The following is a 110446-nucleotide window of genomic DNA, read 5'->3' on the forward strand; positions in this document are numbered from 1 at the left end:
TGTCGTCACGCATGGCGGCTATCACCGCGGCGAGATCGGGCGGATCCTGATGCAGATCGGCATTGCGCCGCCGTGGGATACGTTTGCCGTCCACCTCCACCACGCCGAGCCTTCGCGCCGGCTGCAGGTGCGCGAGCGGTTGGCGCTTAGGGGCCTGCACCCCGTGGCGTCCAAGGGATCGCGGCTTCCCGGGAGGAGGATTCCCCGATCTTCGTTTCCCATTTCCGTTAGGCATCTCTTGCGCCGAAGCTGGCGATCTCCCTTCTCGTCTGGGAAACTCCGACACAACAGGCTGTCCCTTCAAGTGCTGTCTTTCCTGGCTTCCATCCAACCACTTTCGATATACGAGTAAAAAGCTCGCGTCTAGTTTAGTGCTGTTCCTGCAACCGTTGGGATGAAGCAAGATCAGCCTCTGCTGTGCGATGATTGTTGCCATCCGATAGGCCGCCGATGACCGCGTGAGATCGACGGCGTTGCAAGAGAATGTGAGCTTGACGAGAAGATCGTGTGAGTCGCGATATCAGAGATTTCTCTCGCAATAGTTCGCTGCGAAGCGGGAAGATTCTTTGCCGATTTCTGTGCCGATCATTGCGATCATGCTCTCAGCGTAACCGAAACTTAATCTGCAAAATTCTATGTAATGCTTCGCTGGCTAGATACGCACGAGTCAGATATGCATTAGCTCGCCGGGTCACTCACGGCCATCGGCACAAACGCAAGGGGCATCGCATGGCAAAGACCACGACGAAGGCGCCGGCGGCGAAAGCGCCGGCAAAGAAAGCGGCACCGAAAGCTGCCGCGAAACCTGCAGCAGTAAAGAAGGCAGCACCGAAGGCAGCGGCAAAGCCGGCCGCCAAGGCAGCGGCAAAGCCGGCAGCTAAGGCAGTTGCAAAACCCGCCGCCAAGGCAGCAGCGAAACCCGCCGCCAAGAAGCCGGCCGCCAAGGCTGTGGCGAAGCCTGCTGCGAAGGCAGCAGCCAAGCCCGCCGCCAAGAAGCCGGCAGCCAAGACAGCGGCAAAACCCGCCGCCAAGGCTCCGATGAAGGCCGCCGCCGCCAAGTCGACGGCAGCTGTGAAGAAGGCTGCACCGGCCAAAAAGCCAGCCGCCAAGAAGAAGTAACAGCGGACCATCTCAAAGCTCCCGGGAACTTTGCCGACTGGCAGATTCCCGGGAGCTTTTTTGTTGTGATTTAGGTCTTGTTTTGATGCATGTCGTTCTCTCGAAATTGACGCCACTTCTGTGAGACATGCATTGGCGATTTCATTGTCGGCGGATTGGCCGCCTGGTTTTGCCCTTCTGGCAGTTGCTCCCTCAGGGAAGATCGGCCAACACTAAGGCGGTCGCATCCGATGGGGTTCAGGCGACGCGCTCTAGACCTTTGTTTTACGCGCGTCGTTCTCAAGACCGGAGCCGCATTGTTGAGCGACATGCACTGGCCGTCCGAAAACAGGGAACCGATCATGCCGAAGCTGCTCTACGCGTCCTCATCCCCCTACAGTTCCAAGGTGCGCATGGCAGCACTCCATGCCGGCATTGCCGTCGAGCTGGTGCCGGTCAAGACCGAGGACAAGCCTGCTGAACTGATGTCAGCCAATCCTCTCGGCAAGATTCCGGTGCTGGTGCTCGACGACGGCCGCTCGATCCACGACAGCCGCGCCATCACCCAGCATCTCAACCGCGCTTCCAAGAGCCTGTTGTTGCCGCGCAATGCCGACAAGCGCCTCGAGGCCGAAGTGCTGGAGGCGCTGGCCGACGGCATATGCGACTGCGCGCTGTCGATGGTCTATGAGCGGCGCACGCGTCCGGAGGAGATGGTCTATCAACCCTGGCTCGATCGCCAGTGGACCAAGATCACCGCCGCACTCGATTTCCTCAACGCCAATCCGCCGAAGCTGCCGAAGAAGATCACGCTTGGCCAGCTGGCGTTGCGTGCCTGCCTCGGCTACCTCTCTCTGCGCTTCGCCGGCAAATGGGAAAAGGGCCGCGGCCGCCTGACCCGCTGGGCAGCGCGTTTCGATGAGAAGTTTCCGGGGCTGAAGGTGGCTGTGCCGGCCTGACGGGCGAAACAAAAAAAGCCGGGCGCGAGGCCCGGCTTTCTTGTGTCGTGGCTTGAACGACAGTTAGAACTTCATACCGACGCCGAAGGTGACGCGGTTGTCGCTCTCTTTGACCTTGGTGCCGACACTGTCGAAGCTCTTGGAACCGAAGTCGGTGTAGCGGTACTCGACACGGCCGAACACATTGTCGGTGATCTTGATGTCGGTGCCGACGCCGGCCGTCCAGCCGAGCATGGTGTTGCTGTCGCTGTCGCCGGGGACCGAGACCTTCTGGTTCTTCAGGGCGCCGCCGCCGGTGCCGTAGAGCAGGATTTCCGGGGTCACGGCGTAACCCAGACGGGCGCGCAGAGAGCCTTCGAAGCCGCCCTTGGAATTGACGCCGCCGCTGTCACCCTTGACGCCATTGTAGCCGAGATCGGCTTCAGCACCGTACACGAAGTTTTCCTGCTGCCACTGGTAGCCGCCGAAAACGCCGCCGACAAAGCCCTTGGTCTTGATGTCGGGGCCGCCGTCCTGGACTTTGGCATGACCGCTGAAGCCGTAGCCGGCGCTGAGACCGGCATACGGGCCGGCCCAGGAAGCGACGGGGAGCTCGGCGATCGGGGCCGGCGCCGGGGGCTCTTCCGAGACGACATCGGCAGCAAAAGCGGTACCGCTGAGGGCGAAGAGCCCGAGCGCAACCGCGAGCGGCGCGAATTTGAGATTGGTTTGCATTGTTGTTTACTCCTTAAGCCACAAGACACGTAGGCTTGTTTGTCCTGAGCGCCATCAACCCGTCCGGGGGGTGAAACGGATCTGGCACTCAACGGTTCCGAATGTCGTGTCAAAATGCGGCGGCAGCGAACCTGAAAATGGGTCATTCCCCGGCACGAATGAGGCCGAAGCTTGACGTTGCATCTTCGCAACAGCGAAATGTCAGTACGCAGGCGATGCTGCACTGCACTCGGCTTGGTGCAACGGGTTCAGCGTCCTATATTGCGGTCCTGCCGACCCGAATCCGGGGCGGTGCCGGCGGCGAAAAAGCCGTTTCGCCACATTCCTGCCCCAGGTGGAAACGGCATTTAACCCCTGGACGCGTCACAATGTGCCGCCAGCCGAATTGAGGCGCAGATTGAGGATTGACAGATGATCGAAGCCGCCGGAACGGCGCTGGTGACGGGCGGGGGGAAGCGGATCGGCAAGGCGATCGTCGAGGATCTGGCCGCGCACGGTTTTGCCGTCGCCATCCACGCCAACCGCTCGACCGCCGAGGCCGACGCGCTGGCTGCGAACATCAGGGACGGAGGCGGCCGCGCCGGCGCGGTAGCCGCCGATCTGACCGACATGGATGCGGTTGGCGATCTCGTCGGCCGCGCCGCGGCAGCGCTCGGCCCGGTCACGCTTCTTGTCAACAATGCGTCGCTGTTCGTCGACGATAGCGTCGAGGACTTCGACTGGGCGGCATGGGACCTTCACTTCGCCATCCATGTGAAGACGCCGGCGCTGTTGGCGCAAAACTTCGCCCGCGCCTTGCCGCAAGGGCAGGAGGGGCTGATCGTCAACATCATCGACCAGCGCGTCTGGCGGCCGACGCCGCGCTATTTCTCCTATGCGCTGTCGAAGTCGGCCCTGTGGACGCAGACCGAAATGCTGGCACAGGCGCTCGGTCCGCGCATCCGCGTCAACGCCATCGGTCCCGGTCCGGCGCTGAAGAATGCGCGCCAGGACGATGATGATTTCCAAAAGCAGGTCGATGGCCTGATTCTGAAGCGCGGCCCGCAATTGGCCGAATTCGGCGCCACCATCCGCTATCTCTGGGAGGCGCGCTCGGTGACCGGCCAGATGATCGCGCTCGACGGCGGCCAGCATCTTGCATGGCAGACGCCGGATGTGACAGGCATGGTGGAATGAGTCCCGCAGACCAGAAACACAAGACGCGCGCCGGCGCCGCCGACGATATGCCGCCTGACATCGAGCTTGAGGATGAAGCGGTCGAGGAGATCGTCGAGCCCGAGGCCACCGGGCCCGATGTCGCCTTCACAGCGATAGACTGGGCGCCGCATGCCGGCGACGCCGACGGCATGGTCGGCGCCGAGGTCATCCAGACATTGGTCAAGCGGCTGCCCAATGCGCCCGGCGTCTACCGCATGATGAACGCTGCCGGCGACGTGCTTTATGTCGGCAAGGCGCGCAGCCTGAAGAAGCGGGTGACCAACTACGCGCAAGGCCGGTTCCACACCGCCCGCATCGGCCGCATGGTGCGCGAGACATCGACGATGGAGTTCGTCGTCACCCGCACCGAAATCGAAGCGCTGCTGCTCGAGGCCAATCTCATCAAGCGCTTGCGGCCGCGTTTCAATGTGCTGATGCGGGACGACAAGTCGTTCCCTTACATCCTGTTGACCGGCGATCACGTCTCGCCCGGCATCTACAAGCATCGCGGTGCGCGCTCGCGCAAGGGCGACTATTTCGGACCTTTTGCGTCGGCCGGCGCGGTCGGGCGCACCATCAATTCGCTGCAGCGCGCGTTCCTGCTCAGGAGCTGCACCAACTCCTTTTACGAAAACCGCACCCGGCCGTGCCTGCTCTACCAGATCAAGCGCTGTGCCGGTCCCTGCACCGGCGAAATCTCGCATGGCGACTATGCCGAGCTGGTCAGCGAGGCGAAGGATTTTCTGTCCGGCCGCAGCCAGAAGGTGAAGACCGAAATCTCTGCCGCCATGCAGCAGGCCTCGCAGGAGCTCGATTTCGAGCGCGCCGCCGTTTATCGCGACCGGTTGGCTGCACTGTCCCATGTGCAGAGCCATCAGGGCATCAACCCGGCCACGGTCGACGAGGCCGATGTCTTTGCCATCCATCAGGAGGGCGGCCAGGTCTGTATCCAGGTGTTTTTCTTCCGCACCGGCCAGAACTGGGGCAACCGCGCCTATTTCCCCAAGGCCGATCCGGCACTGGAGGGGGCGGAAGTGCTGGGCTCGTTCCTGGCGCAGTTCTATGACGACAAGCCGACGCCACGGAACATTCTGCTGTCGCGAGGCGTCCAGGATCAGGAACTGCTGGCCGAAGCGCTGTCCACCCGCGCCGGCCGTAAAGTGTCGATCTCGGTGCCGCAGCGCGGCGAGAAGAAGGATTTGACCGACAACGCGCTGCAGAATGCCCGCGAGGCGCTCGGCCGCCGGCTGGCCGAAACCTCCACGCAAGGCCGGCTACTCGCCGGCTTTGCCGAGACCTTCGGCCTGCCGAAGCCGCCGGTGCGCATCGAGGTCTATGACAATTCGCATATTATGGGCACCAACGCCGTTGGCGCCATGGTCGTCGCCGGGCCGGAAGGGTTTGTGAAGAACCAGTACCGCAAATTCAACATCCGCTCGACCGAGATCACGCCCGGTGACGATTTCGGCATGATGCGCGAGGTGATGGAACGGCGCTTTTCGCGGCTGCTGAAGGAACATGGCGATGTCGTTCCCGACGACGCGGCAGCCGGTGGAGCAGGCGACGACATCGAAGAAGACATCTCCGGCAGCTTCCCGGCCTGGCCCGACGTCATCCTGATCGATGGCGGCCAGGGCCAGATGAGCGCGGTGCGCAAGATCCTCGCCGACCTCGGCATCGAGGATCGCGTGGCGGCCATCGGCATCGCCAAGGGCCAGGACCGCGATGCCGGCCGCGAGCGTTTCTTCGTCAGAGGCAGGGACTCGTTTTCGCTGCCCGTCCGCGATCCCGTGCTCTATTTCGTCCAGCGGCTGCGCGACGAGGTGCATCGCTTCGCCATCGGTTCGCACCGCGCGCGGCGCAAGAAGGAATTGGTCAAGAGCCCGCTCGACGAGATCGCCGGCATCGGTCCCGGCCGCAAGCGCGCGCTGCTGCTGGCCTTCGGCACTGCGAAGGCGGTCAGCCGCGCGGCAGTCGAGGATCTGGTCAAGGTCGACGGTATTTCAGAGCAGGTCGCCAAGCTCGTCTACAATCATTTCCATGAGAGCTGAGCGCCGGTGACGCCGCTGTCCCGATCAAATGGCAGCAGCCGTTCTTTTCTCGCAGGCCACTCGAATCCCGGCAATCGCGCGCTATTTTCGTCTGGCCAATCGAATCTCGCCTGTTGACCCCCTACATCCGGTTCTGATTTGAGTACGCAGGCAGAAAGAGTCCCTGAGATATGGCCAAGCGCGCGTTCAACCTGCCTAATATGCTTACCTATGCCCGCATCGTCGCGGTGCCGCTGGTGGTGCTGTGCTTTTTTCTCGAGGGGCATCTGAAATCGAGCGACTTCGCCCGCTGGTCGGCGTTGATCATCTTCCTGCTGGCTTCGATCACCGACTATCTCGACGGCTATCTGGCGCGCGCCTGGCAGCAGACGTCCAACATCGGCAAGATGCTGGATCCGATCGCCGATAAACTGCTGGTCGCCACCTGCCTGCTGCTGCTCGCCGCCGACACCGACCGCCATGCCGGCATCGCAGGCTGGTCGTTGTGGGCGGCAATCATCATCCTGTGCCGCGAAATCCTGGTTTCGGGGCTGCGCGAATATTTGGCGGCATTGAAAGTCTCGGTGCCGGTGACGCAGCTCGCCAAATGGAAGACCGCCATCCAGATGGTCGCCATCGCCTTCCTGCTGGCTGGGCCTGCCGGCGACAAGATCTTCCCGCTGACCACGCAGACCGGACTGGTGCTGCTGTGGATCGCAGCCCTCGTCACGCTCTACACCGGCTACGACTATTTCCGCGCCGGCCTCAAGCACATCATGGACGAGTGAGATGATCACCCGGCTCATTTATTTCGCCTGGGTGCGCGAACGGATCGGCAAGCCGGAAGAGGATGTCGAACTGCCCGCCGGTATCGAGACGGTGGCCGACCTCCTGCGCTGGCTGAAATCGCGTGGCGAGGAATATGAGCACGCGCTGCAATATCCTGATGTGATCCGCGTCGCCATCAACCAGGAACATGTCGAGCATCGCGAGAAGATAGCCGGCGCGCGCGAGATCGCGCTGTTTCCGCCGATGACCGGGGGCTGACACCATGTCCGGCGCGCCGACGGTGCGCATCCAGCGCGACGATTTCGACGTTGCCGCCGAGATCGCGAAACTGACCGGGGGTCGCGCCGACATCGGCGCCGTGGTGTCCTTCTCAGGACTTTGCCGCGACGAGCAGGGCCAGCTGTCGGCGCTGGAACTCGAGCACTATCCAGGCATGGCCGAGGCCGAAATCAGCCGGATCGCCGGCGAGGCGCTTCAGCGCTGGCCGTTGCAAGGCCTGACCGTCATCCATCGCCACGGCAAGATCGCATCGGGCGAAAACATCGTGCTGGTGGTGGCGGCGTCCTCGCACCGGCAGGCGGCGTTCGAAGCGGCCAATTTCCTGATGGATTTCCTGAAATCGCGTGCACCCTTCTGGAAGAAGGAGCACCGCGTGGACGGCACCGATGGCGGCTGGGTCGAGGCCAAGGACGCCGACGACCAGGCTGCGGCGCGCTGGAAGGCGCGGCCCGAATAAATCTCGGCGCAGCCATGTATTGACCGCATTCCCTTGGCCAAATCGCATCGGCAAAAAGGGAGCAAGGGCATGCTGGACAGGATCGCCGAATTCTTCGTCTTCGGTTTTGTGCCGCTGGTTATCGGCGTTCTGGCCGTTCCCGAGCCTTCCGTCGCCGCCGAGAAAACCCTGAAGGGCGAGGTGATGTATCGCGAGCGCATCGCGCTGCCGCCCAACGCCGTGCTGTCGGTTCAACTTGCCGATGTATCGCTGGCCGATGCGCCGGCCGCCATTGTCGGCGAGCGCAAGGTAGCGCCGGCCGGCCAGGTGCCGATCAAGTTCGAGATCAGCTTCGATCCAACGGTGATCCGGCCCAACATGACCTATGCGCTGCAGGCGCGCATCACCGCCGACGACAAGCTGCTGTTCGTCACGGACTCGCGCTATCAGGTCGATCCGCTCAGCGAGGCGCCGCAGGCCATTGTGCTGAAAATGGTGGCGCCGAGCGACAAGCCGACCTCGGCCTCGCTGTTCGGCCAGAGCTGGCTAGTCGAATATATCGACGGTATCGGCGTGATTTCGGAGCCGCAGGCGACGTTCCGGGTCAGCGAAGCCGGCAAGGCGGGCGGCAGCGGCCCGTGCAACGCCTATTTCGCCACCGCCAAGGTCGATGGCGAGACCATCGTCATCAGCGACATCGGCTCGACCTACAAGGCCTGCGCGCCGGAGATCATGGCCGAGGAAAAGGCGCTGTTCGAGGCGCTCGCCAAGGCGGCGTCATACCGTGTCGATGGCGGCAAGCTGATCATCGCCGACAAGGACGGCCACGATATCTTGCGCTTCAACGCAGCGAGCTAAGAATCAAGACTGCGGCGGCGGCGGCGCCGGCGTCAGGCCGAACCGGCGCATCAGGTCCATCAGCCTGGTGCGGTCTGGCGGGCCGCCAGTGCTGAAGATGGCGAAGGCCTCGCGAAAATATTCCGGGCCGATCGCCGCCGGTGTCACCACGCACAGCACCTTGGCGGTCGCGGCAATGTCGTTGTCGAAGCGATGGACCGCGCCGCGCGGAATGCACAGCGCCTGGCCCGGCCCGATATCGTGCCGGTGTCCGTCGACGGTCAGCATCAGCACGCCTTCGATCCCGTACATCGTCTCTTCATAGTGATCGTGGCTGTGCGCCGGGGCGGGCAGGCGCTGCGAGCCGGCGACCGTCAGTTCGAAGGCGGCGATGCTGCCGTTCGACTGGTCGCCGGTAAGCAGGAAGCGCACGGCAAGGCCGCCATGGCTGATTGTCTCGTCGGCCGGATTGACGCTGATCTGGCTAGCTCTGTCTAGCATTTCATCCTCCCACGTGGTAAATTGAATTTACCGAAATGAGTAAACTCAATTTACCAGAGTGTCAATGCCATTATCCGCGGAAGCACCGCCAAAGAAGCCACCGCTGATCGGTGCACTGCTGCGCGTTCCGGCCATGGCCATTCACCGCAAGCTGATCAGGGATCTCAGGGCGTCGGGTTTCGAGGACCTCAGCCCGCCGCATATGGCGGTGATCCAATATCCCGGCCCGGATGGCCTTCGGCCGAGCGCGCTCGCCGAGCGCGCCGCGATGAGCAAGCAGGCCATGAATCAACTGCTGAAGACGCTGGAAGCGATGGGTTATATTACTCGCTCGGCGGCACCCGATGAGAGCGGCGGGACCGTCGTCCACTTCACCGACCGCGGGCGCGCCGCATACCAGAAGATGGCCGACATCCTGCTCGACGTCGAACGGGAATGGGCCGAGGAACTGGGCGAGAAGCGTTTCACGGAGCTGAAAACGCTGCTCGGCGACCTCTGGGACACGCCGCTCATCCGTTGAAAGCGGCATGAAGCCGAAGCCGGGACCTGACCAAAGAAAAAGGCCGGCGAAGTGCCGGCCTCTTGCATACATTGGTTCGCGTCGGCTCAGCCGACGATCTCGGTGTCGGAGAACCAGTACTTGATCTCCTGCGCGGCGGTTTCCGGCGCGTCGGAGCCGTGCACGGAATTCTCGCCGATCGACAGCGCGTGCACCTTGCGGATGGTGCCTTCGGCGGCGTTGGCGGGGTTGGTCGCGCCCATAACTTCGCGGTTCCTGGCAATGGCGTTTTCGCCTTCCAGAACTTGCACGATGGTCGGCGCCGACGACATGAATTCCACCAGTTCGCCGAAGAACGGACGATCCTTGTGGACGGCGTAAAAGCCTTCGGCCTCGCGGCGGCTCATCCACACGCGACGTGAGGCGACGACGCGCAGGCCGGCCTCTTCCAGCATCCTGGTGATGGCGCCGGTAAGATTGCGCCGGGTCGCGTCCGGCTTGATCATGGAAAAGGTGCGTTCGAGCGCCATGGGGTCGTCCTTGTCTTGAGATGGAAAGTCTTGAGATCGGAATGTGGAGTGGCGGGCTCTATACAAGCCGCCCGGCCCATTGCCAAGGGGACGCGCCCCGGCAGCGTTATTCGGCCGCGACCGCCAGCATGGCTGTTCGCAACGCTCTGGTCAAAGGCAAGGCTTGCGGGAAAATGGTGATTGCGCAGGCACGCACGGTTTCGAACGGAAATCAGCGGAACGGAAAGACATCGGACCATGTTTGACGGGACGCGCTGGCCCCACCTCCACCTCAGACCGGGCGACATAAAAGGGAGCCTTTGGATTATCGGCATCTTGGCTGCCGTGGGCCTTGTTCTGCTGCTCTTTTCGGGTCGCCGCACAGATACGAATTTCGGTTTCGGGCCTGGATGGCAGTGCACTCCGATGCCGAAGGGCGACCCGATCTGCGTCAAGCTCATCGCCAAGGAAGAGACGAAGTGATGGGCAGCTTTACCGCCTGATCACCACCGGCTGCCGCCGCCGCTCCCAGCCTTCGCGTTCCAGTGTCGGCAGATCATGCTCCTCGCTGGCATAGCCGAGGCAGAAATAGCCGATCAGCGTCCACTCAGGCGGGGTGTCCAGGATTGCGGCCATCTCGGCGGCGTCGAGGATCGACACCCAGCCCATGCCGATGCCTTCCGCCCGCGCCGCCAGCCACAGCGTGTGCACCGCCATGACGGCCGAATAGTCGATGGTTGCCGGCATCGTCATGCGGCCGAGCCCATGGCCCTGTTGCGTCGTGCGGTCGGCGAAAACCGCGAACTGGCAGGGCGCTTCATTGAGACCGGCGAGCTTCAGCCGGGCATAGAGAGCGGCGCGCTCGCCTGAAAAGCATTCAAGAGCTTCGGCATTGCACCGCTCGAAACAGTCTCTCACCGCGCCCCGCCGCTCGGCGCTCTCGACCACCACGAAGCGCCACGGCTGGCTGAGACCGACGGACGGCGCGATGCTGGCAAGCTCCAGCAGCCGCTCCAGCGTACCCTCGGGCAAAGCCGTCCGCTCGAAGCGCCGCACATCCCGGCGCCAGCGCAGCAACGTGACCAGCCCGGCGCGAAAATCATCGGTGAAATCGGGGGGTGGTGGCATGGCGATCAGGAGACTTGTGTGGGGAAGAGGCAGTAGGCAGTAGGCAGTAGGCAGTAGGCAGTAGGCAGTAGGCAGTAGGCAGTAGGCAGTAGGCAGTACAGCCCTCAGACCCTATTGCCTACTGCCTATTCCCTAAGCTGCGGCCGCCGCCTCCTTCCAGCAAGGCGGGCTGAACGGACGGGTCGCGTCGTGTCCGGCGAGTTCATAGAACAGAATGGTCATTGGCGGCTGCGTCCTCGCGGTCTAATTAGGCGCCTGCGGCTGAAGCGGAACTCGTCGGCGGGAAAAAGATGAAACAGCATTTCATGATGTTCGCGGCCTACAATCAATGGGCCAATGGCCGCATCTACGATGCCGTCGCCGCACTTGACGAAGAAGAGTTCAACCGCGATGTCGGCGCATTTTTCGGCTCGATGATGGGCACGCTCAACCATCTGCTGGCCACCGACCGCATCTGGATGAAACGCTTCACCGGCGAGGGCGACGCGCCGGCAAAACTCGACGCCATCCTGCACCGCGCGTTGCCTGGCTTGAAGCTGGCGCGTGAGGCCGAGGACAGGCGGATCGTCGACTGGGTCGGCGGTTTGACCGAAAAGGCTTTGTCCGGCCGCTTCTCCTACATGACCGTTTCCGACATGCGCACCGTCTCGCAGCGGCTGGCGCCGGCGCTGGGACACGTCTTCAACCACCAGACCCATCACCGCGGCCAGGCGCACGCCATCCTGACCATTCTCGGCCGGCCTTCGGTGCAGCTCGACCTAGCCTTTTTCCAACGCACCGACGAAGGCCGCGCCTACGCCTGATCTCCTGACTGCGCTTCCCGTTTAAACGCACGGGAGCGTTACCGGTACATTTGCGCCGACCATCCATCCCCGACGCCAGCTCTGAATTCCAGCCGGGTTGTGAGGACCCTCTCGGCACAACGCTGCCCGGTGACGGGGCCAGGTGGCTGGGCTGTCGGTGGCCCGCCTTTTGTGGGCCTTCGGCTCCAGGCCGCCGCAGCCACAACCCGCTCCAACTCCGGTGGAATTTCTGTTTAGAGAATTAAACAGAGTTTAAATGTTGAAGCAAAAACATATTTTTTTTTAGCAGACCAGTGCACGCCTTGAGAACTACAATCCTTATTCTTGGAAAAAATAAAGAAACTATAAGGAAGACTCGTGCGTAGCTGTGAGTGCATAAGCATATGTCTGCTTTGGTTTGCTGGCATGTTGCAATGCACAAAGCAGAACGGCAACAAGGAGAGTGTCATGGTTAATATCACTCGGAAAATCGCTAGAACACTGGCGGCGGGTGCAATTATCGTTATTTTTGCCGCTCCCGCGAATGCAGGCGGCGGAATTGGCGTCGGTGTCGGCGCATCTATCGGCGGTGCTGGCGGCATCAATGCCGGTGTTGGCGCTTCGATCGGCGGCAGCGGCGGGGTCAAGGCCGGTGCCGGCGCCTCGGTTGGCGGCAGCGGCGGTATCAAGGCGGGTGCTGGCGCAACGGTCGGCGGCAATAGCGGCGTTACTGCGGGCCTCGGCGCCTCAGTCGGCGGTAGCAGCGGCATCAAGGCCGGCGCTGGCGCGACGGTCGGCGGAGCCGGTGGCATCAAGGCCGGTGTTGGGGCCACGGTCGGCGGCAGCGGAGGTATCAATGCCGGTGTCGGCGTCAACGTCGGCAGCGGCATCAACGTCGGTGTCGGCGTCGGCATTGGCGGAACGCCGGGCACGCCCGGTACGCCCGGTACCCCCGGCACTCCAGGAACTCCTGGAACACCAGGCACCCCTGGGACACCCGGTGTCGTCGCCAGCATGTCGAACAGCCAGCTGACACGTATGAAGAAGCGCTGCGTCGATGTGCTCGCCAGCGAGGGCACCTACGACAGCGATCTGCGGCAGCTATGCCTTATGATCTCGCGTCGCTGAGACAGGTTTCGCCGGGAGTGTCGAGCCAGCCGTGAGGCTTTACGGCACTCTCCTACCGCATGGCCCAGACTTCCCGAGGGACATGCGCTGACGAGAAGCCTCCGGCCAGTCGGAAAGCCCGCCGCGCAAGTGGCGGGCTTTTTGTCGCCACTCACAAGGCAACCGATCGCGCCTTTCGATTGCCGGAGCGTTTTATCGTTTAACGGAAACGATGAAACGCGCTATCCCTTTGTCTTGGTAATTCTCAGGGAAAGCGCCCACGCGCTTCTCCCGGGAAAGCTGCTCACACTTTCCTGGAATTGTTCTGGTTAACCACATTCGAATTGCAGGTAAGATTTTAGGGTTTCATTTGTGTTCCCGCTGCAAAATGGCGAACACAGTGGGAGAAATGGCATGCGGGTCGATCTTTCGCCCACGAGCTTGGGCAGGGTCATAGCAGTCACGGTTGTCGGCACGGCGATCTGTATCGCGGCGGCCTTCCTTGTCGATTCCTACAATTTTCCGTCGCTGTCGCCCGAAGCGTTGCGCTGGGCGCAGCTCACCGACCTGTTGCTGCCGCTCGTGCTGGGTGGATCGTTCTTCTCTTTCCTGATGTACAAGATGCGCCAGCTGGCGATCGCCCAGAAGAATCTGAGCATCGTCGCGGCGACCGACAGCCTGACCGCGGTGTTCAACCGCGGCGCGTTTTCAATGCTGGTGGAGGCCTATCTCGAACAGGCGCGCAGCCAGGCCGTCGTCGATGCCGGCGCCCTGTTGATCGTCGACGCCGATCATTTCAAGACCATCAACGATCGATTGGGCCACGATTGCGGCGATCAGGCGCTCAAGCTGATCGCGCAGACGATCAAGGCCCAGCTGCGCGGCGCCGACATCGTCGGGCGCATCGGCGGCGAGGAGTTCGCCATCTTCCTGCCTGGCGCCGACCCGTCGCAGTCCTGGCTGGTTGCCGAGGGGATCCGGCGGCGCATCCGCGAGGTCGAGTTTGCCCCGGATGGACGGCCCTGTCCGCTCTCGGTGAGCATCGGTGGCGTCGCCTTCAGCGGACCCACCACCTATGCCGACATGTTCCTGACGGCCGACCGGCACCTCTACAAGGCCAAGTCCAACGGCCGCGACCAGGTCAGTTTCGAAACGACCGGGCCGCGCAGCCTGCTGGCCGGTGATCCGACGCTGCATTGAGGGTGAGCCTGCATGGCGTGCGTGGTGCTACAGGAACACCGATCTGACATAGCGTAGCGGGGCGGTTATCTTCCAGGATGTCGATTTCAGCAGGGCCTGGTTCGTTGCAATGAGACTCTGGATTTGTTGGTGTGCGGCCGCGATCTGCAAGCTTAGCTCATCCCGGCTTACGGCAACTTCGCGCAGCTCCCGCTCCGCCTCCTTGAGCAGATCGACATCGGAATCATGCAGGACAGGGGCGTTCTTCGAGAGACTGATATAAAACTCATGCAGGTGTAACTGACCCGGTTCATTCTTGTGAAACGCAAGTTCCCCCGACTTGATGTATCCGAGCGAACGAAGTTTCTTGATCAGAAATCGGAACGAGGCCGGCGTGAACTGCCACGCGTGAGCATCGTAATAGGCCGTGTCTACCTGAACGGCTTCGAACATGCTTTTTGCCTCTTCGTCGCTTTGCAGGAAGGCGACATCGTCAAAGGTCGGCTCGAGCCAGACGGTCTGTTTGGCCTTGGTGCAAACATACGAAACCTGGTCAAACAGAATTCCCGGCGTGTGGCGTTTGCGCTTTTCCGCATGGGCCTGCAGCGTCTGACCGACAGTGGACAGCGGCCGTAGCGCATCGAAGCAAAAGCGCTTGTCTGGTACCGCCAGCACAAGCCGTCCCCCGGGTTTCAGCAGTGTTTCGCAGTCTTGGAGGAAACGAACGATGTCGGTGACATGTTCGATCACATGCGAGGCAAAGATGAAATCGTATCGTTGCTCATAGCCGATGGTCTCGAGCAGAGTGCGGCCGTCCGAGACATAGTCGACCTCTTCGATCTTTGATGCATCGTCGCGATATTTCTCGCGCAGGCTGGCGGCGTCGGCATGGTCGACGATTTCGACATTGTAGCCACGGCGCTTTGGCAAAAGAGGATTGTAGCTTGGTCCGATTTCCAGGCCGAAGCCGCTCGGATCGAATAATGAAAACAGCAACTCATTCCTGTTCAGCATATCCCATTCCTGTCGTTATGGAGGTTTGGCGGGTGCCTTGCGGCCGTTTTTCGAACACGACCACGCTGTCGTAGACGGCGATACAGGCTGTCGATCGGGTGAAGGTAGAGACGGGGATCGCGCCTCTTGCGTGTGCCGCGTTTATCTCATCAAGCTTGTCCTTGACGAACTCCATGAAAGTCCCGGCTCGCTTCAGGCCGCCCTCATACTCATCCCAATACGCAGTATGAAGATCCTCGACGAGGTAAACGCCATGAGGGTCGACCTTGTCATACAGCAGCTCAAAGCTCTTCATTACGTGTCGCATGATATGACTTCCGTCATCGATGATGATGTCGAAGGCATCATATCTGTCGATGATCTGGTTGATCAGCGCCGGATCGTCTTGGCTGCCAGTGAATATCTCTATGCCGACTTCGTCATGCGCTTTGCAGATCGGATCGATATCGATGCCAATTACGCGAGCGCCGTGGCCGAAGTAAGCCTTCCACATCTGAAGGGAGCCGCCTCCGGACACGCCTATCTCGAGAATCGTTGGCGCTCTGTTTCTGAAGCGTTCGAAATGGCGCTCGTAGATATCGAAATAATGGAACCACTTATGAAGCCGCTTTCCTCCATTATTGAGAAAGTATCTGTGTAGAAATCCGTCTCCCAGCATCTGAAATCGACCCCAATACCAATATCTCGCGACAGCCGCGCTGCCATGCCCGGCGCGACAACGCAGCCAGACTGGAGACCGGGAGTGGGGAGCAATTACTTGCTGGCCGTCGCGTAGGGAATGCGCCGAAGCCAACTTGCATAGTCGGACAGGCTATTGCCAGACGCCGCTAAATTGCGAGAACCCGGCTTACAAAGCTACGTGTAAATTCCAAAGATGCCAGTTTCGCAACCAAGTGGCTGCCGAGGAAAGGCCGTATCGCCCGCATGATCAGCCATCGCCTGATCCTCATTGTCGGCGTGATCCTGTCGATAAGCGCAAGTGCCGGCATCAGCAGTTCAGCGCTTCCGCACTGGCCTGCAATCCGGTAGGTGCCAGCCGCACTGCGAAAGAAACGCGGCGTTATCAGGTCTCTGGCGTAGTAGCGTCGCAAGGGAACATCGTCAGGAAATGCCACCAGAAGTTTGTCTGCGTAGATTAGAGCCGACCTAGCCATTCTTGCGCTGTATGACGCGGAGTCACCATGAATGCGCCACGCGGACAAGGCCTCTCTCAGAAACCTGTTGGTGTAGCCTGCCCTGAACAGCCGCAGAAAAAGATCGTCGTCCTCGTAGCCGGAAAGCCGCTCGTCAAATCCACCTACCGCCTCGAACGCTTCGCGAGAGATGAGGGAGGCAGACGGGAGGACATACATGTTCTGGGACAGGCAGTTGAAGATCGTCCGTTTCGGATGTTCTGAACCAAGTCGCTTGAGCATCTGCCGAACCACTAGATTTCCATCCCGATCGTATTCGTCAAGGTCACTGTAGACCCATCCGAATGGACCTACCTGAGGCTCAGGCCCTGCCGCAGCTTCCAAAGTCTCGAGATGCTTTGGGTACCACCAGTCGTCTTGGTCAAGAAAAGCGATCAGGTCGCTTTTGGAGTTGCGGACGCCCATATTGCGGGCCGACGATTGACCGCCGTTCTCTTTCGTCAGGACACATACCCGGTTGTCGCCCCGGGCAACTTCGCGAGCGACTTCAGCACCACCGTCGGTGGAACCATCGTCGACAATGATTACCTCATCTGGCGGACGAGTTTGCTCGAGCACGCTTTTCAGCGACGCTCCAATGAAATTTCGACCATTGTAGAGCGGTATGCAGGCAACGATCGAGCGTTTCATCTAATAAAAACCTTCACGGTGGCCAAAAACCGAATAACTCAAGCATTTAGGGTTTCATATCTAGGAAGTAAGCTTGTAAGATCGATCCTAAGGTTTTCGACATCCGGAATGAGGTTTGGCGGTACTTTCACCCATAAATCATTCTCTTCGAATGCCCGAAGAACAGAGAGAGCACGACGGTTCTGGCCTGCATATTTTAACGAAAGCGCTTCGTGATACTTCGCCCGCCAGATTAAATCGGCTTCGACGCCCGCTACCGAGGAATCGATTGACAGCTTTTTCCGGCACAGCAGATGTGCCGCACAGAGATGCTCGGCCGCGTGCAGGTAGTCGCCCTTGTGGATGAGCAGCAGCATTCCGCGATAGTAGGTCGAAGCCGCTATGCAAAGCGGCCACCGGTCGGCAAACTCCGCCAACGTGTTTATGTCATCCAGTCTGGGCCGCGCATCAGCAAGAATTGAAGCGAAGCTCTTTTCCGCCAGTTCGTACTTGCCGTGATCGATGGCCCCGCGAAAAAGGCGATAGCGCAAGCCGATTGCCAACGAAGAACCAGGAGTGGCGCGCGAAACCGCATTCTCCAGATACCAAAGGATCTTACTCTGCCAACTTTCGGTGGGTTGGAATTCGATCGTTTTGCGCGATGCATAGAACAAGGTGCTGTCTGCGCTTTTGTCGACGGATACGAATGGCAATCCCGCTTCATCGAACAGCCGTGTCAGCGCTTCAGCGCTAAAGAGGATCGTGTGAGCTCCAGGTGACAGCAGAGCCAGAAGGGTGGATTGTTCAGTGGCAGGATTGATCCGCTCGGGATTGGGCGTGGTCAGGACAATCACCCCGTCCTCGGCCAAATACGATTTAAGGATTGCCAGAAAGCCGGTCACATCGTGAATGTGCTCGATTACCTCCGAGCAATGCACCACATCGTACAGATATTGTGGATTGGCGTTCAGCGGCGCAAAATCGCGGACGATATCGAGGCCGAGTTGATCCCGCCCCGCGCCACCATACTGTGAAGGCTCGAAGCCCTTGGCCTCCCAGCCGGCGATGGTGCGAACGGCATCCAGGGCAAAGCCGAAACCGCAACCGATATCGACGACTCTGCCGACTCGACCTTCTGGAACGACCCTGAGAATGTTCCGCGCGACAGTGTCGATGGAGGCGTTCATTTCAACGTAGTTGCGGATACCCAACGGGTTGGTGTGTTCCGTATAGTCGATTGATGGGAACGGGTGATAAATCAGCGACGCACATTGATCGCATCGGTAGAGCGACATCGTGCCGGCGCTCAGAACTTTTGCCTTGGCATTGGCGCCACCACACGCTGGGCAAACGAATTCCGCCGGGGCCGGTGGGCAGTCGAAGCTTATGAATCCCCTCTCTGGCATCGTTGTGATCAGTGCTTCGGATAGGCTTTGCTGTGGTCCATGGAATCGCTGCGCTGGAGCGGCCAGGAAACCGCACCATCCGGAAGATCGAAAGTCTTGCGCGCCAGGACATAGGACGCCGCCATTCCATCGTGGAGCGCAAATTCGAGCATGGGACCTTCCCGGAACGCCGGGTGCACATACATTTTGACCGGCGTCGTCATTCCGACTTCGAGGATCTCGAAGCCCATCTCGGGTGCGAACAGGACTTTCAAGCCTTCGCTCGAAATCCGCCAGAAATCGTTGGGCATTTCATGGACTGGAAAGGCTTGAGGCACCGAGTGCAGGGTCAGGCCTCCGACCTTCAGCACCCTGTTGATTTGCGCCGCCAGCAGCCACGGACAACTAAGATGCTCCATCACCGCATAAGAGAATATTCCGTCTATTGAGCCGGGCTCGAAATGCTCACCCAGGAAATGTGCGTCTGCCACAACGTCGACGCCTGGCGCTTCATGAATGTCGACACCGATGAACTTGCACTCGGGCTGGAACTGCCCTGCCTGTAGCGAAGATGACGGCCCCACGACACGCGCACCGATTTCCACGACGACACCGCCGGTCCTCTTCATCTCATCGGCAAAGCGCCGTTGCGTGAACATCGGCTCGGGAAGGACAGTATTGACAGGATGATTGGCCGAAAGTGCGGAGATTTCGAATTCCGCCGAGCCATCGACCGTCTCGATTTCCAAAACCACCGGCCGGAAGGGACTGCAGGCCAAGTAGGCCGAGAAGCCGCATTTCATTGAATGCAGTGATGGGAAGAAGGTCGCCAAGTCTGATCGGTCGTGGAAGTCCGAAACCTCTACCCGAAAATCCCCGCTCTTCAGCCGCATCGCCGTGATCGGGAGGTCCCAAGCATGGGCCCAGCCTTTTACGAACACGCCATACGTATCGCACCACAGATTGTCGATCAAATGGACAAATGTTTCGGCATGCGGTGCTTCGGCATGCGGTGGCTCCGCAGACGATTCTTCGGGAGGCGGTGCTTCGGAAGGTGGCGCTTCGGGAGGCGGTGCCGCAAAACTCAGCGAATTGGTCGTGTCGAGGTCAGGCTGTTTTCGAAAAGCAAAAAGCTGTCGAAAACCGGGTCGACCGGCTGCTGTGAACAGAGAGCCAAGATTGGCTCTATTCAAAAGGCTGCCTAGTCGGTACGTCAATATACCCTGTGTATTCTGCAACGCCCCACCCATTCCTATGCTGATATAGTTGTTGGTTTCTGCTAAATAACGTGTTCAGCGCACAGGTCGCTTGATCGTCCTCCCGGTTCACCAAGGCACGTTAGCCCTCAAAGCTTGATCGCACAATATGCTCTGAGAGTTATGTACATCAAGAATTGATCTACGTGGGGTGCGAGTTTTCGTAAAGCATTGAAAATTGCGCCCAAGTTTTGGTGCAGCGGCGGCCAACATATTTGTTTCCGTGGCGCAGGTAAAACTATCGCTTCTGAGAACGACTTCGCGATAACCACGATGTTACACGAAAGCGGTAGAGAATATCGTTATACAACCGAAATCTCGATTTTTCTGGCGATAAGCAGCCGCCAGCCGCCGTCAGCAATCCGTTCATCTCTTAGCATTAATCTCTGGCGAGCTGATCTTCGGCCCAACGAGGGCAGGGTGCCTCAAGGCGGTGCCGGTCATAGGAGATGGGATTGGCTGGCAGCGCACCGCGTCCATCCTGTCGACCAGATCCTGACCAAATCGGCGTCGTTCCTGCCGGTCTTCGCGCTCGATTTTCGACCCCCGCCATACTGATCTTCACATTGGTCTATCAGTGGCAGTCGCTGTTCATCCATTCGACACGCGTATCAGGGTCGGGCCGTTGAAATGGCTGCTGGCGTCACCGCGATTTCATCACTGGCATCATGCCAATGAGCGCGAAGCCTGGGACAAGAATTTCGCCGGGCAGCTGCCTTTGCTCGACATGCTGGGAGGCACATTGTTCATGCCCGACAGGGTGCCGCAGAATACGACACCGATGACCCGGTTCCCTCGCTCTATCATCAGCAGCTTGCCTATCCCTTTGTCGGCGATCAACTCTTTGTCGGCAACACCGAACAGACCGCCCCGCCGGCAAGGCTGGCAGAGGCCTCGCCGACGTCTGCCGGCAAGTCCGAGTGATCTTTTTTGCTGGGCAGGCCTGGTCCCGGCCGTCTCAGACGGCATAGCCGCCATAACCGTGTGCGACCGGCTTGACCGAGACGGCCGGCTGGACCGCGGGCCAGAGGATGCCTGCCGTGACTGCAAAGGTGATCAGGGCATCGCGTGCGGCCTCGGTCGAGATTTCTCCGGCGCGCGCCGCCTCGCAAGCCCTCACGGCCGCGCCATAGCTCAGGCGCCGGCGTGACGGCGGAAATTCGGTCAGGAAATCATGCATCTCGAACAGCGAGGCGAGCATGCGTTTGTGGCCGGCGCCAACGCTAACGGCAACCGGGGTGAAGAACATCGCATCGTGCATTCTGGCCTCTCTGGATGGGCGGAAAGGCGGCGGTCGCCGCTCTCCGATCGCGGGTTGGACGCCAGAAAACGCGGCTGACGGCCCGAGGTTCCCTGAGAGATGCCATGACAGGACGATTTGCTCTTGAGGTCGCTCCCTGCCGGCATTCGCGGTTGCGGCTATTTCCACATGCCGCGCATGCGGGCGCCGAGGTCGACGCGGACCTCAGGTCTGTGGCGCGGATCGTCCTTGGCGTGGACGCTCGCCCAAGAGGTCTGCTCGAAGGCGCCGAGGATCGAGGCCGGGATGAAACGGGTTCGCGAGGCATAGACGTGGCGGTCGCCGCGCGCTGCCTGGCCGTGAGTGAAGAAGCGCTGCGGCGTCACCAGATGCAGGCCGTCCTTGGCCCGCGTCATCGCGACGTAAAGCAGCCGGCGCTCCTCCTCGATGTCTTCCTTGGTGCCGACGCCGAGATCGGCCGGGATGCAGCCATCGACGGTGTTGAGCACGAAGACGTTCTTCCATTCCTGGCCCTTGGCCGAATGGATGGTCGACAGGATCAGATAGTCCTCGTCGCGGTGCGGCGGTCCGGCCTGGTCGCTGGTCGCATCCGGTGGATCCAGCGTAAGCTCGGTCAGGAAGCGCTCGCGCGAAGCATAGCCGGAACCGATCTGCTCGAGCTGCATGAGGTCGGCCCGCCGCGTCGTCGCATCATCGTGCATGCGCTCGAGATGCGGCTCGTACCACAGCCTGACCTGTTCGAGATCGGCCGGCCATTTCCCCGACCGCGCGCGCAGGCCGGAATAAAGCGCAACGAAGGCTGGCCAGTCCTCAGCCGCGCGTTGCGGCGGCCGGTAGCGGGCCAGCCCCATTTCCTCGTCGAGCGATGTCGCCATGGTCTCGACGATGGTGCTCGCCGCCGAAGGGCCGATGCCGGGCAGCAGCTGCAGCACGCGGAAGCCGGCGACGCGGTCGCGCGGGTTCTCGGCAAAACGCAGCACCGAAAGCACATCCTTTACATGGGCGGCGTCGAGGAATTTCAGCCCGCCGAACTTGACGAAGGGGATGTTGCGGCGCGTCAATTCGATCTCCAGCGGGCCGCTGTGGTGCGAGGCGCGAAACAACACCGCCTGCGATTTCAGCACCGTGCCGGCCTCGCGCTCGGCCAGGATGGCCTGGCAGACATAGTTCGCCTGCTCCGCCTCGTCGCGCACGCTGACCAGTTTCGGCCTTTGCGAGGATTTGCGCTGCGACCAGAGGTTCTTGGTGAAGCGCTCCGATGCCTCCGAGATGACCGCATTGGCTGCCGCCAAAATGGTCTCGGTCGAGCGGTAGTTGCGCTCCAGCATGATGACATCGGCGGCTCGCGCGAATTGTTGCGGGAAATCGAGGATGTTGCGCACTTCGGCGGCGCGAAACGAATAGATCGACTGCGCGTCGTCGCCCACCACTGTCAGTCCGGCGCCGTCCGGCTTCAGCGCCGAAAGGATCGAGGCCTGCAGCCGGTTGGTGTCCTGGTATTCGTCGACCAGCACATGGTCGAAGCGCGAGCCCAGATGCGCCGCGATCTCCGGCTCGGCGGCCATCTGCGCCCAGTAGAGCAGGAGGTCGTCGTAATCGAGCACGTTCTGCGCCTGCTTGGCCTCGACATATCCGGCGAACAGCTCTTTCAGCTGTTCTGCCCACCCCGAGCACCAGGGAAAGGCCGAACCCAGCACCTCGCCAAGCGGCGCCTGCGCGTTGACGGCGCGCGAATAGATCGCCAGGCAGGTGCCCTTGGTCGGAAACCGGCTTTCGGTCTTCGAGAATCCAAGCTCATGCCGGGCAAGATTCATCAGGTCGGCGGAATCCTCGCGGTCATGGATGGTAAAGGCGGGGTCGAGGCCGATCGTCAGCGCATAGTCACGCAGCAGCCTGGCGCCGATGCCGTGAAACGTGCCGGCCCAGGCCAGCGCATCGGCGATGACGGACGCGTCTCGGCCCAGCACCTCGCCGGCGATGCGTTCGACCCGCCTGGCCATTTCGGTGGCGGCGCGGCGCGAGAATGTCATAAGCAGAATGCGTCTGGGATCAGCCCCCTTGACGATCAGATGCGCAACCCGGTGGGCGAGCGTGTTGGTCTTGCCGGAGCCGGCGCCGGCGATCACCAGCAGCGGCCCGGCGATCTGGCCGTCGCCATGTTCGACGGCGAGCCGCTGCTCGGCGTTGAGCTTCGTCAGATAGGCGGGCTGCAAGGACGAATCATTGATGGCGATGGTCATCGCCTATCAAGCATCGTTTCCGCTTTGTTCGCAACGGGCGGAAGTCGCCCTTACCGCCGTGGCGCGACACCCGTTGCCGCCGACTGGCGCCGCAAGGCGGCGCGTTCGTCGCCAGGCACCGGCAACGGATCGAAATTGTCAGGCACGTCCTTGATGATCTCCTTGGCGATGCGATAGGTCGCGTAAGCGAAAAGGCCGGTAATGAGCAGACGGATCATGGCGCGATCTCCTTTGGGCAACCAACCTCAGAGCCGCCGTTTGGTTCCAGCCGACGCGGCGTCGTTTGCGAGCGTGCAACCAAAGCCGAACCACCTCGTTGCCTTACGAAGAACCACCTCGTTGCCTTACGAAGGAGAGGGCAGACCTAGGAGGTCGCCATGAAGAGGCTTCTGATTCTGTTGGCCGCCAGCTTGGCGCTCGCCGCCTGCGACGGCGACATCCAGCCAACCAAAGCCCCGGTGCTCGATCAAACCCCGCAGACGGATTCGGCGCCAAAGCCGGCGGCCAGCGGCGATCAGCCGGCGCAATGATCGTTTTAGCGGGACGACAAGGCTGAAGGTAGCCTTCGGGAGAAGAAGGCCGGCGCCGCTTGGGAGGTGAGCTGATAGCGCCGGCCAGGCGGATATCAGGTCCGCCGCAACAACCGAAGATAGCTGAGTCTCTCGCCTGCGTCATGAGGTGGCAGTTTTCGTGCCGGTTCTGCTCGTGCCGTCTGCGCAAAACCAGCTGAAACGGCCGCAAATCCCGCAAGGCCGCGGAAAGAATCCGACCTCAGGCAATGGCCTTGCGCAGCACCGGGCCGCCGGCAATCCCGGCGTCCAGCTGGCACTGCGTCAGCGCCGCCTCGGCCATGATCCACTGCTTGAACAATTCCACCTTGCGCGTGTAGGGCGCGGTGACCGGGCAGACGAAATACCAGCCGGCGGTGTTGGGGTGATGCACGGCAAACGGCGCCACCAGCCGCTCTGCGCGGATCTCGCTCGCCATATAGGCGCGGTTGGCGACTGCAAAGCCCATGCCGGCATTGGCCGCCTCATAGGACATCATGCAGGAATCGAAATAGATGCTCTTGGTCTCGCCGAGCACGGAACTCGCGCCGGCAAAACCCAGCCACGACTGCCAGTTCTGCGTGCAGGTGTCGGAATGCAGCAGCGTGAAATGCCTGAGGTCGTCGGGCGTCACCTTTGACGGCGGCCTGTCGCCGAGAACCTCGTGGAACAGCTTCCTGCTGCACACCGGCGTCAAATCCTCCTTGAACAGTAGGTCCGCCTTGAGGTCGGGAAAGCTGCCGTCGCCATAGCGGATCTCGAGGTCGAACTCGGAGGTGGCGAACTCATTGGTGGCGTAGGAGGTCGAGACCCGCATTTCGATTTCGGGATATTGCCGCTGGAACAGCGGCAGGCGGGCAAACAGCCAGCGCGCTGCGAACGTCGGCAGTACCGAAATCTTCAGCACATGCGCCTGCGACTGTCCGGTCGCCTCCATGCTGGCCGCCACGATGCGCTCCAGCGCCTCGCGAACGCGCGACACATAGGTCTCGCCTTCGGGTGTCAGCGACACCGCATTGCCGCCGCGCTGGAAGATCTTGAAGCGAAGCTGGTCCTCGAGGCTTTTGACGCGCTGGCTGACGGCGGAAGCAGTAATAAACTGCTCTTCGCCCGCGCGCGTGAAGTTACGGTGCCGGGCGGCACTTTCGACAATCTTCAGCGAATTGAGGTTGACCTGACTGAGCAGACGCACGCGTTTCGACCTTAAGCTGGGCTTACACTAGCACCAGCATTCCTAATTTTACAGGGGTGGGGAAATTAATCGACAGTTTACCAAGTGATGCCCCCATCCTGGAGAAGTAGAATGAACGCCCATACCATACCTGAACTGCGCTACGCGATGAGCCGAGAAGCCATTATCGGCCATGAGACGGCCTGGAAAGTGTCGGGTTTCGGCGTTGCGCAGTATCTGCATGGCTACGACCCGGCGCTGCTGGCGGCGATCGAAGAGGCGGCGTTGAAGCTCAAGGCCAGCCACGCCGTGCACAAGCACCTCGACCTTACCTTCATCACCGGCGCCGACCGTTTTATCCCGGAGATCAAGGAACTGCTGCATGACAAGCTGCGCCTGGAACGTCTGTCCGACATGATGGGCACCAAGCTCGAGCCCTATCCGCTGTCGATCGTCGGCTCGACCGTCACTTTCATGAATCCCAAGGACGGCGCCGTCGATTGGCATTGCGACGGTGTCCCGGTCACCGAACTCATTCCGCTGTCGATCAGCAATCCGCTGGTCGGCGGCCATCTCGAAATCTACTGCGACGATTCCGAGACCGGCCGCGCCATCCTTGAATCCGGCCGCGAGATTCCGCGCAACCAGGTCATGCGCATCGACCACAAGATGAACTACGCCACGCTCGGCCAGTTTCTCGGTGTGCTGCACCGCACCGCGCCGATACAGCTCGGCTCGCGCGTCACGCTGGTCCTCAACCAGCGCTCTGTGGCCAAGCCCTACGTCGACGACAATCGCATGTTCTATCTCGCAGCCGACAATGATCACGATCGCGAATGGGTCAACGAACTGGCCGAAGACGTCTGGACGAACCAGCTGCCGGCCTATCGCCGCTTCGAGGAAGAACGTCCGGTTGCGGCGGCGGCCGATGCGCCGGTCCCGGGCGGGTCAAGGGATTCATGGTAGCCAGAGCATAGAAGTGGACGCCGGTTTGGTCGTCGGTAACATCATGGTCGGCGATAAGGACAAGGCACCGTCGCGCCGATTCCGGGATGGATCCGGCTCGCCATCGGCCCTGGTCTTCGCCGCCGGCGCGGTCGCCCTGTGGTCGACCAACGCGCTGGTCGGCAAATCCCTGCTGGCCAGCCATCCAGTGTCGCTCGTGCAGTTGCTGCAATTTTGTGGAGCGGCTCTGGTGTTCGCCGTCATCCATCTGGCGAGCCGGAAGGGGGACACGCAAGACGCAGCCTTTTCCAAGGGTGCTGACGGCACCCTGGCGCCGGTCGCGGTCGGCTTTATTGGCCTGGTCGGCACCATGGTGCTGCAATACATCGCCTTTGCCTCCATGCCGGTGATCGAGGCCAATCTCGTCGCCTACACCTGGCCGCTGATGGTCGCGGCGGCGGTCATCGTGCTGGGCAAGCGGCAACGCCCCGTGCTGCTGGGTTTGACTGCCGTGTTCGGCTTTGTCGGCGTGGCGCTGGTGATCTCGGGTGGTCGCGGCCAGCCTTTTCTCCAGGGCAGCATCGTCGGCTATCTCGCTGCCTTCGGCTCGGCGCTGTGCATGGCCTTCTATTCGATTGCGGTCGCCCGCCTGGCCACACCGTCGGAGCGTTTGCTTTTGCCTTCGGCATTGGTCGGCGTCGGCCTGACCTTGCTATGGTGTATTCACGACGGCGCAGCCTGGCCATCCAGCGAGCACCTCCTGCTTGGCCTCTATCTCGGCGCCGGCCCGATGGGGCTGGGATATTATTTCTGGTCGCGCGCCTTGAAGCTTGAAGGCGGCGGCAAGGTTGCGGTCATCGCCTATCTGACGCCGATCGCATCGACGCTGCTGCTGACGCTGTCGGGCGAAAGGCTGACGCTGACCGCGATAGCCGGTGCGGTCCTCGTCATCGGCAGCTGTATTGCGGTGGGCATAGAACGCTCGGAGGCTGAACATGCTTGACGACGATGAACGCCTCGCCAGACAGGAAGCATTCTGGCTGCTCAAGGAGTTCGGCGCCGAGGCGCCGCTCTACGCCGCCATGAAGGCCGAAAAGGCGATAGAGCAAAAAGATTTCGGCCGGTGCGCCCGCTGGAAGCGCATTCTGGAGATACTGGCCGACTCCAAACCTGCCGGGTCCGTGCAGTTGAAATCTGCTGGCGCGAAGTCGGCCGTTTCCAAGTATTAGATTTTCTAATTTGCAACGTTGCAACCTGTTGTGGAAACATCCTCCTGTTCCGATTCTTGATCGTTTATTGAGACTTAGCGACCCGTTGGGGGGTGCAGCTAGGTCGATACATCAAGAGAAGTCTTAAAAAAAGCCGGCAACTTCATGACCGGCGGGAGAAACAGAATTGCACACCATCGACAGCAAGACCGCTATTGAACTGACTGCTGACATCGTCTCGGCCTATGTCGGCAACAATCCTCTCCCTGCGTCCGGCCTGCCGGATCTGATCGCCAGCGTCAGCGCATCGGTGCGCAAGCTGGGCAGCATTGCCGCCGTGGAAAGCCCCGCGCTGAACCCCGCTGTCAATCCGAAGCGGTCGGTGTTTCCCGACCACATCGTCTGTCTGGAAGATGGCAAGAAATTCAAGTCGCTGAAACGCCACCTGATGACCGACCATGGTCTCAGCCCGGAGGAATATCGTGGCAAATGGGGCTTGCCGTCGGACTATCCGATGGTGGCGCCGAACTACTCCGCGACCCGTTCGGCACTGGCCAAGTCCTCGGGCCTCGGCCGCAAGCCGGCCGTTCCGGCCGCCGCGGCCAAGGTGACGAAGCGCAAACCCAAAGCCTGAACCAGGCAGCCTCTGAAAAGTCAGTCTGCTGTTTGCAATGGACGGCGCGCTTAAGGCGCGCCGTCTTCATGCCTTATGCCCCCGCCAGCGCCCAGGCCCTTGCGAAGCGCCGCCCTCCCGTGCAAAAGCCCCGGCATGCTTATCATCAACGATCTTTCGCTCCGCATGGCCGGACGCTTGCTTCTCGATCATGCCTCGCTGACCTTGCCGGCCGGCACCAAGGCCGGCCTCGTCGGCCGCAACGGCACCGGCAAGACGACGCTGTTCAAGGCCATCACCGGCGACTTTCCCTCCGAGACCGGCTCGATAAGCCTGCCCAAGAACACCCGCATCGGCCAGGTGGCGCAGGAAGCGCCCGGCACCGAGGAGCCGCTGATCGAAATCGTGCTCAAGGCCGACCTCGAGCGCACCGCATTGCTCGAGGAGGAAAAGACCGCCACCGACGCGCACCGCATTGCCGACATCCATATGCGGCTGGCGGATATCGATGCGCATTCGGCGGAATCCCGCGCGGCCACCATCCTCGCCGGCCTTGGCTTCGACGACGCCGCGCAGCGCCGCCCGGCCTCGTCCTTCTCCGGCGGCTGGCGCATGCGCGTCGCGCTTGCCGCCGTGCTGTTTGCCGAGCCCGACCTTCTGCTGCTTGACGAGCCGACCAACTATCTCGATCTCGAAGGCACGCTGTGGCTGGAAAACTATGTTTCGAAATACCCGCACACGGTGCTTCTGATTTCGCACGATCGCGACCTGCTCAACCGCGCCGTCAATTCCATCGTTCATCTCGACCAGAAGAAGCTGACCTTCTGGCGCGGCGGCTACGACCAGTTCGAGCGCCAGTACACCGAGCAGAAGGAGTTGCAGGAGAAGGGCCGTGTCAAGCAGGAAGCCGCGCGCAAACACATGGAGTCCTTCGTCGAACGCTTCCGCGCCAAGGCTTCGAAGGCGAGACAGGCGCAGTCGCGCATCAAGGCGCTGGAGAAGATGAAGCCGATCGCGGCGATCGTGAACGACACGGTGAGGCCGTTCTCTTTCCCGGAGCCGGTGAAAACGGTGGCGTCGCCGATCATTGCCTTGAACAACGTCAATGTCGGCTACACCGAGGGCCAGCCGATCCTGAAGAAGATGACGCTGCGCATCGATGCCGACGACCGCATCGCGCTGCTCGGCGCCAACGGCAACGGCAAGTCGACCTTCGCCAAGCTTCTGTCGGGCCGGTTGAAGCAGGAGAGCGGCACCATGACGGTGGCGCCGGGCCTGAAAGTGGCTATCTTCGCGCAGCATCAGCTCGACGATCTCAGGCCTGATGAAAACGCCTATGAGCATGTCCGCCGGCTGATGCCGGAGGCGCCGGAATCCAAGGTACGTGGCCGCGTCGCCCAGTTCGGTCTCACCACCGAGAAGATGAACACCGCCGCCAAGGACCTGTCCGGCGGCGAGAAGGCGCGCCTGCTGATGGGCCTGTCGGCCTTCGAAGGCCCGAACCTGTTCATCCTCGACGAGCCGACCAACCATCTCGACATCGACAGTCGCGAATCGCTGATCCGTGCATTGAACGAGTTTCCCGGCGCCGTCATCCTGATCTCGCATGACCGCCATCTGCTGGAAGCGACCGCCGACCGGCTGTGGCTGGTCAAGGACGGGGCGGTCAACCCGTATGACGGCGACCTTGAGGACTACAAGACGCTGGTCACCGGCGTGTCCGGCGACCGACGCGGCAAGCGCGAGGCCGAGAAGGCATCAAAGGCCGATCGCCGCCGCGATGCAGCCGCGCGCCGCGCCGCCTTTGAGCCGCTGGCCAAGGAAATACGCGCCACCGAAGCGCTGATGGACCGCATCCGCAAGCGCATCGACCTGATCGAGGACGAACTCGCCAATCCGGCGGTGTACGAAAAGGATCCGTCGACCGCGACCCGGCTCGCCAAGGAGCGCTCGCAGCTGGCACAGCAGCTTGCCGGTCACGAGGAGAAGTGGCTAACCATGTCGGCCGAGTATGAGGAAGGCACGGTGGAGTGATTACCCTCCCCCGTTGTGGGGAGGGTCGATCCGCGAAGCGGAGCGGGGTGGGGGTCCGCGCCGCCGGGGCGCCCCCCCCCCCCGGCGCCCCCCCCCCCCCCCCCGCGGGGGGGGAGGGGTGGGGAGGACCACCCCCCCCCGCGCCGCACCCCACCCCGTCGCTGCGCGCCGACCCTCCCCATCAAGGGGAGGGTAAGATCTGGCCCTACACGCCGCCCGCGAAACCCGCTAAAAACGCCGCATGAACCAGCACGCCAAGCTCAGAATCGGCCACTCCGCCTGTCCGCATGATTGCCCTTCGACCTGCGCGCTCGAGGTCGAACTGCTCGATGGCAACCGCATCGGCCGTGTCCATGGCGCCAAGTCCAATACGTATACGGCTGGTGTGGTCTGCGCCAAGGTCGCGCGCTATGCCGATCGTGTCCATCATCCGGACCGACTGCTGAAGCCGCTGATGCGCGCCGGCGCCAAGGGCGACGGCGTCTGGAAGGAATCCAGCTGGGAAGCGGCACTCGACGTCGTCGCCGAGAACTTCATCGCGGCCGAGGAAAAATACGGCTCCGAGACCGTCTGGCCTTATTTCTATGCCGGCACGATGGGGCTGGTGCAGCGCGACGGCATCGACCGGCTGCGCCATGCGAAAAAATACTCCGGCTTCTTCGGCTCGATCTGCACCAATCTGGCCTGGACCGGCTGGATGATGGGAGCGGGCGCCTTGCGCGGTCCCGATCCGCGCGAGATGGCGAAGTCCGACTGCGTGGTGATCTGGGGCACCAATGCCGTGGTCACGCAGGTCAATGTCATGACCCACGCCATCAAGGCGCGGAAGGAGCGTGGCGCCAGGATCGTCGTCATCGATGTCTACGAGAACGCGACGATGAAGCAGGCCGATATAGGCCTTGTGCTGAAGCCCGGCACCGATGGCGCGCTGGCCTGCGCGGTCATGCATGTGCTGTTCAGGGAAGGCATGGCCGACCGCGCCTATCTCGAAAGATACACCGACGATCCGAAGGGGCTGGAAGCGCATCTGGAGACGCGCACGCCGGAATGGGCTTCCGCCATCACCGGTCTTGCCGTCACCGAGATCGAGGCTTTCGCACGCCTCGTCGGCACGACGAGGAAAACCTATTTCCGCCTCGGCTATGGCTTTGCCCGCCAGCGCAACGGCGCGGTCAACATGCACGCGGCATCCTGCATCGCCGCCGTCACGGGCGCCTGGCAATATGAGGGTGGCGGTGCCTTCCATTCCAATTCCGGCATCTTCAAGCTCAACCAGGATGTGCTGGAAGGCGCCGCGATGCGCGATCCCAATATTCGCCATCTCGACCAGTCGCGCATCGGCCCGGTGCTGACCGGTGCAGCGGACGCGCTCTATGGCGGCCCGCCGGTGACGGCGATGCTGATCCAGAACACCAACCCGGTGAATGTCGCGCCCGAGCAGCGGCTGGTGAAGCAGGGTTTCCTGCGTGACGACTTGTTCACCTGCGTGCACGAGCAGTTCATGACCGACACGGCAAAGCTCGCCGATGTCGTTTTGCCGGCAACGATGTTTCTCGAGCATGACGACGTCTACAAGGGCGGCGGCAACCAGCACATCACGCTTGGTCCCAAGCTGATCGACCCGCCGGAAGGGCCGCGCACCAACCATTTCGTCATCGAGCAATTGGCGCAGCGTCTCGGCGTCTCCGACCGGCCGGGCTTTGGCCTGACCGAGCAGCAGCATATCGACATCATCCTGGGCAAGCGCGGGCTGGGCTCCTTCGCCAGCCTCAAGGAAGACAAATGGGTCGACCTGCAGCCGGATTTCGAGGCGGCGCATTTCATCGATGGTTTCGGCCATGCCGACAAGAAATTCCATTTCCGCGCCAATTGGAGCGGGCAGGCGGCGCCCAACCGGCCGCCGAAAAGCATGGGCCTGTTCGGGCCGGTGGCGGAGCTCCCGGAATTCCCCGACCATGTCGACCTGATCGAGGTCGCGGATGCCGAGCATCCGTTCCGGCTCGCCACATCGCCGGCGCGCAATTTTCTCAATTCGACATTCGCCGAGACACCGGTGTCGAGAGCCAAGGAAGGCCGGCCGGAACTCCTGGTGCATCCGGACGACGCTGCCGCGCTTGGCTTGGGCGACGGCGACCGTATCGAGGTCGGCAACCGGCGCGGCGAGGTGGTGCTGCACGCAAAGCTGTTCGAAGGCCTCAAGCGCGGCGTGGTGATCGCCGAGGGCATCTGGCCAAACAGCGCCCATGAGCGTGGCGAAGGCATCAATGTGCTCACCGGCGCCGACGCACCAGCGCCCTATGGCGGTGCGGCCTTCCACGACAACAAGGTCTGGCTGCGGCCGGCGGGCTAAAGCAATTCCAGGAAAAGTGTGAGCGGTTTTCCGTCCGGAATTGCGTAAAAGAGACTGGCTATCCCGGCAGAGGCACCGTCAGCCCCACCTTGACACGGTCCATGGCAACGAAGGTGCGGAATTTTCGGACATTCTTGCTGTCGAAGAACAGTCTGCGCGTCAGGGCCTCATAGGCCCCCATGTCGGCCGCGGTGATGACTAGGATGAAGTCGGCCTCGCCGGTGACGTAGTAGCATTGCTGCACTTCGGGCTCTGCCGAGAATTGCCGCTTGGCCGCGTCGATCAGGTCCGAGCGTTCGCTCTCCAGTTCGACCTCGACGAAAATGGTGATGGGATGGCCGACCGCCGCCGGGTCGACCACGGCGACATTGCCCGCAATGACGCCGGACTGTTCCATGCGCTTGATGCGCCGCTGCACCGCCGGCGCCGACAGGTTGACGGCTTCGCCGATCAGCCGCTGCGGCATCGTGTTGTCCCGCTGCAGGATGGCAAGGATGGCGAGGTCGAAACTGTCGAGTGAAGGCGATCGAGGCAAAGCGCTATCCTGGCGAAACAAACTTGCATTTCGAAGCGCCAATAACAGCGCTATTTGCACCTCGGCTGCAATATGATTTCGTCACACCCAAAGGAGGCCACCCGTGTTCCTGCTCAACAGCAATGCCTTGCACCGTCGGCCGCTCGATCCGGTCGATGCCGAAACGCTGGGGAATGCCGGTGCCGATACGGTCGAGCGCTTTCTTGCCCATCGCGACAATCACCTGGCAACTCCGTTGCATGCATTGCCGACGCTGGCCGGCGAACTCGGCCTCGGCTCCGTCCACATCAAGGATGAAGGCTTTCGCCTCGGTCTCGGCAGTTTCAAGGCGCTCGGCGGCGCCTATGCCGTTTTTCGACTGGTGCTGGAGGAGGCGAGCCGATCGCTTCATCGGCCCGTTGACGTGGCCGATCTCAACCGGTTCGACGTCCGGGCGGTCGCTGCCGGCATGACGGTTGCCTGCGCCACCGACGGCAATCATGGCCGCTCGGTCGCGCAAGGTGCACAGTTGGTAGGCGCGAAAGCGGCAATCTTCGTTCACGCCGGCGTCAGCGAGGCGCGCATTGCAGCAATAGCCCGCTATGGCGCCGAGATGATCCGCGTCGACGGCAATTATGACGACTCGGTCAGGCAGGCCGCCGAGGTTTCAGCGGAGCAAGGCTGGACCGTGGTGTCCGACACCTCCTGGCCGGGCTACGAGCGCATCCCCGGTCTGGTCATGCAGGGCTATACGGCGATCGTGCGCGAAGCGTTGGGCCAGTTGCCGCAGCCGCCGACCCATGTCTTCGTGCAGGCCGGTGTCGGCGGCATTGCCGCCGCCCTGGCCGGCCATCTCGCCATCGTGCTCGGTGACGCCAGGCCGACCTTCATCGTCGTCGAGCCGGCCCGCGCCGCCTGCGTTGTCGCAGCCGCCCGGGCGGGCCACGTGGTCAAGGTCGCACACGACCAGCCGACGGTGATGGCGATGCTCGAATGCTACGAGGCCTCGCAAGTTGCCTGGCGCGTTCTGGCGCGGGTTGCCGATGCCTTCATGACGGTGGATGAGGAGGAGGCGGTCGCGGTGATGCGGCGGCTGGCACGGCCGGCTGGCAATGATCCAGTGATCGTCGCCGGCGAAAGCGGCGGCGTCGGTCTGGCCGGGCTGATCCGGGCGGTGGCCGACCACAAGGCCGCTCTCGGGTTCGACGACAAATCCCGCGTGCTTGTAATCAACACCGAAGGCGCCACAGACCCGCACCGCTATACCGAGCTGGTCGGGCAGAGCCCCGCCGATGTGCTGGCCGGCAAGCTGAAGGCCGAGGCATAGCCATGATCGGGATCGATGCACAGCGTCTGCTTGGCCGCATCCGGGAACTCGCCGCCGTTGGCCGCGACAGTGAGGATAGGCTGATCCGGCTCGCCGCCTCCGACACAGACAAACAGGGCCGTGACCTCTTTGTCGGCTGGCTCAGGCAGGCCAGGCTGGAAGTCGCCATCGACCGGGTCGGTAATATCTTCGGCATCTGGCAAAGCCCCGACAATGCCGGGCAGGCGCCGCTGCTCATCGGTTCGCATATCGACACCGTTATCGATGCCGGCATCTATGATGGCTGCTACGGCGTGCTGGCCGGGCTGGAGGTGATCGAGACGCTGCAGGCTTCGGGCTTTTCGCCGTCGCGCCCGGTCGCGGTCGCCTCTTTCACCAATGAGGAAGGTGTGCGCTACACGCCTGACATGATGGGCTCGCTATGCCATGCCGGTGGCGTCAGTGCCGAGGCCGTGCTGGCCGCCATCGGCACGGATGGCAGCGTGCTCGGCCAGGAGCTCGCCCGCATCGGCTATGCCGGCGACCGCGAACCCGGCTTCCTCAAGCCGCATGCCTATCTCGAACTTCATATCGAGCAGGGGCCGGTGCTGGAGCGTGAAGGCGTGCCGATCGGCGCGGTCGAGAATTTGCAAGGCATTTCCTGGCAGCGCATCACCATCGACGGCGCCGCCAACCATGCCGGCACCACGCCGATGTCGATGCGCAGCGACGCCGGCCACGCCGCCGCCCGCATCATCACCTTCCTGCACGATCGGGCCAGGGCTTCAAATGGGCCAACCGTGGCCACGGTCGGCACGATGCGCTTCGAACCCAACGCCATCAACGTCATTCCCGCGCGCGCCGTCTTCACCATCGACCTGCGCGATCCCGACGAACAGCGCTTGCAGGCGCATGAGGCGGCCCTTGCTGCCTATCTCGAGGAGCTTGAGGTTTTGGAGAACGTATCGATCTCGGTCGAGCGGCTCGCCCGCTTCGAACCGGTGCTATTCGACATCGGCATCGTCGAACGGATCGAGGCGGCCGCGAAGAACCGCGGTCTCGGCGTCAGGCGCATGACATCGGGCGCCGGCCATGACGCGCAGATGATGGCCCGCCTCGCGCCGGCGGCAATGATCTTCGTCCCGAGCGCCGGTGGCATCAGCCACAATCCGCGCGAACACACTGAAGATGCCGAGCTTGTCGCCGGCACCAACATCCTGCTTGATGTCGCCAGTGAGCTTGCAAGATAGGTCGGGGAGAAAATGGCTGAGCTCGATCGTGATGTGCTGAAGCAGGAAATGACCGGCTGGCGGCGCGATTTGCACGCGCACCCCGAGTTCGGCTTTGAGGAAAAGCGCACCGCTGCCTTTGTCGCCGCGAAGCTGCGCGAATTCGGGCTGGACGATGTTGCAGAGGGGGTCGGCGGCACCGGCATCGTCGGCACATTGAAGCGCGGCAGCGGCAACCGGGCGATTGCGCTCAGGGCCGACATGGATGCGCTGCGCATCACCGAGCAGTCCGCGACCGCCCATCGCTCGCAGAACCCCGGCATCATGCATGCCTGCGGCCATGACGGCCACACCACCATGCTGCTCGGCGCGGCAAAGCTGCTGGCCGCCGAGGGCGGTTTCGACGGCACCGTGCGCTTCATCTTCCAGCCCGCCGAGGAATGGGGCAGGGGCGCGCTGGCGATGCTGGACGACGGGCTGCTGCAGCGCTTTCCCTTCGACGAGATTTTTGGCCTGCACAACATGCCTGGCCTGCCCGTCGGGCATTTCGAGACCCGTGCCGGCCCGTTCATGTCGGCGGAGGACAATTTCGAGATCGTGCTCAAGGGCATCGGCGGCCATGCGGCGCGGCCACATTCCGGGAACGAGACCTTGGTCGCCGCCTGCGCGCTGGTCACCAATCTGCAGACCATCGTCTCGCGCCGGCTGAGTCCCGCCGACATTTCGGTGGTTTCGGTGACCGAGCTGATCACCGACGGCACCCGCAACGCATTGCCCGGCCTCGCCCGCATCCTCGGTGACGCCCGCAGTTTTCGTCCCGAGGTCAGCGCCGAGATCGAGCGCCAGATGCGGGTCATCGCGGCAGGCACCGCCGCTGCCTACAATGTCGCCGCCGACGTGACCTATAGCAGGGAATTCGTGCCGCTGCAGAACGATGCCGACCTGGTGGACGCGGCCTTTGTCGCCGCAAGGCGCGTGCTGGCCTATGGCGCCGCCAGCATCGCGGCGGAGCCGATGACCGCCTCGGAGGATTTCGCCCGCTTCCTCGATCACGTACCGGGCTGCTTCGTCTTTCTCGGCAATGGCGAGACCTCGCCGCCGCTGCACAATTCCAGCTACGACTTCAACGATGACGGGCTGTTGCATGGCACGGATTTCCATATCGCGATCGTCAGGCAAAGACTGGGCGGCGCGATCGGGAAATGACGCCTGATCGCCTTCGCAACTGGCCCAAGCGGCACTGCTATCGCCAGCCAGCTGCCGGGTTTAGGGAGATTGCCTGTTGCCGGAGATCGCACGCCGATGACCAGGGTTTCGCTTCTGGGAATACCGCATGACGAGAACTCGTCCTATCTCAAAGGCGCGGCCGCAGCGCCGGCCCTGATCCGGCGGGAACTCAAAAGCGACGCGCACAGCTCGTGGAGCGAAACCGGCTTCGATGTGGCGGACAGTTTCGTCGACCACGGCGACATCGACTTTTCAGGCGCCGGCGGTCCATGGGAGCGGATCGAGGCCGAGGTCGGCCGCGCGCTGGATGCCGGCCACCCGTTGATCAGCCTCGGTGGCGATCATGCCATCGCCTGGTCGGTGCTGCGTGCCGTGCGCCGCCGCCATGCCAGGCTAACGATCGTCCAGATCGACGCCCATCCCGACATCTACGATGCCTATCAGGGCAACAGGCGGTCCCACACCTCGTCCTTCGCGCGCATCCTGGAGGAGGGGCTGGCCGACCGGCTGATCCAGATCGGCTCGCGCACCCTCAATGATGAGCTTCGTGACCAGCTCAAGCGCTTCGGCGTCGAAATGATCGAGGCGCGGCATTTCAGCGAGGATCTGCAGCTCGATCTCAAGACGCCGGTCTATCTCTCGGTCGATCTCGACGGCCTCGACCCGGCTTGTGCGCCCGGCGTGTCGCACCGCGAACCCGGTGGTCTTACAACCCGGCAAGTGATCAACCTGATCCAGCGGATCGACCAGCCCATCGTCGGCGCCGATGTCGTCGAATACAATGCAAGCCAGGACGTCTCCAATCTCACCGCGCTGGTTGCCGCCAAGCTGGTCAAGGAGATCGCCGGCATGATGCTCAAGACGCATGGCGCCGGCTGAATCAATCTGGCAGGGCGGCATGGTAGATCATTGTTGCGACTCGCATTTCCAGTGAAAGCCGCCATGCCGCATCCATTGAAAATAGCCATAGCCGGTGCGCTCGGCCGCATGGGCAGGGAGATGGCGCTGGCCGTCGAGACCGATCCCAGGCTAGCGCTCGTCGCCCGCTTTCACAGGCCGGGCAGCATCGGTGAGGGGCTGGTCGAGCGCGACGAAGCACTGGCGCTTGCGGATGTCGTCATCGATTTCACCACGCCTGCGGCCTCCGTCGATCTTGCACAAGCTTGCGCGGCCCGCGGCGGCCCGGCGCTGGTCATCGGCTCGACCGGCTTCGAGCCGGCCGATCTCGCCGCCATCGCTACTGCTTCGAAGTCCGTCGCCATCGTTCGCTCCGGCAGCTACTCGCTCGGGCTCAGCATGCTGACCGGGCTGGTCGAGCAGGCGGCGCGAGCACTTGGTCCCGACACCGACATCGAAATCCTGGAAGCGCATCACCGCATGAAGGTCGACGCACCGTCGGGCACGGCGCTGATGCTGGGCGAGGCGGCCGCTCGCGGACATGGCGTCAGGCTGGACGATGTGGCGAAACGCATCCGCGACGGCGTTACAGGTCCACGCCCTGCCGGCGAGATCGGCTTTGCCGTGCTGCGCGGCGGCAGCATCGTCGGCGAGCACAGCGTGAGCTTGCTGGCCGAGGGCGAGACGCTCACGCTTTCCCATTCGGCCGCCGACCGCTCGATGTTCGCGCGCGGCGCCATTGCGGCAGCACGCTGGGTCGCCGTCCGGCCGCCCCGCGAATACGACATGCGCGACGTACTGGGCTTCACGACCTTTTGAGATGCAAGCGTAACGCAACGAGGGGCGTTGCGAGGTCGGAGCCGTATAGAGAATAGAATATAGCAACAACTACGCCATTTCGCGCCTTCCTAGACCGAACCGAACGGTTCGGTTCGCACATTTTTGTGATTGGCAATGGCAGCAACGCACACCCATTTCGGGGTGGTCCGAGCGACGCGAATTCCTCCCAAGGCACGCCACTTGACGGACAGAACTGAAAAATCTGGATTACCTGAAATGACCAAGATCGCACTTACCGCTGCTGCCATCCTCCTTGCCACCGGCACCGCTTTCGCAGGCAGCGACCACTACGGCTCCGACAGCGTCAACCAGCCTGCTGTAACAGCGCCCGCCGGCAACATCGATCACAATTATACCGCCTCGATCCGCAAGCCGGCCAGCCTCGGCGATTTCACGATCAAGGGCGACTCGAACCAGCCGGAATCCGGCCAGGGCATCTGGGGTCGTTGATTTTCTGAGAAATCTACGACCACAAAGAGCGGTGGGCCCGGCCCACCGCTCTTGTTTTTATGCAATCGACTCGGGGCCGCAAAGATCTTGAATCAATCCGCCAGCAATTGGTCCTATCTCCTTGTTTGACCGTGGTCTTTTCAAAACACGGTTTGCGGCTGTCACCTGCGGCTAGCCCGTTAGGCAGCTTGGTCTAGCTTAGATCCTTCGGCTTGATGCAATGCGTCAACCGGGCCGCGCCGAAGCCGAGATCCGCCTAGTCGCCGTCGATGTCAAAGCGGGCAAGGGCGCCGGTCGGGAATTTCTCTTCAAGTTTCCTGAGAGCAGCCACACCCGATCGCGGACCGGCGAGCCGGCGGGCAAAGTCCTCCAGGCCGGGATTATGGCCGAGCACCAGGAGACAGCTAGCCGATGCGACTGCCTGCTGCAGCTCGGCCAGAATGTCGCCAGCCGTGGCTTCGAAAAGCGCCTCGGCGAACTCCACCGTTACGCTCGCCGACAGTTCCGCCGAGACCAGCCGCCATGTCTCGCGCGTACGCAGCGCCGGCGACACCAGCGCCAGGTCAGGCAGCCAACTGCGCCGGGCCAGTTCGCGCCCCATCAGCGGCGCCGTCTTCAGCCCGCGCGGCCCGAGCGGCCGGTCGAAATCAGCAAGCGCCGGGTCGTCCCAGCTCGACTTGGCGTGGCGCAGCAGGAGCAATTGTCTCGGTGTCGCCATGTCGGCCTACGGCGTGATCCGCGCCAGATGTTCGAGATCGCGTTCTTCGCGCAGCGGGTCGGGCGCCATCACCACGGAAGTTCCGTTTTCGGCATCGTCGGCGAAATGCGCCAGCACGGTGCGGCCGCCTTCCATGTGCGCCTTGCCGTCGGCGACCAGCCCGAGTGCCAGCGCATAAAGCCGGTGCTCGGCCTTCAGCACTCTGGCGGCCAGCGTGTCTTCGTTGTCGCCGACCATCACCGGCACCGCTGCCTGCGCGATGATCGGGCCGTCATCCATCTCTGATGTGACGAAATGCACCGTGCAGCCATGAATGCGAATGCCGGCGCGCAGGGCGCGCGCATGCGTATCGAGCCCTTTGAAGGCCGGCAGCAGGGCAGGGTGGATGTTGAGCATGCGCCCTTGCCACTTCTCGACCAGGCCGCGGGAGAGAATGCGCAGATAGCCGGCCAGCGCCACGATCTCGGCATTGAACGCAATCAGCGCGGCGTCGATCGCCGCATCATGGGCTTCCTTGCTGGCATGGTCGGCGCGCACGATGACCTTGGTCGGGATACCGCGCGCGGCCGCGATGCCGAGGCCGGCGGCGTTGGCCCGGTCGGAAATGACGCCAACGATCTCGGCGGGATAGGCCGGGTCGCTCGCCGCCGCGATTAGCGCCGTCATGTTCGAGCCGCGTCCCGAGATCAAAACAACCGTGCGTTTCCTGCTCATAGGCCGATCGAGCCCCGATAGATAACGCCGGCGTCGCGGCGCGGCACGATGCGGCCGATCGGCGTCACCGTCTCGCCGGCCTCCTGCAGCACGGCTGCGACCTGTGCGGCCTGGCCGGAGGCGACGACGAGGATCATGCCGATACCGCAGTTGAAGGTGCGCATCATCTCCTCCGGCGCCACGCCGCCAGTCTTCGCCAGCCAGGAAAACACCTGCGGCACATCGATGGCATTGAGATCGAGCTCTGCGGAAAAGTCCTTTGGCAGGACGCGCGGGATGTTTTCGGGGAAACCGCCGCCGGTGATGTGGGCCAGCGCCTTGATGCCGTGCGTGCCACGGATCGCTTTGAGGACCGACTTCACATAGATGCGGGTCGGCTCGAGCAGCGCCTCTGCCAGCGTCGCCTCATCGTTGAACGGCGCCGGATCGCCCCAGGCAAGACCGCTGACGCCAACGATGCGGCGCACCAGCGAAAAGCCATTCGAATGCAGGCCCGAGGAAGCCAGGCCAAGCAGCACGTCGCCTTCGACGATATCGTCGGTCGGCAGCAACTGGCCGCGTTCGGCAGCACCGACGGCGAAACCGGCCAGGTCGTAATCCTTGTCGTGATACATGCCGGGCATTTCGGCCGTCTCGCCGCCGATCAGCGCGCAGCCGGCCTGTCGGCAGCCGATTGCTATGCCGCCGACGATTGCCGCCCCCTGGTCGGGGTCGAGCTTGCCGGTGGCGAAATAGTCGAGGAAGAACAGTGGCTCGGCGCCCTGCACGACGATGTCGTTGACGCACATGGCGACGAGGTCGATGCCGATCGTGTCGTGCTTGCCGGCATCGATGGCGATCTTCAGCTTGGTGCCGACGCCGTCATTGGCGGCAACCAGCACCGGATCCGTGAAACCCGCCGCCTTGAGGTCGAACAGGCCGCCAAAACCGCCGATCTCGCCATCGGCGCCCGGCCGGCGCGTCGCGCGCACCAGCGGCTTGATCTTCTCGACCATGAGGTTGCCGGCATCGATGTCGACGCCCGCCTCGGCATAGGTGAGCCCGTTCTTGCGCTTGGCCCGGTCGCCCTTGCTCATCGTCGGCGCATCCCTGTTTCCCTCGGCGGCTCTTCGCATGAATGGTTTCGGGGGGCAAGGATGACGACAGGATACCGGGCTTTTGCCCAAGATAAATACGTGGACAGTCGCCCCTTCACCGCTGGTCCTTGCAGCCACAATCCATCTCCACCATCGATCTGCAGAACAAGCATGGCGGGACATGCCTTTGACCATTCCCAACCTCATCACCATCCTGCGCTTCGTGCTGGTGCTGGCGATGCTGAACATGCGCTGGGACTGGGCCTTTGCCGGATTTCTCGTTGCCGGAATTTCCGATGGCGTCGACGGCTTCATCGCCCGCCGCTTCAACCAGCATTCGAACTCGGCGCCTATCTCGATCCGATGGCCGACAAGGTGCTTCTGGTCTCGGTGTTCGTGGTCATGGGCTTCATCGGGCAATTGCCGCTGTGGCTGGTGGTGACCATGGTGTCACGCGTGCGCTGATCATCTGCGCCGTGCTTTTGTCCACGGTCATGGCGCATCCGGTCGAGATGAAGCCGCTCTATGTGTCGAAGGCCAACACCGCCGCCCAGATCGTGCTGGCGCCGTGTGCTGGGCGAACTTGCCCTTGGCCTCCGCCTCGACCCGCTCAGGCCTGCGCTCATATTGCTGTCCGGGGTCTTGACCGTGGCTTCGGCCGCGGCCTATCTCGTGGCTTGGCTGAGGCATATGAGCGGCTATGGCGAAGGCTCCACCCCGGGTAGTTGACAAGAATGCCGCGACTGCCGCGTTAGCAGACGCGGCTGCGTCCCTGGCGTTTCGCCGCCAGATTTTCTTCTGGCTGGGCACGGCAATCTTCCTGGCGCTGTTCCTCTACATTTTTTCCAGCATCCTGTTGCCGTTCGTTGCCGGCATGGTGCTGGCCTATTTTCTCGACCCGGTCGCCGACCGGCTGCAACGCCTCGGCCTCTCCCGGCTGATGGCGACGGTGGTCATCCTGATTGCCTTCATCGTCCTTTTGGTGCTGGCCTTCGTCATCCTGGTTCCGGTACTGGCCACGCAGATGGCCGATTTCGCCAGCAAGCTGCCGGAATATCTGACCCGGCTGCAGTCGCTGATCACCAGCTTCGATCCGAAATGGCTGGAGCAGAAATTCGGCGTCAATGCCAATGGCCTGCGCGACGGGCTGAATTCGCTGCTCACTTCCGGTTTCGGCCTGCTGAGCACCGTCTTCACCTCGATCTGGAGTTCCGGCGTTGCTCTGGTGTCGGTGGTCAGCCTGTTCGTGGTCACTCCGGTTGTCGCTTTCTACATGCTGCTCGACTGGGATCGCATGGTGGCGGTCGTCGACAGCTGGGTGCCGCGTGATTATGTCGGGACGGTCAGGGCGATCTCCAGGGACATCAACACCGCGACCGCCGGCTTCGTGCGCGGCCAGGGCACGCTGTGCCTGGTGCTCGGCGGCATGTATGCCACCGGCCTGACGCTGACCGGGCTGAATTTCGCCATCCTCATCGGCCTCTTCGCCGGGCTGATCTCGTTTATCCCTTATGTCGGCTCGCTGACCGGACTGGTCCTGGCCGTCGGCGTCGCCTTCGTCCAGTTCTGGCCGGACTGGACCATGATCGTTGCTGTCGCCGTGGTGTTCTTCATCGGCCAGTTCATCGAAGGCAACATCCTGCAGCCCAGATTGGTCGGAAAAAGCGTCGGCCTGCACCCGGTCTGGCTGATGTTTGCGCTGTTCGCTTTCGGCGCCCTGTTCGGCTTCGTCGGCCTTTTGATCGCCGTTCCTGCTTCGGCGGCGGTTGCCGTGCTGGTGCGCTTTGCCATTGCCCGCTATCTCGAATCGCCGCTCTACAAGGGACACTCCACCGAGCCAGTCCCGCCGCTGCCTGCCGATCGCGGCGGCGGCCACCGCTCGCCGCGCGGCTGAACGTGGCGGATCAAAAGACCGAACCGCCGCGCCAGCTGCCGCTAGACCTTGGGCATGGCACCGGCTATTCGCGCGACGAGTTGGTGGTGTCGGCCACCAACCGCGAGGCGGCAGCCCTTGTCGACCGCTGGCCGGACTGGCCGTCGCCGGTGATCGTGCTCGCCGGCCCGGCCGGTTCCGGGAAGACACATCTGGGCTCGATCTGGCAGGCGCGGGCCAACGCTGTGGCGGTCGATGCCCAGCGCATCGGCAATGCCATCACCGGGCTTGGCGGCAGGCCCGCGCTGATCGACGATGTCGACAAGACAGCCATCGACGAGGCGGGCCTGTTCCATCTCATCAATGAAGTGCGCGGCGCCGGGGCCACCTTGCTGTTGACGGCGCGGCGCTTCCCCGCCGCCTGGAGGGTGACGTTGCCCGATCTTGCCTCGCGGCTGAAGGCGGCGGCAACCGTCGAGATCCATGAGCCGGACGATTTGCTTCTGGCCGGTGTCATCACCAAACTCTTCGCCGACCGCCAGGTCGAGGTCGAGCCGCATGTCGTGCAATATCTGGTGCGCCGCATCGAGCGCTCGCTGGCCACCGCCATGCGCGTGGTCGAGCGCCTCGACCGCACCGCGCTCGAGCGCAAGACGCCGATCACCAGGGCGCTCGCCGCCGAAACCGTCAGCGCAATGGACGAAGGGCAGGGCGAGTTCGAGGTTTAGATCCTGCTGCAATTCCCTGGACGGCGATTGTCGATCCCGCCCGTGCGACGTTTTCAAAACATGCATGGTGACATCACCTGAAACAATATGATACTTTCAATCAATGACATCGGAGCGATATCAATGCCTGCAGTGACCGTCCGAAATCTTCCGGAAGCGACCCACCGAGCTCTGCGTGTACGGGCGGCCTTGCACGGTCGCAGCACCGAGGCCGAGATACGCGACATTCTGGAAAACGCGGTGCGGCCGGACGGCCGTGTGAAACTCGGCTCCGTTCTGGCAGACATTGCCCGACGCGCCGGGCTGACCAATGAAGACGTGGAGGTTCTGGAGCAGGCTCGCGACAAGGCGCCGGCCGAACCGCTGGGGTTCGAATGATCCTCCTCGATACCAATGTCGTTTCGGAGGCCATGAAGCCCGAACCGCATCAAGCTGTGTTGGCCTGGCTTGATAACCAGGCCGAGGAAACGCTTTACCTCTCCAGTGTGACGCTCGCCGAAGTGCTGTTCGGCATCGAGGCCATGCCGGCGGGTCGTCGCAAGGCTGCGCTCGCTGAAACCTTCGCCGGTGTGTGCGCCGTGTTTGAGCGGCGCATCCTGCCTTTCGATACCGAGGCGGCCCGGCACTATGCCCGACTTGCAGTGAAGGCGAGGGCAGCCGGCAAGGGGTTTCCTGTGCCCGACGGCTACATCGCGGCAATCGCCTCCGCAAACGGCTTTCATCTCGCCTCGCGTGACACGGCGCCATTCCATGCGGCCGGCGTGCCTGTCATCGATCCTTGGCAGCCGTAATCAGGTACGGCAGCCCGACCAGAGCGCGAGCTGCGAACATGCGTTTCCGCAGGATTTCCTCTACAGCGACGACAGCGTGTTCGAATGAATACACTCGATCTCTCCGTGCCCACCGCCGCATGAGGGCCGCTGTCCCATTTCGGGAAACATTATCTGGCATCCGTCTTGCACCTGGGAACTTGCCGGCTGACCCCGGTCCTGGTCGCGTTCCTGATCGGGTTGTAGGCTCGCCGGGAGTGATGATTGGGGTTCTCGCCCGGCGAGCTTACCTTCGTAGAGCAGTCACCGGAGTGTCCGGGAGGGTGCCCTATAGCCACAACGCCGCCAGATACCGGACCAGCAGATAGACCACCGTATGCGCTGCCACGTAGCACGCGACGACGACGACAAAGAACAGCACGCTGGCGGGCCACGACCGGGGACGGCCTTGCCTCTTGCTCGGCCGGTTGTTCCAGATCCACAGGGCTGCACAGATAATGGCCCAGACGACGACGAACGGAACCGTGATGCGGATGTAAGCGAAGTAGGCAGGGCCAATCAGCGAAAGCCATGCCTCGAGACCAAGCATCCAGAATCTCCCCTTGCCCGGAGTCTAATGCATGTCGCTCAAAAGTGGTCCCGGTTTTGAGAGAACGACATGCATCAAAACAAAAATCAAAGCGCGTCGCCTGGATACGTTTCAGCGCGACGCGCTTTTAGACCGGCGATAGAGGTGGAAGCGAGGGGATTATCCCTGCGTCGATTTTCAGCCAAACCCGCCGAAGGGATGCTGTTCGATGACACGGGCGCCTGATGCATGTCGCTCAAGTGGCCCCGGTTTTGAGAGAACCGCATGCATCAAACATGCATCAAACAAGACCTCAAGCGCGTCGCGTGAGTCCGTTCAAATGAGACGCGCTTTAGGTCAGATTGGTGCTCCGGTCGCCAAACTCGGCCGTAGCAGGTCTAAAGCGATCGGATCAGCCGCAGACCCTGACCTCTTCGACGACCCTGTGGTGATGGCGCCAGTGCCTGACCAGTTCGATATGGCAGCGGTGATGGCGATGGTGGCGCCGCCATTGGCCATCCTGGTTGTCGCTGTAGTCGTCGCCATAGTCGTCGCTATAGTCTTTGTGGCGCTGGTGATGGCGAAGAATCTGTATATCGCCATCGTCGGACGAATATTGATCGTCGTCATCGGACTGGATAGTCAGACTGGCGGCTTGCGCCGGTGCGATCAAAGCCGCCGTTCCGGCGAACGCGATCATCGAGGCGATGAGAAGGGTTTTCATTGTTTGCTCCTTGGGTTGAACATACACAACTCTCGGAGCGAACTGGTGTTCCAATGTAGGGTCCGATCGGCGAGCGGCTGCTGCTTGGGCAATGCGTGCCGCCATGCGCTACCGGCGAGGCAGCCATTGGCGACCTTGGGAGTGATACCTTGGGCAAGGACTGGCTTTGTGGGAAAAAATGGTCGGAGTGGAGAGATTCGAACTCCCGACCCTCTGGTCCCAAACCAGATGCGCTACCAGGCTGCGCTACACTCCGAGGCCCTGCGGCGTATACGGTCCCGGACCCTGTCGCGCAACCCCTAAAACATCAAACGGGGCTTGGCGGTATGCGCTCCCGCGCAATCCTGGCTGCGATCGCCTTGGCCTGGATGCGAGCATTGGCGAAGCAGCCACGGATGCTTGGCCGCATGCCGGTGAACCACAGGCCCGGCAGTTTCGGGTCGCTGTCGGCGCCGTTGAACAGCGGCACGCCCTTTTGGTCGAGCACGCCGAGCTTGCCCAGCATGGCCTCGAGCCCGGTGCGGTAGCCGGTCGCGGCGATGACGATATCGGGCTGGATCGTCGCGCCATCGTCGAAAACGACCGTGTCGCCGGTAAATTCCCGCACGGTTGGCAGCACGATGATCCTGCGGTCCTTGATGGCATCGACGGCGCCGTCATCGGTGGCGATGGCGGTATAATCCGACGCCAGCCGGCTTGCGCCGCCCGAAGGCGTCGGCGGCAGGCCGTAGGCCGTGAGGTCGCCGAAGGCCCATCGCTGCGTCGCCGCCATCACCGCATCGGCGAGCTTGAACGGCAGCCGCGCCAGGATCGGCGAAAATCGGTGGACGGCGATCTGGCCGAGGCGCTTGGGCAGCAGTGCCGGACCGTTGCGCGCCGACAGCCAGATCTGTCCCGCGTCGGCTGCCACCAGGTGATTGAGCACGTCGAAGCCGGAATTGCCGGCGCCGACGACCAGCACTTTCTTGCCCGCATAGGCCTTGGCGTTACCGAATGCGGCCGAATGGATGATGCGTCCGGCAAAGGCCTTCATGCCTTTCCAGGCCGGGATGAAGGGCTGCCGGTCGCGCCCGGTGGCGATGACGACATGGCGCGCCAGCCGCGGCCCGGCACTGGTCCGCACAAGCCAGTGGTCGCCCTCGAAGCCAATCTCCTCGACCGCGATGCCGAACTCGACCGGCAGCCGGTGCATGGCGTGGAATTCGTTCAAATGGCCGATGATGGTGTTTCGGTGCGGAAAGGCAGGGGTGCCGGCAGGAAAGGAAACGCCCGGCAGCGCCGAAAGGTCGCGATGCGTGTTGAGATGCAGTCGCTCGTGCCGCCCGTGCCATGGCTCGGCCAGCCGGGCTTCCTTTTCCAACACCATCACAGGCACGCCGGTCTTGAGCAGCGCATGGGCTGCGGTCAAGCCGGCTGCCCCGGCGCCGATCACGATCGCGCCGTCGAAAATCGCTTGGCTGTCGGCCTCGGCGTGCAAAATCCCTGCGTCCATGCCTCTTTGTGTCGCCATCATGACCATGACTTTTGATGCTACGCCAGTGTATCGGGCCGATGCCGCTGCCGAAGCGGCCTGGTTGCAGGCCGCTTCGGCCTTGCCGTCGGCAGTGTTGCACAGTATTGACTGAAATAAGGCGGCGCTACCGCCAACGCAGCTACGAGGTGCCCATGTCCGCGCGAATTTTCAGCCCAGCCAAAACCGCGATGCAGTCCGGCAAGGCCAAGACCGGCCATTGGGTGCTGGAATTCGATCCCGCCCAACGCAAGAAGATCGACCCGCTGATGGGCTACACCACATCGGGCGACATGCTGAGCCAGATCAGGCTGACCTTCGACACCAGGGAAGAAGCGGTGGCCTATGCCGAAAAGCAGGGGCTGGCCTTCCGTGTCGAGGAGCCGAAAGAGACCAAGCGCCGGCAGATTTCCTATGCGGAAAATTTCCGCTATGACCGCAGGATACCCTGGACGCATTGACCGGCGGTCAGCGCCTGGCACATAGACACCAGCCGGCCAAGATATCAAATGCCGGCCAGCGGTCCCGTAGCTCAGCTGGATAGAGCACCGGCCTTCTAAGCCGATGGTCACAGGTTCGAATCCTGTCGGGATCGCCAACAACTTCAAAGAGATAGTGTGGAGGCCTGAGTGGGAATTGAACCCACTACGTCGGTTTTGCAGACCGATGCGTCACCGTCCCGCCCTCAGACCATGGCTCCTTGTGCATTGACCGCGACAGCTAGTCAACTTGGCCGGCCTCTGCTCGCAGGTTCGGACCGCGATCCGGCTGCCACCAGTCGAGATGTTCGGAACGCGGCTCGCGTTCAGGCGTTTGTTGCTGATGGCACCGACAACCCCGACCATTGCGCGCATCTGGCGCGGCAGGACCTTGCCCGACAAGGCCGACGCCTATGAGCGCTACAACTACGAGGTCGGTATCAAGCCGCTGATCGAGAAAGCGCTGGGCGTGCAGACTTTTCGCGAGGACACGCCGACGCATTCGGAATTCATCACCATCTCCTATTGGGAGAGCGTCGAGGCGATGGCCGCCTTTACCGGCGGCGATCCGCAAAGCATCCACCATCTCGACCGCGACAAGGAGTTCCTGATCGAATTGCCGAAGGGTGTCCAGGTGCTGCGAATCCGTTCCAGCCACGGAATGGTTGGCGGCAGCTGATGTTTGCGGGCTTTGACGCCAGGACCGTTCAAATGGAGGAGACATCGATCTTCGTCAGGGCCGGTGGCTCAGGGCCGCCGCTGCTGCTCCTGCATGGCTTTCCCGAAACGCATGTTATGTGGCGGGACATCGCCGTGGCATTGGCGCCGCACTTCAGCGTGGTTGCCGCCGATCTGAGAGGCTACGGACAAAGCGCCTGTCCGGCTTCCGGAGCCAATCATGCCGCCTATTCCAAACGAGCGATGGCGCGCGACATGGTGCAGGTTATGGACGTTCTCGGTTTCGACCGTTTCATGGTTGCCGGCCACGACCGTGGCGGTCGCGTCGCCTACCGGCTGGCGCTCGACCATCCCGAAACCGTGTCGAAAGTCGCCGTTCTCGACATCGTCCCCACGGCCTCCGCCTGGGATCGGGCCGATGCCAGGTTGGCGCTGGCCTTCTGGCCGTGGAGCCTGCTCGCCCAGCCGGAACCGCTGCCTGAGCGCCTGTTGTCCGCAGCACCCGACGCAGTCGTCGACAATGCGATCGCCGGCTGGGGCTCGGCTCCAGATGTTTTTCCCGCTGAGGTCAGGGCCGCCTATATCGAGGCGCTGCGTGATCCCGCCCATGCCCACGCCATCTGCGAGGAATATCGCGCCGCCGCAGGCATCGACCGCGAGCACGACGCGCAGGACCAGGCTAATGGCTGTCGCATCAGATGCCCGCTGCTTGCGCTCTGGAGCGGCGAGGGCGGGTTGGAGAACTGGTATGCGGAGGAGGGCGGCCCGTTGGCGATCTGGCGGCAATGGGCTGATAACGTCGGAGGCGGCTCGGTCAAGGGTGGGCATTTCTTCCCGGAAGAGCACCCCGAAGACACGGCTGCAAGGCTGTCGAGATTCTTCGCAAGCTGACTGCGGGCCGATTGCTAAAATCCGGGCCTGTGTGTTCCTGTGTCGACTATCTCAGATGGCCGAGGGATTGCAGGATCAAAGTGCTCGAAAGACCAAGCAGGGCGATACCGTAAAACCGGTCGATCCACACGGCGTTTGGCCCAGCCAGAAGCCTTGCAGCCCGCGCGCCAAGGGCTGCGTAAAACGTCAGCACAAACACATCGGCAAGCGCGGCGATAATGGCCAGGATGCCATACTGGATCGCGATCGGCTCATCCACGCGGACAAAATGCGGCAGGATCGCGGGGAAAAGCAGCCAGGCCGCCGGATTTGTGACCGCCACCAGGAAGCAGCGCCCAATGAGTGCCTTGGCTGAATGGCGTGTTTCGGGAAGGTTAGGGTTGAACGAAGGTCGGGATGCGGCGCGCAGGGTACCGATGGCGACGAAAAGCAGATAGCCCGCGCCGAACATCCTGAGAGCCGAGAGATAGAATTCCGAAGCCAGCAGAAGAGCGCCGAAGCCCAGCGCGACGATGCTGATAAGAACGAAATCAGACAGTACGACGCCGGCCATGCCGAGAAACGCGCGTCGAAAACCGTAGCGGGAGCCGTTGGTGATGGCGAGCACGACGTCCGGTCCCGGAACCGCCATTCCGAGCACCGACACGAAGGCAAATGTCACCAGCGGCAGGTTTCCCATGACGCCGCGTAATGTACCCGGCGCTCACCGTCCGTAACGCCCTTCACACAGCGGCTTGGCTATCGCCGATTGTTGTTGGCCACCTTGGCTCAGTGCCCGCCGCGCATCTTCACCACCACAGTCCTCACCGCCAGCACCAGCACAGTGATGATGATCAGGATCACCGAGAGCGCGGCGATCGCCGGGTCGATGTTGTCGCGCAGGCCCATCCACATCAGCCGCGGCAGCGTGATGGCGTTGACCGAGGTGATGAACAGGGTGACGCCGATCTCTTCCCAGGACAGCACGAAGGACAGCAGCGCGGCGGTGACGATGCCGAACTTGATGTTGGGCATGATGATGCGCGTGGCGCGTTCCCACACGCCGGCGCCAAGGCCGCGCGCGGCAAGGTCGATGCGGCGGTCGAGCTGGCTGAGCGAGACCAGGATCAGCACCGTGGCGAAAGGCACCGTCATCACCGAATGCGCCATGGCGACGCCGAGCCAGGTGTCGTAGCCGAAGAACGAGCTCATGCCCGAGATCGACGTCAGCAGGAAGTAGAGCGTGATCGCCGAGACCACCGGCGGCACCACCATCGGCAACAGCACGAAGCCGACAAGGGTGGCCGTGAAGCGCGGCTGGAACATCCAGACGCCAAGGCTGAAGCACAGCGCCAGCACGGTCGAGATGACGCTGCTGACGATGCCGATGCGGACCGACAGCAGGATGGCGTCGAGCCAGCGCGGATCCTCGATCAGCGCGCGGTAGTGGCGCAGCGACAGTTCGCCCGTCGGCATAGCCAGCATGCGGCTTGGCGTCAGCGACACCGGGATGACCGCCAGCAGCGGCAGCAGCAGGAACAGCGCCACCAGCACGGCGAGGATCAGCGAGACGGGACCGGGGCGATAGGTCGGCATCAGATCAGCTGCTTCGGTCTGACATAGCGGAACAGCAGCGCCATGAGCGCGCCGACGAACAGCACCAGCACGACGCTGATCGCCGCACCCAGTCCCCAGTCGGGGCTTTGGAATATCCTGAGGTAGATCAGCTCGGCGATCATCACGCTGCGGCCGCCGCCGAGGATCGCCGGCGTGACGAAGAAGCCGAGCGAGAAGACGAACACGATCATCGCCGAACCGATGATGCCGGAGCGCGTCATCGGCACGAACACGGTCCAGAAGGTGCGCATGCGGCTGGAGCCGAGCCCGCGCGCCGCGAGCAGCACGCGCTCGTCGAGGCTGCGCATGGCGGAGGCCAGCGGGAACACCGCGAATGGGATCAAAAAATGCGTCATACCGACGATGACGCCGAACTCGTTGCGCACCAGCGCCAGCGGCTCGGAGATGAAGCCGATCGATTGCAGCCAGGTGTTGATCAGGCCGCGGTTGGACAAAAGCGCCACCCAGCCGAAGGCGCGGGTCAGCACCGAGATCCAGAAGGGGACGAGAATGCAGAATTCAGCGATTATGCGCTGTGCCGGGCTGCCGCGCACCCACACCATGGTGATGGCGTATGCCGCCGCCACGGAAACCACGGTGACGATCAGCGCGATGCGCAGCGTGCGGATGAACACAGACTGCACCAGGGCATCGGTGGCGAGCGCGCCATACTGGCCGAGCCCCGGTGTCGGCAAGGTGACGCTCCACTTGACGACGCCGAGGAACGGCCAGGCGTAGGCCAGCACAAGGAACAGCAGCAGCGGCGCCATCAGCACCGCCGCGCCCATCCTGTCGGAGAGGGTGCCTCTCATCGAAGCTCGTGCCCGGCCTGGTCAGGCCGAGATGATCTTGGTGTATTCGTCGAGTGCTGCCCCGTAATTCTTGGCGTACCAGTCCATGTCGAGCGCGATCTGCTTCTTCATGTTTTCGGGATCGACCGGGTTGATGCGCTTCTTGTCGGCGGGGATCAGCGCATCGGCGGCCGGATTGGCCGGACCCTGTCCGAGCTTGTCGAACATCACCAGTTGCTTCTCCGGATCCTGGGCGCTGGCGATGAACTTCATCGCTGCGTCCTTGCCGCCGGGGTTGCCCTTGAGCACGGCCAGCGCGCCGGGCGAAATCAAGCCCTGGTCCCAGATGAACTTGATCTTGCCGCCCGAGTCCTGCTCGATCAGCGAGGCGCGGGTCGACCACACGATCGCCATCGAGGCTTCGCCGTTGAGCAGCACGCTCTGGCTCTCGGCGCCGCCGCCCCAATAGGCCACGACGTTTTCCTTGAAGGCGGCGATCTTGTCATGCGCGCGCTTCAGGTCGAGCGGGTAGAGCGAGGCCGGCGCGATGCCGTCTGCGAGAAGTGCGGCTTCCCAGCTCGACACGCCCCATTTGTAGAGCGAGCGCTTGCCCGGAAACTTCTTCACGTCGAAGAAGTCGGCCATGCCGGTCGGCGCGTCCTTGCCGTATTTCTCGGAATCATAGGCGATGACGTAGGAGAAGAAATAGGTCGAGGCCGCGTATTCCCAGCCGAAGCCGTCGCGCATCTTCTTCTTGTCGACGATGGCGTAGTCGATCGGCTCGAGAGCGCCCTGGGCGCCGAGCGTGATGGCCGAAAACGGATCGACGTCCACAAGGTCCCAGGTCGGCGCGCCGCTCTTGAACTGTGCGGCAATCGCGCCTTCGGTCGGGCCTGAACCGTCCATTTTGACGGCGATGCCGGTGTCCTTGGTGAAGGCCTGGCCATAGGCGGCGTCATAAGCAGTGAGGGCATCGCCACCCCAGTTGACCAGCACCAGTTCCTTGGCTTGTGCAAAGGCGCCGGTCGAGCGCAGCAGCATCGGCGTGCCGGCCAGCACGAAGGCTGCAAGCTGGGTGAATTGCCGGCGCGAAATCTCGCCGCGCACAGCCCGGGCGGATAGCCCGTCCATGGCTTGTTTTTTGCTTTGGTCTGTCATTTTAGTTCCCCTTTTTCGTTGTTGGTTCCGGTGGTTATGGCGCGCTCCAGATTCTTTGCTGGAAGACTTCGCCGTTCTCGTCGTCATCCTCCGTCCGGAAGGAGGAAACCCTTTTCCGCCGGCCATGTCAGCCAGACGGAATTGCCTTTGCTGAGTGCAGCCGCCGCGACCTCGTTCGGCACCGAGACGGTCACCTTGGCGCCCTGGCGTGTCGTCAGATCGAGTTTGGTCGCCGCACCCAGATAGGTCGAGCCGATGGCGGTGGCGGCAATGCCGTTCTCGCCGGCGGCGGCTTCGCGCGTGATCGACATATGTTCGGGCCGGATCGCCAATATGGCATCGCCACGGACTTTCTCGGCCTTGCAGAGCATGTTGACCGCGCGGTCCTCGCAGAGGCCCGTCGAGCCATTGTCGGCGGGCTTGACCCCCTTCAACGGCAGCATGTTGATCTCGCCAAGGAACTCGGCGACGAAGCGGTTGTCCGGCCGGTCGTAGACCTCGTCCGGCGCTCCGACCTGCAGCAATTTTCCGTGGTTGAAGATGGCGACGCGCGACGACAGCGCCAGCGCCTCGCTCTGGTCGTGGGTGACGAAGACGAAGGTGGTGCCGGTCTCCTGATGCAGCCGCTTCATCTCGGCCTGCATCTGGCCGCGCAGGCTCTTGTCGAGCGCCGAGAACGGCTCGTCGAGGAGCAGCACGCCGGGTTCGAACACCAAAGCGCGGGCCAACGCCACGCGCTGCTGCTGGCCGCCGGAAAGCTGCGCCGGCAGTTTCGTCTCATGGCCCTTGAGGCCGACGCGCTCGATCATCTCGGCAACGCGGCGCTTGATCTCGGAAGCCGATTTCTTGCGTACCTTGAGCGGGAAGGCGATGTTGGCCTCGACCGACATATGCGGAAACAGCGCATAACCCTGGAACACCATGCCGGCGGCGCGCTGCTCTGCCGGCCGATCGGTGATGTCGAAACCGTCGCTGAAAAGCTTGCCGGCGGTCGGTTGCACGAAGCCTGCCAGGATCATCAGAAAGGTGGTCTTGCCCGAGCCGGAGGGGCCTAGCAGCGTCAAAAACTCGCCGCGGCCGATATTGAGCGTCAGGTCGTCCAGCGCCCGGAACGAGCCGAAGCTCTTGCCGATCCCGATTGCCTTGATCTCTGCGGCCCGGCCGGGTTGCTGCATCCTGCCTCTTCCTTGATCGTGGCTTGAGCGTAGGGCAGTGCGCCGGCTCACCGCAACCGAATAGTTTTCGCCTGATCGGCAAATTTGATTCACGGATGGGAGGCTAGTACGGGCTGATCCGGTTCTCCGACAGCTTCGACCTCAACCAGCCATTGAATGCTTCCAGCACCGGGTGGCTGGCCTTGGCATGTTCCGACACCAGGAAATACGAGCGCGGCGAGGGGATCGCGATGTCGAAGGGGCGCACCAGACGGCCTTCGCTGAGCGCGCGGCGGCTGGTCAGTTCGTCGCCCATTGCGATGCCTTGTCCGGCGATCGCCGCGGAGAAGACGAGGTTCATGTCCGAGAAGAAGATACCGCTTTCGGTGTCGGGGTTTTCCACCTTGGACAGCGCCAGCCAGCGCGCCCAGTCCTCGGTGTCGCCGAGATGCAGGAGATTGGCGCGCAGCACGTCGGCCGGTTTTGAAAAGCCGCCGACCTTATTGAGCAGTGTCGGGCTGCAAAGTGGCGTGAACGAGATTTCGCACAGCAACTCCACCGAGCGGTTCGGCCAGTTGCCGACGCCGAAGGCAATGAAGGCATCGGCGTCCGGATTGCTGACATCGTCCAGCCGCCTGGGCGTCAGGATCGACAGCGCCACGTCCGGATACATCTGCCGGAACTCGCCGATGTGCGTGCACAGGAACAGAGAGGCGAAGCCCGGCGTGCAGGAAACGGCGAACGAACCGCCGACGCCCGTGCCGGCCTGGCGCGTCACCGCATCGCCGAGCACCGTCAGCGCCTTTCTCACATCGGCGGCATAGCGCTGGCCGCGCGGTGTCAGCGCCACGCCCTTGCCGATGCGCTCCAGCAGGTCGAAGCCGAGGTCGCGTTCGAGCAGCCGCAACTGATGGCTGACGGCGCTGCGGGTCAAATGCAGTTCATCGGCTGCGCGCCAGACACTGCCGTGACGGGCAAAACTGTCGAGGGCGCGCAGCGCCTGTGTGGAAGGTATTCGCAAGAGGCCTCAGGTGAACCGAATTTGCATGAACCGGAAAAACATATCACTTTTTGCAATGCCGCTTCACTGCTTTCTTGGGCCGCATGGAGAAACCGGTGACGACCTCGGCGCAAGCCACCGCGCTTGCCTGTCTCGATAGCATCCAGCCGTCGCTGTCGGCGTGGACGCGCACCATTTTCGATTTCGGCGAAACAGCCTGGCGCGAATACCAGTCGGCGGCCTGGTATGTCGCGCGGCTGAAGCATGAGGGCTTTTCGGTCGAGGAAGGGTCGGCCGGCATGCCGACCGCCTTTTGCGCCCACTGGACGAACGGCCCGGGGCCGACCATCGGCATGTACGGCGAATACGACGCCGTGCCCGGCAACTGCCAGGACGCGGCAACGGTGAAGCGATCGCGGCCGGGCCTCGGCAGCGAGGCCGGCGGCCACACCGATCCGCATTCCGGGCTTGGCATTGCCGGCCTCGGCGGACTTCTCGCCACCAAGGCGGCAATGCAACGCCACGGCATCGAGGGGACGTTGCGCTTCACCGGCGAGCCGGCCGAGAAGGTCAGGGGCTCGAAGCCGATCCATGCGGCCAAGGGCTACTATGACGGCCTTGCCGGCATGATCTCCTTCCACCCCTTCTATATGCTGCCGCTCTGCAACACGGCGCGCTGGGACACGCATTGCGGCGCGGCCTACGCGATGATCTACCGTTTTGTCTGCGACGAACCCGAAAACTGGGTTCGCGCAAGCGATGGCGCGCCGATCCCGCAGGCGCATTCGGCGGTGCGGGCGCCCGGTGCCAATGACGCGCTGATGGCGATGTACATGACCTCCAAGGCGCTGCGCGATTCCATGCTGCCTCACCAGGGCGGCTGGTCGATCAGCGAGGCGATCCTCACCGCCGGGCAGGCGACCGCCGACAATCTGCCGGCGGGGCTGGCCGAGATCCAGTACATGATCCGCGTGCCGACCATTGCCATGGCAGAGCAGGTCACCGCGGTGCTCGACCGTAATGCGGCCGCGGCCGCGGCGATCAGCGGTTGTCGCTATGAGCGCCATTGGGTGTCGAAGTCGCGGCCGGGCCTCGCCAATCACGCCATGGCAGGGATTGCCTATGAGGCGCTGTCCACCGTTGGCGCTCCGAACTGGGACGAGGCGGCGAAAGCGATCGGTCGCAAGGTCCAGGTCAATGCCGGCGGCACCTCGACCGAAAACCCTTTCATCGACGAGATGGAGCGGCTGGTTGCGCCGCAAGAGGCCGAAGCGATCCTGCGCCGCGATTTGCCTCCGTCGCAGATCAACTCGACCTCCGACGACTACACCGACATGTCGTGGCACACGCCGACCGCACGCTTCTATGTCGCCCGCCCGGCGCTGCGCTCGGCGAATGGCCATGCCTATCCATCCTGGGCGATGAACGCGCTGGGCGGTATCTCGGCCACCATCGACCCGATGGTCATATGCGCCGCCAAGACGGTTGCGCTTGCAGCCCTCCGCCTGCTCGAGGACAAGGCCGCGCGCGATGCGGCCATGGACGAATTCGTCACCCGCACCGGCGGCGGCATTGGTGGCTCCAACTGGATCGCGCCGCTTTGCGACTATGACCCGCCGATCAATTTCCGCTGGCCGGAATATGTCACCACCGCGCGGGGGCGCGATTGGTGGATTCCGAGCAGCCAACCCAATCAAGCTGCATAATCGAGGAGAACCTTATGACCGTCCATGACCGCATCGTCGCCGAACCGTTCTCGCTGCAACGCCGCAACCCCGCCGGCGGCACCAAGCCGCTGACGTCATGGGGCTTTGCCAACGAGACCGACGTGCTGACAGACGTGTTGCTCGGCTCGCCAAACTTCCTGCGCCACCTCTCGACCAGCTCGCTGTCGCGCAAGCATTTGCGCGAAGCGCCCTGCAACGTCCAGATCGCGCAGGCGCAGCACAAGGACCTCGTCGCCGCCTACGAGCATTTCGGCGTCAACATCCACTGGCACGAGCCGACGCCGGAACTGCCGATGCAGGTCTATTCTAGAGACTCCAGCGTCATGACGCCCTACGGCGCCTTCATCACCGCCATGGCCAATTGGTGGCGGCGCGGCGAGAACTATGCCGCCATCCGCACCTATGAAAAGCTCGGCATCCCCATCTACGACATGGTCACGGCTGGCACCTTCGAAGGCGGCGACTTCAACGTCATCGAGGAGGGCGTGGTGCTGATCGGCTGCGGCGGCGCCCGCACGCAGGAAGAGGGCGCCCGGCAGGTGCAGGACTGGTTCGAAAAGGAAGGCTGGGAAACGCGCCTCGCCTTCATCGACGAATATTATGTCCATATCGACCTGATGGTGGTGCCGATCGCTGAAAAGCTCACCGCGGTGTGCCTCGCCTGCACCGAGCCCGGCATTGTCGACTGGCTGAAGGGCAAGGGCCACGAGATCATCGACGTGCCGTTCCAGGACACGATGGCGCTCGGCTGCAACTTCATGTCGCTTGGCAAGGACAGGGTGATCGCGCCGACGTCGAGCCAGTCGCTGATCGGCCAACTCAAAGCGCGCGGCTTCGAGGTTGCTGCCGTCGACATGAGCGAGATTTCCAAGACCGGCGGCGGCATTCACTGCATGGCGCAGGCGCTCAAGCGCGAGCCGGCGTAAGGGCACGAATTGCCGCCGGGACCTGTGACGGACTGCTGTCAGATTTGACAAAACAGGCCTCGCAGAGGAAATTGATGCCATTAGAGGAGGGATTCTGTGAAGAAAACTTACGAAAAGCCGAGTCTGGCCAAAGCCGGCAAACTCGGATCGCTGGTCGCTTCAAACCCGTCGAAGCCCGCCCCCTGAGCGCAACCAGCCGCTGAAGGCCGAAATTCGGTCGTCCTGGTTACCGGCGAGCGGATCGCGCTGTATGATTGAAGGGAGCCCGCCGGCTTTGAACGGCGGGCTTTTTGCTTTGCGCCAGAGCGCCGCCGCGTCAACTGGCTAGCCCAGTCTTCCCGACCCTGAATTGAACTTGCGCCGGGCGTTTTCCAGATGCGCGCGCATCGCCTGCCGGCCGCTTCCGGGTCGTGGCGCTCGATCGCCTCGAACACCGCCTGGTGGCCGGCAAAACTCCTGCGGTTTTCGATCTCCGTATTGGCCACGTGGATGCGCTGGTTGATCAGCCATTCGACCTAGCCGATGATTTGAAAACCAAGCCAGCTTTCCCAAAAGATCATGCCCAAACAAAGCCATAGCGCGAAGACCACATGCGCGCCGTTCCCGCCCGCTCGGCGATCAGGGAGTGGCTGGCGTGAGATGGCCGCGCTGACGACGGAACGAGATCGCCTCGTCTGGCCGGCCGGACTCGCGACGGCGTGGTCCGGCCGGAACTCCATCTGCTATGCGGGTATCAATACGGCGATGCGATGCACGCCGACCTCCTTGCTTGTATTCGTCGCTTCATCGGTCTTGCCCTTGGAGCAGGTGTACATATCACCCGTGTTGAGCTTGAATTCCTTGTCCGCTTTCTTGATCGTGAATGCACCTGAGGTAATGGTGCACACCATGTCGTTGTCCATCACGGTTTGAGGAGCATGTGCTCCGGGCTGAAACACAACGTCGATAATTGCGATGCTCTTGTAGGCGGGAATGTCAGCATTGCCGGTGCCGACCTCCACCACCCTGACACCGGGCGCAATCTCCTTGCCCTCTTTCGGGCCGTATTTCTTGATTTTTGCCGATGCCGCCAAGGTGAACAAAGGCGCTACCGCGGCGGTCGTCAGACCGAGGGCAATTGCAGACCTGCGATTCATGGTTTTCATTGCATCCTCCCGATGCTCGTCATGCATGGATATGCACGACCGCGATATATTAGCACAAACGAATTTACTTGTATGCAAAGTGACTGTGGCGCAGGCCAGCAAGAAATGCTCCGCCGGATAATGTCGCTTCACTGTACCTTTTGCCGGAATTTCGAATGACAGGTCGAGCAATCCTGCAGGATGAGATGCAGGATATGCTCCGCCGGCAGTTTGCTCGGATCGGCTTCCTCTGGAATCGAGCGCTTGCCGAGCAGGCTGCCGCCGCCCATCGCCAGGCCGGTGCCCATGCGCATGTCATCGGTGATGACGGCCGGCGCGCTTTCGGCCTTGGCGGCCAGAGCGTCGGCCAGCGTTCCGATATGATTTGCCAGGGCCTCGAATTCCGCCCGTGACTGATCGATCTCCAGCCTGGCCTGCGAAGGCGGTCCAAGCGAGCCGCTCGGAAATTCGGCAATCAGGGCAGGGCCGGTGCGCGCGCGCAGCGTGTCCGCTGCCGCCTTGAAGGCTGCCGCGTCATAGGCTTGCCTGCGGTCGAACATGCCGGCAATGGTTTTCGCAGCCGCCGCCATCTCCTTCATCGACGCCTGGCGGGCCGCGACGATCGGTCCGCTGCCGACGGAGGCGCCCATCGTAAGGGCACAGACCAGCCACAGCAGCGCCGCTTTCACAGTCCATCTCACGGCGCCATGTCCTTGCCCCATCCATCCGTGCTCAGCCAGCCGCAGCAGGGGTTCGACCTGCAGTCGGATTCTTCGGTCGTGATGCCGGTTCTCATCGGTAAATTTCCGTCGCCGGAGGTCCCCGTCTCTGAGCAGATAGACCTTCCAGCCACCGGAAGGTCAACTGATTGAGAAGGCCGATCAGCGGGCAATCAGCACAGGCTTGCAGCAAGCTGACGCAGCGTTTCCTTGACTTGGATCGCAAAAACGGGCAGCAAGGCGGGGGTGAGGGAGAGCATTCTACCGTGGCGCAGACCATGGAGTGCTCTTTTTTTCGTATCAGGCGCCGCATAATCGGTGGCTGATGGAGGGATTGGTTAACCAACTTTGTCCATCTTTTGATTCAATCGGCAACAGACGCGAAAGGTGCAGGGGGCACCAGCGAACTGTGGATGTCACGGATGCGAGGGTCGCAAGCCTGCATGCCGATTGAGAGTGGTTGTATGGCGTTTTTGCGTTTGAAAGACCGGGGCGATACTCCTGAGCGGGGTTTGACTTCGAAGAGATCCGGCCAGCGCTGGGTGGTGGTGCCGGTTGTCGGCGCGGCCTTGGCGCTGTGGTCGGTGGCAACCATGGCCGGCCTCTATTCGCTCGGCACCTCGCTCACCGCCGCTTCCAACAGCCTTCCGCACAGTCTGCTTCTGCCGAACGCAGCACTTGCCGATTCGCGCCGCAGCCTCGCCAATTCGTGGGCGCCGCGGCTTTCGGCGCAAAAATCACAGGCCTCGCTGCTCAGCCAATGCGACGCCGGGTGCGCGCATGGCGCCGCGAACTTCGCGCATGACGGCAAGATGGCGCGGCTGAAGCCGGCCGCGCATGCTGTGGCCCCGAGCATTGTCGCCTCAAACATTGCGCCAAACACCAGCGTCGCTCTCGCCACTTCGCGCGGCATGCGCTTCGACGGCGTGGTGGCCAAGGCAGAGCTGTCGCCGCAAAAGCTGGCTGCCGCCTTCGCCAAGGCCTCGAATGCGCCCTTCATGCTTGCCAGCCTTCCGGTCGCTGCCCGTTTCGCCGAAGTCCGGCTGCCCGATCAGCATGGCCCCGCCTCGGAACGCTTTGGGCCGGAAGTGGCTGAGATCGAACGCTCATCGCGCCTGGCGCTGGCGCTGGCCAACAGCTTGCCGGAAGACGCTGACATGCTGGCCCCGCCGCCGGCCGTTGAAGCAATCGCCGGAGGGCAGGATCCTGAGCAGGCCGAGGTTCAGGTCGCTTCGCTGCCGCCGCAGGACGATCTGCCCGACAACATTGCGTTGCCCGGTTGGCGTCCACGCGCCGAAACCGCTCAGCCTGCCGAGGCTCGGCAAGCCAGCAAGCCCAGGGCAGCCAAGCCACAGACCGACAGGACGGCCGAGAGCCCCGCACCCCAGTCGCCGGGCAATTCGTCGCCGCGCTCGCCCCGCAGTACTTCGGAGGTCGCCGCACTGCCTGGCGTGCCAGACAGCCAGAGCATCCAATCAAGCCGGATCAAGCCTGGCAAACGGTCGAAGACACAGTCCGGCGAGATGCTGGCCTATGCCAAGCCGGACGTCCCGGCGGGCGGTGTCGGTCGCGCCTTCAAGGATCTGTTCGCCACGCCCGGAATGGGCGGCGGCGTCGCCGTCTACGATATCTCGGCCAAGACCGTCTACATGCCGGACGGCTCGCGGCTGGAGGCCCATTCGGGGCTGGGTTCGATGGTCGACCAGCCGCGCTTCGTGCACAAGAAGAATGTCGGCCCGACGCCGCCCAACACCTATGATCTGCGACTGCGCGAATCCCGCTTCCATGGCGTCGAGGCGCTCCGTCTCACTCCCGTCAGCGGCGGCAATAAATACGGCCGCGACGGCCTGCTCGCCCACACCTACATGCTGCGCGGCGGCCGTGCGGAATCCAATGGCTGCGTCGTCTTCAAGGACTACGCCCGCTTCCTTGCCGCCTACAAGAAGGGCAAGATCAAGCGCCTCGTCGTCGTGCCGCGCCTGACCAAGCCGCTGACGCGGGTCGCTCAGGAAGGCCGGGGAGCGTAAGGCAGTAGGCAGTAGGCAGTAGGCAGTAGGCAGTAGGCAGTAGGCAGTAGGCAGTAGGCAGTAGGCAGTAGGGCCCAGGAGCGTCCATCGCCTGTTGATTGTTTTTCTGCCCCTATTGCCTATTCCCCACTGCCTATTCCCTTTTCACCCCCAGGCAGACTATGAGTGACCCCCTGCGGGTCGGCTTCACCACGAGGACATCCATGACAATACGCGCTGTCGTTTGGGGCGAGAACATCCATGAGCGGACCAATGAGGTGGTCGCAGCCCTCTATCCCGAGGGCATGCACACGACCATCGCCAAGGCGCTGAATGCCGACAAGGCGATCTCCGCCTCGACCGCCACGCTCGAGCAGCCGGAGCACGGCCTGCCGGCCGACCGTCTGGCCGAGACCGACGTGCTGGTCTGGTGGGGCCACAAGGATCATGGCGCGGTGGCCGACGAGATCGTCGAGCGCGTCGCCCGCCGCGTTTGGGAGGGGATGGGGCTGATCGTTCTCCATTCCGGCCATTTCTCGAAAATCTTCAAGCGGCTGATGGGCACGCCCTGCACGCTGAAATGGCGCGAGGCGGGCGAGCGCGAGCGGCTCTGGGTGACCAGCCCCAGCCATCCGATCGCCGAGGGCGTCGGCGAATATTTCGAGCTCGAGAATGAAGAAATGTATGGCGAACAGTTCGCCGTGCCCGAACCGCTGGAGACCGTCTTCATCTCCTGGTTCCAGGGCGGCGAGGTGTTCCGTTCTGGGCTGACCTATCGCCGCGGCGCCGGCAATGTCTTCTACTTCCGCCCGGGCCACGAGACCTATCCGACCTATCACGACGCCAATGTGCACAAGGTGCTGCGCAATGCGGTTAAGTGGGCGCACAATCCGCAGGGCACCAAGTCGGCGATCCTTGAGGCGCCGAACGTGCCGGTCGAGAAGGCGCTGGAGCCGATCGTCGAGCGCGGCGGCAAGCTGCACGCTTCGGGCGAGGCCGGCTTCCGCTAAAGCAAAATCCAGGAAAAAAGGCGTAGCGGTTTTCCGCATGGGTTTCCTAGACCGTATCTGCGCCATATGATTGAATCGAACCAATTCGCTCGGAGTGCAGAGAATGCGGCTTTTGATACTGGGTACCGGCTGGATGGCGCAGGAGCATGCCCGCCGCTTCGGCGGTATCGACGGCGTCGAGATCGTCGGTGCTGTCGACGTCGATGAAAAGCGCGTTGGCGAATTTGCCGACGGGTTCAAGATACCGAAGCGATTCACATCGCTGGAAGACGCGCTGGCGTGGGGCGAGTTCGATGCGGTCGCCAACGTCACGCCCGACCGCATTCACCACCCGACCACCATGGCGCTGATCGCGGCCGGCAAGCCGGTACTGTGCGAAAAGCCGCTGGCCGAAGACTTCGGCAAGGCAAGCGAGATGGCCAAAGCGGCTGAGGCCGCCGGCATCGTCAACATGGTCAACCTCACCTATCGCAATGTCGCTGCCTTGCAGAAGGCGCGACAGATGGTGCTGGCCGGCGAGATCGGCACCGTCCGCCACGTCGAGTCCTCCTATCTACAGAGCTGGCTGGTCTCGAAATTCTGGGGCGACTGGCGCACCGACCCGAAATGGCTGTGGCGGCTGTCGCGCGACCACGGCTCCAACGGCGTGCTCGGCGATGTCGGCATCCACATCCTCGATTTCGCCAGCTATGGCGCCGCACTCGACGTCGACCACGTGTTTTGCCGGCTGCGCACCTTCGACAAGGCGCCAGGCAACCGTATCGGCGAATACGACCTCGACGCCAATGACAGCTTCGCCATGACGCTGGATTTCTCCAACGGCGCCTTTGGCGTCGTTCACGCCAGCCGCTGGGCGACCGGCCACATCAACGAATTGCGCCTGCGCATCTATGGCGACAAGGGCGGCATCGAAGTCGTGCACAATCTCGAGGGTTCGGAACTGAAGGCGTGTGTCGGCGGGGGTATCGAGAACGCCAAATGGCAGGTGCTCGACGCCGGCACGGTGCCGACCAATTACCAGCGCTTCGTCGATGCGGTTCGCAGCGGCGTGCAGGCCGAGCCTTCATTCCACCATGCCGCCGAACTGCAGAAGGTGCTGGATCTGGCCATGGTTTCGGAACAGAAGCGGACGGAACTGAGGGCCAGCGCCGATACGCAGTGATGTGAAGGGGAGGAAGAAACTATGGTCACGCGCCGCGCGCAATGTCTCTGCGGCCAGCTTTCAGCCGTCTGTTCGGGCGAGCCGGTGCGCATCTCGGTCTGCCATTGCCTCGACTGCAAGCGCCGCACCGGCAGCGCCTTCAGCTACAATGTCCGGTTTGCGCAAGCTGATGTATCGATCGAGGGGCGGGCGAAGCAGTTCACGCGCACCGGCGACGAGGGCGGCCGCGTCATCTACAATTTCTGTCCGGAGTGCGGCGCCGCCGTCCACTATCGCATCGACACGCAACCCGGCGTGATCGCCATTCCCGTCGGCGCCTTCGCCGACCCGTCGTTCCCGCCGCCCTTTCAGTCTTTTTACCACGAAAGCCGGCGCTGTGAGTGGGTCGAGATCAATGCCGAGCCGCTGGCGACGTTCGACTGAAGGCCGCTTTTTGGATACGCGAAACCGTCCGCACGTTCCGCGCCTTCAAGAGGGCCTCGCCCCTGATTGCCATTGCCGGGCCGTTAGCCATCGCGCTCGGCTGCCCCATGAATAGGCATAAGTCAAGACGAATCCGGCTTGCGGCCCGATTGCTGACATGCTTACCTGACGGCATGTGTTCAATGGGGGTATATGGATGGCTAAGGAATCTTCGAATTCCGCTTCTTCAGAAAAGAAGGCGGACGTAAATCTGATAGGTAACACAGAAGGAAACGGGCTGAACTTCATGGGAGTTCAGGCCCGCGAAAACGGAACCGCCGGCGACGCCGTCGGTGTCGACAAGATCCGTGACCTGCTCTTCGGCAACCAGATGCAGGACTATGACCGCCGTTTTTCCAAGCTTGAAGAACGGGTGTTGCAGCGCTTCAAGGATGTCGAGTCCGAGGCCAAGCGCAATCTCGAAATGTACGAGTCGAATGCAAAGAAGCAGATCGATTCGCTTGCAGGGCAATTGCGGAGCGAAAAAGATTCACGAGCCGATGCCGACAAGGAGATCGACCGGAATCTTCGCGAGCAAAACCAGGCTCTTGAAAAGCAGGTGCGCACGTTGTCGGATCAGTTGAGCGCGCTCGAGCGCGACGTTTCGGACCGGATAAATCGAAACGATCATTTGCTGCGTGAGGAAATCAAGCAGAAGAATGAAGGCGTTCAGATGCTGATCGAGAAGATGTTTGCCGACCTCAGCAACGTCAAGACCGACCGAAATCTTTTGGCTGGCCTGTTTGTCGAGGTTGCAAAGTGTCTCAATCAGGATCCCGTCGGGAGCAAGAGCAACTCGGACCGCAGCTGGAAAGTGAGTTGATGGGACCTTGACGTCCACCGTCGACCCATTCAACCTTCCGCAAAGAACAGCCTCGAACGATACAGAGATTGATCGCGAGGCTCTGGCTCGTCTTTTGATCGAAATTGCCCGGAACGTTGATCCGGACTACCGTGCGCAGTTCGAGGCGGTTCCAACCGCCGATCCGCGCATGGAAACGCTGCGGCAGTTGCTGGTCAGCCGTGAAATCTCGGAGCTTTCACGCGTTACGCATCTGCTCGACGAACCCGAGCAGCTTGCGGCGGCCGTGGGCGACGTTCTTCCCAGTGCTGCCGGACGAGCGCCTTACGCGCAACTCGGCGAGGCGCTTGCGCCAGCTGTCGAACGGGCTGTGCAACGGTCGATCCAGAAGAGCCCGCGCACGCTGACGGACATATTGTACCCGGTGTTTCTGCCGGCAATTCGCAAGTCGATCGGCGAAAAGATCGACCAGACCTTTCAGTCGCTGAATGAAACTCTAAGGCACATATTCACCTGGCACGGGCTCAAGTGGAGACTTGAAGCCTGGAGAACAGGGGCAAGCTTCTCGGCAGTTGTTCTGAAGCATTCCCTTGTCTACCGTGTGGAACATGCGTTTCTCATTCATCGGAATTCCGGCCTTTTGATAGCGCATGTAACGGCCGACAATGCAACGAGCGAAGATCCTCAGCTCATTTCTTCGATGCTCAGCGCAATTCAGGATTTTGTGAAGGACTCATTTAACGAGAAAGAGCAGAGCGGCCTGGACACAATCCGTTTCGGCGAGCTTCGTCTCTGGTCGGAAGTTGGACCGTTTGCGACACTGGTTTCGGTGATCCGGGGAAATCCGCCGGAGGAATTGCATGAAATCGTTCGCGATGTGTTGCTTCGCATCCATGAGCAATCCTCAGAGGCTTTAGAGCAGTTTGACGGCGACGGTTCGCAGCTGGCCTCCGTAGAGGCGCAGTTGCAGACCTGCGTCGAGCTCAAGCAAGAGGAATCAAACGACGGATTTCCGTGGCTGGTGGCGGCCGTTGCCCTGTTGCTCTTGAGTCTGGCAGGCGGTTGGTACTTTCTTTCCTGGCAATCAGCGCAGCGCTGGCAGGCTTACGTGTCGCGCTGGCAGGCTTACGTGTCGCGAGTGGAGGCCCAGCCGGGCATCATCGTTGCCGAACAGCAGGTACGCGATGGCCAGTTCTATATTGCCGGCCTGAGGGACCCGCTTGCCGTCGACCCGCAGTCGCTGTTGTCAGGCACGGGAGTCGATCCGGCCGGGGTTCATTCGCAATGGCAATTTTATCAGAGCCTTGAGCCGGAGTTCGTGCTGAAGCGGCTGACGGCGTCGCTGGCTCCGCCGGATTCAGTGCGACTTTCGATTGTCGATGGCCGCATCGTCGCCGAGGGTGAGGCTCCCGACACCTGGATCAGCCGGGCGCGCGCGGCGGCCCAGCAGCTTTCGGCAGGCGGGCCGGTCTTCGACATCTCGGGGGTTCGTGACGTAAGTCCCCAAGTGCGCGCGGCGCAGCGCTGGCAGGCCTATGTGTCGCGACTGGAGACCCAGCCGGGCATCATCGTTGCAGACCAAAAGATGCGCGACGGCCAATTCTATATCGCCGGCCTGCGAGACCCGCTTGGCGCCGATCCGCAGTCGCTGTTGTCGGGAACAGAGGTCGATCCCGCCCGGGTTCATGCGCAGTGGCAATTCTATCAGAGCCTTGAGCCGGAGTTCGTGCTGAAGCGGCTGACGGCGTCACTGTATCCGCCGGATACAGTGCGACTGTCGATCGTCGATGGTCGCATCGTTGCCGAGGGTGAGGCTCCCGACACCTGGATCGATCGCGCGCGCGCGGCGGCCCGGCAGCTTTCGGCAGGCGGACCCGAATTCGACATCTCCAAGGTTCGTGACGTGAGCCCCGAAGCACGCGCGGCGGAGCACTGGCAGTATTATGTGTCGCGACTTGAGGCCCAACCGGGAATCATCGTCGCCCAACAAACGGCGAGGGGCGGACATTTCTATATTTCCGGCTTGAGAGACCCGCTTGCCGCCGACCCGCAAGCCCTGCTGTCCGGAACGGACGTTGATCCTGCCCGCGTTCATGCACAGTGGCAATTCTATCAGAGCCTTGATCCGAAGTTTGTGGTGAAGCGGCTGACGGCGGCGCTGTCCCCGCCGAAAACCGTTCAGCTCTCGATCATCCAGGGTCGCATCGTGGCCGTGGGTGAGGCTCCTGCCGGCTGGATCAACCGCGCGCGGGCCGCCGCTGAACAACTTTCGGCGGACGGAGTGGTTCTGGATGTCTCGCAGCTGCGTGAGCTGAACCTCGCAGAACTTAATCATTTGAGGCAGGCGATCCAGACGACCGATATTTTCTTCTCTTCCGGCAAGGTTGTGCCGGGACCGGAGCAGACGCCGGTTCTCGACAGGTTGGCGGATCAAATAAAGGAATTCGCCCAGAGTGCCCGCAATTCCGGCGTAACGGCGCGGTTCATGTTGACCGGGCATTCGGACACCACGGGCCGTGAGACGGCCAACGCGTCGATCAGCGCCGCCCGCGCCGAGACAGTTCGTGCGCTTCTCAACAAGCGCGGCGTTGCTCCCGAATTGCTGCTGGTTCGGGGCGCGGGCACTTTTGAGCCGGCTGTACCTGAAAACAGTCTAACCGGTAGCTCCACCAATCGCCGGGTTTCGATTACCGTAAACCTGGACTAGCGGAGCCCAACATGTTGCAAAAAAAGATCTGCATGCTGGGCGGTTTCGCTGTCGGAAAGACGAGTCTGGTCCGCAGGTTTGTGCAGAGCATCTTCTCAGAAACCTACTTGACCACCGTTGGAGTGAAAATCGACAAGAAGAGCGTCGCGCTCCCGGACAAAACCGTGGATCTGATTTTGTGGGATTTGGCCGGCGAAGACGATATCGGCTCATTCCGCGTCAGCTATGTTCGCGGTGCAACCGGGCTCGTGCTTGTCGTCGATGGAACCCGCGCCGCTACTCTTGCCGTGGCACTCACGCTGCGCGAACGGGTCGAGGCCGAATTCGGCGCCATGCCGTTCGTATTGCTGTTCAACAAGTCCGATCTGGCCGATCGGTGGGCGATATCGGATGGTGAGATCAACGAGTTGAGGCAACGTGGATGGCAAATCTATCTAACAAGTGCGCTTTCGGGCGAGCAGGTCGATGACGCCTTTCGTCAACTTGCCTTGATGGTCACCAAATAGACCATGCACGAATTGCCAAAAGAAGTCAGAAATTGGTTTTTCAATTTCTTCTTCGACGGGCACGCTGTCGCTTATCTGAAAATCGACCCTGAGCTTTGCATAGCTGCCAAGGGCGGTAATGTTGAACATTACGGGCTGTCATCACTTCGCATCGGCAAGCCTGTTGCCGAGCAGCTTGAATTCATGGAGGGTTTGCTGCCTTGCCCGGAGCTTCCGTTTCGCATGGACATGGTTGAACTGCCCGGCGGGCGTGTCGCCGACCTCCATTTTTTTGCTGACAATGCGTTCGTGTGGCTGCTTTTTCTGGACGCCACTGCCGAACGAGACAACAGGCAGCGACTTCAACAGAAGGCCTATGAAATGACGCTCCTGCAAGAGAGGGAGCGTCAACTCAACGAAAAATTGCAATCGACGAACGAGGCGTTGAGGAAGAGCCAGGAGGGATTGGCGCGTGAATATCAGCGCGCCGAAAACCTGCTCCTCAACATTCTCCCGGCCTCGATCGCGGAGCGATTGAAAGCGCAAAAGAAAATTGCCGACAACCACGCAGAGGTGAGTGTGCTTTTTGCCGACATCGTCGGTTTTACGGAACGAGCGCGCAGCGTCGGAGCGGTGACGACGCTCGCTATTTTAAACTACTTCTTCAAGGCGGCGGATCGGCTCTCGGAGCGATACGGCTGCGAAAAGATCAAAACAATTGGCGATTGTGTGATGGTGGTCGCCGGCCTGCCCACGGCGCGATCCGATCATGCAAGGGCCCTCACGCGCTATGCGATTGAGCTGCGCAAAGCGGTCAAGCGGGAACGCTTCGCAGGAGAACCGATAAGGCTGAGAATTGGAATTCACTCAGGACCGATCGTCGCCGGCGTCATAGGCAAGAGGCGGTTCGCCTATGACCTGTGGGGTGAGACCGTTAATCTCGCCTCACGTATTCAAACGTCCGCGGAGCCCGATGAAATTCGTATTTCCGATGCAACTTGCCAACTGCTTGGACCGAAATTTGCTTGCGACCCACTCGAGGAAACGGAATTGCGTGGTGCGGGTCGTGTGCGAATGTGGCGGCTCCCGAGCTGATCCGTCGCCTGCGGTGCGACCCTGGAGCGCCGATAGCGGCGCCCGACAGGCGTTGGCGTGACCTGATCTTGCGATCGGAAAGCACCCTTTGCGCTTGCCCGGAAGGCCTCTATTCTGGAGCACAGTGGCCGCTGGTGGGATAGAATGTCGGTACTGCCTTTCCTGAGAATCTACGCGCCGCTAAACGCGGTGCTGGCTGCGCCTGGGCTTCTGGCGGTGGCTGCGCTCACGATGCCGAACATGTCCGGACGAAGCAGACTGGCTCTGGCTGCCGTGCTTGCTGTCATTTGGGCCGCCTATCTTCTGCAGATGGCCGAGACCCTGCTCAAGCGCTGGGCGGGAGACCTCAGGGACAGGACGCCGGCAATCGCGATCGATGTGCTCGCGGTTTTGGTTCCAGTCGCCGCATTTCTGCTCGACGGCACGCCCGACCGGAGCCTCTACTGTGCTGTCTGGCTGCTGAAGCCGCTGCGCGACTCGACCTTCTTCCCGCTGCTTGGCAGGGTTCTGGCCAACGAAGCGCGCAACCTGGTCGGCGTCACCACGGTCTTCGGCCTGGTTCTGTTCGGTGTCGCACTCGCGGCCTATGTCATCGAGCGCGACGTCCAACCGGAAAAGTTCGGCAGCATCCCCGAGACAATGTGGTGGGCGGTGGTCACGCTGTCCACTACCGGCTATGGCGACGACATTCCGCAAAGCTTCGCCGGCCGCGTCCTTGCCGGGGCTGTCATGATGTGTGGCATCGGCATCTTCGGGCTCTGGGCCGGCATTCTTGCCTCCGGCTTTTATCAAGAAGTCCGTCGCGAGGATTTCGTCCGCAATTGGCAATTGATTGCCGGCGTTCCGTTGTTTCAGAAGCTTGGCCCGGCCACGCTGGTCGAGATCGTGCGCGCGTTAAGGCCTCGCACGGTGCCGGCGGGCGCCGTGATCTGCCGCAGTGGCGAGACCGGTGATCGGATGTTCTTCGTCGTGGAGGGCCGCGTCAGCGTCGCGACGCCCAACCCAGTGGAGCTTGGCCCTGGCGCCTTCTTCGGCGAGATGGCGCTGATCAGCGGCGAACCGCGTATGGCGACCGTCACTGCCGCGACTTCTGTCTCACTCCTGTCGCTGCACGCGGCGGATTTCCAGATGCTGTGCAGCAGTAGCCCGGAAATCGCGGAAATCATCCGCAGGACCGCGCTCGAGCGGCGCGGCGCGGCGCCGGTGGCTTGACCGTACAGCCGATGGTGGCCCGGCTGGAACTGGATGGTACGGCTCTATCGACCACGCGCTGAGGTTATGGACGGCACGTGGAAGTTCCCAGAGGCGTAGCCGGAGACCTAAACGTAGCCGATCCACTCTACCGCGGCTCGTTGTTTGGCGCTGTGCGTCGACAGTTCCTGCCCCGCGGCCTTTCGGACGACCGGCTTTGGCTAAACTCTAATGCCTTAGAATCTTGCTTAGAAAAGCCCGGCTGCGGTCGGTCTTCGGGTCGGAGAAAAACGCCTCCGGCGTGCCGCTTTCGACGATGGCGCCGGCGTCCATGAACACCACGCGCTGCGCCACCTTGCGGGCAAAGCCCATTTCGTGCGTCACCACCATCATGGTCATGCCTTCCTCGGCCACCGCGACCATGACGTCGAGCACTTCGGAGATCATCTCGGGATCGAGCGCGGAGGTCGGCTCGTCGAACAGCATGATCTTGGGCCGCATGCCGAGGCAGCGCGCGATGGCCACACGCTGCTGCTGGCCGCCGGACAACTGTGACGGGTATGCATTGACCTTGTCAGCGAGGCCGACCTTGGCCAGCAAGTCGCGCCCGGCCTGCTCGGCCTCGGCGCGGGGGATCTTGCGCACATGGATCGGCGCCAGCGTGACGTTTTCCAGCGCCGTCTTGTGCGGGTAGAGGTTGAACGACTGGAAGACGAAGCCGATCTCGGTGCGCAGCTGCGTCATGTTGGTGGCGGGGTCGCCGAGGCGCTGGCCGTCGACGACGAGGTCGCCATCCTTGATCGCTTCCAGGCCGTTGATGCAGCGGATCAGCGTCGACTTGCCCGAACCACTTGGGCCGCAGACGACGACCACTTCGCGCGGCTCGACGCTGAGCGTGATGTCCTTCAGCACATTGAGCGAGCCGAACCATTTGTTGACGCCGCGAAAGTCGATCATGCCCGTTTTGGTCAGGTTTGTCTTGGTCGGGCTTGGATTGGTCATGGCGGTCAGCCCTTTGGGTTCGATGTCACAGCTGCACCTCGCCATGCGCCGCGCCCATGCGGCGCTCCAGCCGGCGGGCGAGCATGATCAGCGGATAGCAGACGACGAAATAGCCGACGCCGACCAGGAAGAAGACCAGCAGGCCGTTGGGCACACGCTGCACCACAAGCCAGCCGACGCGGGTGAGGTCGGTCAGCCCGATCGCCGAGACGACGGAGGAATCCTTGATCAAGAGTACATATTGCCCGACCAGCGGCGGCAGCACGATGCGCATCGCCTGCGGCAGCACCACCTGGCGCATGCGTTGCCAGCGCGACAGGCCAGACGCCAGAGCTGCCTCGACCTGGCCGGTCGGCACCGAGCGGATGCCGGCGGCGACGATCTCGCAGATGAAGCACGCGGCGAGGTTGGTGAGCGCGATGATGCCGGCGGTGAAGGCATCGAGCTCGATGCCGAATTCCGGCAGGATGAAGAAGATCAGAAAGATCTGCACCAGGAACGGCGTGCCGCGGATCAGGTCGACCCAGGCCCCGATCACGCTCGAGATCAGCCGGTTGCCGCCGGTGCGCAATATGCCGAGGCCGAAGCCAAGCAGCGTGCCCAGCACCAGGCTGATCGCCGACAGCATCACGGTCATGCCAAGGCCGCGCAAGGCGAGGGGGTAGCTGCCGGCCAGGCTTTGCAGCTGTTGCCAGATCATGTGCTGCTCCTTGCCGGCTGCAGACCGAGCCACCGACTGGACAGCCCCGCCAGTCCTTTGAGGCAGTAATAGAGCAGCAGATAGAAAGCGGCGATGGTGAGAAAGCCTTCCGCCGGCATGAAGCGGTCGGACGCCAGCAACTGGCCGGCGCGCGTCAGTTCGGAAACCGAGATCAGCGACAAAAGCGCGGAATCCTTGACCAGCACGATCGCCTGGCCGAGCAGCGGCGGGATCGTCACCTTGAAGGCTTGCGGCAGGATGACCAGGCGCATGCGCTGGACATAGGTCATTCCCGAGGCAACCCCGGCCTCGACCTGGCCGCGCGGGATCGACAGGATGCCGGCGCGGATGATTTCCGCGACATAGGCGCCGCTGTTCAGCGACAAAGCGATGATGCCGACGACGAGCTCGGGCAGGACGAAGCCGAGACGCGGCAGGCCGAAATAGAGGAAGTAGAGCTGCGCCAGCAACGGCGTGGCGCGCACGGCATCGATATAGCCCTTGGCCAGCACGCGAAACAGCTGGCCGCGCTGCAGGTTCATGGCGGCGAGCACGATGCCGACGGCCAGCGCGCCCGCAAAAGACAGCGCCGACAGCCACACGGTCGTGATCAGACCCTGCCCGAACAGCGGCAGATATTCGACGATGGTGCGGAAGCTGAAATTTTCGAGCATGGCGGTGAATTGTGAATGGTGAATGGGCAGTAGTGAGTAGTGAGTGGTGAGCAGTGAAGGGCGTCCGGAATGGCCATTCACCATTCACCATTCACTACTTCCTACTCACTACTCCCTGCTTACCTCTGTTTAGTGATCCTTCTTCCAGGCGTCGGAATTGACCCAGTAGTCGAGGTTCTTCTGCAGGCGGCCGTCGATGCTGACCTGGTTGAGGAACAGGTTCATCCAGATCAACAGATCCGGCTCGTCGTAGCGGGTGGCGAAGGCAAGCGGCTCCTTCGACAACAGGTCCGGCATGATGGTGAATGTGCCGGCGGGATAGGCTGTCGACTGACCCTTGACCGCCGAGACGTCGTTGACGCCGCAATCGGCTTGGCCGTTGTTGACCGCGTCGAGCAGCAGCGGGCCGCCGCCCTTGTAGCTCTTGATGTCGGCATCCGGGAAGGCGTTCTTGGCTTCCTTTTCGCCGGTGGCGCCCAACAGCACGGCGATCTTGGTGCCCTTGGCCTTGCAGTCCTCGGTTGTCTTGAACTTGCTGTCGGCCTTGGTGAAGACGGTGCTGCCCGTATACATGTAAGGTGTGGTGAAGGCGACCTTCATGCCGCGCGCCAGCGTCGGCGTCATGTCGGCGACGAGCAGGTCGGCCTTGCCCGAAAGCAGCGCCGGGATCAGCCCGTCCCAATCATAGTCGAGGAAGGTGATCTTGACGCCCATTTCCTTGGCCATCAGTTCGGCGAGTTCGACCGAACTGCCGGTGCGCTCGCCGGCCGCGCCGACCAGCGAGAAGGGAGGTCCTTGCGTTTGTACCGCGACGCGCAGTTCGCCGCGCTTGGTGATCTCGTCGAGCGTTCCGGCACTGGCAGCAGCGGTCAGGCCCGCAAGCGCAAGTCCGGCGATGAAAAGCTTGGCAATCTTCATTTGGCATTCCTCCTGTTATCGTTGTTGTTCCACTTTGTTATTCCACCCTTTTGGGTGTTTTTTGAGCGGCGGCACCGTTTGCCGGCGGCAGCCACCGTTCGAAAATCCTCAGTCCCAGGCCACCGTCTCGGCAACCTTGATGCCACGCCTGGCCAGCTCGTCGAAGAACGGCCCGTCCGGCACATGCAGCAGCGGGTTCAAAAGCCCTGGTGTGGCGATCTCGCGCCGCGCCAGCATCTGCGCCACGATGCTGGCGGGATAGCCGACGCCAAGGCTCATGCCGAACAGGCCTGATGCCAGGTCGCGTTCGATGATCAGGTCCGACGTCACCGTTTTGGCGCGGCCGCCTTCGAGACCGGAAAAGACATTGCGCATCACGCAAAGGTCCTTCTCGTCGGCGCCATATTGCAGTTGCGGGCCGAGCAGACGGCCGAGAAATTCGCGTGGGCTGGCGCCGGTGCCGGGCACCTTGTCTTCGGAGAGGAAGCCGAGTTCCTTCAGCGGCGCCCAGAACGCCGACCATCCCGGCCAGCGCAGCGTATAGCGGCCCGAGCGTTGCAATCCCTTGGCGGCTGCCAGCATCTCGACATAGTGCAGAGCGTCGCCATTGGGGAAAGCTTCCAGCCGGCCGAGGCCCGCGACCTCGATCTCGTGGATGAAGGCATTGTCGTGCTGTCGGCCGGCCGGCACTTCGACGCGCTTGCCATGCTCGATCATCACGCTGTCGCGGTTCTGGCTGACCAGAACCATGTCGAAATTCCAGCTTACCTTGTAGCAAAGCGGCTTCGCCATCGCCTTCGGTTCGGGGATGCCGCCGCAATAGGAATCGATCGAGGAGATCGTAGAGAACTGCTTTGCGGCGCGCGCATAGAGCACGAGGTCGATGCCGGGATCGAGCCCACATTCGGTCATGATCGAAACGCCGGCCTGTTCAGCCTCCGGCGCCAGATCGGCAATCGCCTTGCCGTAATTGGTAGTGACCAGCGGCGTGCGCGTTGCGATCGCGGCCTGCACCGCCTCGCGCATCAATGGCTGCGGCAACAGATCGATGGCGGCGTCGACATCCGCCAGCACGGTGGCAAGCGCCGGACCGATCGCGCCCTCGGGCATGACGAAACGCACGCGGGAAAGGTCGGTCAGCCCGGCAAGCCGGGCAGGGCCGTCGGCCGACGTATCGACGCAGACGACTTCCTCGACGCCGGCGCTGGCGACGAGATCGGCGATGGCCGCCCGTCCCTGCAGGCCGAGGCCGCCGAGAACAGCTATTCTCATGCCGGCTCCTTGCGTGACGGTGTTTCTTCCGACCAGCAGCCTTCGGGAAGGCTGACCCATTTGTTGCATGAAGCCATGACGACGAAGGTTTCGCTGCGCACGACTTCCCCGGGAATGCCGGCGCCCGGAATCAGCTCGCTGGTGATGCGGTAGAGGTCGGCGACATCGCCGGCGACGGTCACGTCGACGATGATGTCGAAGCGCCCGGTAACCACCGAGGCCGAGTTGACGAAAGGCAGTTCGGCAATGCGCTGCGCCAGTTCCCGGGCGCGGCCACGTCCCTGAGCGTTGATGCCGACAATGGCCGAGATCAACTCGGGGCGTTCGGTCAGATTGAGCAGCCCGACGATCTTCAAGAGGTTGCGGTCGAGCAGATTGCGCAACCTTGAGCGCACCGTCGGCACCGAGATCGCCATCGTCTCGGCGAGCCGGTTGATGCCGGGCTGGGCATCCTGCGACAACAGCTTTACCAGCCGTCGATCGGTTTGATCGAGATGCTCACGCAAAGGCAAGGCTTTCATAAAGGGAAAGAAACGATCGGATTTTCTTTCGGATATGAAAAATACCTTATGGGGAATTTTTAACAGCAGCAAGAGCTATGTCATCCCTCTGTGTCAGTTCCCGTGTGCGTTCAGGCAAGACAGGATGCATGTCGTCCCAAAACCGCTGCACATTTTGGGGCAGTCGAGGATGTGCGCGACAGCACTAGGTGACGGAGTTCGAAGACGATCTTGCCGCGGCCGTGGTCGCTTGAACGCGACGGTAGGTCGTAGTGAGCAACGCACCCGAATGGCAGGCCGACCGAGCTGCGGCGTAGCCGCAACTCACGCCTTCACCTGATAAGCGGAGAGGCTCATTCGCGACATGGCCAAAAGCGGCCTTTCGATAAAACTATAACTCGCCAGGGACACGGCGATGCAGGCGGTGACAATAGCTATGGTTGCAAGCCATGGTGACACATTGGCGGTTGCAACGACAGGAGCGATCGCGAGCAGCACGATAGGATGGGTCAGATAGAGAGAGTAGGAAGCATCTCCCAGCCTTGCCAGCACGCGAGGAGCAAAAAGTCGGAAGTAGCTCTCCAGGCTGATGCAACCCGCGACAAGGATCAGCGCCGGGATACCTTGAGCAAGGGTTCGCGGCAAGTTGAAGCCAAGTACCATCACCAGTGTGGACACAATAGCGAACCCGACAGCCGAGGCACCCAGGAAAGCGGGCAAACGCACCAGTCTGCCGACCAGATGGCCGACAGCCATGCCGGCAAGGAACTCAAACAGGATTGGCGTGGTATAGAAAAACAGCACAGTGTCGGCGGCGGGTTTGAAGATAATGCGTGCGGCTACGGCGATTGCAAAGACAACGCCAATCGTGGCCATTTGCGTCAGCGCACCAAAACCCATAGTCGCCGCGAACAGAATGTAAAACAGGATTTCCAGATTGAGCGTCCAACCCACGCCAAGCACTGGCTGGACATAGCCTGTGGCCGTATCGAGATAGGGCACGAAAAGCAGGCTATTGGCAATCTGCTCAAAGGACACTCCACGACCGGCAAACAGCCAAAGTGCGGCGACCATGAGGAAGGTCATGACCCAATAGAACGGAACGACGCGCGTGAACCGCTGCATCAAAAAAGCACGGTGGTCGCGATGTCTGTTCTCCGTCGAGAGAACCATGACAAAACCGCTGATGACGAAAAACAGGTCGACGCCGCTGTTTAGAATGGGAATAGGCAAATCGAGCACGCCTAGTGCGGCCGGAAGATGATAGATAACAACCATTAGGGCTGCTAGCCCCCGCAGGGTCTGTATCGATGTATATTGTTGAATCCGACGCGGCGCAGCGTGATCATTATCCGGAATGACGTTCATTAAAAAATGTCCCCGATGCCGGAGAATATTAACACAGATGAGATCGTTGATGCGACGATTAACTGCCGGTTTAATTAATACATAAAATTTGAATAGCTTTCACCGACTTTCGCGGCCCGGGCCTTGCGATCGCCATCGTCTCGGCGATGCCTTGGCGCGCTGCTTGTATGCGCTATCGCCCGGCCTGGAAGATCGCCACCGCTGCCGCCGTCAGCGCGGCATTGCCGGCCGCAACCGTGCCATCCGGCAGATGCTTCCCATCCTCCAGCCCGACGCGCGTCGACCAGTCGCGATCCGCGGCACGGCGCACGAACGGCCACACCGTCGCGTTCTCGCCATGCAGCAGGATGGCACGGCGAATGCCGGCGCGCTCCAGGACCTGTTCGATGCCGTCGGCGACCGCAAAAGCCTCGTCTAGCGTCTGCTCGGAAATCTCGATCAGCACGCGCAGCACGCGCCCGCCATGGTCGAGGCCGACCAGCCGCTCGGCGTCGGCGACCGACGCCAGACCCGCCTCGATGCCGATGCCGCGCTGCCGCAGGCTCTCCATGACGATAGGCGCGGCCGCCTCGCTGAGATTGACCGAGGCATAGTCCGGCAATTCGCGCCAGCCGGCGATGGCGACCAGCGTGCTTGTATCGTCATTCTCGATCCAGGCGCCGGTGGAGACGCCGATCAGCGTACCAGGGCAGGCACGGCGCAGCCCTGCGATCGTCAGGTCCATCGCTGCCGGCGCAAGGCTCTCGCGGCGGTCCGCTCCGCGGGCATGGACATGCAGCTCAGCTGCGCCCGCGACAATCGAAGCCGCCCCGTCGCGCGCCATAGCGTCGGAGTCGAGCGGCAGTGTGGGGTGAAAATCGGCGGCGCGCGCGCCATTGATGCAGGCCTGGACGATCATGGCTCTCGCGATCCTGTTGCGGATCGCGCGAGCCTACCGCAGGGCAGGGCGGAGAGGGAACGGGCGTGGTGAAGATTGCTGACAGGGTGCCGCTTCTGCGGAGGTTGCGGTATCGGCCCAGGACATACCATATAGCGGGACAGGACACGCCACGGGCGATCCTTACCCCTTTGCCGGACTGCCGGCTGAAAGGTTTTTGCGATGGCTGAGTTGAAGGTCAGAACCCGCGTCACCGGCGCGACGGCGACGCTGCAGCCCGGCGGCTTGCCTTCCATCACCACTCCGACCGGCGGTGCAGTCGATGTCGTCACCGCCGTCAGCGCGCCGGGCTTCAATCCGCTCGACCTGCTCTACGCCTCGCTCGCCGCCTGCATGGTGCTGAGCGCGCGCATCGCCGCCTCCCGCCTCGGGGTTGCCGCCGCGCTTGGCGAGGTGCGCGCCGAGGTCAGCGGCGAGAAGGCCAAGGACGAGCCGTCGCGCGTCGAAAGGCTCAACATCAGGCTCGACATCTCAGGCGATCTCGACGCTGCGACCAAGCAGCGGATCGTCGAGGACGCCGAAGCGATCTGCACGGTGTCCAACACGCTGCGCGCCGCGCCGCAATTGCATACGACGCTTGGGTGAGGGCTTCGCAGAATGCCTCGCTGCCACCAACCAAGGACCGACCCATGGCCATGATTTCGCCGATCGACTACGCGAAAGCGTCCGACGACATCCGCGCCGAGCACGACAGGGAGCTTGGCCTGCGCGGACGCATGACCAACATGAAGCGCATCCTGCTGCATTCACCGGCGGCCCACCGCATCTATGCCGAATGGTTCACGCTGCGCGATCTGCTCAAACCCACACTCGACGACCGCGCCATCTGGCTGTTGTCGCGGGCGATCTCGGAGGGATGCAACGCCGAGATTCCGCTCACCTTCTTCCGCCGCGCGCTGATCGATGGCGGGTTCGATCCCGAGGCGATCGAGCCCACCGCCGACGAGGCGTTGCTGATCGAGTTCGGCAAGGCGGTTGCGGCCAGTGGCAATGCCGTTCCCGACGACATCTGGACAGGCCTCAAGGCCCGCTACGACGACACGCTGCTGGTCAACCTCGTCGCCTTCGCCGGCATCATGGTGGCGACCTGCGTGTTCACCAACGCGGTGAGGGTCGATCTGGACCCTGAGTTGGAGGCGTATCGCCGCAAGGGTGCCGATCCGGTCTGATGCGATCGATACGCAGTCGATCTGCAGTGGATATCGCCCGGAAGGATCAGCCGTAGTAGCCGGCTCCAAACAGCAAAAGTGTTTCCACCTGGGAGTCCGCTTCTTTTCCTATGGCTGTCCAGATGCTGATGCCGAGAGCATTCGAAATCGCGCTATCGATCTCGACCTTCACATTGGGGTCGGTTTGTCTCAAGAACCTCAGCGCAACCTCCATGGAAATCGGAAACAGCGACGCGCCACCCAGTTCCAAGATCGCAGGCGAGGTGAATTCTAGCGCTTCGAGTGCGCCATCGGCCTTGTAATAGGCGAATACTCCAAGGTCCGGCCAATAGTCGGCCGGAACGCTGGTTGGGCTCCGCCGAAAGACCTTGAGCTCTCCTGAAAAGAAGGATCTGACAGTCGCCTTAGACGATCCGAGAGGAAGCCCTTTGACGCCATTTAGCGGTTCGATCGAAAGATGCATGTACACAGTTAATCGCTGCCGGCAGCAGATGACAATGTTCATCGCAGGAATCGGGTGGCCCAGGCGCCTCGTTCGCCCCACTTTGACCGCAAGCAAAGGAGGCATCCATGACCATCCATTCGATAAGCACCAAACGCGCAGCCCATTCGGCCGAAGCGCGCGTCGCAGCGCAGGACTGGAGTGCTTTGGTCGGCGACCTGAATAGCCATGGCAGCACCGTCATGCCGGCGCTGCTTTCACCCGAGGAGTGCGCCGAGATAGCCGCGCTCTATCCGCATGAAGAACATTTCCGCAGTCATGTGGTGATGGCACGCCACGGCTTCGGCAAGGGCGAGTATCGCTACTTCCGCTATCCGCTGCCGGACCTGGTCGGCGGCCTGCGCACCGCGCTCTACCCAAGGCTGGCTAGCGTCGCCAATGACTGGAACGAGCGCATGGGCGTGGCGCAGCGCTATCCAGCCGACCACGCCGCCTTCCTCGAGCTTTGTCACAAGCAGGGCCAGACACGGCCGACGCCGCTTCTCCTGCAATATGGCCCCGGCGACTTCAACTGCCTGCACCAGGACCTCTATGGCGATCTTGCTTTTCCGCTGCAGGTGGCGATCCTCTTGTCGCAGCCGGGTGAGGATTTCGCCGGCGGCGAGTTCGTGCTGACCGAACAGCGCCCGCGCATGCAAAGCCGTGCCGAAGTGGTGCCGCTGACCCAAGGCGACGCGGTGATTTTTGCGGTCCACAATCGCCCGGTGCAGGGCACGAAAGGGCATTACCGCGTCAATCTCCGGCACGGCGTCAGCCGCCTGCGTTCAGGCAAGCGGCATACGGTGGGGATCATTTTCCACGATGCGAAGTAGCGGCGCCTTATCCTTCCAAATGGAGGGTGCAGTTCAGTTGCACTCTGCGCAGGATTCCTTGCACTCGGTGTCCGTCTTGCAGTCGCAACTTTCGCAAAAGGCACCGGTGCTGATCTGGATGGTAGGCTGGATGGGCTGCGACGGCTCGACCCTTTCTCCCTGTTGGGCTTTGTAAAGCGTCAGCGTTCCCGTCCGGCTGAGCTCGAACGGGCTCGCCCATGCTGACACGAAGACGGTGCTGCGGCCGGCCTCGGCGGCTATCTGTTTCAGCCCGTCGATGTAGCTTGAGTCGGCCCGGAACGGCAGGATGACGAAGCGCACATCCTGTTCGGCGAGCAGCTTCTGGACTCCTGAAAACAGCGTTTGCTCGAAGGAGCCCTGGAAGGCGAGGGCCTCGGGGCAGGCGTCGGATCGCTTGGCGCCAGCCGCTTCGAGCTTTTGCGTCAGGGCGCCGTAGGCAAGCTTGAGCGGTGAGGGCGTCTGTTCGAAGCCGAGCAGGCAGAAGGCCGCGTCCTTGGCACCATCTGCTTTGATCGCATCGCTGATCTTGCTGACGAAGGTCTCGGCATCGACGCCGACGATTGAGATCGCCACTTCGGCGAGGGGGGAGGCGGCTTCGATCAGGCTGGTGCTGGCAATCACCGTCGGCACGCCCATGTCCCTCGCCTTCTTAAGCACCTCGACATAGGCCAGGTCGCCGCCGTAGACCTGCAGCACGATGCCCGAGCCGCCTTTGGAGATGAATGACTCGATTGCGGCGATGCCCTCCGGTGGCCCGGGGAGGGCGCTCACAACATTGCAGGCGATCTTCAATTCCTCGGCAACGGCCTCGCAGCCGGCGCGGAAGCGCTCCGCCAGCACCGGTGAGGACGAGGTGACCAGCACCAGATACTGGCGTTTGTCCTGCGCCAGGCCCGGCTGGCACAGGAAAAGCATCAGCACCATCCATGCGAGCAGCGTCGCCATCGGTCTCATTGTGGAGTCTCCTCGCATTTCAGCTCTTCCGGGCTGGCTGGCGATGTGTCCCGTTTCTGGCACGCTTTGAACAGCAGCGTGCGTACATTGGCGATTGAGTCGCGGCCCTCGAGAATGCGGATTTCGTGGAAGTAGCGCGTGTACTGGCGCTGGAAGTCGTCCATCTGCTGGTAGAAATAACCGCATACCTCGGCCGGGTCGCACTCGCCGCGCAGCACGCAGCGCGCGACCGAGTCGTAGTAGCGCGTCACCGTGTCCACGTCCTTCATCAACGAGATATCGGCCAGCACAAACTCAGCCGATTTCTCGAAGATGATCTTGCTCGCGGGATCGCTGCAGCGATACTTGCGCAAGATCTCCCGCTGTTCTGGTTGGCGCCAGAAGGCCGCCGTTCGTTCGATCGCCGCCGCCACCGCTTCCGGTGCCGCCGCGCCGCCTACCGCGTCGTCGAAGGCGGCGATGTACTGGCCGGCATTGCGTTTCTTCACCGTGTCGCTCGGCTCTATGCCGAACATCTCGTAGAAACTGTTGAAGCCCCAGCCATGCAGTATGTCGGGGCGGACGAAGAACGTAACGGCAAAGGCGGGGATGGCAACGATCATGAGGATCACGCCACTCCACATCAGAACGGAAGCGGCCCAGTGGATCCCTATGGCATATGTCAGGCGATCGAAAAGAAAGAGCGCGACCATGAGGACGAGCAGGATCGGAATGCCCACCAAAGCGATCCTGGCGTCGAGGAAGGCGGCGGCGAAGGCGATGACTGCGGCGATGGTGCAGGCGAGTAGCGCATAGCGCAGGGCCGGCACATCTTCGATTGCCTGCCACACCCAATTTCTGAACCTAGCCCAGAGGGTTTGACTAGCCGGTGCTACACCGCCGCCTGCAATCTCGTCGGCCATCCAGCTCCTCATGTTGACAATCGAAGGCAGTTGACGATTTCAGGGCTTTGGAGGCGACGCGCTGTCGGGCTGCCAACCGAACAGTTCGTAGAAGCTGTTGAGGCCCCAGCCATGAAGGATGTCGGTCCGCACGAAGAAGGTGAGCGCAAACAGTGCCGTCGCGAAAATCAGCAGCAGCACCGAAAACCAGACCAGTGCGGACATTGCCCAGCGCAGTCCGGGTGCGCTCTTTGCCAGGCGCGCAAACACCACGAGGATGATCATGAACACGAACAAGATCGGAATGCCAACCAGCGCGATGCGGAGGTCGAGGAAGGACGCTACGATCGCGATGACGGCGGCGATGCCGCCGACACCCAACGCATAGCGCACGGCCGGTACAGCCTTGATAGCTTCCTGCAGGAATCCGTATATGCCTCCCGCCAGACCATGCGCAGGTGCCTGATTCCCACCTTGACCCTGTTCGGACATGATGCCCCCGCAAGCATTGCGCCCAGTATAATGGCAGTGTCGCAAGGAATTGACGCAAGGTCAATCTGGGTGGGCGCAATCATCGCTGCTCCTGCTTGTGCTACGCAGCAGACAGTACTTTTCGGCTGTGAGTTGACAGGTGTCGACCTGCCCTTGTGGAACAGTTCGTTCTACGCGGACAATTTGCCCGCTTCCCTCATTGCCCTCATTCGGGTAAGCGCTCGGGCAACTCCCGCCAATTCAGCGCATTGACCCGGACTCCTCCATGATCCGTCTCGAAAATATCGGCAAGCAGAACGGCCGCCAGCTTGTCTTCATCGAGGCCTCGGCCTCGCTACAGAAGGGCGAGAAGGTCGGCCTTGTCGGGCCGAACGGCGCCGGCAAGACGACGCTGTTTCGCATGATTACCGGCCAGGAGCAGCCTGATGAGGGCCAGGTCCAGGTCGATCGCGGTGTCACCATCGGCTATTTCAGCCAGGATGTCGGCGACATGGCCGGCCACAGTGCTGTGGCCGAAGTGATGAACGGCGCCGGGCCGGTCAGCGACGTGGCGGCCGAAATGGCGGAACTCGAGGCGGCCATGGCCGATCCCGACCAGGCCGACCGGATGGATGAGATCATCGAGAAATATGGCGAGGCGCAGCACCGTTTCGAGGAACTCGACGGCTATGCGCTGGATGGCCGCGCCCGCGAAGTGCTCGACGGCCTCGGCTTTTCCCAGGAAATGATGGACGGCGATGTCGGCAAACTGTCCGGCGGCTGGAAGATGCGCGTCGCGCTGGCCCGCATCCTGTTGATGCGGCCCGACGTGATGCTGCTCGACGAGCCGTCCAACCATCTCGATCTCGAAAGCCTGATCTGGCTGGAGCAGTTCCTGAAGGGTTATGAGGGCGCGCTGCTGATGACCTCGCACGACCGCGAGTTCATGAACCGCATCGTCAACAAGGTGGTCGAGATCGACGCCGGGTCGCTCACCGCCTATTCCGGCAATTACGAATTCTACCAGCAGCAGCGGGCGATCGCCGACAAGCAGCAGCAGGCGCAGTTCGAGCGCCAGCAGGCCATGCTGGCCAAGGAGATCGCTTTTATCGAGCGCTTCAAGGCGCGGGCGTCACACGCCGCCCAGGTGCAGAGCCGGGTGAAGAAGCTCGACAAGATCGATCGTGTCGAGCCGCCCAAGCGCCGTCAGATCGTGAATTTCGATTTTCAGCCGGCGCCGCGCTGCGGCGAGGATGTCGTGACGCTGAAGAACGTCCACAAGGGCTATGGCAGTCGCTCGATCTATGAGGGGCTGGATTTCCAGGTCCGCCGCCGCGAGCGCTGGTGCATCATGGGCGTCAACGGCGCCGGCAAGTCGACGCTGCTGAAGCTGGTTGCCGGCGCGTCTGACCCGGATGCCGGCACAGTTGCTCGGGGGCCGAGTGTGAAAATGGGCTATTTCGCCCAGCACGCCATGGAGGTGCTGGAGGGCGAACGCACCGTGTTCCAGACGCTGGAGGACGCGTTTCCGCAAGCCGGCCAGGCGCCGCTCAGGGCACTCGCCGGCTGCTTCGGCTTTTCCGGCGACGAAATCGAGAAGAAATGCCGGGTGCTGTCGGGCGGCGAAAAGGCGCGCCTGGTAATGGCGCTGATGCTGTTCGACCCGCCCAACCTGCTGGTGCTGGACGAGCCGACCAACCATTTGGACATCGCGACCAAGGAGATGCTGATCACGGCGCTGTCGCAATACGAAGGCACCATGCTGTTCGTCTCGCACGACCGCCATTTCCTGGCCGCACTCTCCAACCGCGTGCTGGAACTGACGCCCGAAGGCATCCACACCTATGGCGGCGGCTATACCGAATATGTGGAGAGGACCGGGCACGAGGCGCCGGGGCTGCGGACCTGACGCAGGTCCTGCGTCCGCATTTGCGTCCAGCAAAGCCAGGATTTGTCAGCTCGCCGCCAGCCATTTGCGCGACTGCGCGAAGGCCTTGAAGGCTTTGGCATCCATCGGGTAGCCGAACAGGAAGCCTTGCAGGATGTCGCAGCCAAGCTCTTTCAGGATGCGCGCGTGCTCCATCGTCTCGACGCCCTCGGCGATCACTTCGATCCCGAGCGACTTGCCGATGTCGATGATGGACGACACAAGCTGCCGCTGTGCGGTTGAGCTGGTGATGGGGGTGACCAGTTGGCGGTCGATCTTGAGGCGACGGGGCCGCAACTTCAACAGCGAGACGATCGAGGCATGCCCGGTGCCGAAATCGTCGATCTCGACGTCGATGCCAAGCCCCTTGATGTGTTCGATGTTCCAGCTGACCAGCTCGTCGTTTTCGTCGAGGAAAATCGACTCCACCAGTTCGAACGACACGGTCCCTTCCTTGATGGGAAGCTTGCGCAAACCCTTGATCAGGTCCCTGTCTTCCAGGCGCCGTGCGGAAACGTTGACCGAGACGCGCGGGATGTTGAGGTGGCTGCGCGACCAACGCTCGAAATTATCGAGCGCCTGCTCCAGGACGGTGCGGTCGATAAGCGCCACGACATTGAGTTCTTCAGCCACCTTGATGTAGGCGTCGGGGGTCAGCATGCCGCGTTGCGGGTGATCCCAACGCGACAGCGCCTCGACGCCGACGATCTCCAGCGTCTTGGCGTCGAACTGCGGCTGATAGTAGACGATGAATTCGTTCCGCTCGAGCCCGCCCAGAATCTCGTCGGCGGTCTGCTTGGTCCGCACGATCTCGCTCTGCAGCTCTTCGTTGAAAAACTCGTAGCGGTTGCGGCCGCGGCCTTTCGCCCGGTACAGCGCTAGATCGGCATTGACAAGCAACTGCCTTGCATCGACGCCGCTATTGGCCGCAATGCCGATGCTGACGCCGAACCGGCACTGGTGACCCAGATAGTCGACCGGCTGGCGCATCGCATCGATAATGTGGTCGGCCAGCGCGGCGAGTTCCTTGTCGTCGCGTCCATGGCTCAGCACGACAAACTCGTCGCCGCCGATGCGCGCAACGAAATCGGCACTGCCGACGCTGGCCTTGATGACTTTCGAAGCATGCACCAGCAATGCATCGCCCGCTGCATGGCCGAGCGTGTCGTTGATCTGCTTGAACCGGTCAAGGTCGAGATGCAGCAACGCCGCACGGCCGTCGGCTTCGCGGTTTTCGGCAAGCATCTCGTCCAGATACCGACGGTTGGGCAGACCGGTCAGCGAATCATGCATCGCGACATGCTCGATGCGGGCTTTGGCCAGGTTCAGTTCGGCATTTTTCGATTCTGAAAGGCGACGTTCACGCACGAGATTCTCGTTGAGCAGCACGTCGCCTGTCACATCCCATTCGGCGCCGATCATTTTTGGCGTGCCGTCGATGTCCCGGAAGAAACTGGCGCGGGTGCGCACATGGCGAATGGTGCCGTCCGGCCGCAGGAGCCGATACTGCGAAGAGTAGGGGCCTTGTGTTGCAACAGCCGAATCGAAATCTGCTTTAGCCCGTTCGAAGTCTTGGGGATGGATCGCCAGCGCCCAGTCGTCATAGCTACGGGTCTTGCCGCCGCCGGGTTTGCCATAGATTTCGTTGATGCGGTCGTCCCATACGAGTTCGTTGCTGACGGTATCGTGCTCCCACACGCCTATAGCAGAGGCTTCCAACGCCAACTCCAGCCGCCGGGACAGGCGCCTCAACTCGGCGTCACTTTTCTGCCGCTCACCGAAAAGACGTCCTGCCACGAGGATCGGCAGCACCACCAGCGCGCCGGCAAGCGCCATGAGCAGACGCAACAGCCACTCATTTTTCGGAGCGGTCGGCCAGCCGCCCTTCGGTATGGCTGAAATTTGCCAGGAGCCTGAAGGCAATTGCACCTCTGCCATCACCGGATTGCCGGACACGACATTATCGCCGCCGAAGAACAGTTCCCCGCCGCCGCCGAGCGCATCCTTGCCGATAAGCGCCACATTGATATCCAGATCAGGGTCGGTCAGTCCGCTGGCAGCGTAGAGCCGATCGACATCGATCACGGCCGAGACGATACCCCAGAAACGGTCGCCGCCACCCGCCGTCGGCACGAAGACGGGGATACGGCCGATGAAGCCACGTCCGCCTTGCGCCAGTTTGACCGGCCCGGCGAGCACCAGCGCGCGCTGGTCACGGGCGCGAAGCGCGGCCATGCGTTGCGTATCGCTCTTGCGGTAGTCCAGCCCGATGGCTTTTTCATTGCCTTCCAGCGGATACATCAGCGCGATGACGAGGTCGGGGGCGCCGGCAATATCGCGCAACTGCGATTTTTGCTCGAACAGATTACGGGCGAGTGCCGCAAATCTTTGCTGGCCCATATAGGGCTCGGTAACGATTGTCGAAACGAGACCCTGAACCAGCTGGAGATTGCCGCCTATGTTGCCTTCGAGCTTGGCGCGTATGATGTTGACCTTGGCCAGGACGTCGGCCCGCGCCAGCTGATCGGAGACTTCTCTGTTCCTCTGGTCGGCAACCAGGGCGCAGACGAGAAGCACGACAAAGGCAATCGCCGCCGGCAAGTTGGCGGAAGAAAAAACGGCCCGTTTCAACCGGCCGGAATTGAGCATTGCACCTGCCAACTCGATCCGAAGACCTTTCCAGGACAGTAGTCCTTCGGTCGACCATAGTAGCTAAAGCTTAAGTTTGAGCTTCGAGACGAATCCGAGAACAAACGGTAAGCTTTTGGCTGCCAGGGTCCAGCCGAAATCTGAATGAGTGTCCGAAAGTAGGACGCCAGGTTGCAGCGTTCTGCAACCCAGCGGCGAAGTCATATTCGCCTCAGATTGCAACAAGCCGCCTGATCTTGCCGCGCGGGCCCTTGCGGGAGGCTTACTTCCCAGCCATTTGATCGGCCAGCGCCTGCGCCTGGGCGAGCAGCGCCGGGAAAGCCGGGTCAGCCGGCAGGCGCTGCGCCATGCAGGCCCGGTAGTCGCTGTCGCCCTTGTCCCAGGCGGCGTTGGAGGACTCGAACGCTTTTTCGTCCTTCAGGTCCGATGCCTGGTAGGCCTCCTGGAATTTCTGCGCGGCGGCGTCCGCAGCAGCCCACACGGCGTCGCAGGCGGCGATCTTCGGAACGGCAGGGGCTGCCGGCGCTGCGATAATTCTCACGCTGTTGCCTTTGACGAGCGTAACGATGACTTCCTGCTCATAGATCGGCCCTACGTCCTGCGTCCAGCCGCCGAGCCGTGCGAAGGCGATGTCGGCGCCTTCGGGTTTCTTCAATGGAAAGTCGAGCGTTCCCTCGAAGGCGGCGTCGCTGTTGATCGCCTGGGTATAGAAGGCATCCAGCTTAAGCGCCTCATCGATGCCGGCGGGCAGTTTGAAACTTTCGTCGGTCTCGGCGGTTCTGGACTGGAGCCAGCGCTCCAGCAGCCCTCGCGTCGTTGCCACTAGGCTGGGGCCGTCGTCGCCCTTGGTGTATCGCAGCCCATCGAGCATGCCATAGCCGATATCGGAGTCGCTGAGGCTTTCGATATTGATTGTGCCGGTTGGCGGAAAGTCCTTGACCGCCAGCGGCCCGATAATGCCGGCAAGACGCTGCTGGAGGTCGGCCAGCGCCTTCTCGTTCTCAGCGTCGATGGTCTCGATTGCCGCGTTCGCACTGTTCAGCGCTGCGATATCAGCAATCGCCTTGTCACGCGCGGCCACATAGTCGTCCTCCGGCGAGGCCGCGAAAGCCACGCTGCTCACCAGTGCAAACAGAAACGTCCAGACCCACCGCATGATATAAACCCTGCTCTACGTTCGATTCCAAGGATACATGACAACATTGGGCTGAAAAAAGACGCCGTTGGAGCTGCAGATCTCCCCACATGAGGGGGAGATGGCCGGCAGGCCAGAGGGGGTCGCCGCGCGTGAAGCGCTGACTCCTTTTGCAGCGCGAGACGACGTTAGCGCTTCACGCGCAACGACCCCCTCTGTCGCCTTCGGCGACATATACCCCGCGAGGGGGGAGATTGGCGCCTAATCACGCCTTGCGCTTCTCCACCTCCGCCTTCCTCAGCAGGAAGCGCTGGATCTTGCCGCTTGGGGTCTTCGGCAGTTCCGTGATGAACTCGACCTCGCGCGGGTAGGCGTGCGCCGACAGCCGTTTCTTGACGTGCTGGGCCAGCTCTTCGGCGAGCTCCGAATTGCCCTTGTAAGCCGGCGCCAGGACGACGAAGGCCTTGACGATCTCGGTGCGCTGCGGATCGGGCACGCCGACGACAGCCGCCTCGTTGACCGCCGGATGCTCGATCAGCGCGCTTTCGACGTCGAACGGGCCGATGCGATAGCCGGCCGAAGTGATGACATCGTCGGCGCGGCCCATGAAGGAGACCGAACCGTCCGGCTCGTACTCCACCGTGTCGCCGGTGCGGTAGTAGCCGCCCGTGATCGCTGGCGTCTCGGCTTGGTGATAGCCGTCGAACCAGCGCAGCGGCGACTTCGCGATGTCGACGGCGAGGATGCCGGGCTGGTTGGGGCCGAGCTCGTTGCCGGCCTCGTCCAGTACCACCATGCGATATCCGGGCATTGCGAAGCCGGCCGAGCCCGCGCGCACGACATGCGAGAGCCCATGATGGTTGTTGACCATCATGCCGTTCTCGGTCTGGCCGTAATGGTCGTGAATGGGCGCGGCGAGATTTGCGTCGAACCAGCGGATGACTTCCGGGTTGAGCGGCTCGCCGGCGCTGCTCACCACGCGCAGTCTGCCTTTGACTCGGGCCGCAGCTTCCGCGCCTTCCGCCATCAGCAGGCGATAGGCGGTCGGCGAGCCGGCAAGGCTGGTGACGCCGAGCCGCTCGATGATGTCGTAAGTGCTCTTGGCGTTGAAGGCGCCTTCATAGAAGGTCGTGGCGATGCCGAGCTGCAACGGGCCGGTGATGGCGTAATAGAGGCCGTAGGCCCAGCCGGGGTCCGCGATGTTCCAGAAGATGTCGTCGGGCAGCAAGCCGATCGCGTCGCGCATATAGGCGCCGAAGGCGAGCAGGGCGCGAAGCGGCACCGGCACGCCCTTGGGCAGGCCGGTCGTTCCCGACGTCGACATCATCATGAACAAGTCGTCGCCCTTGCGCATCACCGGCTGGCACTCGGGCGAGGCGGCGGCAAGCGCGGCGCGGAAATCGATGTCGCCTGCAGGTAGCACACCGCCATTGCCAAGAATGGTGGCGATTTGCGCTGATGTCTCGACCTCGTCGAGCTTGCCGCGATTGGCCGGGTTGGTCACCACGATCTTGGCGCCGCTATAGCCGAGGCGGTGCTCGATGGCTTTCGGACAGAAGGCGGTGAACAGCGGCTGGTAGACCGCGCCGATGCGCCACGTCCCGAGGATCAGCGCCACCAGTTCGGGGACGCGCGGCAGCATGCCGGCGACGACATCGCCGGCACCGACGCCGGCGGCCTTGAGCACATTGGCGGCGCGCCCGGACATGTCGGCGAGATCGTCGAAGCTGAATTCGCGAAGCTCGCCGCCGGCCGAGATCGCGCGCAGCGCCAGCCGGTTTTGTCCGGTGTAGCGGCCGCAGCATTCGACATAGGCATTGATGCCGGTTCTAGGGTTGCCATACAGCCGGGCGATCTCATCTTCGATGCGAAAGCGCTGAACGGCATCCTCATAACGCGGCATTTTGCTCATGGCGATCCTCCCTAGGCGGCGCCCATCTCCCCTTGGAGCGCCTTATCGGTGAGATTGCCTGAAATTGCTGCGCTGGTCGATTACGGCGATAGTCGGGGGATGCGAAGGATCGCAGCGCAGCGACAATCCGCGCCGAGCCACTGCTGTTGACCGAACCGTCCATCCGGCCGATAGCACCGCCAGAATTGCCCCGAGGCCCCAATGACCCCAGACTCAACTTTCCATGACTCGGCCACAGCCGACGAAGGACGCGACGCCGACCCCGCCTGGCAAAACGACATCCGCGCGGGCGTGCGCCACGTCCGCGATCTCGCCTCCCTGCCGCTGTCACCCGCCGAGCGCGCGGCGGCGCAGGAGGCGGCTACGCGCCACAAGGTGCGTGCCCCAAAAACCTATCTCGACCTGATCGACTGGAACGATCCCGCCGACCCGATCCGCGCCCAGGTCATTCCATCGCCGGATGAGCTGACGGAAACGGAAGGCGAGCTCGACGATCCGATCGCCGACCATGCCTTCAGTCCGGTGCCGCGACTGACGCACCGCCACGCCGACCGCGTGCTGTTGTTTGCGACCTACCAATGCGCGGTCTCTTGCCGCTTCTGCTTCCGCAAGGAGTCTCTGACCTCGATCGGCCGCGGCTACACGCGCGAGGCGCTCGAAGACGCCTTTGCCTATATCGAAGCCCATACCGAAATCCGCGAAGTGATCCTGACCGGCGGCGATCCGCTTTCGCTGCCGGACAAGGCGCTGGCCGAAATCCGCGCCCGTATCGAGGCGATCGCGCATGTGAGGCTGCTGCGTATCCACACGCGCGTGCCTGTCGTACTGCCCGCGCGCATCACGCCGGGGCTGGTTGGCGCGTTGCAGGGCCGGCTGATGGTCACAATCGTCACCCATTTCAACCATGGGCGGGAGATCACGCCGGCCACCGAATTGGCCTGCCGCGTCATGCGCCAGGCAGGCTTCGTGCTGCTCAACCAGAGTGTCCTGCTCAAGGGCGTCAACGACACGGTCGAGGTGCTGGAGGAACTCTGCCGCGAACTGATGTACCGGCTCGGCGTCAAACCCTATTACCTGCACCATGGCGACCTCGCGCGCGGCATGGCGCACAGGCGCACCACGATTGCGCAGGGACAGGCGCTGGCCGGCGCGCTGCGCGCCCGCCTGTCGGGCATCTGCAATCCGGTCTATGTGCTGGACCTGCCGGAAGGCGGTGGCAAGGTGCCGCTCGGGCCATGCCATGTCGAGGGCCGGGACGGGCAGGACTGGCGCATCCGCGGCCAGGACGGCGAGGTGAGGCTGTATCGGGACGTGGTGGTGTAGGCACGGCGCAGCGGCGCCAATGATCGCCGCCGTCACATTGTCGATCGGGATGACCGATCGCACCGAACTATCGCCACGACGCGTTCGCCTGCATTCCGTATGTTGACATAAAGATATCCTTATGTGATGGTTGTCGCCTCAAGGATAAAAAATGTCGCAGAATTCTGCATCGCTGGACGCATTGTTCGGCCCCGTCGCGGCCAGACCCGATGGGTCCGAAGTGCTTGCGGCGCTGACGGCAGCGGCACGCGAGCGCATTCTCATTCTCGACGGCGCCATGGGCACGCAGATCCAGGGTCTCGGTTTCGACGAGCAGCATTTCCGTGGCGAGGCTTTTGCCGGCTGCACCTGCCACCAGCAGGGCAACAACGACCTCTTGATCCTGACGCAGCCGAAGGCGATCGAGGAGATCCATTATCAATACGCCATCGCTGGCGCTGATATCCTCGAGACCAACACCTTCTCCTCGACCTCGATCGCCCAGGCCGATTACGGCATGGAGGATGCCGTCTACGCGCTGAACCGGGACGGCGCGCGACTGGTGCGTCGGACAGCGGCGAGGGCACAGCAGGAAGACGGCAAGCGGCGCTTCGTCGCCGGCGCGCTCGGGCCGACCAACCGCACCGCCTCGATGTCCCCCGACGTCAACAATCCCGGCTACCGCGCGGTGACCTTCGACGAATTGCGCCTGGCTTATGGCGAGCAGTTGCGCGGCCTGGTCGACGGTGGCGCCGACATCATTCTCATCGAGACCATCTTCGACACGCTGAACGCCAAGGCGGCGATCTTCGCCTGCAACGAGATTTTTCTCGAAAAGGGCGTGCGTTTGCCGGTGATGATTTCCGGCACCATCACCGATCTCTCCGGCCGCACGCTGTCGGGCCAGACGCCGACAGCCTTCTGGCATTCGGTGCGCCATGCCAGCCCGTTCACCATCGGTCTCAACTGCGCGCTCGGCGCCAACGCCATGCGCGCGCATCTGGCCGAGATTTCGGGCGCCGCCGACACCTTTGTCTGCGCCTATCCGAATGCCGGCCTGCCCAATGAATTCGGCCGCTATGACGAGAGCCCGCAATTCATGGCCGCGCAGATCGAGGATTTCGCGCGGGAAGGGCTGGTCAATGTCGTCGGCGGCTGCTGCGGCTCGACGCCGGACCACATCCGCGCCATCGCCGAGGCGGTGAAGAAATATCCGCCGCGCGCCATTCCCGAGATCGAGCGCAAGATGCGCCTGTCCGGGCTGGAGCCGTTCACGCTGACCGACGAGATTCCCTTCGTCAATGTCGGCGAGCGCACCAATGTCACCGGATCGGCGAAGTTCAGGAAGCTGATCACGGCGGGCGACTATATCCCGGCGCTCGACGTGGCGCGCGACCAGGTCGCCAATGGCGCCCAGATCATCGACATCAACATGGACGAAGGCCTGATCGATTCGAAAAAGGCGATGGTCGAGTATCTCAACCTGATCGCCGCCGAGCCTGATATCGCCCGCGTCCCGGTGATGGTCGACTCCTCGAAGTGGGAGATCATCGAGGCCGGGCTTAAATGCGTGCAGGGCAAGCCGCTGGTCAATTCCATCTCGATGAAGGAAGGCGAGGAAGCGTTCCTCCATCACGCGAAGCTGGTGCGCGCCTATGGCGCTGCCGTGGTCGTCATGGCCTTCGACGAGGCCGGTCAGGCCGACACCAAGGCGCGCAAGGTCGAGATCTGCACCCGCGCCTACAAACTCCTCACCGAACAGGCCGGCTTCCCACCCGAAGACATCGTCTTCGACCCCAATGTCTTCGCCATCGCCACCGGCATCGAAGAGCATGACAATTACGGCGTCGACTTCATCGAGGCCACCGGCGAGATCACCAGCACGCTGCCGCATGTCCATATCTCGGGCGGCATCTCGAACTTGTCCTTCTCGTTCCGCGGCAACGAGCCGGTGCGCGAGGCCATGCACGCGGTGTTCCTCTACCATGCCATCCAGCGCGGCATGGATTTGGGCATCGTCAATGCCGGCCAGCTCGCCGTCTATGACACGATCGAGCCGGGGCTGCGCGAGGCCTGCGAGGATGTCGTGCTCAACCGCGTGCCCAGGGCCGGCGGCACCGCCACCGAGCGCATGCTGGAGATCGCCGAGCGCTTCAAGGGCACCGCCGGCAAGGAAGCCAAGGAGCGTGATCTCGCCTGGCGCGACTGGACGGTCGAACAACGCATTTCGCATGCGCTGGTCAACGGCATCACCGAATTCATCGACGCCGACACCGAGGAAGCGCGGCTGGCGGCCGAGCGCCCGCTGCATGTCATCGAAGGCCCGCTGATGGCCGGCATGAATGTCGTCGGCGACCTGTTCGGCGCCGGCAAAATGTTCCTGCCGCAAGTGGTGAAGTCGGCGCGCGTGATGAAGCAGGCGGTGGCCGGATTGCTGCCGCACATGGAGGCGGAAAAACTGGCCAATGCCGCCAATGGCATCGACAATGGCGAGCGCCAGACGGCGGGCAAAATCCTCATGGCGACGGTGAAGGGCGATGTCCACGACATCGGCAAGAACATCGTCGGCGTCGTTCTGGCTTGCAACAATTACGAGATCATCGATCTCGGCGTCATGGTGCCGGCGGCAAAGATCCTGCAGACGGCGCGTGAGCAAAATGTCGACATCATCGGCCTGTCCGGCCTGATCACCCCGTCGCTGGACGAGATGGTGCACATGGCCGCCGAGATGGAGCGCGAAGGGTTTGACATTCCGCTGCTGATCGGCGGCGCGACCACCAGCCGCGTGCACACGGCGGTGAAGATCCACCCGCGCTATTCCAAGGGACAGACGGTCTATGTCAATGACGCCAGCCGGGCGGTCGGCGTCGTCTCGTCCTTGCTGTCGAACGAGACCAAGGGCGGCTACGTCGACACAGTGCGGGCCGAGTACAAGAAGGTCGCCGACGCGCATGCCCGCTCCGAGGCCGACAAGCAGCGGCTGCCGCTGGCCAAAGCCAGGGCCAATGCGCACAAGGTCGACTGGTCCGCCTACCAGCCGCCGAAGCCCTCGTTCACGGGCGTGAAAGTGTTCGAAAACTGGGACCTGACCGAGCTCTCGCGTTACATCGACTGGACGCCGTTCTTCCAGACCTGGGAACTGAAGGGGCGTTACCCCAAGATCCTCGACGACGAGAAGCAGGGACCGGCGGCACGCCAGCTTTTCGAGGATGCGCAGGCGATGCTGAAAAAGATCATCGCGGAAAAATGGTTCGCGCCGCGCGGCGTCATCGGCTTCTGGCCGGCGAACACCGTCGGCGACGACATCAGGCTGTTCACGGATGAGGCGCGTTCGCGGGATCTGGCCACCTTCTTCACGCTGCGCCAGCAACTGACCAGGCGCGACGGCAAGGCCAATGTCGCGCTGTCGGATTTCGTAGCACCCGCAGACAGCGGCAAGCCGGACTATATCGGCGGCTTCATCGTCACCGCGGGGATCGAGGAGGTGGCGATATCAGAGCGCTTCGAGCGCGCCAATGACGATTATTCCTCGATCATGGTCAAGGCGCTGGCCGACCGTTTCGCCGAAGCTTTCGCCGAGCGCATGCACGAGAAGGTGCGCAAGGAATTCTGGGGTTACGCCGCCGACGAGACGCTGGCGCCGGATGAACTGATCGGCGAGCCCTATCGCGGCATCCGCCCCGCGCCCGGCTATCCCGCGCAGCCCGACCATACCGAGAAGGCGACCTTGTTCCAACTGCTGGATGGTGAGCGCAGTGCCGGCGTGAGCCTCACCGAAAGCTATGCGATGTGGCCGGGTTCATCGGTCTCCGGCATCTATCTCGCCCATCCCGAAAGCTATTATTTCGGTGTCGCCAAGGTCGAACGCGACCAGGTCGAGGACTATGCGCGGCGTAAAGCCATGCCGCTGGCCGATGCCGAGCGCTGGCTTGGGCCGATCCTCAACTATGTGCCCGTGGATTATGCCGAGGCGGCGGAATAGCCGGGACGTGATCTTGCCCAATGGCTCGACCGCTCCCTTGATTTTCACCGTCGAAAAAAATCGCGCCGCACCCGGTTCTCGGCGAGCTGCCGGTTGTCGGTCGGTCAGACTTAGGTCCCTCGCGCCTGCTTTTCTGGAACAAGCCGTGATGTCCCGCATTTTATTGGCAGGGACACAAGGAGTGTCGAGTGAAAGCGATTTTGGGACTGGTCGGCGGCTTCGTGCTGACCCTTGCGGTGTTCGGCAGCGGGCTGGTTTTCGCAGCCTGGCTGCTTGCCGCCAAGCCTGTGCGGGAAGCAAGGCCCACCGTCAGCGTGGCGGAACTGTGGACCCGGAAAGCGCGGCCGGTGGACAACACGGCGCAGGACTTCGAACGTGTGCCGCCCGAGCAGTCCGCGCCTGCCGACATCGCCGCCAGGGAGCCAGCCCAGGACCCGGCCAGGCAGCAGCCCGATCCCACAGTCACCGGCGCCATCGCGCCGGCCGAACTGCCGCCGCCGCATCTCGCCTGGTGCGCCAGCCGATACCGCTCCTACGATCCCGACGACAACAGCTACATGTCCTATAGCGGACAGCAGCGCACCTGCGTATCGCCCTATCTCGCCGCCGACCGCGTCGCGCCGCGAGAGGCAAGCTATGTCGAGGGCGCGGGCGCCTACGCGGCTGCCGGCGGCGAACCGGACCATGTCGCCTCCTGCTTCAGCCGCTATCGCTCCTACCGTCCGGAAGACAACAGCTACCAGCCATATTCCGGCGGGCCGAGACGGCAATGCGAGTAGCGCGGGCTGCGAGCCCGCGCCGCGAACGATTGCGACCGCGCGATTTCTGGGATCGTCCGGATCGCCCTCAAAGCCCAGGGGAGGAACCACTATGAACGACGACAGGCATCATAAGATACAGCAGCGCGCCTACCAGATCTGGGAGCGCGAAGGCACTGGCGACCCCGAGCACCACTGGCACCGGGCCGAGGCCGAAATCGACCGCGAAGCAGCCCTGCCGCTGACGGCCGACGACGCCCTGCCGCGCGAGATCGCCAGCACCGACGTCCTGACCGTCGAGGAACTCGCCGTGCGCACCGGCATATCGGGCGACGAGGCGCAGGAGCTGATCGACAGGCTGGGCACGGACCGGGCGGTGGTTGAGCAGGCTGCGCGGGGGATTGAGGGGAAGAGGCGGGCGACGTCCTGATCAGAGGCCCAGGACGATCTTTCAGAGTGGTCTTGTTGACACTTATCACTTTGGCAGTCGCGACAGAGGCCGTCATTCTCTGACAGCTTTGCGCCTAAATTGATCCGTGCTGGCCATAGCAACATCCGTAAGCGGACGGTGCCGATGCCGGCGAAGCAGCCCAGATGCTGCGATACGAAGTGCCAACCACTTCGCGGCACCAGCGTGCCTGTAGACACTCTCGCCACTTTCTCTATACGACGTCGAGACGGGGTGGCGAGCAACGATGATCACAGTGTTGGTGCACGAGTTGAATCAGACGCCGATGCGGCGGCTGATTTCGTCGGCAGGGCACTTGTTGCCGCTTTTGCGCATGGAAACCTATCAGTCAGTCTTCCGCCGACTGAACTTTCCCGCGGGTACCTTGGTTTTTACTGATTTTGAGTATCTGAATGGCATGGAAATGATGGCGGCGGCGGATATTGCCGAAGCCGCAAAGCGCGCCGACCCTGATGCTCGAATTCTAAACCATCCCGCGACTGTCCTGGAGCGGTTCGCCCTGCTCCGCCGGCTTCGTATTAGAGGAATCAACCCGGTCGAAGTATCGCGTCTGGAGCAGGATGAGCGACCAACCCGTTACCCTGTTTTTATCCGGATGGAAGATGGCTTCTGGGGGCCGGAAACCAAGCTTCTGGAAAACCCACGCCAACTTGAAGAGGCGATCGCCGTTCTCCAGGGCAACGCCAAGCCGATGAAGCGGCGCATCGCCGTCTCCTTTGAAGCCGATCGCGATTCGAACGGCTACTATCGAAAGTATGGCGCATTCCGCATTGGGGACGCGATTGTGTCCCAGCACATACTTAGGTCCGTCGACTGGAACGTTAAGTCATCGGCAAGCAGCACCGACCCGGATTTCGTGCGCGAGGAACTCGCCTTCGTAAAGGACAATCCGCACGCTGAGGACCTGCTTCGCGCCTGCAATACGGGCCATATCCAGTTCGGCCGCGTGGACTACACGTTGCGAGACGGCGCATTGGTGATATTCGAGGTCAACCCCAATCCGACTTTTCCGAAGTTCAAAGGTGGCGCAGCCGCCCGTGAGGAACGACGTGGCCACATTATCGCGGCGTTGAAAGTTGCATTCGAGGCAATCGACAGTTCCGGCACCGGGAGAATCGACTTCCTGCCTTCAGCCGGATCTTACCAATTCATTCAGTCGGGCCGCTGGATATGGCCGGTGAGATGGCTTTGGAGAACAAGAATGGCCCGGCGAAGGAAGATGCAATCGCAATGAACGGCCCGCGAGAAAGCCCACCGGCAGGACAACGGCTCTCGATTTACACCGACGAACCACTCACGCAACTTGCCCGTTTTTCGTTTGATTGGGCTGAGGTGCTGTGTGACCCGAGCCATGGGTGTATGCCCTACCATCGCACGTGGAGCATGATCCGCCTGCTGGAATCGAAAGGTGCCAAGCCGGCCGGCGGGGGGTTCTTTGGACGTGAATTGGCTGCCGTGGCCCAGGAGGGCCGCTGTCGCATTCTCCTGTCGGGCGCGGCCGACACCGGCCTGGCGGCAATGGTTCTGGGCCAAACGAGGCCGGTCGGCATCGAGCCCGAATTTGTGCTGATCGATCGCTGTGAAACGACGGTCGAACAGAACAGGCTGTTTGCCCGCTCCGCCGGTTTTGCGCTCGAGACCCACCGCGCCGACATTCGCGGTTGCGACTGTGCGCCGGTGCAGGCAGTTGTCGCGCATAGCGTTCTTAATTTCTTCGACCGCAGCGCACGCCAGCAGGTGGTCGACAGTTGGGCGCGTAGTCTCAAGCCTGGCGGACGCCTGCTTCTCTCCCAGAGGTTGCTATCGGAAAAAGACCAGCCGAGGGGGCCTCGCGGCATCGCTGAAATCGGCCGAAGGCTTTCGACCATCGAGAAGGCCGCCGTCGCGGCGCATTTTCCTGCCGCTGCCGTGGCGGAGCTGAAGACGGCCGTCGAAGCGCTCTGGGGTGAACCGCTGCATGAAGATCGCACTACATATTCAGACCTTGCGGATATGCTGAAGCAATCCAACCTGACGATTGTCGGCTCGGAGCAGCATCATACCGGGAAAAGCGTTTCCCCGCTTGCCGCTGCCGACAGCGTCCAGACAATTCCAAGATACGAAATCGTCGCCGTCAGGATGTAGCCCGACCACTAGAACAAGTGCGACATCGCAGAAGCGGGAAGGTCGATAGCCGCTATCCGATCTAGATAAAACCAGGTCGCCACTGCGACCGCAACCGAGGTGCAAGATGCCAGTGCCGCCGACTTCAAGGTCAGCTTCTGACCGGCTGCAATCCATATCAGGGTAAACAGGGATAGCGCCGCCGGGAGGCCCGCCAGCCAGACAGCGGCCGGCAACAGGAGCATCATCATCAACGGCACACGATGGCTTTCCGGGATCGTATGGGTCCGTCCGCCTCCCTGTTTCTCGTGGCCAACAAGCGAGATCGTTTGCACAAGGGCGACCGCGAGCATCGCAAACAGACAACACCAGGCCACGGCCTGCGCGAAGATCGAATAGCCTGGCTGCCCTTGGAGCGATATCGCTGCCATCACAGCGCATCCACCGGTCAACAGCCATGCGACTGCGGCATCGGCACGCTTTGGCTTGACACGTCGCGGCGGCAAAACACCACCGCGCACGATCCATGCGAGGGAAAGCGCGATTATGACCATGATCGTCAACGACGCCGGCCGTTGTAGAGGGTTCAGCCTGCCGACACGGGCCAACTCCACACTGAGCGCCAGGTTTCGCTCGATGAAGCCGCCCAGGACGAATGATATGACAAAAGGAATTTGCGGCCAGGCGAGGCGCTTCAGCATGTAGCCGGCCAGCCCGAAAGCGACGGCTACGTACAGATCGATCAGCAGCCCGTTTAGCTGCACGATCGTCACGAAGCTGACGACAATGATCGGGAGCGCGATGCGGTCGATCCTGAGAGCAGTCAGGCGCGCAAAATATGGTGTCAACGCCAATCCCACTGCGGACGTCAGCAGGTTCGACAGCAGCAGCGCGGTAATCAACGTGAACGTCAGGGGCAAGCCGGTCGTCAGCATCGGTATGCCCGGAACGATGCCGTGTACCGTCAGGACTGTCAGCAGGATCAAGCCGCCCTCGCTGCCGGGAAGGCCGAAGGCAACGGTCGGCAGAAGCGAGCCTCCGTCCTTCGAATCGACGGCCGCTTCCGGCGCAATGATGCCCCTGATGTCACCAGATCCGAACCTTGAGCGCTGGTCCCTGGGGGTTGTCTGGATCGCCTGCCCGTAGGCAACGAAGCTGGCGACCGTTCCTCCAACACCTGGAATGATGCCGACCAACACGCCGATGGCCGACGATCGCATTGTTAGTCCCCAATGACGAAAGACAGCAAGCATACCGGTCCAGATCGAGTCGTTCGGGTTTTCCAGGCCAGCCGCTTTTTCAAGCTGCAATCTTTTTCGCCACGAGATGATTTCAGAAACGGTGAAAAAGCCAAGCAGCAGCGCGACCATGTCGACGCCGTCGAAGAGAGCGATGCTCCCAAACGTCCAGCGTGGTTGGCCATAGGTCGGATCAGTTCCGACAAGACCGACCAAAAGCCCCAGCAGCGCCATCGCCAGCGCTTTCAGACGGGACGCGCTTGGAACCGCAATGATCGTCGACAGGCCCCACACGCCGAGCAGCACGTATTCAAACGGTCCGAATTGCAGGATGAACGGCCGAATGATCGGCATGAGCGCTATGAGGACGAGGACGCCAAAAACCGATCCGACGGCCGAGGCCGTTGCCGCGGCGGCTATCGCGGTGCGAGGCAGGCCGGCCCTGGACATCGGATGGCCGTCGAGCAGGGTTGCCGCGCTTGGCGCGTTGCCCGGTATGTTGAAGAGGATAGCCGTTATAGATCCCATGAAGGTCGCGCCGCCGGTCAGGGCGCCAAACAGCAACAACACCGATACCGGATCCCAATGCACGGTTGCGACCAGCAGAAGGGTTGCAAGGCTGGCGCCGCCAATCCCTGGAAGAAAGGACGTAGCCATGGCAACCAAGGTGCCAAGCACCGGGATCAGTATGTTCGGCCAGGAGAATACATTGCCCAGTCCAGTGCCGAGGGCAGCCCAATATCCGGTCATCAGCGCGTTGCTCGCGCATCCCGCTCGAGTTCCGGGTGTTTTTTCAGATACGCTTCCGCCTCATGGAAGGCACTGAGCATATCGTTGATCACGATGACGGTCTGGTCAGCGTCGCGCGGCTCGATTGGACGTTTCTGAGCTTCAAGCGCCACCTTGAACCCATCGCTCTTGACCGCGGCGGAGACGGCGTCACGAAGACAACCTAGCGATTTCTGCTCCATGTCGGCAGGGGCAAAAAATCCCCGCGCTGTCGCCGAAGCTTTCGCGACGGCGATGGCCAACCGCAATCGTTCTTCCTGCTTCTCCTTGGAAAGGCCTTGGCTGCGCTGCCACACCAACCCTCCTTCACCCGCCAGGAAAGCCACGCCTGGCGCGTTCGGGTCAGGTCCCTCCGTGAGAACCAGACCGACTTTGGCTTCGCCTGCGGCGGTCGAGCGCAAGCCTGTCGTCAATGAATTGGATGTCATATCGCCTTCGCCACGCAGGAGCGCGGACATGAGTGCGCCGCTGCCTTCATAGCCCGAGACCACGTCGACCTTGATATCGAGGAGGTGCGCGGTGAGCACTATCGGCAGGATGCCGGCTTCAAGCGATGAAACCGACGCGACCAGATGTTTGGCGCTTTGCAAATCGACATCGTTCCGAACAATCCACGCTTCGGGATCGATGTGAATCAGTCCTATCGGATTTAGCCGATTCATCCAGTTGTCGACGCCAGCCGGAATGTCACCTTGCGAAATTATGTCTGAGACGCTTTCAATCATAAGGACCAGTTCGTCGGACGGGGCATTGGTTACACGCTTTAGCGCCGCAAATCCGCCTGCCGCAGGCATATTGACGACCCTGACATTGAGCTCGGTCGTGCTGGCAAGGGCCGGCGCAAATGCACGGGCATAGGTATCATAGCCGCCGCCGGCAGCGTTGGGGACAACGAGGGTGATTCGCCGGCCGGCGTAGGTGGTTGCGCAAGCGATCTCGCCGCCGCTTGCCGCGGACGGCAGGTAGATTGCGGCGGCGGTGATTGCCGCCAACGCCACACGAAAGAACTTCATCTCGCCAAGCCCCAGATTTCACCCAGTGGTGATACTTTAGAAAGCCCTTGCAACGCCAGCGTTGTTCCTTAGCAATCGCGCTTAGGTTCGTGAATGTCGCGGTCTGTGTGGCCAATTGGCGTCCGCAACCGGCGTCTACCCCGATCTTCAAATTTCTTGCGATCTGCCATGCGGTTATTCAGTCCATTAACCTTTCATTAACCATACCACCGCTAGCGTTTACCTCTCAGTAAGGAATCGCCCGCCGTGACCTTTGCCGCTCCCCTCGAGGCCAAATCCATTCGCTTTCGCGCCCGCTCCTTCGTGGCTTTCACGCTGACGCCCGAGGCGCCTTTGGACGTTTGGCTGGAGAGCCTCGATCGCTGGGTCGGCAATTCGCCGGGATATTTTGCGGGGCGCCCGGTGGTGCTCGACCTGAACGTGCTCAAGCCCGATGTCGTGGCCATCGAAGCGCTGGTCGATCTGCTCGGCCAGCGCGGAATCCGCATCTATGCCATGGAACTCGATGGTGGCGCCGAGCTTGGCACGCATCTGCCGCCGGTGCTGGTCGGCGCCAAGGAGGCGACCACCGACGGGCTGCTGCAGCCGAGCCGCAAGGCGGGCAGGGCGGAGGAGGACACTGCGGTAAGCGACATGAAGGCGGCCGGTGACATCAAGGCAGAGGCCGGCGATTTGAAGGCGGGCGATTTGAAACCGGCGAGCGATGCCAAGGCACAGCCGAAAGACGCCAAAATTGCCGCACCCGACGCTGGCACGCTGATGATCCGCTCGCCGATCCGTTCAGGGCAGCTGATCTTCCATCCGCATGGCGATGTCATCGTGCTGGGCTCCGTCGCGTCCGGCTCCGAGATCGTCGCCACTGGCTCGATCCACGTCTATGGCACGCTGCGCGGCCGCGCTTCGGCAGGCGCTCAAGGCAACACGGCGGCGCGTGTCTTCTGCCGCAGGAACGAAGCCGAACTTCTCTCGGTGGATGGCTGGTATTGCACCGCCGAGGAGATGGACCCGTCAGTCCGGGGCAAGCCTGTGCAGGCATTTCTCGACAACGGCATGCTGCGCATCGCCCCTTTCAGCTAATGCGTCTCGCCCGACAACGACATAACGAACAACAACGGAGGCTTTATTGATGGGCAAGGTAGTGGTGGTCACCTCGGGCAAGGGGGGCGTCGGCAAGACGACCTCTACCGCGGCTCTGGGGGCGGCGGTCGCCAAGACCGGCAAGAAGGTGGCTCTGGTGGATTTCGATGTCGGCCTGCGCAACCTCGATTTGATCATGGGCGCCGAACGCCGCGTGGTGTTCGACCTCGTCAACGTCATCCAGGGCTCGGCAAAGCTGTCGCAGGCGCTGATCCGCGACAAGCGGGTCGAGACGCTGTTCCTGCTGCCGGCCTCGCAGACGCGCGACAAGGATGCGCTGACCGAGGAGGGCGTCGCCGAGGTCATCGGCAAGCTGCGCTCGGTGTTCGACTACGTCTTCTGCGACAGCCCGGCCGGCATCGAGCGCGGCGCGCAGCTCGCCATGCGCTTTGCCGACGAGGCGGTCATCGTCACCAATCCGGAAGTGTCGTCGGTGCGCGATTCCGACCGCATCATCGGCCTGCTCGATTCCCGCACCTTGCGCGCCGAGGAGGGCGAGCAGATCGCCAAGCATGTGCTGGTCACGCGCTATGATGCGGGACGCGCCGCGCGGGGCGAAATGCTGTCGATCGACGATGTGCTGGAGATCCTGTCGGTGCCGCTGCTCGGCATTATCCCCGAGAGCCAGGATGTGCTGCGCGCCTCCAACCTCGGTTCGCCGGTGACGCTGTCGGAGCCGCTCAATGCCGCCGCCAAGGCTTACATCGACGCGGCCAAGCGGCTCGAGGGCGAACAGCTGCCGGTCATCGTGCCCTTCGAACGCAAGGGCTTCCTCGATCGTCTTTTGGGAAGGAGGGCGGCATGAACCTGCTCGACATCTTCAAGCGGCGCACCAGCGCGCCGGTGGCGCGCGAACGGCTGCAAGTGCTTCTCGCCTATGAGCGCCGCAACCGCAGCCAGCCCGATCTCGTCTCCATCCTGCGCGAGGAGATCATGGCGGTGATCGCCAAGCATGTGCAGATCGACCAGGATTATCTGCAAGTTTCGATGGACCGCGGCGAGACCATGTCGACGCTGGAGATCGACATCCAGATCCCCAACAAGAGCGCGGTGCCGCTGGCCATGGCTGGGTGAGGTTACCCTCCCCCTTGTGGGGAGGGTCGATCCGCAAAGCGGATCGGGGTGGGGGTCTGCGCGGACCTCCGCCATCTTGGGTTCCTCTCCCAGACTTTCGTGAGGGAAGAGGAAATCCACATCCCCCACGGTCAGCGCTAGTACCCCCGCCCGGACCTACGGTCCGACCTCCCCACAAGGGGGAGGTAGGGGGCCGGCGCCTCTCCCCAAAAAACATTCAACCAACTAGTTGACTATCTAAAATCTCGCCTCTATATTCAACTACATGGTTGAATTAGAGACGCCCCAGATGGACCAGGTTTTTCACGCCCTTGGCGACGCCACGCGCCGGAACATGCTTAACCACCTCGCCGGCGGCGAGCGCACGGTGAGCGAGCTGGCTCAACCCTTCGCCATGTCGCTGGCCGCCGCCTCCAAGCACATCAAGGCGCTGGAGCATGCCGGGCTGATCCGGCGCGAAGTGCGCGGCCGCACCCATGTCTGCCGCCTCGAGGCCCGCCCGCTGGCCACCGCCTATCAGTGGCTCGGCCAATACGCGCGTTTCTGGAACAGCCGCCTCGATGTCCTCGAACAGCTTTTGCGCGAAGAGCGCAAAACGTCGACAACGCCGTCAACGCCGGCACCGGCAAATCCAGAACCATCCAAGCCGGAATCACCCAAGCCAGACACATCCAGGCCAACATCATCCGAGGGAGACGACCGATGAACCAGATGAACAGCTTCGACGGCTACGCCCAGCTGATCCAGCCGGCCACTTTGAGGATCGAACGGCTTTTGCCCGGAACCAGGGAGCGCGTCTGGGAATATCTGACGCAGAGCGATCTGCGCTGCAAATGGCTGGCGGCCGGCGACATGGAGATGGAGGAAGGCTCTTCCTTCGAGCTGGTCTGGCGCAACGACGAACTGACCGATCCGCCCGGCGACAGGCCGGCCAGCTTCAGTGGCGGCGAGCAGCGGATGCACAACCAGATCGTCGAGTGCGATCCGCCGCGTAAGCTCACGATCACCTGGAACGGCAGCGGCAATGTCACCTTCGAATTGGCGCAGCGCGGCGACGACGTCCTGCTCACCCTGGTCCACCGCCGCCTGCCAGACCGCTCGAGCCTGATGATGCATGCCGCAGGCTGGCACGTGCATCTCGACCTCCTGGTTGCCCGCGTGGCGGCCGAGAAGCCCGAACCGTTCTGGGACAGCTTTAGCCGTATCGTGGCGGAATACGACCGGCGCCTGCCGGCCTGACCTGACCTAACGCATCGCCCGGTCCAACCGGGCACCATCGATCCCTTGCGCCGGATGCCGGCGCAGGGGCCGGCGAAACACGCGCCTTCGCCAGACACCGCGGCGCGCCAGCGGAAATGAAACCAGGCAACGTGCTTGCATCCCGCAAGCCCGAAGGAGGAAGTCATGCGTAAATTGATCACCGGAATGAAGATCTCCATCGACGGCAAGATCGAAGGCCCCGAAGGCTTTGCCGACTGGGTCGACAACTGGTCGGAGGAATACGGCCTGATGCCTGAGATCGACGCCTGCCTGCTCGGCGGCGTCATGTATGCCGGTTATGAGTGCTACTGGAGCGCGATCCAACAGAACGAGCCGGACCAGCCATTGCCGATGACCGGCAGGCTGGTCGACCCGGCCGAACTCGAATGGGCGCGCTTTGCCGCGAAAACCCCGCACTATGTGCTGTCGAACACCATGACTTCGGCCGCCTGGGCCTCGACGCGCTTCCTGCGCAGCCTCGACGACATCGCGGCGCTGAAGCGCGAGCCCGGCAAGGACATCTATCTCATGGGCGGCGCCCGCATCACCGCCAGCCTGATCGAGGCGGGGCTAGTGGATGAAATGCGGCTCATCGTCTATCCGCTGCTCGCCGGCGACGGCAAGGCGCTGTTCGGCACGGTGCACGCCCGGCACGGACTGGAACTGCGCCAGGTCGGCCAGCTGTCGGATGGGCGGGTGAGGCTGGTGTATGGGCTGGCGAGCTAGCCTCTTTTCCTCTCCCTCCGGAGGGGAGAGGTGGCGCCGCGAAGCGGCGACGGAGTGGGGGAAGGCGCTCATGAAACCCACGGTCGCCGCCTCCGGCAAGCAGGCAATCGGGCGGATGTGATGGACGGTCGACCCCCACTCCGTCGAGCTTCGCTCGACACCTCTCCCCCGATCGACGGGGGAGAGGAAATGCGTCGGCGTTCGCCTTCCACGTCTTGCCCCATCAACAGTCTGCCCGTGCCACACGACAGCCAGGCCTATTATCCATATCTCGGGCCAACGCTGCGGCGCACCGCGCGGAGGGACTGGAATTGACGTCGACGCAGATTGCCGCAGCTGAAGCGAAGGGCTTGCCGATCGGCGCGTTGCTTGGCGCCATGGTGTCGATCCAGATCGGCGCCACCTTCGCCAAGGGCCTGTTTCCACTGATCGGCGCCAATGGCACCACGGCGCTGCGGCTGGTCGTGGGGGCGCTGATGCTGGCGGCGGTGCTGAGGCCGTGGCGGGTGCGGCCGTCGCGCGCCGTGCTGCCCTGGCTCATCGCCTACGGCGTCAACCTCGCGGCGCTGAACCTGCTGTTTTATGCAGCGCTCGCCAGAATTCCGCTCGGCGTCGCGGTGGCGCTCGAATTCTGCGGCCCGCTGCTCGTGGCGACGCTGTCGTCGCGGCGCGCCACCGACTTCGTCTGGGTGGTGCTGGCCGTTGCCGGCATATTGCTGTTGTCGCCCTTCATCCACTCCGGCAGTGCACTCGACCCGATCGGCGTGATGCTGGCGCTGGCCGCCGGCGGCTGCTGGGCGCTCTACATCGTCTTTGCGCAAAAGGCGGGCGCCGAGCTTGGCAGCCAGACCACGGCTTACGGGCTGGTCATTGCCGCTGCTCTCGCCCTGCCGTTCGGCCTAGCCGAGGCGGGTACCGGCCTGATCGCACCCGCGATCCTGGTCAGCGCGCTGCTGGTCGGGCTGTTCTCCAGCGCCTTGCCGTTCTGGCTGGAGATGGTGGCGCTGACCCGGATGCCGGCCAGGCTCTACGGCACGCTGACTTGTCTGGAGCCGGCGCTGGGCGCGCTGGCCGGCTTCCTGTTCCTGCACGAGACCCTGAGCCCGCTGCAGTGCGCGGGCGTCGCCGCCGTGGTCGTCGCCGCCTTCGGCGCCGCGCTGACCACCAAGCCGCCGGTGCCGTCGCCGGAATAGTTGCCCGAGATGGGTATATGAGGCCGACGCCATGTCCGCCGGTCCCGTGTCCGGTTGCTCAAGCGCCTGCAGCATCGATATATGGATCGATGTATGTGCAGGAGATCCAGATGAGCAGGGCCGACAGCATTGCTTGAGCCGTCCGTGATCAAGGCAATACTCCTTGCCGGGCTCGCCGCTGTCGTTGCGGCTCTCGCCTGGCGGCTGGCGCGGTCGCGTCGCAGAGCCCGGCTTCGTGAAGATCCGGCCAACGACTACGCCGTGCGCCGGGACTGGTCGGGCAACCACGGCAAGCTCAATCATTCGACCTTTGTCTACTTCGATGCCGATCGCGACGGCCGCTACGGGCTCGGCGACCGCCCGATGGCCGGCATCATGGTCAGACTGCATGATGGCGACGGCCGCTTCGTCGCCGCGGCGCGGAGCAACCGCGGCGGCTTTGCCAATTTCCTGGCGTCGGCGAAACGTCGGGCCGCGCCCATCCATGTGCCGGGCAGCTACCGCTTCACCGTGTCGGTTCCGCCCGGCTGGCGCTCCAGCAGCGCCAACGAGGTCCAGTCGCAGCACCTCCGGCCGCTGCCGGGCTCGCCCACCGGGCTGGCCTCGGAAGCAATGCTGCAGCCGGTCGGCCTGTTTGCGATACGCCGGCTCAGCGGCCGCGTAGCGGACGGTGCTTCGGCGAGCATCTCGGTGATGGCGAAAGGGCAAGAGGTGGCGGTGCATCCGCTAAGTGCTGGGGCTGGCTTCCGTCTCGATCTGCCCGATGACGCCGACGCGATCGAAATCACCGGCGGTGGCATGGAACGACGACTGGCCTTGTCGGCCTACCCGACCGAACTCGGCCTGCTGTCGCCCGAGAACGCGGCCGTCGACAGCGCCGCGTCCTTGCAGGCCATCGGTTTCGACGATGTCACGACGCGCGGCCTGCGCAAGGTGCCGTCCGGTTATGCCGGGTTGACCTGGTTCAACCTGAACGCACTGGCGCGCGATCATACCGAAGGCAGCGAAGGCTACGTCAACGGCAATATCTCGGGAGACCATGTCTGCTATACGAGCAGCGGACACCCGGCCGAATTCTCGAGCGACAAACCGTTCGGGTTCCATTCCGTGATGCTGACAGCGGCATGGTTGAAGTCCGAAGGCGAAACCGCACTGGTCGAGAGCTGGCTTGGCGACCGGCTGATCGCCAGCGACACGATCGTCCTGTCGGCAATGGCGCCCGTCCACTATGCGCCGATGCTGGCGGCGGTGACGCGCGTGCGCCTTTCAACGAGCCACTATTGGCAGCTCGTGCTCGACGATCTGGTGGTTGTGCGCTGAACGGTCCCGCCGCCTGCGGGAGATCATGCTCCGGAAACGATCAAGCCGCCCGACTCTGCCAGGAGGATCTCGATCTACCGGGGAACGAGTTTAGCCCGGAATAGGAGCAGAAGCGCCGTTCGCGGTGATCTGCGAGAGCTTGCCCTTTTTTACCAGCACTGGCTTGGAATAGGTCTTCCTCATTTTCCACTCTCCACGTCGGGCACCCAAAGCCCCGTTCCCGGCCAGACGGCACGAGGCGTCGGATAATCGGCTGCTAGACGGCGACCGGCCCGGAGCCGTTACCATTGTCGGCTGTAACCTGCGAGAGCTTGCCCTTCTTGACCAGCACCGGCTTCGAATAGGTCTTCTTCATGCCGCATCTCCAGTGTCAGGCGAGGCCGCCAGATCAGGCGACAGTCCGACTCAACGACTTCACTCGATCGGGCCGGAACCCGCTCCATTGGCGAGCGCCGTAACCTGCGAAAGCTTGCCTTTTTTGACCAGAACAGGCTTCGAATAGGTTTTCTTCATAGTGAATCCTCCAAGCTTACGCGATAATGCCAGACGGATCGGCACTGTCAACCTTCGCGGCGCCGTCGTCCCGCCCCGGGTTTTCTTGGCGCCGATGCGCTAACTGCAAGTCCACCTTCATCGACAAAGCGTTGTTCTTGGGCGTGCATGGCGTGGCCGGGTTGCGGTGCGAAAAATGTCCGAAACTGTGGCGGGTCTGGCCTGGTTGGTCGGCCTGCTCAAACAGAGCGGCAATGCAGCGCGGACTGGCCCAGCCTGGTTCCATGCCAGCGACGCCAGCTTTTCGCCGGCGGCGGGCCCGAGCAACCTTCGCAGCGCCCCGCTATGCGTCTTTGCCAACTGGCCGATGGTCTCGATGCCGATCTCGGCCAGCCGCGCTCTGGTCGCCGGGCCGACGCCCCACATCAGCCCGACCGGCAGATCATGCAGGAAGGCAAGTTCGGTGTCCGGATCGACCACCACCAGGCCGTCGGGCTTGGCCACCTGCGAGGCGATCTTGGCCAGATGCTTGGTGCGCGCCACGCCGATCGAGATCGGCAGGCCGAGCTCTGCCCGGACGCGCCGACGCACCGTGGCGGCGATCTCGGCCGGCGGCCCGAACAGATGCGTGCAGCCGGCGACATCGGCAAAGGCTTCATCGATGGAAATCCGCTCGACCAGCGGCGTGAAATCGTCGAGCACCTTGATGGCGGCGTCGCCCAGCCGCTGATAGTCGGCGAAATGGCCGCCGACGAAGATCAGTCCGGGGCAAAGCTCGCGCGCGCGTCGTCCGGGCATGCCGCCGCGCACGCCGAAAACCCTGGCTTCGTAGGAGGCGGCAAGCACGACGCCGCCGCCGACGGCGATCGGCTTGCCCCTGAGCGCCGGGTCGAGCAGCTGCTCGACCGAGGCGTAGAAGGCGTCGAGATCCGCATGCAGGATGGTGGGCTCCATCCCGACCGTTCCCTTTGCGGCGTTGCAGCATTAGCCGCGTCTGTTGTGAGAGGCGTTTTTGCCGAACAAATAGAGAACAAACAGGGCCTATTGTCAAGCGAAGTGGTTGTCGCCGGCCGGCCCGTTCCAGGTCGGGCTGTCGAGTGCTCCGCCTGGGCATCGGACCTGCGGAACATTGTCTCTCGCCTCAGCGTTCATATCCGCGACGGGACGCTGTTTTTGTGGAGGCCGGTATGGGCCAGTTCGAGATGATCGACCTCGTCAGCGTCGTTGACGCCTGCACGAGCGATCGCGTTGCCGGGCACTGCGTGTCAATGGCCAGGGCGGTGGAGGAGTTGCGAGTGCTGACCGGTGATTTCGTATCGCCGGACGAGACGGTGGCCAACGCGCTGTCGGCAGTGGCGCTGGGGCGCGGCTGCGCGGTGGTGTTCGACGAGCGAGCGGGCGCCGACATCTTGCTGACGCCGTAGCGGGGCGGCGCCGGGTTGTGGCAGCCAGAAAGTCGAACAGCGTGCAAAAAGCTGTGCAGGCATGGCCCATAAGCGGGGCGTGGAAAATTTCTGCGCGTGGGTGTATTCTCCAGGACGCAAGCGGTCGCAGACCGCATAGGGGGAGAAATGACATGCCGAGGGTTTCGGAACTCTTTTTCAAAAC

At 62.5% G+C, this 110446-nt stretch carries 112 protein-coding genes, 3 tRNA genes and 3 pseudogenes (2 of these 118 cut by a window edge); 66 read left to right on the forward strand and 52 right to left on the reverse strand.

The features are described from left to right. The 3 genes from NKI64_RS14710 to NKI64_RS14720 all read left to right on the forward strand — a co-directional run. Positions 1-352: the end of a DinB family protein gene (locus NKI64_RS14710; protein WP_023742330.1), read on the forward strand. It extends 377 nt beyond the left edge of the window; only the last 352 of its 729 coding nucleotides appear in the window; its start codon lies off the left edge, out of view; it ends in the stop codon at positions 350-352. A 377-nt stretch (positions 353-729) separates the two neighbouring features. After that, entirely contained in the window at positions 730-1119 is a 390-nt protein-coding gene (locus NKI64_RS14715; protein ID WP_023742331.1) for a hypothetical protein, read from the forward strand. Between the two features lie 341 nt (positions 1120-1460). After that, entirely contained in the window at positions 1461-2057 is a 597-nt protein-coding gene (locus tag NKI64_RS14720) for a glutathione S-transferase family protein (RefSeq protein WP_023689091.1), read from the forward strand. 63 nt (positions 2058-2120) lie between these two features. On the opposite strand, the gene NKI64_RS14725 is transcribed toward NKI64_RS14720, so the two are convergent. After that, positions 2121-2771: an outer membrane protein gene (locus NKI64_RS14725; protein ID WP_023673452.1), complete on the reverse strand. Its 651-nt coding sequence runs from the start codon at positions 2769-2771 to the stop codon at positions 2121-2123. A gap of 411 nt (positions 2772-3182) precedes the next feature. Between NKI64_RS14725 and NKI64_RS14730 the strand changes: the two genes are divergently transcribed. From NKI64_RS14730 to NKI64_RS14755, 6 genes are all read left to right on the forward strand, one after another. After that, complete coding sequence (locus tag NKI64_RS14730) at positions 3183-3947, forward strand: SDR family oxidoreductase (RefSeq protein ID WP_023742332.1); 765 nt, start codon at positions 3183-3185, stop codon at positions 3945-3947. Next, positions 3944-6019, forward strand: coding sequence for an excinuclease ABC subunit UvrC (uvrC, locus tag NKI64_RS14735; protein ID WP_352668493.1), 2076 nt, complete (start codon positions 3944-3946; stop codon positions 6017-6019). The genes NKI64_RS14730 and uvrC overlap by 4 nt, the downstream gene beginning before the upstream one ends. A gap of 170 nt (positions 6020-6189) precedes the next feature. Then, the gene (pgsA, locus tag NKI64_RS14740; protein ID WP_023673449.1) at positions 6190-6786 is read left to right on the forward strand and encodes a CDP-diacylglycerol--glycerol-3-phosphate 3-phosphatidyltransferase; all 597 of its coding nucleotides are present in this window, start codon (positions 6190-6192) and stop codon (positions 6784-6786) included. A 1-nt stretch (position 6787) separates the two neighbouring features. Continuing rightward, complete coding sequence (moaD, locus tag NKI64_RS14745) at positions 6788-7045, forward strand: molybdopterin converting factor subunit 1 (protein ID WP_023673448.1); 258 nt, start codon at positions 6788-6790, stop codon at positions 7043-7045. 4 nt (positions 7046-7049) lie between these two features. Next, positions 7050-7523: a molybdenum cofactor biosynthesis protein MoaE gene (locus tag NKI64_RS14750; RefSeq protein WP_023684727.1), complete on the forward strand. Its 474-nt coding sequence runs from the start codon at positions 7050-7052 to the stop codon at positions 7521-7523. Between the two features lie 69 nt (positions 7524-7592). Then, positions 7593-8360 carry a YbaY family lipoprotein gene (locus tag NKI64_RS14755; RefSeq protein ID WP_023814922.1) on the forward strand — a complete coding sequence of 256 codons (768 nt, stop codon included), beginning with the start codon at positions 7593-7595 and terminating at the stop codon, positions 8358-8360. A gap of 3 nt (positions 8361-8363) precedes the next feature. On the opposite strand, the gene NKI64_RS14760 is transcribed toward NKI64_RS14755, so the two are convergent. Further along, complete coding sequence (locus NKI64_RS14760) at positions 8364-8840, reverse strand: cupin domain-containing protein (RefSeq protein WP_023673445.1); 477 nt, start codon at positions 8838-8840, stop codon at positions 8364-8366. A 64-nt stretch (positions 8841-8904) separates the two neighbouring features. Here NKI64_RS14760 and NKI64_RS14765 point away from each other — a divergent pair, with 64 nt between their 5' ends. Then, a complete protein-coding gene (locus NKI64_RS14765) occupies positions 8905-9360 on the forward strand; it encodes a MarR family winged helix-turn-helix transcriptional regulator (RefSeq protein ID WP_023673444.1) in 456 nt (151 codons plus the stop codon). An 86-nt stretch (positions 9361-9446) separates the two neighbouring features. On the opposite strand, the gene ndk is transcribed toward NKI64_RS14765, so the two are convergent. Further along, positions 9447-9869 (reverse strand): nucleoside-diphosphate kinase, encoded by a 423-nt coding sequence (gene ndk, locus NKI64_RS14770; RefSeq protein ID WP_023673443.1) that lies wholly within the window; start codon positions 9867-9869, stop codon positions 9447-9449. 471 nt (positions 9870-10340) lie between these two features. Further along, entirely contained in the window at positions 10341-10976 is a 636-nt protein-coding gene (gene bluB / locus NKI64_RS14775) for a 5,6-dimethylbenzimidazole synthase (protein ID WP_352462883.1), read from the reverse strand. 290 nt (positions 10977-11266) lie between these two features. Here bluB and NKI64_RS14780 point away from each other — a divergent pair, with 290 nt between their 5' ends. From NKI64_RS14780 to NKI64_RS14790, 3 genes are all read left to right on the forward strand, one after another. Continuing rightward, positions 11267-11779 carry a DinB family protein gene (locus tag NKI64_RS14780; RefSeq protein ID WP_352543815.1) on the forward strand — a complete coding sequence of 171 codons (513 nt, stop codon included), beginning with the start codon at positions 11267-11269 and terminating at the stop codon, positions 11777-11779. 447 nt (positions 11780-12226) lie between these two features. Then, a complete protein-coding gene (locus NKI64_RS14785) occupies positions 12227-12886 on the forward strand; it encodes a hypothetical protein (RefSeq protein WP_352668499.1) in 660 nt (219 codons plus the stop codon). 393 nt (positions 12887-13279) lie between these two features. Further along, a complete protein-coding gene (locus tag NKI64_RS14790; RefSeq protein WP_023684736.1) occupies positions 13280-14065 on the forward strand; it encodes a GGDEF domain-containing protein in 786 nt (261 codons plus the stop codon). A gap of 27 nt (positions 14066-14092) precedes the next feature. On the opposite strand, the gene NKI64_RS14795 is transcribed toward NKI64_RS14790, so the two are convergent. The 8 genes from NKI64_RS14795 to NKI64_RS14830 all read right to left on the reverse strand — a co-directional run bounded on the left by NKI64_RS14795 (position 14093) and on the right by NKI64_RS14830 (position 23220). Continuing rightward, complete coding sequence (locus NKI64_RS14795; RefSeq protein ID WP_023738636.1) at positions 14093-15058, reverse strand: class I SAM-dependent methyltransferase; 966 nt, start codon at positions 15056-15058, stop codon at positions 14093-14095. Further along, the gene (locus tag NKI64_RS14800) at positions 15042-15716 is read right to left on the reverse strand and encodes a class I SAM-dependent methyltransferase (protein ID WP_023738637.1); all 675 of its coding nucleotides are present in this window, start codon (positions 15714-15716) and stop codon (positions 15042-15044) included. The genes NKI64_RS14795 and NKI64_RS14800 overlap by 17 nt, the downstream gene beginning before the upstream one ends. Before the next feature lie 169 nt (positions 15717-15885). Next, positions 15886-16881, reverse strand: a complete 996-nt coding sequence (locus NKI64_RS14805) for a glycosyltransferase family 2 protein (protein ID WP_023738638.1) — start codon at positions 16879-16881, stop codon at positions 15886-15888. Positions 16882-16919: 38 nt separating this feature from the next. After that, positions 16920-18266 carry a class I SAM-dependent methyltransferase gene (locus NKI64_RS14810; protein WP_352668502.1) on the reverse strand — a complete coding sequence of 449 codons (1347 nt, stop codon included), beginning with the start codon at positions 18264-18266 and terminating at the stop codon, positions 16920-16922. Positions 18267-18274: 8 nt separating this feature from the next. Then, positions 18275-19438 carry a methyltransferase domain-containing protein gene (locus NKI64_RS14815; RefSeq protein WP_352668505.1) on the reverse strand — a complete coding sequence of 388 codons (1164 nt, stop codon included), beginning with the start codon at positions 19436-19438 and terminating at the stop codon, positions 18275-18277. 1021 nt (positions 19439-20459) lie between these two features. Further along, complete coding sequence (locus NKI64_RS14820) at positions 20460-20762, reverse strand: DUF982 domain-containing protein (RefSeq protein ID WP_023670262.1); 303 nt, start codon at positions 20760-20762, stop codon at positions 20460-20462. A gap of 158 nt (positions 20763-20920) precedes the next feature. Next, positions 20921-23002 (reverse strand): ATP-dependent helicase, encoded by a 2082-nt coding sequence (locus tag NKI64_RS14825; RefSeq protein WP_352668507.1) that lies wholly within the window; start codon positions 23000-23002, stop codon positions 20921-20923. A 50-nt stretch (positions 23003-23052) separates the two neighbouring features. Then, positions 23053-23220: a hypothetical protein gene (locus NKI64_RS14830; RefSeq protein ID WP_023684745.1), complete on the reverse strand. Its 168-nt coding sequence runs from the start codon at positions 23218-23220 to the stop codon at positions 23053-23055. 159 nt (positions 23221-23379) lie between these two features. Between NKI64_RS14830 and NKI64_RS14835 the strand changes: the two genes are divergently transcribed. After that, complete coding sequence (locus NKI64_RS14835) at positions 23380-23532, forward strand: hypothetical protein (protein WP_023693936.1); 153 nt, start codon at positions 23380-23382, stop codon at positions 23530-23532. Positions 23533-23773: 241 nt separating this feature from the next. Here the strand turns inward: NKI64_RS14835 and NKI64_RS14840 are convergent, their stop codons facing one another. Further along, positions 23774-24742, reverse strand: coding sequence for a LysR substrate-binding domain-containing protein (locus NKI64_RS14840; RefSeq protein WP_023805649.1), 969 nt, complete (start codon positions 24740-24742; stop codon positions 23774-23776). Positions 24743-24853: 111 nt separating this feature from the next. On the opposite strand from NKI64_RS14840, the gene NKI64_RS14845 reads away from it, so the two are divergent. From NKI64_RS14845 to NKI64_RS14870, 6 genes are all read left to right on the forward strand, one after another. After that, positions 24854-25687, forward strand: coding sequence for a hypothetical protein (locus tag NKI64_RS14845; protein ID WP_023743822.1), 834 nt, complete (start codon positions 24854-24856; stop codon positions 25685-25687). Positions 25688-25700: 13 nt separating this feature from the next. After that, positions 25701-26669 carry a DMT family transporter gene (locus NKI64_RS14850; RefSeq protein WP_352668509.1) on the forward strand — a complete coding sequence of 323 codons (969 nt, stop codon included), beginning with the start codon at positions 25701-25703 and terminating at the stop codon, positions 26667-26669. After that, positions 26662-26895, forward strand: a complete 234-nt coding sequence (locus NKI64_RS14855; protein ID WP_023733893.1) for a hypothetical protein — start codon at positions 26662-26664, stop codon at positions 26893-26895. The genes NKI64_RS14850 and NKI64_RS14855 overlap by 8 nt, the downstream gene beginning before the upstream one ends. Before the next feature lie 166 nt (positions 26896-27061). After that, positions 27062-27508, forward strand: a complete 447-nt coding sequence (locus tag NKI64_RS14860; RefSeq protein WP_023670270.1) for a Ros/MucR family transcriptional regulator — start codon at positions 27062-27064, stop codon at positions 27506-27508. Between the two features lie 135 nt (positions 27509-27643). Then, positions 27644-29521, forward strand: coding sequence for an ABC-F family ATP-binding cassette domain-containing protein (locus NKI64_RS14865; protein ID WP_023743824.1), 1878 nt, complete (start codon positions 27644-27646; stop codon positions 29519-29521). A gap of 241 nt (positions 29522-29762) precedes the next feature. After that, positions 29763-31871 (forward strand): molybdopterin-containing oxidoreductase family protein, encoded by a 2109-nt coding sequence (locus tag NKI64_RS14870; protein WP_352510930.1) that lies wholly within the window; start codon positions 29763-29765, stop codon positions 31869-31871. Positions 31872-31929: 58 nt separating this feature from the next. Here NKI64_RS14870 and NKI64_RS14875 read toward each other — a convergent pair whose 3' ends face one another. Beyond that, positions 31930-32406 (reverse strand): Lrp/AsnC family transcriptional regulator, encoded by a 477-nt coding sequence (locus tag NKI64_RS14875; RefSeq protein WP_023684753.1) that lies wholly within the window; start codon positions 32404-32406, stop codon positions 31930-31932. Between the two features lie 103 nt (positions 32407-32509). Here NKI64_RS14875 and NKI64_RS14880 point away from each other — a divergent pair, with 103 nt between their 5' ends. From NKI64_RS14880 to NKI64_RS14905, 6 genes are all read left to right on the forward strand, one after another. Next, on the forward strand, positions 32510-33712 hold the full coding sequence (locus tag NKI64_RS14880; protein WP_023701889.1) for a diaminopropionate ammonia-lyase: 1203 nt from the start codon (positions 32510-32512) through the stop codon (positions 33710-33712). 2 nt (positions 33713-33714) lie between these two features. Further along, entirely contained in the window at positions 33715-34941 is a 1227-nt protein-coding gene (locus tag NKI64_RS14885) for a Zn-dependent hydrolase (protein ID WP_031199450.1), read from the forward strand. A 12-nt stretch (positions 34942-34953) separates the two neighbouring features. Then, positions 34954-36126 carry an amidohydrolase gene (locus tag NKI64_RS14890; RefSeq protein WP_023695555.1) on the forward strand — a complete coding sequence of 391 codons (1173 nt, stop codon included), beginning with the start codon at positions 34954-34956 and terminating at the stop codon, positions 36124-36126. A 96-nt stretch (positions 36127-36222) separates the two neighbouring features. Further along, a complete protein-coding gene (locus NKI64_RS14895; protein ID WP_352668515.1) occupies positions 36223-37026 on the forward strand; it encodes an agmatinase family protein in 804 nt (267 codons plus the stop codon). A gap of 63 nt (positions 37027-37089) precedes the next feature. Next, entirely contained in the window at positions 37090-37863 is a 774-nt protein-coding gene (gene dapB, locus NKI64_RS14900) for a 4-hydroxy-tetrahydrodipicolinate reductase (RefSeq protein WP_023695553.1), read from the forward strand. Positions 37864-38100: 237 nt separating this feature from the next. Continuing rightward, positions 38101-38334, forward strand: coding sequence for a DUF680 domain-containing protein (locus tag NKI64_RS14905; RefSeq protein WP_023689062.1), 234 nt, complete (start codon positions 38101-38103; stop codon positions 38332-38334). A 259-nt stretch (positions 38335-38593) separates the two neighbouring features. On the opposite strand, the pseudogene NKI64_RS14910 reads toward NKI64_RS14905, so the two are convergent. From NKI64_RS14910 to purM, 3 genes and pseudogenes are all read right to left on the reverse strand, one after another. After that, positions 38594-39052: pseudogene (locus tag NKI64_RS14910) on the reverse strand (SixA phosphatase family protein); the annotation flags it as partial. 6 nt (positions 39053-39058) lie between these two features. Continuing rightward, a complete protein-coding gene (gene purN / locus NKI64_RS14915) occupies positions 39059-39766 on the reverse strand; it encodes a phosphoribosylglycinamide formyltransferase (RefSeq protein WP_023689060.1) in 708 nt (235 codons plus the stop codon). Beyond that, positions 39763-40842 carry a phosphoribosylformylglycinamidine cyclo-ligase gene (gene purM / locus NKI64_RS14920; RefSeq protein ID WP_023689059.1) on the reverse strand — a complete coding sequence of 360 codons (1080 nt, stop codon included), beginning with the start codon at positions 40840-40842 and terminating at the stop codon, positions 39763-39765. The genes purN and purM overlap by 4 nt, the downstream gene beginning before the upstream one ends. Before the next feature lie 187 nt (positions 40843-41029). On the opposite strand from purM, the pseudogene NKI64_RS14925 reads away from it, so the two are divergent. From NKI64_RS14925 to NKI64_RS14945, 5 genes and pseudogenes are all read left to right on the forward strand, one after another. Next, positions 41030-41571: pseudogene (locus tag NKI64_RS14925) on the forward strand (CDP-alcohol phosphatidyltransferase family protein). Continuing rightward, positions 41543-42736, forward strand: coding sequence for an AI-2E family transporter (locus NKI64_RS14930; protein WP_023695549.1), 1194 nt, complete (start codon positions 41543-41545; stop codon positions 42734-42736). The pseudogene NKI64_RS14925 and the gene NKI64_RS14930 overlap by 29 nt, the downstream one beginning before the upstream one ends. A gap of 2 nt (positions 42737-42738) precedes the next feature. After that, positions 42739-43443, forward strand: a complete 705-nt coding sequence (hdaA, locus tag NKI64_RS14935; protein WP_023689058.1) for a DnaA regulatory inactivator HdaA — start codon at positions 42739-42741, stop codon at positions 43441-43443. Between the two features lie 123 nt (positions 43444-43566). Further along, positions 43567-43821: a FitA-like ribbon-helix-helix domain-containing protein gene (locus tag NKI64_RS14940; protein WP_023670289.1), complete on the forward strand. Its 255-nt coding sequence runs from the start codon at positions 43567-43569 to the stop codon at positions 43819-43821. Next, the gene (locus NKI64_RS14945) at positions 43818-44234 is read left to right on the forward strand and encodes a type II toxin-antitoxin system VapC family toxin (protein ID WP_023695548.1); all 417 of its coding nucleotides are present in this window, start codon (positions 43818-43820) and stop codon (positions 44232-44234) included. Before NKI64_RS14940 ends, NKI64_RS14945 begins: the two co-directional genes overlap by 4 nt. A 307-nt stretch (positions 44235-44541) precedes the next feature. On the opposite strand, the gene NKI64_RS14950 is transcribed toward NKI64_RS14945, so the two are convergent. From NKI64_RS14950 to NKI64_RS14965, 4 genes are all read right to left on the reverse strand, one after another. Further along, positions 44542-44802, reverse strand: coding sequence for a hypothetical protein (locus tag NKI64_RS14950; RefSeq protein ID WP_023689056.1), 261 nt, complete (start codon positions 44800-44802; stop codon positions 44542-44544). Between the two features lie 391 nt (positions 44803-45193). After that, positions 45194-45505 (reverse strand): hypothetical protein, encoded by a 312-nt coding sequence (locus tag NKI64_RS14955; protein WP_023689055.1) that lies wholly within the window; start codon positions 45503-45505, stop codon positions 45194-45196. Between the two features lie 179 nt (positions 45506-45684). Further along, positions 45685-45761, reverse strand: a tRNA-Pro gene (locus NKI64_RS14960). Positions 45762-45812: 51 nt separating this feature from the next. Beyond that, positions 45813-46997 (reverse strand): flavin-containing monooxygenase, encoded by a 1185-nt coding sequence (locus NKI64_RS14965; RefSeq protein ID WP_023695547.1) that lies wholly within the window; start codon positions 46995-46997, stop codon positions 45813-45815. A 173-nt stretch (positions 46998-47170) separates the two neighbouring features. On the opposite strand from NKI64_RS14965, the gene NKI64_RS14970 reads away from it, so the two are divergent. Further along, entirely contained in the window at positions 47171-47476 is a 306-nt protein-coding gene (locus NKI64_RS14970) for an ETC complex I subunit (RefSeq protein WP_023670294.1), read from the forward strand. Positions 47477-47536: 60 nt separating this feature from the next. Further along, a tRNA-Arg gene (locus NKI64_RS14975) sits at positions 47537-47613 on the forward strand. A gap of 20 nt (positions 47614-47633) precedes the next feature. On the opposite strand, the gene NKI64_RS14980 is transcribed toward NKI64_RS14975, so the two are convergent. Continuing rightward, positions 47634-47707, reverse strand: a tRNA-Cys gene (locus NKI64_RS14980). A 130-nt stretch (positions 47708-47837) separates the two neighbouring features. Here NKI64_RS14980 and NKI64_RS14985 point away from each other — a divergent pair. Together NKI64_RS14985 and NKI64_RS14990 are read left to right on the forward strand one after the other, a co-directional pair. Next, positions 47838-48173, forward strand: coding sequence for an antibiotic biosynthesis monooxygenase family protein (locus tag NKI64_RS14985; RefSeq protein WP_031198108.1), 336 nt, complete (start codon positions 47838-47840; stop codon positions 48171-48173). Beyond that, positions 48173-49063, forward strand: a complete 891-nt coding sequence (locus NKI64_RS14990; RefSeq protein ID WP_023821297.1) for an alpha/beta fold hydrolase — start codon at positions 48173-48175, stop codon at positions 49061-49063. Before NKI64_RS14985 ends, NKI64_RS14990 begins: the two co-directional genes overlap by 1 nt. Before the next feature lie 46 nt (positions 49064-49109). Here NKI64_RS14990 and NKI64_RS14995 read toward each other — a convergent pair whose 3' ends face one another. The 6 genes from NKI64_RS14995 to NKI64_RS15020 all read right to left on the reverse strand — a co-directional run bounded on the left by NKI64_RS14995 (position 49110) and on the right by NKI64_RS15020 (position 54783). Continuing rightward, the gene (locus tag NKI64_RS14995) at positions 49110-49724 is read right to left on the reverse strand and encodes a LysE family translocator (protein WP_245259945.1); all 615 of its coding nucleotides are present in this window, start codon (positions 49722-49724) and stop codon (positions 49110-49112) included. Between the two features lie 107 nt (positions 49725-49831). Then, positions 49832-50638, reverse strand: coding sequence for an ABC transporter permease (locus tag NKI64_RS15000; RefSeq protein WP_023695543.1), 807 nt, complete (start codon positions 50636-50638; stop codon positions 49832-49834). Continuing rightward, a complete protein-coding gene (locus NKI64_RS15005; RefSeq protein ID WP_023670301.1) occupies positions 50638-51471 on the reverse strand; it encodes an ABC transporter permease in 834 nt (277 codons plus the stop codon). The genes NKI64_RS15000 and NKI64_RS15005 overlap by 1 nt, the downstream gene beginning before the upstream one ends. Before the next feature lie 21 nt (positions 51472-51492). Continuing rightward, positions 51493-52608, reverse strand: coding sequence for an ABC transporter substrate-binding protein (locus tag NKI64_RS15010; RefSeq protein WP_352668523.1), 1116 nt, complete (start codon positions 52606-52608; stop codon positions 51493-51495). An 83-nt stretch (positions 52609-52691) separates the two neighbouring features. Further along, positions 52692-53783, reverse strand: a complete 1092-nt coding sequence (locus tag NKI64_RS15015; RefSeq protein WP_023693915.1) for an ABC transporter ATP-binding protein — start codon at positions 53781-53783, stop codon at positions 52692-52694. Positions 53784-53886: 103 nt separating this feature from the next. Further along, positions 53887-54783 (reverse strand): LysR substrate-binding domain-containing protein, encoded by an 897-nt coding sequence (locus tag NKI64_RS15020; RefSeq protein WP_023705214.1) that lies wholly within the window; start codon positions 54781-54783, stop codon positions 53887-53889. 83 nt (positions 54784-54866) lie between these two features. On the opposite strand from NKI64_RS15020, the gene NKI64_RS15025 reads away from it, so the two are divergent. Together NKI64_RS15025 and NKI64_RS15030 are read left to right on the forward strand one after the other, a co-directional pair. Then, positions 54867-56468 carry a zinc-binding metallopeptidase family protein gene (locus tag NKI64_RS15025; RefSeq protein ID WP_352668525.1) on the forward strand — a complete coding sequence of 534 codons (1602 nt, stop codon included), beginning with the start codon at positions 54867-54869 and terminating at the stop codon, positions 56466-56468. A gap of 14 nt (positions 56469-56482) precedes the next feature. Beyond that, the gene (locus NKI64_RS15030; protein ID WP_023693913.1) at positions 56483-57415 is read left to right on the forward strand and encodes a dimethylarginine dimethylaminohydrolase family protein; all 933 of its coding nucleotides are present in this window, start codon (positions 56483-56485) and stop codon (positions 57413-57415) included. A gap of 107 nt (positions 57416-57522) precedes the next feature. Here the strand turns inward: NKI64_RS15030 and NKI64_RS15035 are convergent, their stop codons facing one another. From NKI64_RS15035 to NKI64_RS15045, 3 genes are all read right to left on the reverse strand, one after another. Next, complete coding sequence (locus NKI64_RS15035; protein ID WP_352668527.1) at positions 57523-57900, reverse strand: hypothetical protein; 378 nt, start codon at positions 57898-57900, stop codon at positions 57523-57525. A gap of 237 nt (positions 57901-58137) precedes the next feature. After that, positions 58138-58560 carry a hypothetical protein gene (locus NKI64_RS15040; protein WP_352668529.1) on the reverse strand — a complete coding sequence of 141 codons (423 nt, stop codon included), beginning with the start codon at positions 58558-58560 and terminating at the stop codon, positions 58138-58140. Between the two features lie 128 nt (positions 58561-58688). Then, a complete protein-coding gene (locus NKI64_RS15045) occupies positions 58689-59240 on the reverse strand; it encodes a cytochrome c (protein ID WP_352668532.1) in 552 nt (183 codons plus the stop codon). Positions 59241-59722: 482 nt separating this feature from the next. Here NKI64_RS15045 and NKI64_RS15050 point away from each other — a divergent pair, with 482 nt between their 5' ends. The 9 genes from NKI64_RS15050 to NKI64_RS15090 all read left to right on the forward strand — a co-directional run bounded on the left by NKI64_RS15050 (position 59723) and on the right by NKI64_RS15090 (position 70199). Beyond that, positions 59723-61285: a DUF2778 domain-containing protein gene (locus NKI64_RS15050; protein ID WP_502901375.1), complete on the forward strand. Its 1563-nt coding sequence runs from the start codon at positions 59723-59725 to the stop codon at positions 61283-61285. Between the two features lie 203 nt (positions 61286-61488). After that, on the forward strand, positions 61489-62274 hold the full coding sequence (locus NKI64_RS15055) for a ThuA domain-containing protein (RefSeq protein WP_023701869.1): 786 nt from the start codon (positions 61489-61491) through the stop codon (positions 62272-62274). A 103-nt stretch (positions 62275-62377) separates the two neighbouring features. After that, positions 62378-63436, forward strand: a complete 1059-nt coding sequence (locus tag NKI64_RS15060; protein WP_023701868.1) for a Gfo/Idh/MocA family protein — start codon at positions 62378-62380, stop codon at positions 63434-63436. Positions 63437-63457: 21 nt separating this feature from the next. After that, the gene (locus tag NKI64_RS15065) at positions 63458-63859 is read left to right on the forward strand and encodes a GFA family protein (protein WP_023670313.1); all 402 of its coding nucleotides are present in this window, start codon (positions 63458-63460) and stop codon (positions 63857-63859) included. Between the two features lie 196 nt (positions 63860-64055). After that, a complete protein-coding gene (locus NKI64_RS15070; protein ID WP_023670314.1) occupies positions 64056-64721 on the forward strand; it encodes a hypothetical protein in 666 nt (221 codons plus the stop codon). 7 nt (positions 64722-64728) lie between these two features. Next, a complete protein-coding gene (locus NKI64_RS15075) occupies positions 64729-67407 on the forward strand; it encodes an OmpA family protein (protein WP_352668537.1) in 2679 nt (892 codons plus the stop codon). Positions 67408-67418: 11 nt separating this feature from the next. Continuing rightward, the gene (locus NKI64_RS15080; protein WP_023670316.1) at positions 67419-67913 is read left to right on the forward strand and encodes a Rab family GTPase; all 495 of its coding nucleotides are present in this window, start codon (positions 67419-67421) and stop codon (positions 67911-67913) included. Positions 67914-67916: 3 nt separating this feature from the next. Beyond that, positions 67917-68987 (forward strand): adenylate/guanylate cyclase domain-containing protein, encoded by a 1071-nt coding sequence (locus NKI64_RS15085; RefSeq protein WP_023670317.1) that lies wholly within the window; start codon positions 67917-67919, stop codon positions 68985-68987. 144 nt (positions 68988-69131) lie between these two features. Continuing rightward, on the forward strand, positions 69132-70199 hold the full coding sequence (locus NKI64_RS15090; protein ID WP_023684786.1) for a cyclic nucleotide-gated potassium channel: 1068 nt from the start codon (positions 69132-69134) through the stop codon (positions 70197-70199). A 207-nt stretch (positions 70200-70406) separates the two neighbouring features. On the opposite strand, the gene NKI64_RS15095 is transcribed toward NKI64_RS15090, so the two are convergent. The 8 genes from NKI64_RS15095 to NKI64_RS15130 all read right to left on the reverse strand — a co-directional run bounded on the left by NKI64_RS15095 (position 70407) and on the right by NKI64_RS15130 (position 77510). Beyond that, on the reverse strand, positions 70407-71135 hold the full coding sequence (locus NKI64_RS15095) for an amino acid ABC transporter ATP-binding protein (RefSeq protein ID WP_023670319.1): 729 nt from the start codon (positions 71133-71135) through the stop codon (positions 70407-70409). A 70-nt stretch (positions 71136-71205) separates the two neighbouring features. After that, a complete protein-coding gene (locus tag NKI64_RS15100; RefSeq protein WP_023684787.1) occupies positions 71206-71880 on the reverse strand; it encodes an amino acid ABC transporter permease in 675 nt (224 codons plus the stop codon). After that, complete coding sequence (locus tag NKI64_RS15105) at positions 71877-72554, reverse strand: amino acid ABC transporter permease (RefSeq protein WP_023695534.1); 678 nt, start codon at positions 72552-72554, stop codon at positions 71877-71879. Before NKI64_RS15105 ends, NKI64_RS15100 begins: the two co-directional genes overlap by 4 nt. A gap of 129 nt (positions 72555-72683) precedes the next feature. Further along, a complete protein-coding gene (locus NKI64_RS15110) occupies positions 72684-73472 on the reverse strand; it encodes an ABC transporter substrate-binding protein (RefSeq protein WP_023684789.1) in 789 nt (262 codons plus the stop codon). Positions 73473-73580: 108 nt separating this feature from the next. Then, positions 73581-74744 carry a saccharopine dehydrogenase family protein gene (locus NKI64_RS15115; protein WP_023733917.1) on the reverse strand — a complete coding sequence of 388 codons (1164 nt, stop codon included), beginning with the start codon at positions 74742-74744 and terminating at the stop codon, positions 73581-73583. Further along, positions 74741-75250, reverse strand: coding sequence for an Lrp/AsnC family transcriptional regulator (locus tag NKI64_RS15120; RefSeq protein WP_023670324.1), 510 nt, complete (start codon positions 75248-75250; stop codon positions 74741-74743). Before NKI64_RS15120 ends, NKI64_RS15115 begins: the two co-directional genes overlap by 4 nt. A 318-nt stretch (positions 75251-75568) precedes the next feature. After that, positions 75569-76612: an acyltransferase family protein gene (locus tag NKI64_RS15125; RefSeq protein WP_352595885.1), complete on the reverse strand. Its 1044-nt coding sequence runs from the start codon at positions 76610-76612 to the stop codon at positions 75569-75571. Positions 76613-76784: 172 nt separating this feature from the next. Beyond that, positions 76785-77510 (reverse strand): 3-keto-5-aminohexanoate cleavage protein, encoded by a 726-nt coding sequence (locus NKI64_RS15130; protein ID WP_352668541.1) that lies wholly within the window; start codon positions 77508-77510, stop codon positions 76785-76787. Positions 77511-77711: 201 nt separating this feature from the next. On the opposite strand from NKI64_RS15130, the gene NKI64_RS15135 reads away from it, so the two are divergent. Continuing rightward, entirely contained in the window at positions 77712-78134 is a 423-nt protein-coding gene (locus tag NKI64_RS15135; protein WP_352668543.1) for an OsmC family protein, read from the forward strand. Between the two features lie 44 nt (positions 78135-78178). Continuing rightward, complete coding sequence (locus NKI64_RS15140; RefSeq protein ID WP_023819137.1) at positions 78179-78718, forward strand: carboxymuconolactone decarboxylase family protein; 540 nt, start codon at positions 78179-78181, stop codon at positions 78716-78718. Between the two features lie 46 nt (positions 78719-78764). Here the strand turns inward: NKI64_RS15140 and NKI64_RS15145 are convergent, their stop codons facing one another. After that, entirely contained in the window at positions 78765-79223 is a 459-nt protein-coding gene (locus NKI64_RS15145) for a hypothetical protein (protein WP_050586866.1), read from the reverse strand. A 65-nt stretch (positions 79224-79288) separates the two neighbouring features. On the opposite strand from NKI64_RS15145, the gene NKI64_RS15150 reads away from it, so the two are divergent. Further along, positions 79289-80032 carry a 2OG-Fe(II) oxygenase gene (locus NKI64_RS15150; RefSeq protein WP_023819136.1) on the forward strand — a complete coding sequence of 248 codons (744 nt, stop codon included), beginning with the start codon at positions 79289-79291 and terminating at the stop codon, positions 80030-80032. Positions 80033-80065: 33 nt separating this feature from the next. On the opposite strand, the gene NKI64_RS15155 is transcribed toward NKI64_RS15150, so the two are convergent. From NKI64_RS15155 to NKI64_RS15165, 3 genes are read right to left on the reverse strand one after another with little or no spacing between them, the layout of a single operon-like run. Continuing rightward, positions 80066-81007, reverse strand: a complete 942-nt coding sequence (locus NKI64_RS15155) for a type 1 periplasmic-binding domain-containing protein (protein WP_196813740.1) — start codon at positions 81005-81007, stop codon at positions 80066-80068. Then, a complete protein-coding gene (locus NKI64_RS15160; protein ID WP_196813739.1) occupies positions 81004-81909 on the reverse strand; it encodes a hypothetical protein in 906 nt (301 codons plus the stop codon). Before NKI64_RS15160 ends, NKI64_RS15155 begins: the two co-directional genes overlap by 4 nt. A 39-nt stretch (positions 81910-81948) precedes the next feature. Further along, positions 81949-82380, reverse strand: coding sequence for a hypothetical protein (locus NKI64_RS15165; protein ID WP_031238765.1), 432 nt, complete (start codon positions 82378-82380; stop codon positions 81949-81951). 265 nt (positions 82381-82645) lie between these two features. Between NKI64_RS15165 and NKI64_RS15170 the strand changes: the two genes are divergently transcribed. After that, a complete protein-coding gene (locus NKI64_RS15170; protein ID WP_023819134.1) occupies positions 82646-84268 on the forward strand; it encodes an ABC-F family ATP-binding cassette domain-containing protein in 1623 nt (540 codons plus the stop codon). Positions 84269-84313: 45 nt separating this feature from the next. Here the strand turns inward: NKI64_RS15170 and NKI64_RS15175 are convergent, their stop codons facing one another. From NKI64_RS15175 to NKI64_RS15185, 3 genes are all read right to left on the reverse strand, one after another. Further along, a complete protein-coding gene (locus tag NKI64_RS15175; protein WP_352668547.1) occupies positions 84314-86935 on the reverse strand; it encodes a bifunctional diguanylate cyclase/phosphodiesterase in 2622 nt (873 codons plus the stop codon). A 262-nt stretch (positions 86936-87197) separates the two neighbouring features. Beyond that, a complete protein-coding gene (locus tag NKI64_RS15180) occupies positions 87198-88091 on the reverse strand; it encodes a hypothetical protein (protein WP_023693888.1) in 894 nt (297 codons plus the stop codon). Between the two features lie 244 nt (positions 88092-88335). Then, positions 88336-89982 carry an acyl-CoA synthetase gene (locus NKI64_RS15185; protein WP_352668549.1) on the reverse strand — a complete coding sequence of 549 codons (1647 nt, stop codon included), beginning with the start codon at positions 89980-89982 and terminating at the stop codon, positions 88336-88338. 201 nt (positions 89983-90183) lie between these two features. On the opposite strand from NKI64_RS15185, the gene NKI64_RS15190 reads away from it, so the two are divergent. From NKI64_RS15190 to NKI64_RS15215, 6 genes are all read left to right on the forward strand, one after another. Further along, entirely contained in the window at positions 90184-91305 is a 1122-nt protein-coding gene (locus NKI64_RS15190) for a KamA family radical SAM protein (protein ID WP_352668551.1), read from the forward strand. Positions 91306-91456: 151 nt separating this feature from the next. Further along, positions 91457-95266, forward strand: coding sequence for a methionine synthase (gene metH / locus NKI64_RS15195; RefSeq protein ID WP_352668552.1), 3810 nt, complete (start codon positions 91457-91459; stop codon positions 95264-95266). Between the two features lie 188 nt (positions 95267-95454). Next, entirely contained in the window at positions 95455-96045 is a 591-nt protein-coding gene (locus NKI64_RS15200) for a BA14K family protein (protein WP_023695523.1), read from the forward strand. 91 nt (positions 96046-96136) lie between these two features. After that, positions 96137-96454, forward strand: a complete 318-nt coding sequence (locus NKI64_RS15205) for a DUF2934 domain-containing protein (RefSeq protein WP_023695522.1) — start codon at positions 96137-96139, stop codon at positions 96452-96454. 265 nt (positions 96455-96719) lie between these two features. Then, on the forward strand, positions 96720-97727 hold the full coding sequence (locus tag NKI64_RS15210; protein WP_023695521.1) for a hypothetical protein: 1008 nt from the start codon (positions 96720-96722) through the stop codon (positions 97725-97727). Then, on the forward strand, positions 97676-98617 hold the full coding sequence (locus NKI64_RS15215) for a class I SAM-dependent methyltransferase (protein WP_196814857.1): 942 nt from the start codon (positions 97676-97678) through the stop codon (positions 98615-98617). Before NKI64_RS15210 ends, NKI64_RS15215 begins: the two co-directional genes overlap by 52 nt. An 8-nt stretch (positions 98618-98625) precedes the next feature. Here the strand turns inward: NKI64_RS15215 and NKI64_RS15220 are convergent, their stop codons facing one another. Next, positions 98626-100584 (reverse strand): tripartite tricarboxylate transporter permease, encoded by a 1959-nt coding sequence (locus tag NKI64_RS15220; RefSeq protein ID WP_023695519.1) that lies wholly within the window; start codon positions 100582-100584, stop codon positions 98626-98628. After that, positions 100584-101636: a Bug family tripartite tricarboxylate transporter substrate binding protein gene (locus NKI64_RS15225; protein WP_023695518.1), complete on the reverse strand. Its 1053-nt coding sequence runs from the start codon at positions 101634-101636 to the stop codon at positions 100584-100586. Before NKI64_RS15225 ends, NKI64_RS15220 begins: the two co-directional genes overlap by 1 nt. A 246-nt stretch (positions 101637-101882) precedes the next feature. Here NKI64_RS15225 and minC point away from each other — a divergent pair, with 246 nt between their 5' ends. The 8 genes from minC to NKI64_RS15265 all read left to right on the forward strand — a co-directional run bounded on the left by minC (position 101883) and on the right by NKI64_RS15265 (position 108346). Next, positions 101883-102713 (forward strand): septum site-determining protein MinC, encoded by an 831-nt coding sequence (gene minC / locus NKI64_RS15230; RefSeq protein ID WP_027048754.1) that lies wholly within the window; start codon positions 101883-101885, stop codon positions 102711-102713. Between the two features lie 49 nt (positions 102714-102762). Then, the gene (gene minD / locus NKI64_RS15235; RefSeq protein ID WP_023670342.1) at positions 102763-103578 is read left to right on the forward strand and encodes a septum site-determining protein MinD; all 816 of its coding nucleotides are present in this window, start codon (positions 102763-102765) and stop codon (positions 103576-103578) included. After that, positions 103575-103847 carry a cell division topological specificity factor MinE gene (gene minE, locus NKI64_RS15240; protein ID WP_023684809.1) on the forward strand — a complete coding sequence of 91 codons (273 nt, stop codon included), beginning with the start codon at positions 103575-103577 and terminating at the stop codon, positions 103845-103847. Before minD ends, minE begins: the two co-directional genes overlap by 4 nt. A gap of 265 nt (positions 103848-104112) precedes the next feature. After that, positions 104113-104553 (forward strand): ArsR/SmtB family transcription factor, encoded by a 441-nt coding sequence (locus NKI64_RS15245; protein ID WP_352668555.1) that lies wholly within the window; start codon positions 104113-104115, stop codon positions 104551-104553. After that, positions 104550-105086: an SRPBCC family protein gene (locus NKI64_RS15250; protein WP_023743860.1), complete on the forward strand. Its 537-nt coding sequence runs from the start codon at positions 104550-104552 to the stop codon at positions 105084-105086. The genes NKI64_RS15245 and NKI64_RS15250 overlap by 4 nt, the downstream gene beginning before the upstream one ends. Positions 105087-105251: 165 nt before the next feature. After that, positions 105252-105833 (forward strand): dihydrofolate reductase family protein, encoded by a 582-nt coding sequence (locus tag NKI64_RS15255; RefSeq protein WP_352668557.1) that lies wholly within the window; start codon positions 105252-105254, stop codon positions 105831-105833. A 311-nt stretch (positions 105834-106144) separates the two neighbouring features. Continuing rightward, the gene (locus tag NKI64_RS15260) at positions 106145-107026 is read left to right on the forward strand and encodes an EamA family transporter (RefSeq protein WP_023693874.1); all 882 of its coding nucleotides are present in this window, start codon (positions 106145-106147) and stop codon (positions 107024-107026) included. A gap of 144 nt (positions 107027-107170) precedes the next feature. Next, positions 107171-108346, forward strand: coding sequence for a hypothetical protein (locus tag NKI64_RS15265; RefSeq protein ID WP_352538140.1), 1176 nt, complete (start codon positions 107171-107173; stop codon positions 108344-108346). A gap of 90 nt (positions 108347-108436) precedes the next feature. Here the strand turns inward: NKI64_RS15265 and NKI64_RS15270 are convergent, their stop codons facing one another. The 4 genes and pseudogenes from NKI64_RS15270 to NKI64_RS15285 all read right to left on the reverse strand — a co-directional run. Next, positions 108437-108529 (reverse strand): hypothetical protein, encoded by a 93-nt coding sequence (locus NKI64_RS15270; RefSeq protein WP_023689018.1) that lies wholly within the window; start codon positions 108527-108529, stop codon positions 108437-108439. A 73-nt stretch (positions 108530-108602) separates the two neighbouring features. After that, positions 108603-108701, reverse strand: a complete 99-nt coding sequence (locus NKI64_RS15275) for a hypothetical protein (protein WP_023684816.1) — start codon at positions 108699-108701, stop codon at positions 108603-108605. Positions 108702-108760: 59 nt separating this feature from the next. Continuing rightward, entirely contained in the window at positions 108761-108859 is a 99-nt protein-coding gene (locus NKI64_RS15280) for a hypothetical protein (RefSeq protein WP_023670351.1), read from the reverse strand. A gap of 255 nt (positions 108860-109114) precedes the next feature. Continuing rightward, positions 109115-109792, reverse strand: a pseudogene (locus NKI64_RS15285) (Y-family DNA polymerase); the annotation flags it as partial. A 233-nt stretch (positions 109793-110025) separates the two neighbouring features. Here NKI64_RS15285 and NKI64_RS15290 point away from each other — a divergent pair. Both NKI64_RS15290 and NKI64_RS15295 read left to right on the forward strand, forming a co-directional pair. Beyond that, a complete protein-coding gene (locus NKI64_RS15290) occupies positions 110026-110262 on the forward strand; it encodes a hypothetical protein (RefSeq protein ID WP_023689015.1) in 237 nt (78 codons plus the stop codon). A 152-nt stretch (positions 110263-110414) separates the two neighbouring features. Further along, positions 110415-110446 carry the beginning of a heme-copper oxidase family protein gene (locus NKI64_RS15295; protein WP_023733947.1) on the forward strand. 376 nt of this gene lie beyond the right edge of the window, so 32 of the gene's 408 nt are visible here — the first part of the coding sequence; the start codon lies at positions 110415-110417; its stop codon lies beyond the right edge, outside the window.

This window comes from Mesorhizobium sp. M0478 (assembly GCF_040321305.1).
In the GTDB taxonomy this organism is placed as follows: domain Bacteria; phylum Pseudomonadota; class Alphaproteobacteria; order Rhizobiales; family Rhizobiaceae; genus Mesorhizobium.

What these genes read in the sequence shown, in the direction of transcription:
- NKI64_RS14715 (WP_023742331.1), top strand. Translation starts at nt 730, where the DNA reads ATGGCAAAGACCACGACGAAGGCGCCGGCGGCGAAAGCGCCGGCAAAG.
- NKI64_RS14720 (WP_023689091.1), top strand. Translation starts at nt 1,461, where the DNA reads ATGCCGAAGCTGCTCTACGCGTCCTCATCCCCCTACAGTTCCAAGGTG.
- NKI64_RS14725 (WP_023673452.1), bottom strand. Translation starts at nt 2,771, where the DNA reads ATGCAAACCAATCTCAAATTCGCGCCGCTCGCGGTTGCGCTCGGGCTC.
- NKI64_RS14730 (WP_023742332.1), top strand. Translation starts at nt 3,183, where the DNA reads ATGATCGAAGCCGCCGGAACGGCGCTGGTGACGGGCGGGGGGAAGCGG.
- uvrC (WP_352668493.1), top strand. Translation starts at nt 3,944, where the DNA reads ATGAGTCCCGCAGACCAGAAACACAAGACGCGCGCCGGCGCCGCCGAC.
- pgsA (WP_023673449.1), top strand. Translation starts at nt 6,190, where the DNA reads ATGGCCAAGCGCGCGTTCAACCTGCCTAATATGCTTACCTATGCCCGC.
- moaD (WP_023673448.1), top strand. Translation starts at nt 6,788, where the DNA reads ATGATCACCCGGCTCATTTATTTCGCCTGGGTGCGCGAACGGATCGGC.
- NKI64_RS14750 (WP_023684727.1), top strand. Translation starts at nt 7,050, where the DNA reads ATGTCCGGCGCGCCGACGGTGCGCATCCAGCGCGACGATTTCGACGTT.
- NKI64_RS14755 (WP_023814922.1), top strand. Translation starts at nt 7,593, where the DNA reads ATGCTGGACAGGATCGCCGAATTCTTCGTCTTCGGTTTTGTGCCGCTG.
- NKI64_RS14760 (WP_023673445.1), bottom strand. Translation starts at nt 8,840, where the DNA reads ATGCTAGACAGAGCTAGCCAGATCAGCGTCAATCCGGCCGACGAGACA.
- NKI64_RS14765 (WP_023673444.1), top strand. Translation starts at nt 8,905, where the DNA reads ATGCCATTATCCGCGGAAGCACCGCCAAAGAAGCCACCGCTGATCGGT.
- ndk (WP_023673443.1), bottom strand. Translation starts at nt 9,869, where the DNA reads ATGGCGCTCGAACGCACCTTTTCCATGATCAAGCCGGACGCGACCCGG.
- bluB (WP_352462883.1), bottom strand. Translation starts at nt 10,976, where the DNA reads ATGCCACCACCCCCCGATTTCACCGATGATTTTCGCGCCGGGCTGGTC.
- NKI64_RS14780 (WP_352543815.1), top strand. Translation starts at nt 11,267, where the DNA reads ATGAAACAGCATTTCATGATGTTCGCGGCCTACAATCAATGGGCCAAT.
- NKI64_RS14785 (WP_352668499.1), top strand. Translation starts at nt 12,227, where the DNA reads ATGGTTAATATCACTCGGAAAATCGCTAGAACACTGGCGGCGGGTGCA.
- NKI64_RS14790 (WP_023684736.1), top strand. Translation starts at nt 13,280, where the DNA reads ATGCGGGTCGATCTTTCGCCCACGAGCTTGGGCAGGGTCATAGCAGTC.
- NKI64_RS14795 (WP_023738636.1), bottom strand. Translation starts at nt 15,058, where the DNA reads ATGCTGAACAGGAATGAGTTGCTGTTTTCATTATTCGATCCGAGCGGC.
- NKI64_RS14800 (WP_023738637.1), bottom strand. Translation starts at nt 15,716, where the DNA reads ATGCTGGGAGACGGATTTCTACACAGATACTTTCTCAATAATGGAGGA.
- NKI64_RS14805 (WP_023738638.1), bottom strand. Translation starts at nt 16,881, where the DNA reads ATGAAACGCTCGATCGTTGCCTGCATACCGCTCTACAATGGTCGAAAT.
- NKI64_RS14810 (WP_352668502.1), bottom strand. Translation starts at nt 18,266, where the DNA reads ATGCCAGAGAGGGGATTCATAAGCTTCGACTGCCCACCGGCCCCGGCG.
- NKI64_RS14820 (WP_023670262.1), bottom strand. Translation starts at nt 20,762, where the DNA reads ATGCACGATGCGATGTTCTTCACCCCGGTTGCCGTTAGCGTTGGCGCC.
- NKI64_RS14825 (WP_352668507.1), bottom strand. Translation starts at nt 23,002, where the DNA reads ATGACCATCGCCATCAATGATTCGTCCTTGCAGCCCGCCTATCTGACG.
- NKI64_RS14830 (WP_023684745.1), bottom strand. Translation starts at nt 23,220, where the DNA reads ATGATCCGTCTGCTCATTACCGGCCTTTTCGCTTACGCGACCTATCGC.
- NKI64_RS14835 (WP_023693936.1), top strand. Translation starts at nt 23,380, where the DNA reads ATGAAGAGGCTTCTGATTCTGTTGGCCGCCAGCTTGGCGCTCGCCGCC.
- NKI64_RS14845 (WP_023743822.1), top strand. Translation starts at nt 24,854, where the DNA reads ATGAACGCCCATACCATACCTGAACTGCGCTACGCGATGAGCCGAGAA.
- NKI64_RS14855 (WP_023733893.1), top strand. Translation starts at nt 26,662, where the DNA reads ATGCTTGACGACGATGAACGCCTCGCCAGACAGGAAGCATTCTGGCTG.
- NKI64_RS14865 (WP_023743824.1), top strand. Translation starts at nt 27,644, where the DNA reads ATGCTTATCATCAACGATCTTTCGCTCCGCATGGCCGGACGCTTGCTT.
- NKI64_RS14870 (WP_352510930.1), top strand. Translation starts at nt 29,763, where the DNA reads ATGAACCAGCACGCCAAGCTCAGAATCGGCCACTCCGCCTGTCCGCAT.
- NKI64_RS14885 (WP_031199450.1), top strand. Translation starts at nt 33,715, where the DNA reads ATGATCGGGATCGATGCACAGCGTCTGCTTGGCCGCATCCGGGAACTC.
- NKI64_RS14890 (WP_023695555.1), top strand. Translation starts at nt 34,954, where the DNA reads ATGGCTGAGCTCGATCGTGATGTGCTGAAGCAGGAAATGACCGGCTGG.
- NKI64_RS14895 (WP_352668515.1), top strand. Translation starts at nt 36,223, where the DNA reads ATGACCAGGGTTTCGCTTCTGGGAATACCGCATGACGAGAACTCGTCC.
- dapB (WP_023695553.1), top strand. Translation starts at nt 37,090, where the DNA reads ATGCCGCATCCATTGAAAATAGCCATAGCCGGTGCGCTCGGCCGCATG.
- NKI64_RS14905 (WP_023689062.1), top strand. Translation starts at nt 38,101, where the DNA reads ATGACCAAGATCGCACTTACCGCTGCTGCCATCCTCCTTGCCACCGGC.
- purN (WP_023689060.1), bottom strand. Translation starts at nt 39,766, where the DNA reads ATGAGCAGGAAACGCACGGTTGTTTTGATCTCGGGACGCGGCTCGAAC.
- purM (WP_023689059.1), bottom strand. Translation starts at nt 40,842, where the DNA reads ATGAGCAAGGGCGACCGGGCCAAGCGCAAGAACGGGCTCACCTATGCC.
- NKI64_RS14930 (WP_023695549.1), top strand. Translation starts at nt 41,543, where the DNA reads ATGGCGAAGGCTCCACCCCGGGTAGTTGACAAGAATGCCGCGACTGCC.
- NKI64_RS14940 (WP_023670289.1), top strand. Translation starts at nt 43,567, where the DNA reads ATGCCTGCAGTGACCGTCCGAAATCTTCCGGAAGCGACCCACCGAGCT.
- NKI64_RS14945 (WP_023695548.1), top strand. Translation starts at nt 43,818, where the DNA reads ATGATCCTCCTCGATACCAATGTCGTTTCGGAGGCCATGAAGCCCGAA.
- NKI64_RS14950 (WP_023689056.1), bottom strand. Translation starts at nt 44,802, where the DNA reads ATGCTTGGTCTCGAGGCATGGCTTTCGCTGATTGGCCCTGCCTACTTC.
- NKI64_RS14955 (WP_023689055.1), bottom strand. Translation starts at nt 45,505, where the DNA reads ATGAAAACCCTTCTCATCGCCTCGATGATCGCGTTCGCCGGAACGGCG.
- NKI64_RS14965 (WP_023695547.1), bottom strand. Translation starts at nt 46,997, where the DNA reads ATGGACGCAGGGATTTTGCACGCCGAGGCCGACAGCCAAGCGATTTTC.
- NKI64_RS14970 (WP_023670294.1), top strand. Translation starts at nt 47,171, where the DNA reads ATGTCCGCGCGAATTTTCAGCCCAGCCAAAACCGCGATGCAGTCCGGC.
- NKI64_RS14985 (WP_031198108.1), top strand. Translation starts at nt 47,838, where the DNA reads ATGGCACCGACAACCCCGACCATTGCGCGCATCTGGCGCGGCAGGACC.
- NKI64_RS14990 (WP_023821297.1), top strand. Translation starts at nt 48,173, where the DNA reads ATGTTTGCGGGCTTTGACGCCAGGACCGTTCAAATGGAGGAGACATCG.
- NKI64_RS15000 (WP_023695543.1), bottom strand. Translation starts at nt 50,638, where the DNA reads ATGCCGACCTATCGCCCCGGTCCCGTCTCGCTGATCCTCGCCGTGCTG.
- NKI64_RS15005 (WP_023670301.1), bottom strand. Translation starts at nt 51,471, where the DNA reads ATGAGAGGCACCCTCTCCGACAGGATGGGCGCGGCGGTGCTGATGGCG.
- NKI64_RS15010 (WP_352668523.1), bottom strand. Translation starts at nt 52,608, where the DNA reads ATGACAGACCAAAGCAAAAAACAAGCCATGGACGGGCTATCCGCCCGG.
- NKI64_RS15015 (WP_023693915.1), bottom strand. Translation starts at nt 53,783, where the DNA reads ATGCAGCAACCCGGCCGGGCCGCAGAGATCAAGGCAATCGGGATCGGC.
- NKI64_RS15025 (WP_352668525.1), top strand. Translation starts at nt 54,867, where the DNA reads ATGGAGAAACCGGTGACGACCTCGGCGCAAGCCACCGCGCTTGCCTGT.
- NKI64_RS15030 (WP_023693913.1), top strand. Translation starts at nt 56,483, where the DNA reads ATGACCGTCCATGACCGCATCGTCGCCGAACCGTTCTCGCTGCAACGC.
- NKI64_RS15040 (WP_352668529.1), bottom strand. Translation starts at nt 58,560, where the DNA reads ATGAAAACCATGAATCGCAGGTCTGCAATTGCCCTCGGTCTGACGACC.
- NKI64_RS15050 (WP_502901375.1), top strand. Translation starts at nt 59,723, where the DNA reads ATGGCGTTTTTGCGTTTGAAAGACCGGGGCGATACTCCTGAGCGGGGT.
- NKI64_RS15055 (WP_023701869.1), top strand. Translation starts at nt 61,489, where the DNA reads ATGACAATACGCGCTGTCGTTTGGGGCGAGAACATCCATGAGCGGACC.
- NKI64_RS15060 (WP_023701868.1), top strand. Translation starts at nt 62,378, where the DNA reads ATGCGGCTTTTGATACTGGGTACCGGCTGGATGGCGCAGGAGCATGCC.
- NKI64_RS15065 (WP_023670313.1), top strand. Translation starts at nt 63,458, where the DNA reads ATGGTCACGCGCCGCGCGCAATGTCTCTGCGGCCAGCTTTCAGCCGTC.
- NKI64_RS15070 (WP_023670314.1), top strand. Translation starts at nt 64,056, where the DNA reads ATGGCTAAGGAATCTTCGAATTCCGCTTCTTCAGAAAAGAAGGCGGAC.
- NKI64_RS15080 (WP_023670316.1), top strand. Translation starts at nt 67,419, where the DNA reads ATGTTGCAAAAAAAGATCTGCATGCTGGGCGGTTTCGCTGTCGGAAAG.
- NKI64_RS15085 (WP_023670317.1), top strand. Translation starts at nt 67,917, where the DNA reads ATGCACGAATTGCCAAAAGAAGTCAGAAATTGGTTTTTCAATTTCTTC.
- NKI64_RS15090 (WP_023684786.1), top strand. Translation starts at nt 69,132, where the DNA reads ATGTCGGTACTGCCTTTCCTGAGAATCTACGCGCCGCTAAACGCGGTG.
- NKI64_RS15095 (WP_023670319.1), bottom strand. Translation starts at nt 71,135, where the DNA reads ATGATCGACTTTCGCGGCGTCAACAAATGGTTCGGCTCGCTCAATGTG.
- NKI64_RS15100 (WP_023684787.1), bottom strand. Translation starts at nt 71,880, where the DNA reads ATGATCTGGCAACAGCTGCAAAGCCTGGCCGGCAGCTACCCCCTCGCC.
- NKI64_RS15105 (WP_023695534.1), bottom strand. Translation starts at nt 72,554, where the DNA reads ATGCTCGAAAATTTCAGCTTCCGCACCATCGTCGAATATCTGCCGCTG.
- NKI64_RS15110 (WP_023684789.1), bottom strand. Translation starts at nt 73,472, where the DNA reads ATGAAGATTGCCAAGCTTTTCATCGCCGGACTTGCGCTTGCGGGCCTG.
- NKI64_RS15115 (WP_023733917.1), bottom strand. Translation starts at nt 74,744, where the DNA reads ATGAGAATAGCTGTTCTCGGCGGCCTCGGCCTGCAGGGACGGGCGGCC.
- NKI64_RS15125 (WP_352595885.1), bottom strand. Translation starts at nt 76,612, where the DNA reads ATGAACGTCATTCCGGATAATGATCACGCTGCGCCGCGTCGGATTCAA.
- NKI64_RS15130 (WP_352668541.1), bottom strand. Translation starts at nt 77,510, where the DNA reads ATGATCGTCCAGGCCTGCATCAATGGCGCGCGCGCCGCCGATTTTCAC.
- NKI64_RS15135 (WP_352668543.1), top strand. Translation starts at nt 77,712, where the DNA reads ATGGCTGAGTTGAAGGTCAGAACCCGCGTCACCGGCGCGACGGCGACG.
- NKI64_RS15140 (WP_023819137.1), top strand. Translation starts at nt 78,179, where the DNA reads ATGGCCATGATTTCGCCGATCGACTACGCGAAAGCGTCCGACGACATC.
- NKI64_RS15145 (WP_050586866.1), bottom strand. Translation starts at nt 79,223, where the DNA reads ATGAACATTGTCATCTGCTGCCGGCAGCGATTAACTGTGTACATGCAT.
- NKI64_RS15150 (WP_023819136.1), top strand. Translation starts at nt 79,289, where the DNA reads ATGACCATCCATTCGATAAGCACCAAACGCGCAGCCCATTCGGCCGAA.
- NKI64_RS15155 (WP_196813740.1), bottom strand. Translation starts at nt 81,007, where the DNA reads ATGAGACCGATGGCGACGCTGCTCGCATGGATGGTGCTGATGCTTTTC.
- NKI64_RS15160 (WP_196813739.1), bottom strand. Translation starts at nt 81,909, where the DNA reads ATGGCCGACGAGATTGCAGGCGGCGGTGTAGCACCGGCTAGTCAAACC.
- NKI64_RS15165 (WP_031238765.1), bottom strand. Translation starts at nt 82,380, where the DNA reads ATGTCCGAACAGGGTCAAGGTGGGAATCAGGCACCTGCGCATGGTCTG.
- NKI64_RS15170 (WP_023819134.1), top strand. Translation starts at nt 82,646, where the DNA reads ATGATCCGTCTCGAAAATATCGGCAAGCAGAACGGCCGCCAGCTTGTC.
- NKI64_RS15175 (WP_352668547.1), bottom strand. Translation starts at nt 86,935, where the DNA reads ATGCTCAATTCCGGCCGGTTGAAACGGGCCGTTTTTTCTTCCGCCAAC.
- NKI64_RS15180 (WP_023693888.1), bottom strand. Translation starts at nt 88,091, where the DNA reads ATGCGGTGGGTCTGGACGTTTCTGTTTGCACTGGTGAGCAGCGTGGCT.
- NKI64_RS15185 (WP_352668549.1), bottom strand. Translation starts at nt 89,982, where the DNA reads ATGAGCAAAATGCCGCGTTATGAGGATGCCGTTCAGCGCTTTCGCATC.
- NKI64_RS15190 (WP_352668551.1), top strand. Translation starts at nt 90,184, where the DNA reads ATGACCCCAGACTCAACTTTCCATGACTCGGCCACAGCCGACGAAGGA.
- metH (WP_352668552.1), top strand. Translation starts at nt 91,457, where the DNA reads ATGTCGCAGAATTCTGCATCGCTGGACGCATTGTTCGGCCCCGTCGCG.
- NKI64_RS15205 (WP_023695522.1), top strand. Translation starts at nt 96,137, where the DNA reads ATGAACGACGACAGGCATCATAAGATACAGCAGCGCGCCTACCAGATC.
- NKI64_RS15210 (WP_023695521.1), top strand. Translation starts at nt 96,720, where the DNA reads ATGATCACAGTGTTGGTGCACGAGTTGAATCAGACGCCGATGCGGCGG.
- NKI64_RS15215 (WP_196814857.1), top strand. Translation starts at nt 97,676, where the DNA reads ATGGCTTTGGAGAACAAGAATGGCCCGGCGAAGGAAGATGCAATCGCA.
- NKI64_RS15220 (WP_023695519.1), bottom strand. Translation starts at nt 100,584, where the DNA reads ATGACCGGATATTGGGCTGCCCTCGGCACTGGACTGGGCAATGTATTC.
- NKI64_RS15225 (WP_023695518.1), bottom strand. Translation starts at nt 101,636, where the DNA reads ATGAAGTTCTTTCGTGTGGCGTTGGCGGCAATCACCGCCGCCGCAATC.
- minD (WP_023670342.1), top strand. Translation starts at nt 102,763, where the DNA reads ATGGGCAAGGTAGTGGTGGTCACCTCGGGCAAGGGGGGCGTCGGCAAG.
- minE (WP_023684809.1), top strand. Translation starts at nt 103,575, where the DNA reads ATGAACCTGCTCGACATCTTCAAGCGGCGCACCAGCGCGCCGGTGGCG.
- NKI64_RS15245 (WP_352668555.1), top strand. Translation starts at nt 104,113, where the DNA reads ATGGTTGAATTAGAGACGCCCCAGATGGACCAGGTTTTTCACGCCCTT.
- NKI64_RS15250 (WP_023743860.1), top strand. Translation starts at nt 104,550, where the DNA reads ATGAACCAGATGAACAGCTTCGACGGCTACGCCCAGCTGATCCAGCCG.
- NKI64_RS15255 (WP_352668557.1), top strand. Translation starts at nt 105,252, where the DNA reads ATGCGTAAATTGATCACCGGAATGAAGATCTCCATCGACGGCAAGATC.
- NKI64_RS15270 (WP_023689018.1), bottom strand. Translation starts at nt 108,529, where the DNA reads ATGAGGAAGACCTATTCCAAGCCAGTGCTGGTAAAAAAGGGCAAGCTC.
- NKI64_RS15275 (WP_023684816.1), bottom strand. Translation starts at nt 108,701, where the DNA reads ATGAAGAAGACCTATTCGAAGCCGGTGCTGGTCAAGAAGGGCAAGCTC.
- NKI64_RS15280 (WP_023670351.1), bottom strand. Translation starts at nt 108,859, where the DNA reads ATGAAGAAAACCTATTCGAAGCCTGTTCTGGTCAAAAAAGGCAAGCTT.
- NKI64_RS15290 (WP_023689015.1), top strand. Translation starts at nt 110,026, where the DNA reads ATGGGCCAGTTCGAGATGATCGACCTCGTCAGCGTCGTTGACGCCTGC.